81 protein-coding genes and 10 pseudogenes (1 of these 91 only partly in view) are annotated in these 115,343 nt (G+C 46.2%); 28 read left to right on the forward strand and 63 right to left on the reverse strand.

The features are described from left to right. Window positions 1-1,227 (forward strand): annotated as a pseudogene (locus M5J74_RS31345) (ISL3 family transposase); it begins 433 nt to the left of the window's first position. Window positions 1,228-1,570: 343 nt separating this feature from the next. On the opposite strand, the pseudogene M5J74_RS31350 reads toward M5J74_RS31345, so the two are convergent. The 3 genes and pseudogenes from M5J74_RS31350 to M5J74_RS31355 all read right to left on the reverse strand — a co-directional run bounded on the left by M5J74_RS31350 (window position 1,571) and on the right by M5J74_RS31355 (window position 3,646). Further along, window positions 1,571-2,975 (reverse strand): annotated as a pseudogene (locus M5J74_RS31350) (ISKra4 family transposase). Beyond that, the gene (locus tag M5J74_RS33030; RefSeq protein WP_256498815.1) at window positions 2,972-3,097 is read right to left on the reverse strand and encodes a hypothetical protein; all 126 of its coding nucleotides are present in this window, start codon (window positions 3,095-3,097) and stop codon (window positions 2,972-2,974) included. The pseudogene M5J74_RS31350 and the gene M5J74_RS33030 overlap by 4 nt, the downstream one beginning before the upstream one ends. 93 nt (window positions 3,098-3,190) lie before the next feature. Beyond that, window positions 3,191-3,646, reverse strand: a pseudogene (locus M5J74_RS31355) (plasmid pRiA4b ORF-3 family protein). A gap of 170 nt (window positions 3,647-3,816) precedes the next feature. Between M5J74_RS31355 and M5J74_RS33785 the strand changes: the two are divergent. Continuing rightward, window positions 3,817-4,125: an FtsX-like permease family protein gene (locus M5J74_RS33785; protein WP_250017944.1), complete on the forward strand. Its 309-nt coding sequence runs from the start codon at window positions 3,817-3,819 to the stop codon at window positions 4,123-4,125. A 216-nt stretch (window positions 4,126-4,341) separates the two neighbouring features. Continuing rightward, window positions 4,342-5,040, forward strand: a pseudogene (locus tag M5J74_RS31365) (ATP-binding cassette domain-containing protein). A gap of 359 nt (window positions 5,041-5,399) precedes the next feature. Here the strand turns inward: M5J74_RS31365 and M5J74_RS33035 are convergent. From M5J74_RS33035 to tnpA, 32 genes and pseudogenes are all read right to left on the reverse strand, one after another. Then, the gene (locus M5J74_RS33035) at window positions 5,400-5,528 is read right to left on the reverse strand and encodes a hypothetical protein (protein WP_256498816.1); all 129 of its coding nucleotides are present in this window, start codon (window positions 5,526-5,528) and stop codon (window positions 5,400-5,402) included. A gap of 432 nt (window positions 5,529-5,960) precedes the next feature. Next, window positions 5,961-7,604, reverse strand: coding sequence for an aminotransferase class V-fold PLP-dependent enzyme (locus tag M5J74_RS31370; RefSeq protein WP_250017945.1), 1,644 nt, complete (start codon window positions 7,602-7,604; stop codon window positions 5,961-5,963). 78 nt (window positions 7,605-7,682) lie between these two features. After that, window positions 7,683-12,176, reverse strand: a complete 4,494-nt coding sequence (locus tag M5J74_RS31375) for a type I polyketide synthase (protein WP_250018005.1) — start codon at window positions 12,174-12,176, stop codon at window positions 7,683-7,685. A gap of 43 nt (window positions 12,177-12,219) precedes the next feature. After that, window positions 12,220-17,199: an SDR family NAD(P)-dependent oxidoreductase gene (locus M5J74_RS31380; protein WP_371934131.1), complete on the reverse strand. Its 4,980-nt coding sequence runs from the start codon at window positions 17,197-17,199 to the stop codon at window positions 12,220-12,222. 162 nt (window positions 17,200-17,361) lie between these two features. After that, a pseudogene (locus tag M5J74_RS31385) lies at window positions 17,362-20,016 on the reverse strand (type I polyketide synthase); the annotation flags it as partial. Next, window positions 20,009-26,596, reverse strand: a complete 6,588-nt coding sequence (locus M5J74_RS31390) for a type I polyketide synthase (protein WP_250017948.1) — start codon at window positions 26,594-26,596, stop codon at window positions 20,009-20,011. The pseudogene M5J74_RS31385 and the gene M5J74_RS31390, both read right to left, overlap by 8 nt. A 10-nt stretch (window positions 26,597-26,606) precedes the next feature. Next, a complete protein-coding gene (locus tag M5J74_RS31395) occupies window positions 26,607-30,107 on the reverse strand; it encodes an amino acid adenylation domain-containing protein (protein ID WP_250017950.1) in 3,501 nt (1,166 codons plus the stop codon). Between the two features lie 65 nt (window positions 30,108-30,172). Next, a complete protein-coding gene (locus M5J74_RS31400; protein WP_106216171.1) occupies window positions 30,173-31,237 on the reverse strand; it encodes an HAD family hydrolase in 1,065 nt (354 codons plus the stop codon). Window positions 31,238-31,291: 54 nt separating this feature from the next. Continuing rightward, entirely contained in the window at window positions 31,292-32,476 is a 1,185-nt protein-coding gene (locus M5J74_RS31405; RefSeq protein WP_250017953.1) for an acyl-CoA dehydrogenase family protein, read from the reverse strand. A 19-nt stretch (window positions 32,477-32,495) separates the two neighbouring features. Further along, window positions 32,496-32,747 (reverse strand): acyl carrier protein, encoded by a 252-nt coding sequence (locus M5J74_RS31410; protein WP_106216173.1) that lies wholly within the window; start codon window positions 32,745-32,747, stop codon window positions 32,496-32,498. 14 nt (window positions 32,748-32,761) lie between these two features. Further along, complete coding sequence (locus M5J74_RS31415; RefSeq protein ID WP_305883643.1) at window positions 32,762-33,616, reverse strand: 3-hydroxyacyl-CoA dehydrogenase family protein; 855 nt, start codon at window positions 33,614-33,616, stop codon at window positions 32,762-32,764. 64 nt (window positions 33,617-33,680) lie between these two features. Further along, complete coding sequence (locus M5J74_RS31420; protein WP_250017956.1) at window positions 33,681-39,488, reverse strand: type I polyketide synthase; 5,808 nt, start codon at window positions 39,486-39,488, stop codon at window positions 33,681-33,683. Between the two features lie 45 nt (window positions 39,489-39,533). After that, on the reverse strand, window positions 39,534-42,992 hold the full coding sequence (locus M5J74_RS31425; RefSeq protein ID WP_106216176.1) for a non-ribosomal peptide synthetase: 3,459 nt from the start codon (window positions 42,990-42,992) through the stop codon (window positions 39,534-39,536). 53 nt (window positions 42,993-43,045) lie between these two features. Next, window positions 43,046-43,765 carry a 3-oxoacyl-[acyl-carrier-protein] synthase III C-terminal domain-containing protein gene (locus M5J74_RS33790; protein ID WP_371934132.1) on the reverse strand — a complete coding sequence of 240 codons (720 nt, stop codon included), beginning with the start codon at window positions 43,763-43,765 and terminating at the stop codon, window positions 43,046-43,048. A gap of 183 nt (window positions 43,766-43,948) precedes the next feature. Further along, window positions 43,949-44,521: pseudogene (locus tag M5J74_RS33795) on the reverse strand (3-oxoacyl-ACP synthase); the annotation flags it as partial. 134 nt (window positions 44,522-44,655) lie between these two features. Next, window positions 44,656-45,981, reverse strand: a complete 1,326-nt coding sequence (locus M5J74_RS31435) for a salicylate synthase (RefSeq protein ID WP_250017961.1) — start codon at window positions 45,979-45,981, stop codon at window positions 44,656-44,658. 145 nt (window positions 45,982-46,126) lie between these two features. Beyond that, window positions 46,127-47,677 carry a benzoate-CoA ligase family protein gene (locus M5J74_RS31440; RefSeq protein WP_250017964.1) on the reverse strand — a complete coding sequence of 517 codons (1,551 nt, stop codon included), beginning with the start codon at window positions 47,675-47,677 and terminating at the stop codon, window positions 46,127-46,129. A gap of 666 nt (window positions 47,678-48,343) precedes the next feature. Next, window positions 48,344-49,141, reverse strand: a complete 798-nt coding sequence (locus tag M5J74_RS31445; protein WP_305883644.1) for a thioesterase II family protein — start codon at window positions 49,139-49,141, stop codon at window positions 48,344-48,346. Window positions 49,142-49,165: 24 nt separating this feature from the next. Continuing rightward, the gene (locus M5J74_RS31450; RefSeq protein ID WP_250017967.1) at window positions 49,166-50,821 is read right to left on the reverse strand and encodes an NAD(P)/FAD-dependent oxidoreductase; all 1,656 of its coding nucleotides are present in this window, start codon (window positions 50,819-50,821) and stop codon (window positions 49,166-49,168) included. Window positions 50,822-50,847: 26 nt separating this feature from the next. After that, a complete protein-coding gene (locus M5J74_RS31455) occupies window positions 50,848-52,116 on the reverse strand; it encodes an MFS transporter (protein ID WP_250017969.1) in 1,269 nt (422 codons plus the stop codon). Between the two features lie 40 nt (window positions 52,117-52,156). Then, window positions 52,157-53,524: a cytochrome P450 gene (locus M5J74_RS31460; RefSeq protein ID WP_250017972.1), complete on the reverse strand. Its 1,368-nt coding sequence runs from the start codon at window positions 53,522-53,524 to the stop codon at window positions 52,157-52,159. 37 nt (window positions 53,525-53,561) lie between these two features. Continuing rightward, window positions 53,562-54,935, reverse strand: a complete 1,374-nt coding sequence (locus M5J74_RS31465; RefSeq protein WP_250017973.1) for a cytochrome P450 — start codon at window positions 54,933-54,935, stop codon at window positions 53,562-53,564. Window positions 54,936-55,092: 157 nt separating this feature from the next. Then, a complete protein-coding gene (locus M5J74_RS31470) occupies window positions 55,093-56,847 on the reverse strand; it encodes an ABC transporter ATP-binding protein (protein ID WP_106216185.1) in 1,755 nt (584 codons plus the stop codon). After that, window positions 56,844-58,598 carry an ABC transporter ATP-binding protein gene (locus tag M5J74_RS31475; RefSeq protein WP_106216186.1) on the reverse strand — a complete coding sequence of 585 codons (1,755 nt, stop codon included), beginning with the start codon at window positions 58,596-58,598 and terminating at the stop codon, window positions 56,844-56,846. The genes M5J74_RS31470 and M5J74_RS31475 overlap by 4 nt, the downstream gene beginning before the upstream one ends. A gap of 54 nt (window positions 58,599-58,652) precedes the next feature. Then, on the reverse strand, window positions 58,653-58,994 hold the full coding sequence (locus M5J74_RS31480; RefSeq protein ID WP_146139690.1) for a hypothetical protein: 342 nt from the start codon (window positions 58,992-58,994) through the stop codon (window positions 58,653-58,655). 137 nt (window positions 58,995-59,131) lie between these two features. Next, window positions 59,132-61,303, reverse strand: coding sequence for a TonB-dependent receptor (locus M5J74_RS31485; RefSeq protein ID WP_250017975.1), 2,172 nt, complete (start codon window positions 61,301-61,303; stop codon window positions 59,132-59,134). After that, the gene (locus tag M5J74_RS31490; protein WP_250017976.1) at window positions 61,273-61,731 is read right to left on the reverse strand and encodes an AMIN domain-containing protein; all 459 of its coding nucleotides are present in this window, start codon (window positions 61,729-61,731) and stop codon (window positions 61,273-61,275) included. The genes M5J74_RS31485 and M5J74_RS31490 overlap by 31 nt, the downstream gene beginning before the upstream one ends. A gap of 50 nt (window positions 61,732-61,781) precedes the next feature. Beyond that, on the reverse strand, window positions 61,782-65,864 hold the full coding sequence (locus tag M5J74_RS31495) for a non-ribosomal peptide synthetase (protein WP_250017978.1): 4,083 nt from the start codon (window positions 65,862-65,864) through the stop codon (window positions 61,782-61,784). 43 nt (window positions 65,865-65,907) lie between these two features. Further along, window positions 65,908-66,366: a holo-ACP synthase gene (locus M5J74_RS31500; protein WP_106216206.1), complete on the reverse strand. Its 459-nt coding sequence runs from the start codon at window positions 66,364-66,366 to the stop codon at window positions 65,908-65,910. A gap of 473 nt (window positions 66,367-66,839) precedes the next feature. Further along, window positions 66,840-68,303, reverse strand: coding sequence for a ParB/RepB/Spo0J family partition protein (locus M5J74_RS31510; protein WP_106216190.1), 1,464 nt, complete (start codon window positions 68,301-68,303; stop codon window positions 66,840-66,842). A 54-nt stretch (window positions 68,304-68,357) separates the two neighbouring features. After that, entirely contained in the window at window positions 68,358-69,461 is a 1,104-nt protein-coding gene (locus M5J74_RS31515) for an acyltransferase domain-containing protein (RefSeq protein ID WP_106216191.1), read from the reverse strand. A 1,200-nt stretch (window positions 69,462-70,661) separates the two neighbouring features. Next, window positions 70,662-71,105, reverse strand: a pseudogene (tnpA, locus tag M5J74_RS31520) (IS200/IS605 family transposase). A 167-nt stretch (window positions 71,106-71,272) separates the two neighbouring features. On the opposite strand from tnpA, the pseudogene M5J74_RS31525 reads away from it, so the two are divergent. Then, window positions 71,273-72,975, forward strand: a pseudogene (locus M5J74_RS31525) (IS1182 family transposase). A 71-nt stretch (window positions 72,976-73,046) separates the two neighbouring features. Beyond that, window positions 73,047-73,520 (forward strand): hypothetical protein, encoded by a 474-nt coding sequence (locus M5J74_RS31530; RefSeq protein ID WP_250017981.1) that lies wholly within the window; start codon window positions 73,047-73,049, stop codon window positions 73,518-73,520. Between the two features lie 34 nt (window positions 73,521-73,554). Here the strand turns inward: M5J74_RS31530 and M5J74_RS31535 are convergent, their stop codons facing one another. From M5J74_RS31535 to M5J74_RS31545, 3 genes are all read right to left on the reverse strand, one after another. Then, on the reverse strand, window positions 73,555-73,782 hold the full coding sequence (locus M5J74_RS31535; RefSeq protein WP_250017982.1) for a transposase family protein: 228 nt from the start codon (window positions 73,780-73,782) through the stop codon (window positions 73,555-73,557). 350 nt (window positions 73,783-74,132) lie between these two features. Further along, window positions 74,133-74,519: a hypothetical protein gene (locus M5J74_RS31540; protein ID WP_250017983.1), complete on the reverse strand. Its 387-nt coding sequence runs from the start codon at window positions 74,517-74,519 to the stop codon at window positions 74,133-74,135. A gap of 376 nt (window positions 74,520-74,895) precedes the next feature. After that, window positions 74,896-75,399, reverse strand: a complete 504-nt coding sequence (locus M5J74_RS31545) for a Crp/Fnr family transcriptional regulator (protein ID WP_250017984.1) — start codon at window positions 75,397-75,399, stop codon at window positions 74,896-74,898. Window positions 75,400-75,678: 279 nt separating this feature from the next. Between M5J74_RS31545 and M5J74_RS31550 the strand changes: the two genes are divergently transcribed. The 5 genes from M5J74_RS31550 (at window position 75,679) to istB (ending at window position 78,742) form a co-directional block, all read left to right on the forward strand. Beyond that, window positions 75,679-76,200, forward strand: coding sequence for a transposase (locus M5J74_RS31550; protein ID WP_371934133.1), 522 nt, complete (start codon window positions 75,679-75,681; stop codon window positions 76,198-76,200). After that, on the forward strand, window positions 76,157-76,264 hold the full coding sequence (locus tag M5J74_RS33800) for a hypothetical protein (RefSeq protein WP_371934134.1): 108 nt from the start codon (window positions 76,157-76,159) through the stop codon (window positions 76,262-76,264). The genes M5J74_RS31550 and M5J74_RS33800 overlap by 44 nt, the downstream gene beginning before the upstream one ends. A gap of 135 nt (window positions 76,265-76,399) precedes the next feature. After that, window positions 76,400-77,509 (forward strand): IS21 family transposase, encoded by a 1,110-nt coding sequence (gene istA, locus M5J74_RS31555; protein ID WP_250017985.1) that lies wholly within the window; start codon window positions 76,400-76,402, stop codon window positions 77,507-77,509. Window positions 77,510-77,785: 276 nt separating this feature from the next. Beyond that, on the forward strand, window positions 77,786-77,950 hold the full coding sequence (locus M5J74_RS31560) for a hypothetical protein (RefSeq protein WP_250017987.1): 165 nt from the start codon (window positions 77,786-77,788) through the stop codon (window positions 77,948-77,950). A gap of 42 nt (window positions 77,951-77,992) precedes the next feature. Further along, on the forward strand, window positions 77,993-78,742 hold the full coding sequence (istB, locus tag M5J74_RS31565; protein ID WP_250017989.1) for an IS21-like element helper ATPase IstB: 750 nt from the start codon (window positions 77,993-77,995) through the stop codon (window positions 78,740-78,742). 351 nt (window positions 78,743-79,093) lie between these two features. Here istB and M5J74_RS31570 read toward each other — a convergent pair. Together M5J74_RS31570 and M5J74_RS31575 are read right to left on the reverse strand one after the other, a co-directional pair. After that, a pseudogene (locus M5J74_RS31570) lies at window positions 79,094-79,384 on the reverse strand (alcohol dehydrogenase); the annotation flags it as partial. A 424-nt stretch (window positions 79,385-79,808) separates the two neighbouring features. Beyond that, on the reverse strand, window positions 79,809-80,765 hold the full coding sequence (locus M5J74_RS31575) for a hypothetical protein (protein WP_250017990.1): 957 nt from the start codon (window positions 80,763-80,765) through the stop codon (window positions 79,809-79,811). 339 nt (window positions 80,766-81,104) lie between these two features. On the opposite strand from M5J74_RS31575, the gene M5J74_RS31580 reads away from it, so the two are divergent. The 5 genes from M5J74_RS31580 to M5J74_RS31600 all read left to right on the forward strand — a co-directional run bounded on the left by M5J74_RS31580 (window position 81,105) and on the right by M5J74_RS31600 (window position 83,957). Next, on the forward strand, window positions 81,105-81,902 hold the full coding sequence (locus M5J74_RS31580) for a ParA family protein (protein ID WP_250017991.1): 798 nt from the start codon (window positions 81,105-81,107) through the stop codon (window positions 81,900-81,902). Then, the gene (locus M5J74_RS31585; protein WP_250017993.1) at window positions 81,895-82,896 is read left to right on the forward strand and encodes a ParB N-terminal domain-containing protein; all 1,002 of its coding nucleotides are present in this window, start codon (window positions 81,895-81,897) and stop codon (window positions 82,894-82,896) included. The genes M5J74_RS31580 and M5J74_RS31585 overlap by 8 nt, the downstream gene beginning before the upstream one ends. 92 nt (window positions 82,897-82,988) lie before the next feature. Continuing rightward, the gene (locus M5J74_RS31590) at window positions 82,989-83,240 is read left to right on the forward strand and encodes a hypothetical protein (protein WP_106168121.1); all 252 of its coding nucleotides are present in this window, start codon (window positions 82,989-82,991) and stop codon (window positions 83,238-83,240) included. Window positions 83,241-83,351: 111 nt separating this feature from the next. Continuing rightward, window positions 83,352-83,651 carry a hypothetical protein gene (locus M5J74_RS31595; RefSeq protein ID WP_250017995.1) on the forward strand — a complete coding sequence of 100 codons (300 nt, stop codon included), beginning with the start codon at window positions 83,352-83,354 and terminating at the stop codon, window positions 83,649-83,651. A 144-nt stretch (window positions 83,652-83,795) separates the two neighbouring features. Next, window positions 83,796-83,957: a hypothetical protein gene (locus M5J74_RS31600; protein ID WP_158631951.1), complete on the forward strand. Its 162-nt coding sequence runs from the start codon at window positions 83,796-83,798 to the stop codon at window positions 83,955-83,957. On the opposite strand, the gene M5J74_RS31605 is transcribed toward M5J74_RS31600, so the two are convergent. The 5 genes from M5J74_RS31605 to M5J74_RS31625 form a co-directional block, all read right to left on the reverse strand. After that, window positions 83,943-84,365, reverse strand: a complete 423-nt coding sequence (locus M5J74_RS31605) for a type II toxin-antitoxin system VapC family toxin (protein WP_250017672.1) — start codon at window positions 84,363-84,365, stop codon at window positions 83,943-83,945. The two genes, M5J74_RS31600 and M5J74_RS31605, sit on opposite strands and share 15 nt — an antisense overlap. Continuing rightward, entirely contained in the window at window positions 84,365-84,610 is a 246-nt protein-coding gene (locus M5J74_RS31610; RefSeq protein ID WP_250017673.1) for an Arc family DNA-binding protein, read from the reverse strand. Before M5J74_RS31610 ends, M5J74_RS31605 begins: the two co-directional genes overlap by 1 nt. 214 nt (window positions 84,611-84,824) lie before the next feature. Next, window positions 84,825-85,568 (reverse strand): hypothetical protein, encoded by a 744-nt coding sequence (locus M5J74_RS31615; RefSeq protein ID WP_250017674.1) that lies wholly within the window; start codon window positions 85,566-85,568, stop codon window positions 84,825-84,827. 4 nt (window positions 85,569-85,572) lie between these two features. Further along, a complete protein-coding gene (locus M5J74_RS31620) occupies window positions 85,573-86,130 on the reverse strand; it encodes a hypothetical protein (protein ID WP_250017675.1) in 558 nt (185 codons plus the stop codon). Continuing rightward, window positions 86,094-86,879 carry a DUF4058 family protein gene (locus M5J74_RS31625; protein WP_250017676.1) on the reverse strand — a complete coding sequence of 262 codons (786 nt, stop codon included), beginning with the start codon at window positions 86,877-86,879 and terminating at the stop codon, window positions 86,094-86,096. The genes M5J74_RS31620 and M5J74_RS31625 overlap by 37 nt, the downstream gene beginning before the upstream one ends. A gap of 192 nt (window positions 86,880-87,071) precedes the next feature. On the opposite strand from M5J74_RS31625, the gene M5J74_RS31630 reads away from it, so the two are divergent. From M5J74_RS31630 to M5J74_RS31655, 6 genes are all read left to right on the forward strand, one after another. Next, complete coding sequence (locus M5J74_RS31630) at window positions 87,072-87,845, forward strand: Uma2 family endonuclease (RefSeq protein WP_250017677.1); 774 nt, start codon at window positions 87,072-87,074, stop codon at window positions 87,843-87,845. A 100-nt stretch (window positions 87,846-87,945) separates the two neighbouring features. Further along, a complete protein-coding gene (locus M5J74_RS31635; protein WP_250017678.1) occupies window positions 87,946-88,305 on the forward strand; it encodes an antitoxin Xre/MbcA/ParS toxin-binding domain-containing protein in 360 nt (119 codons plus the stop codon). Between the two features lie 38 nt (window positions 88,306-88,343). Then, window positions 88,344-88,826, forward strand: coding sequence for an RES family NAD+ phosphorylase (locus M5J74_RS31640; protein WP_250017679.1), 483 nt, complete (start codon window positions 88,344-88,346; stop codon window positions 88,824-88,826). A gap of 9 nt (window positions 88,827-88,835) precedes the next feature. After that, entirely contained in the window at window positions 88,836-89,117 is a 282-nt protein-coding gene (locus M5J74_RS31645; protein ID WP_250017680.1) for a hypothetical protein, read from the forward strand. After that, window positions 89,092-90,177, forward strand: coding sequence for a tyrosine-type recombinase/integrase (locus tag M5J74_RS31650; protein ID WP_371934120.1), 1,086 nt, complete (start codon window positions 89,092-89,094; stop codon window positions 90,175-90,177). Before M5J74_RS31645 ends, M5J74_RS31650 begins: the two co-directional genes overlap by 26 nt. A gap of 375 nt (window positions 90,178-90,552) precedes the next feature. Beyond that, a complete protein-coding gene (locus M5J74_RS31655) occupies window positions 90,553-91,677 on the forward strand; it encodes a site-2 protease family protein (protein ID WP_250017682.1) in 1,125 nt (374 codons plus the stop codon). Between the two features lie 592 nt (window positions 91,678-92,269). Here M5J74_RS31655 and M5J74_RS31660 read toward each other — a convergent pair. After that, on the reverse strand, window positions 92,270-92,560 hold the full coding sequence (locus M5J74_RS31660; protein ID WP_250017684.1) for a hypothetical protein: 291 nt from the start codon (window positions 92,558-92,560) through the stop codon (window positions 92,270-92,272). A gap of 229 nt (window positions 92,561-92,789) precedes the next feature. Continuing rightward, the gene (locus tag M5J74_RS31665) at window positions 92,790-94,082 is read right to left on the reverse strand and encodes a DEAD/DEAH box helicase (RefSeq protein WP_250017686.1); all 1,293 of its coding nucleotides are present in this window, start codon (window positions 94,080-94,082) and stop codon (window positions 92,790-92,792) included. A 108-nt stretch (window positions 94,083-94,190) separates the two neighbouring features. Between M5J74_RS31665 and M5J74_RS33040 the strand changes: the two genes are divergently transcribed. Further along, window positions 94,191-94,319: a hypothetical protein gene (locus tag M5J74_RS33040; protein WP_256498807.1), complete on the forward strand. Its 129-nt coding sequence runs from the start codon at window positions 94,191-94,193 to the stop codon at window positions 94,317-94,319. A 295-nt stretch (window positions 94,320-94,614) separates the two neighbouring features. On the opposite strand, the gene M5J74_RS31670 is transcribed toward M5J74_RS33040, so the two are convergent. Further along, a complete protein-coding gene (locus M5J74_RS31670; RefSeq protein WP_250017688.1) occupies window positions 94,615-94,950 on the reverse strand; it encodes a hypothetical protein in 336 nt (111 codons plus the stop codon). Between the two features lie 452 nt (window positions 94,951-95,402). Continuing rightward, the gene (locus tag M5J74_RS31675; protein ID WP_250017690.1) at window positions 95,403-95,690 is read right to left on the reverse strand and encodes an RNA-binding protein; all 288 of its coding nucleotides are present in this window, start codon (window positions 95,688-95,690) and stop codon (window positions 95,403-95,405) included. 1,293 nt (window positions 95,691-96,983) lie between these two features. Here M5J74_RS31675 and M5J74_RS31680 point away from each other — a divergent pair. The 3 genes and pseudogenes from M5J74_RS31680 to M5J74_RS31690 all read left to right on the forward strand — a co-directional run bounded on the left by M5J74_RS31680 (window position 96,984) and on the right by M5J74_RS31690 (window position 99,855). Next, window positions 96,984-97,718: a hypothetical protein gene (locus M5J74_RS31680; protein ID WP_250017692.1), complete on the forward strand. Its 735-nt coding sequence runs from the start codon at window positions 96,984-96,986 to the stop codon at window positions 97,716-97,718. Window positions 97,719-97,805: 87 nt separating this feature from the next. Further along, window positions 97,806-98,924, forward strand: a pseudogene (locus M5J74_RS31685) (IS630 family transposase). A 130-nt stretch (window positions 98,925-99,054) separates the two neighbouring features. After that, window positions 99,055-99,855 carry a DUF2993 domain-containing protein gene (locus tag M5J74_RS31690; protein WP_250017694.1) on the forward strand — a complete coding sequence of 267 codons (801 nt, stop codon included), beginning with the start codon at window positions 99,055-99,057 and terminating at the stop codon, window positions 99,853-99,855. Between the two features lie 12 nt (window positions 99,856-99,867). Here M5J74_RS31690 and M5J74_RS31695 read toward each other — a convergent pair whose 3' ends face one another. The 11 genes from M5J74_RS31695 to M5J74_RS31745 all read right to left on the reverse strand — a co-directional run bounded on the left by M5J74_RS31695 (window position 99,868) and on the right by M5J74_RS31745 (window position 108,855). Then, window positions 99,868-101,454 carry a B12-binding domain-containing radical SAM protein gene (locus tag M5J74_RS31695; protein ID WP_250016916.1) on the reverse strand — a complete coding sequence of 529 codons (1,587 nt, stop codon included), beginning with the start codon at window positions 101,452-101,454 and terminating at the stop codon, window positions 99,868-99,870. A 333-nt stretch (window positions 101,455-101,787) separates the two neighbouring features. Then, complete coding sequence (locus tag M5J74_RS31700; protein WP_250017695.1) at window positions 101,788-102,120, reverse strand: hypothetical protein; 333 nt, start codon at window positions 102,118-102,120, stop codon at window positions 101,788-101,790. Window positions 102,121-102,456: 336 nt separating this feature from the next. Continuing rightward, window positions 102,457-103,296 carry a fatty acid desaturase gene (locus tag M5J74_RS31705; protein ID WP_250017697.1) on the reverse strand — a complete coding sequence of 280 codons (840 nt, stop codon included), beginning with the start codon at window positions 103,294-103,296 and terminating at the stop codon, window positions 102,457-102,459. Between the two features lie 197 nt (window positions 103,297-103,493). Further along, on the reverse strand, window positions 103,494-104,045 hold the full coding sequence (locus M5J74_RS31710; RefSeq protein ID WP_250017699.1) for a pentapeptide repeat-containing protein: 552 nt from the start codon (window positions 104,043-104,045) through the stop codon (window positions 103,494-103,496). Window positions 104,046-104,178: 133 nt separating this feature from the next. Then, complete coding sequence (locus M5J74_RS31715) at window positions 104,179-104,622, reverse strand: hypothetical protein (RefSeq protein ID WP_250017700.1); 444 nt, start codon at window positions 104,620-104,622, stop codon at window positions 104,179-104,181. Between the two features lie 114 nt (window positions 104,623-104,736). Then, window positions 104,737-105,015, reverse strand: a complete 279-nt coding sequence (locus tag M5J74_RS31720; RefSeq protein WP_250018016.1) for an RNA-binding protein — start codon at window positions 105,013-105,015, stop codon at window positions 104,737-104,739. Between the two features lie 436 nt (window positions 105,016-105,451). Then, window positions 105,452-105,757 carry a P-II family nitrogen regulator gene (locus tag M5J74_RS31725; RefSeq protein WP_250017702.1) on the reverse strand — a complete coding sequence of 102 codons (306 nt, stop codon included), beginning with the start codon at window positions 105,755-105,757 and terminating at the stop codon, window positions 105,452-105,454. A 155-nt stretch (window positions 105,758-105,912) separates the two neighbouring features. Then, entirely contained in the window at window positions 105,913-106,398 is a 486-nt protein-coding gene (locus tag M5J74_RS31730; RefSeq protein ID WP_250017704.1) for an allophycocyanin, read from the reverse strand. 266 nt (window positions 106,399-106,664) lie between these two features. Beyond that, window positions 106,665-106,949: a pentapeptide repeat-containing protein gene (locus tag M5J74_RS31735; RefSeq protein WP_250017705.1), complete on the reverse strand. Its 285-nt coding sequence runs from the start codon at window positions 106,947-106,949 to the stop codon at window positions 106,665-106,667. Window positions 106,950-107,295: 346 nt separating this feature from the next. After that, window positions 107,296-108,255, reverse strand: coding sequence for an orange carotenoid-binding protein (locus M5J74_RS31740; protein WP_250017707.1), 960 nt, complete (start codon window positions 108,253-108,255; stop codon window positions 107,296-107,298). A gap of 111 nt (window positions 108,256-108,366) precedes the next feature. Further along, window positions 108,367-108,855: a response regulator gene (locus M5J74_RS31745; RefSeq protein ID WP_250017709.1), complete on the reverse strand. Its 489-nt coding sequence runs from the start codon at window positions 108,853-108,855 to the stop codon at window positions 108,367-108,369. Window positions 108,856-109,463: 608 nt separating this feature from the next. Between M5J74_RS31745 and M5J74_RS31750 the strand changes: the two genes are divergently transcribed. Beyond that, window positions 109,464-109,658, forward strand: a complete 195-nt coding sequence (locus M5J74_RS31750; protein ID WP_250017711.1) for a hypothetical protein — start codon at window positions 109,464-109,466, stop codon at window positions 109,656-109,658. A gap of 37 nt (window positions 109,659-109,695) precedes the next feature. Further along, window positions 109,696-111,234: a PRC-barrel domain-containing protein gene (locus tag M5J74_RS31755; RefSeq protein WP_250017712.1), complete on the forward strand. Its 1,539-nt coding sequence runs from the start codon at window positions 109,696-109,698 to the stop codon at window positions 111,232-111,234. Here the strand turns inward: M5J74_RS31755 and ftsH4 are convergent. After that, window positions 111,231-113,087, reverse strand: a complete 1,857-nt coding sequence (gene ftsH4, locus M5J74_RS31760; protein ID WP_250017714.1) for an ATP-dependent zinc metalloprotease FtsH4 — start codon at window positions 113,085-113,087, stop codon at window positions 111,231-111,233. The genes M5J74_RS31755 and ftsH4 overlap by 4 nt on opposite strands. A gap of 106 nt (window positions 113,088-113,193) precedes the next feature. Further along, window positions 113,194-113,532: a 2Fe-2S iron-sulfur cluster-binding protein gene (locus tag M5J74_RS31765; RefSeq protein ID WP_250017716.1), complete on the reverse strand. Its 339-nt coding sequence runs from the start codon at window positions 113,530-113,532 to the stop codon at window positions 113,194-113,196. Between the two features lie 187 nt (window positions 113,533-113,719). On the opposite strand from M5J74_RS31765, the gene M5J74_RS31770 reads away from it, so the two are divergent. Beyond that, entirely contained in the window at window positions 113,720-114,751 is a 1,032-nt protein-coding gene (locus M5J74_RS31770) for an IS630 family transposase (protein ID WP_250013510.1), read from the forward strand. 13 nt (window positions 114,752-114,764) lie between these two features. Here the strand turns inward: M5J74_RS31770 and M5J74_RS31775 are convergent, their stop codons facing one another. Continuing rightward, window positions 114,765-115,208 (reverse strand): methyltransferase, encoded by a 444-nt coding sequence (locus M5J74_RS31775; RefSeq protein WP_250017717.1) that lies wholly within the window; start codon window positions 115,206-115,208, stop codon window positions 114,765-114,767. Window positions 115,209-115,343: the final 135 nt, after the last annotated feature.

The raw sequence follows: 115,343 nt of genomic DNA on the forward strand, positions 1-115,343 counted from the left end.
CTAGACTGCCTCTACCACCGATTGTCACACCGCAGACACTTGGTGTAGATACTTCTCTTTTCGTAAGCGTGAAACCTACGGCACTGTCCTAATTGATTTGGATCGAAGCCGTCCAATAGCTTTGTTGGGCGATCGCGAAACCGAGACGTTGGCGGCGTGGTTGCAAGAACACCCAGGAGTTCAGGTAGTTTCACGGGATCGCTCCAAGGCCTATAAAGCCGGAATTACTCAAGGAGCACCATTAGCAATCCAGGTTGCCGACCGTTTTCACAGTAAAGCAAAACTTAGTGGAAACCCTCGACCAAGTTTTCAACACGCACGGTCAAGACCTCAAAGCCGTTGAAGCTGCTCATAGCTTTTCATCCACAACTAGTCCTGATGGTACTGTCGTTGTTCCCATCGCCCTACCGTCTTTAACCGTGCAGGAGCAGCAAAGAACCGAACAGCGTCGGAAGCGGCGATTGTCAACTTATCAACAAGTCTGGCATCTACATCGTCAAGGCTACAAAGTCCCAGCGATTGCGCGTCAACTCGGCATTGGTAAAACGAGTGTGTTTCGCTATCTACGCACTCCCAGCTTTCCTGAACGTCAAGGGCGTAGCGACCGTGGACGAAGCGTGCTTTCTCCGTACAAGGAATATATTCTCAAACGCTGGAACGAAGGCTGTTACGATACTAAAGCACTGTTTGAAGCAATACAGAAGCGCGGTTACTCCGGTAGTTATGACACGGTAGCTCGTTACACTCGTCGTCTGCGCTCTTCTCAAGGCTTGCCACTGCGGCAACGACTCGTCAGACAACCACTGCCCAAGGTTGCTCAACCGGAGAAACGACCACTCACAGCTCCTAAAAGCAGCTTGGCTTGTGCTACAGCGGCAAGAATTACAGAAGTCAGATGACGAACAGTTGATTGCTCGGTTAAAAGCACAGCATCCCGATCTGTCCACCGCGATTGAGCTAGCCCAAAGCTTTGCCCAAATCGTGCGCCAACGTCTTCCCGATCGACTTGACTTTTGGTTGGAGCAAGCCATCCATAGCAGTCTTTCACCTTTTGTTCGCTTTGCCCAACGCTTACATGAAGATTATGATGCGGTCAAAGCGGGTGTGACACTGCTAGTCAGCAACGGTCCGGTCGAGGGACACATAAACCGATTGAAGATGCTCAAGCGCCAAATGTATGGTCGAGCTGGCATTGACTTGCTCAGTCGAAGATTCTTGCTGGCGTGAGTTGTGGAATGCTCTATTTCATTGATTTGGATCATCATGCCCTTGCTCTCAAGGATCACCAAAAGCTGCCAAGACCCTTAATCCTGGTTCAAACGAAATTATAGTTGCAAATAATCCTGGTTTGAAAATGTCTTGATTGCTGGTTTGAGCATTTATAATTGCAGGTCGCTACACCTAGTCCTAACTTCGGAGTATTTACGAGAGTTAGGCGATTGACGCTCTTGTTTTTCTGTTTTACCAAATGAGCGTTAGTTGGACGAGTTGTTTGAGCATGACCCAAACTCCTGAAAAGCTTGGGATATATAAGTTAATTTTACCAACTTAAACACAAAAGTTGGTAAAATCAATTAACTGTCAATTCGGGATACCATTGCTGGAATTTACGATTTAACTCCCCGTTCAAGACCAGCGAACGCATTTGAATCGGAAGATGCGCCCCATAAGAGAGTCCAACGCATTTGTTGCTTTTTCACGAATCGCTTGCTGATAACTTGATTGACGGCAGACTCTACAAAGGAGCTGGAAATCGGTTCGCCGTTGCGGTAGCGTTCGCCATAATTGGGAATATACTGCCCATTATTTGAAATATAAGTTTCAAACTCTTCTAAATGAGAGCAGAGTTTTTGTGCCTCAAGACTTGCTTCTCGCTCGTCATCATCCGAACCTAAGATAAAGGCGCTATCGATTAAATCTTCAATTTTTGATAATCCTTTAAAGACTTGCCATGCCATAAATACCACTTTAATGAAGTCAAATCTTTGAGGATGGATTCGCTATTTATACCTGCTGACAAATCTTCTTTACTTATACCTTTCGCAATTTGTTTCATCACAGTTATCCGCATGGTGATGTGAAACTAATCAAGTATATGTTCGGCATTGGGGTTGAGATAATATTGTAGGTCACGTATAATCTCTTCTCCATCAGATAAAAACGTGACCTGCTGGTTCATTTGCATCCCTTGAGATTTTCACACCTCAAATACTCGACGTTGGGGTTTAGTATCGTAGCAATAAACCATGCCAAAACATTTGGATGTGCCGTCTGCTTTTATACTCTTGCCAGCGATAACTTCAAAATTTCCGGCTTTTTTAGATTTCCTATCATAGAAACGAACATATCCTCCATCCATACCCACTACCAAGGGTAAACCTGGTCTGGGGAGCTTCTCCCAATCTCTTTGACAACCCTCGAATAATATTCCTGCATATAGCTGGTAACTCTGATTCTAAGCGTTGACCTAACGCGTGTAAATTGTTGCGTATAGATGCAGCATTTATTGCTCCTTCTATTGGGAGTAATTCTTGTAATAGTTCGGTGGACAGTCCATAAGACATTAGAGATGCAAATTTTGATTCTAGGTAGAGCAATTCTGGCGATGTGCGCTCTTTTAATAGATTTGCTACTGGGTTGAAGGTGCGGGTTGGTTGCTCGATACAAGCACAGTGAAACAATCGTTGGCTTTGTAGTTGCAACTTGCCAAATGGTGTCCTATATACAATGGTACGTTGATCTTTGTGGCACAGCTTTTTATTGCAATGGGAACAAGCAGCTTGCTGTCTTTGGTATTCGGCTATTTGTTGAGCAGCTACGCTGCGTTGGGTCTGAAGCAATAATTCTTTGGCTTGGGCTAGAGTTAATCCCAAATTTTCGGGTTGTAAATTGCCTTTTTCAATTTGGACAACTTCTTGAATTGACTGGGTATCGCCCGACTCTGATTCAATGACTAGTTGAACTTTAAATTTCACACTATCCTCTGCTCAAATAACAACAACTTTCTATCTCCCGTGGCGTATTGTCGTAAATGCTTGTTGACTTGAGGATGGTCGAAGCGGTTTTGATAAACTAATAGCCAAGGCGCGTAGCTCACTGGCTTCTTCTTTATCCATGTCAAAATTCTTGTTTCTCAACATTGAAGCAAACCGCTCTAACACGTCCCAAATCAAAAATTCTTCCCTCGCTTTCATAAAGCCCCAAGGACCACCACAATCTTCTGGGGACAAACACCTTTACTACCAGTGCAGATTGGGTAAATTTGGTTTTCATCTGGAGTGAGTATTGCTTCTACTCTAATTTGATGTCGCCACCAGTAACGCCATGTACCCATTGATGGACATATACTGAAGTCATATTCGTAGAAAAATTTTTCTTTTAGTCTTAACTTAAACGAACCTAACTCCACTTCGCTGGCGCAGTCACTAAATACCGTTCCGCCTGGTTAAGTGACTCCATACTGTTTCCCGTGAATGATGAAATGGTGCAGATGAATATCCTCCCACCCCATTGCCAGCTGGATGGTGTAATGCAAATCTTCTATCGTGCTGTCGCTGCTGACAAATATGCGTCGCCAGATCATGGGACTGATGCCAAGCAACAGTATCTTTAATTGGTAGATAACGGGTTCGGAAGAATCGGACATGGGGTCATCTTACCGTGTTGTGTCCCTCATCTCCCCCAAAATTTTTCGCTCTCCAACACTGTCGATATTGGATTGTTGAAAGTGGCTGAAAATGCCGATGTAGAAACAATTGTTAAAGCACTGCGCCAGCGCCTCCCCAAGATGTCGCCGTATGGACGAAAGCTGAGTTCGTGCAAAAAGAATTAGACTACTGGCGAGAAAATACGGCAATTGGCTTTGTGTTTTCGCTGCTAACAACGATGGGGTTTTTCGTTGGTGTTATTTTGGTTTACCAGATTTTATACACAGATATGGCAGAACATTGGGTAGAATATGCCACGCTCAAAGCAATTGGTTATTCTAATTTCCATTTACTAGGAATTGTGTTGCAGGAATCAGTGATTCTGGTATTTTTTGGTTTTGTCCCAGGCTTTTTTATCAGTTTAGGGCTGTACAGCCTCACGGCTAATGCTACGGATGTATTAATGCAAATGACTTAGGAAAGAGCAATTAACATTCTGATTGCTACCTTTATTATGTGTTTAATTTCCGGCGCGATCGCCGTGCGCAAAGTTCAAGTTACCGATCCGGCGGAGGTATTTGGTTGTGAATAAAGCAAGTAAGTTAAAAGGTAAAAAGCAAAAGTTAAAAGGCAAAAAAATCAGTTTGAATACTGTTGAATACTTGCATTGTGCAAATGAAATATGCGCTAGTTTATGACAAACAAATTTGCTGTCCAAATTCGCCAGCTTAATTATTATTTCGGACAAGGCAATTTACGTACTCAAGTGTTGTACGACATCAATCTCGATTTATCCAAGGGGCAGATCGCGATCGTGACTGGTCCTTCGGGTTCGGGGAAAACGACGCTTTTAAGTTTAATTGGAGCCTTGCGATTGGCACAATCAGGTAATTTACAGGTCTTAGGGAAAGAATTAGTCGGACTAAATAAATCTCAATTAGTAGAGGTACGACGGAATGTTAGCTTTATCTTCCAAGCACATAATTTATTTGAATCTCTCACTGCCTCGCAAAATGTAGAATTGACAAATAACTAGCGAGAAAAGCGCAAATTAGTAGTTGAGATGTTAAGTCAATTGGGGTTGGCTAATCGAGTAGATTATAAACCCAATGCCCTATCAGGAGGACAGAAACAAAGAGTAGCGATCGCCCGTGCTTTGGTCAATCAACCGCAACTAATTTTAGCAGATGAACCCACTGCCGCTTTAGATCAAAAATCAGGGCGCGAAGTTGTAACGTTGATGCAACAACTTGCCAAAGAGCAAGGATGCACGATTTTAATTGTCACTCACGACAACAGGATTTTAGATGTAGCCAGTCACATTATTAACTTAGTCGAAGGTTGCTTAGAATCAGACGAAAACCCAGAAATTTTTGTCACCACTCACGGCTAAACCCTTGTTAAGCGATGATTATAGCAATACTCATTAAGGTTAGGAAGAAACTGTCACAGATCGACCTTTTCTCGGAAAAGTTGCTGCTGGAAGCCATTTTTCTGACTCGGTTTTTAATGAAAACCATTGATGTTCTATCTCCCACACAGTCAGGAGAATAGGGTGATAAATACTTAGTTTACACTAAAAATTCCCACTCAGTTTTTAGATTTTTTCTGATTTATGGAAAAGTAGCATTCTCTAAAATAAAAAAATTTTTGACCGACTAACAACTTCGGAAGCAGGTTATCTTCAAGCCATTGTTCAAATACCTAGCGATTGTACGAACACTTAAATGTAAACGCAGCTATCAATTTTTCTCAACTTAAAACTGCTATAATACTTACTTCTACACTCTTCTTACCTTTTTTTAAACCGAAAAAATTAGTTTCTTTTTCACTCCATCCATAATCATAAGTGTCTGGATTATCTATACTTGTTTCATCCACGTAAATCAGGTTGTCTGAGTCTTTTTGTTGGATGTCAAATCAGGATGAGTCGCGCAGTTGTTCATCTCTTTCTTTTTGAAATACTAGTAATCCGCTACGATAATTTTACAAAGTAGATGCTGTTCTGGACTATGTTGCGAAAACCGCTGCCGAGCCAGTAGCATACTCTCTCTAGAAAATTTAACACTACTTCGATAAATGTAAAGTACTCCTTCAAGTAGGAGTGCTATCAACTAAGAATCATTCTACTGTGCGTGCGTTGATATCTACGCTACTCATCAAATTATTATTATGTAGAAGAGATAACGAGCGAAAGAGGATTCACAGTTGGCTATACTAGTATGTACAGATGGAGCGTCACCTATGCACTAGAAGTTGATTAATCTAAATTTGCTAAGTTCTAGTTAAGTTGACAATACAATAGCTTTTTGTTTATTGAGTTAGAAAACTACCTGAAGTATTGTCAGATAAATCAGCAGCAATTTGTAGTTGATCTTGTAGTACGGCGTTGATATCTAATTCAGTTGTCAACGGATTTGCAATCACAGCGCGTAGTGCAATAATTGGTACATTTTTTCCATAGCGCGTTGTATAAGTAGTCGTGCGCGAAATGAAGGTATGACCCGCTTGACGCTGCGCTTTTTGCAAGTGCTGATTGAATTGGTTAATCGATTGATTTTCAGCTAGTGTCAATTGCCCGATTGCTGCTCTGTGACGATAAGGTTCGGGAATATAGCGATAGAGAAAAATATTAATTTCAGGATCGATTAATCGTTCAAACTCTGGCATTGCTTCAATTCGAGTTGCTAAATACCAAGTTTTTTCAATTCCCCAATCCATTAGATATTCATATCCCTTCATGCCAATGAGCTTTAGTCCAGCTTGCAAAAGAATTGCAGTAGCCGGACGAGACCCTTCCAACGTGCGCTTACCTAGATCGATCGAATTTTGCCGAACGGTATAGGGCGCTTGTTTTTCGATCGCCTTTGCCAAGTTAGGATTGTGCAAAAACAGCATCCCGATTCCCATGGGCAAATAAAGCTGTTTATGGCCATCAATGGTGACAGAATCTGCAAATTCAATACCTTGTAGTTTATAGCGATGTCTTTGTGAAAACAACATAGGTCCACCCCATGCCGCATCAACATGAAAATGAATATTGGCATTTTTAGCAATTTCAGCCATGTCTAACAGCGGATCGATGCCACCAGAATCTGTTGTTCCTGCGATACCAACGATCGCGAGAATGAGTTGTTTGCGATCGCGACAGTCCCTAATAGTTTGACGCAGCGATCGCAGATCCACTTGATTTTTCTCATTTGCCGGAATTTTAATCAGACTGCGAGTTCCAATGCCCAATAAGTCGGCAGCTTTATCAAAGGAAAAATGCATTAAGCTGGAGCCAATGACAACAGCTCCGTCATAACCATAAAACTTAAGAGCGGCAGCAAGCCCTTCCTGTTCCACCCCCATAAAGTCTGCTTGCGGAGCCAAAGCTGCGTTACGAGCGCACCAAAGGGCAGTGATATTAGCGATCGTTCCACCCGATACAATCATCCCCAACGTACTGTGAGGGTTATGGGTATGCTCGATATAGAAGGCATCAGGCAACTGATAAATGAGGTGATGAAGAGTTGCGAGAGCTTGACGTTCGTAAGGAGTTAACGATTTTGCCGTTTCAGTTTTAACTGGATTTTGGTTCAGAATTGTCATCAATTTCGCCAGCGGTCGCACGAAGTAAGGCAATGCTGTGGTCATGTGACCGATGAATCGCGGTGAAGAGGTGCGAACAGAATGAGCGATCGCTGTTTCTGTTAAATCATTGAGATAATCATTTGGATCTACTGGCTCGATTGGGATTTGGTAATCCGTAAATTGCTCGTTTAAGTCGGTCAAGGCAATATCGCTACCGATCTTGCTGGTTTGGAGAAACTCATTGGCGATCGCCTCAAGATACCCATCCATATCGCGTTCAGCCGCGATCGCTTTGTCGGAACGAGCAAACAACGAGAGAATTCGGTTTTGAATTTCTGACTCAGCGATAGCTGAATTTTCTAAGTTGAGCGATCGAATCATGGATTTATACCAGTTCAAAATTTGCGACAGGTACTACGTGAGGACGAGATATTTGTGGCAACTAGAGCGATACACTTGTTAGCGAACCGCTAACAAGGCTTCTACTTCCGCCTCAGACAACAGTTCTATCTTTTCCAGCAGTAGTGCTTCGATCGTTTCAGCTTGTTTGGCAACTGTTAATGTTTGTAGGAGCAGATCGCGCAGCGGTAGTTCGACTGGGAAAGCAGCTTGCAGTCGCGATGCTAGTTGAGTCGCAATCAAAGAGTCTCCGCCGAGATCGAAAAAGCGATCGTGAATGCCAACGGTTTGAATACCAAGCACTTCTTGCCACATTTCGGCAATCTGTTGTTCTAGTGGGTTAGTAGGTGCAATATAGGGGAGATCGAGCCTGGGTCTGGCATAGCGAGAAGCAGTATTTGCTAAAGCTTGAGAAGGTGCGTGGTGGAAGATGCGATCGTACTTTGCCGTCAAATCTGTGGTAGAGATTAGAATTTGAGTTGCTCGATCCAGCGATAAAACTCGCTGAAATATATCTAGGTTTTCTGTAGGTGTAATAGCTAGGTCAGCTCCAGTCTGTTGCCACTGACTCTCTTCAGACTGCGGGAGCGACCGTTGTACTCTGTCCCAATTGACCGTCATCCATGCTTGAGCGTGCGTTTGATTGTGTCGAGCAACCAGCGCATCCGCAAACTGGTGTGCGGCTGAATAGGCTGCCAGCCCAAGTCCGCCCAAAACAGAGGCGATCGACGATATTATCATGCAGAAATCTAATTCTCGCTCCTGCAACAGATTTTCTATTTGTGCCATGCGGCGGCAGGGTGCATATAGCTGTTGCGCTCGTTCTGTTGCGGTAAGTTCTTGGATGGTGCAAAACGTATTGCGATCGGTTTGTCGAACGGAATGAATGATGCCATGAATGATACCAATCTTCTCAGGGGCAAGCAATTGGCGCAACGATTCTGGATCTGCCCAATCTACATGACACACCAAAACCTCTGCTCCTAGTGCCTGCAAATTTTGCCGCTGACGAATTTTATGACTCACGATATCTCCCTCGTCGTGAGTCGCCAGCCATAGATCTTCTTGGGATGGCAGTGCGACCTCTTCCAAGACGATCAGTTTCGGTTGTACCGTCCGTGCCAAGTAAGCAGCCAGTTCCGCACCCATGCCGTCTAACCCATCAGCGATCAGATAAACACCATGTTGCCGAACTGGAAGTTGTGCCTCACTCACTGGTTCTAAGCGTACAGGTTCAAAACATTGAATCCAACGATGGCGATCGCGATATGCCACGACTCGATCGGTTGAGGTTGCTGCAAATTCATTCATGAGTCGATCGATGAGCGATCGAGCTTGCCAAGTGTGCGATCGCGGCAACACTATGTCAATGATTCGACAAGTTATAAAGGAATATTCCTGTGGAATCGCATGACAAAGCCCTAAAAGCGTTGCCTTTTCTGGATGAAGACTATCTTCACTATTAATTAACTGCGTTCGATCTGCCACCACCCACAAATTGAGGCGATCGCTCCAATGCTGTTTACCAATGGCTTGCACCAATGCTAATAGACTGTTGAATTCAATATATGAATTAGGGGGGCGATCGTTGCTAGTAATACTCCAGAAAAATGCAATGTTCTGGGGCAATTTTTCGCCAGTATTGAGTTCGCCGAACAAGGCGATATAAGAATCTAAGGAATCAGGATCGATAGAATACGTTTGCTCGTTGAGTTGAGCAAATCCAGTACCTTGCTTAATTGCGATCGCATCTATCCCTTGTTGAGCCAGCCGTTCCACGACTTGGGAACCGATACCCCGATCGTCAATGAAAACCAACCATCGCCGATCGGCTGGTAATGATGCTGGTTTGGGTAAAAGAGATTGTTTCCACGATCGCAAGAACGACCAATCTGCTATATCTAACTTACGAGATGCATCCGTCAGAGCCGTTTGGCGATTTTCATGCTTCTCCAACCAATAACGCTGCCGCTCGAACGGATATGTTGGCAATGGTACGCGATATCGCCGCTCCTGCTGATAAAATTTAGACCAATCAATAGCGATCCCTGCTAGCCAGAGTTGACCGAGTGCCGTCAAGACAATGCTAATGTCCGATCGCGACTCTTGCGGATGACGCAATGAAGTTAGGATCGATGGTTGGGATTCGGGCAATAATTGACGTTTAATTAGCGTACTCAACGTCCGTCCTGGACCTACTTCCAAGAGAATCGCTTTTGGCTGCTGCAATAATGTGGTGACACCTGCCGCAAATTGCACGGTTTGTCGAAGATGTTGACTCCAATAGCCAGGGTCGATCGCGTCTTCTGGTGCGATCCAAGTGCCTGTAATATTTGAGATAAAAGGTATTTGGGGTGTCTGGCGTTTTATCTGTTGCACCCGTGCCGCAAATGTCTCTAAGATCGGCTCCATCATGTGGGAATGGAAGGCATGAGAGGTATGCAAAAGACGGCACTCTACTCCGCGATCGCGCAACTGTGCTTGAAATTGGGCGATCGCCTCCTTCTCGCCCGATACCACACAGGATGATGGAGCATTCACGGCTGCTAAAGCCAGAGAGTTATTCAAAAAGGGTTGAACATCCTTGACGGAAAGCGGTACTGCAACCATACTACCGGATGGCAATCGCTGCATTAATTGTCCTCGCGTTGCCACCAATGCCAGCGCATCTTCCAGCGTAAAGATACCTGCTAAGGTTGCCGCAACGTATTCTCCAATGCTGTGTCCCATCATGGCAGTAGGGCGAACACCCCAAGATTGCCACAATTGCGCTAAAGCATATTCAATGACAAATAGGGCAGGTTGCGCGATCGCGGTTTGCTGTAATTTTTGGTTGGCGAATTCAATGGAATCAGGCTGAGGATAAAGGATTTGCCGCAGATCTAGTCCGAGATGTGGCATCAGCAGTGTAGAGGCGCGATCGACCCATTCTCGAAATACAGATTCTTGCTCGTACAAATCGCGTCCCATTTGGACGTATTGCGCCCCTTGCCCAGGAAATAGGAAGACGATGGGGCGATCGCCCACCTCCCATTGATGCGTCACTACTCGTTGAGGATCGAGAGATTCTAGCGCCGCCGTAGCATCATCTCGATCTTGGCAAACTAGCATCCGTCGATATGGGAAAGCCCGTCGCCCAACCTGTAAGGTGTATGCTACATCTGCTAAATTTAGCTCTGAATGCTGTTGTAGACGATCGGCTAAATTCGCCGTCATTGCTTCCAGCGCAGATGGCGTTTTAGCAGACAACAACAATACTTGCCACGAGCGAGATGGACTCGCCGTTGGTAGCGATGGCGCTTCTTCTAGTACCACATGGGCGTTAGTGCCACCAAAACCGAAGGAACTCACGCCTGCGCGTCGAGGCGTGCCGTTGCACTGCCAATCAGTTAGTTGAGTATTAACGTAGAAAGGACTGTTGGCAAAGTCAATTTCGGGATTCGGTTGCTCGAAGTGCAAACTCGGTGGTAGTTGTTTATGATGCAATGCCATCACTGTTTTGATCAATCCCGTAATCCCAGCCGCAGAGTTGAGGTGTCCGACATTAGTTTTGACTGAGCCGATCGCGCAAAATTCTCGACTTTGAACGCTGTTAAATGCCTTCTTCAACGCCCTAAATTCGATCGGGTCGCCCAAAGCAGTACCTGTTCCGTGCGCTTCGATATAAGTAATTGTGGCAGGATCGACTCTGGAAACGGCTTGCGCTTCGGCAATTACCTTGGCTTGACCGTCCACGCTGGGAGCTGTAAAGCCCACCTTGGTAGAGCCGTCATTGTTAATAGCCGATCCTTTAATGACAGCATAAATGCGATCGCCATCTGCTAAGGCATCCTTGAGGCGCTTCAGCACGACTACGCCAACTCCATTACCGATGACCGTACCTTGTGCTTTGGCATCAAAGGCGCGGCAATGTCCATCCGGCGATACAATTCCTTCTTTTTGATAGAAATAGCCTGTAGTATGGGGAACCTGTACCGAAACGCCACCCGCCAATGCCATGTCGCACTCATAGTTCATCAATCCCCGACAAGCTAAGTGAACCGCAACTAATGAAGTAGAACAGGCTGTGCTGACATTGATACTCGGTCCTTTCAAATTCAACTTGTAGGAAACGCGCGTGGGGATGTAGTCCTTATCATGGCTGAGCAGAATTCGCGTGAATTGAGATTGCAGTTCGTTCCGTTGAGCCAACAGATTATCGAGTAAATAGGTGCTGAGATTGCCGCCTGCATAGACCCCGATCCAGCCCTTGTAGGCTTCTGGGTCATATCCTGCCTGTTCCAAAGCTTCCCAAGCCGATTCGAGAAATAGGCGATGTTGCGGGTCCATGAATTCGGCTTCGCGAGGCGAGATCTCAAAGAAAGCCGCATCAAATCGATCGATATCTTCCAGTACGGCTCCCGCTTTGACATAGTTGGGATGTTGTAGCCAGGTTGGATCGACCCCAGCAGCAATCAATTCGGCATCGCTGAACTGGGCGATCGCCTCCTGTCCCGCACAAAGATTTTGCCAGAATTCTGTCACGTTTTTGGCACTGGGAAAGCGTCCTACCATGCCAATGACGGCAATGCCATTCAGGGAAGTTTGAGCGGATCGATCATTCACGGGCGCGTCTCCTTTGCTCTATCAATGCTTCGTCTGCCTCGATCGCCACTTGCAGCCGATCGGCTCGTTCGTTGAGTTGCTGCGGATCGGATGGATCGGTCGATTCACCCTTGAGGTAAGTTGCCAAGGCGTGAATCGTGGGGTATTCAAAAGTATCAGCCACTGATAGATCTCGATCCAATTGATGCTGTAATTTGCTGCGTACCTGAACAGCCAGCAAAGAATCTCCACCCAAGTCAAAGAAATTATCGTGAATGCCAATTTCTTGAATGCCTAACACCGCTTGCCAAACGTTAGCAATCGCCCGTTCAATTTCATTTTCAGGGGCAATATAGGCATTATTCAGCTCTGGACGTGAATGAGCGATCGCGGGTGCAGGAATTTCTGAGACCGTACTTTCCGGTTCTAGTCTGGGGCGTGAGAATGGTGACTGGGACGATGAGTCAAATAATCCAATTGTTTCACGCGGAAAGACCAGAACTTGTGGTAAACCGCTACTCAGCACGCGACGGAAGACTTCGATTCCCTCTGATGGAGATAGCCAATCTTGAAAATTGGGTGCGACAGATCTTGTCGGTTGAGCCGCACGCTCGCCCATAGTAGAGGTTAAAGCCGCTGCAACTCCCCAAGCCGTTCCTATCTCTGGCACTGCAAGCTCGGTGAATGGGAAATTTGGTTTTATCTGTGCGATCGCTGTGGTTCGGTCTTGTAATGACACGACAATTTTACCGATGTGTTTAGCTCGTGCCATGTATGCGAACGCATCGGCAATTTCGGTTACGCCAAACACTCGATAGGGCAGGGGTCGGAATTTTTCATCATTTAGCTGTTGTATGACTGCTTGCCATAGGGAGTGAAAATTGGGTAAGTCGCGATCGAGATGAACGGCAATGAAAGAAAGGTTGTTGCGAAATGGACGTAATCCCAAGGGGCGATCGCTCAGGATATCACGCAATCCCAATTCCAGAAAGCGTCCGTATCGCGCTAAGGCAGATAAACTTCGCTCAATGAACTCGCCGCTCAATGAATTTAAGACTACATCCACTCCGCGTCCGTTGGTGCAGCTCATTACCCCTGCGGCAAAGTCTAGCGATCGCGAATCAAAGACATGCTCGATGCCCAGCGAGCGCAAATAATCTCGTTTTTCTGGCGTACCTGCCGTGGCAATAATCTTGGCTCCTACTGATTGGGCAATCTGCACCGCTGCCATGCCAACACCGCCTGCTGCTGCATGAATCAGAACCGTTTCACCCGAACAGAGCCGTCCGTAATGAATCAGTGCTAAATATGCCGTGCTGAAAGCGATCGGGATAGTTGCGGCTTGTTCAAATGTCAAGGATGGTGGTTTAGGCGCAACCAGAGCTGCTTTCGTTGCGATAAACGGACTAAAGCAGGATGAGCCAAAGGCGATTACCTCATCTCCAACGGCAAATTGGGTAACGCCTTCTCCAACTTGGGCGATCGTTCCGGCACATTCATAACCGAACTTGAATGCTGCATCTGGCGGAGTCAGCAAGCCAAGAGCGATTAGGACTTCCTGAAAATTGAGTCCTGTTGCACTTACGGCAATTTCTACCTCTCCCGCTCTAGGTGCTTGGCGTTGCATCGGGTAGTAGGTGAGCGTGTCTAACTGTCCTGGGGTCGCAATGCTGAGATAACCATTTTCCGGTTTAGGCAGAGATGGAGCAGATGTATCCTCAATCCGTCGCAGCGTATAATCTTCAATCTCAACTAAAACCTTACCATACTCGTCAAACAGCGTTATCTGGAATCGTAAAATGCCTGTTGCCTCACGATTGGACTTTGCCGCTTTGATATGGCTGTAGATCTTGGCTGGCAGCGACGCATAGCAGCGCAGGCGTTTATAAGCAAAGGGAAGAAAGCGATCGCCATAAACACTACTGAAAAAACTTATGGCACTGTCGAGTAAGGCAGGATGCAAGCGATAGGTGTCCAAATCGGAGCTGAAAGCTTCCGGTAACTCAAATTGTCCAAACCCTTCATCTGTGCCGAATTGCAAACATTTTACGTTCTGCCAGCGGGAGCCAAGTGCCAGAAATTCAGATGCGATTTCGGGAGTGAAGTCTGTGAGGCGAGACTCATTGCAGCGAGATGCGATCGCCGATAAATCCTGCGACACCGCAAACTCGGTAAGAGCAACAATTTGCCCTTTGGCGTGCGCTTGCCATTGTCCATCGCGATCGGGTACTGCACTCGTAACCGCAAACTCGAACCCGTCATTAATGGGCTTAAACTCGATGCGGAGATCGATCGCGTTCCGCTCGGATACAACTAGCGGCGATAGGAAAGCTACGTCTTTTAACTCACAACAGAAGTTACCCGTGTGTTCCGTATAAGCTGCACGCACCAGTTCCAAATAAGCCGTGCCAGGGAGGGTAGGCTGCCCCATCAGCCGATGTTCTGCCAATACCCAGTGCTGCTGCGGACTGAGCCGAGACAAATAAATTACCCGATCCGCTTCCACTAAAGCCTGCTGGATCGCAGAACGATCGACCGAGCGAATTTGTGGAGCCGCAGGAGCCAACCGTTCTGTCATCCGCTTCGTTCCTTCAATGCCCATACCTTCGTTTTGCCAGCCATACCAACCGATCGCGGTTGTGAAGCGGCTAGTTGTGGCAGTTTTGTAGTGAGCAAAAGCATCAAGAAAGGCATTGGCAGCAGCATAAGCAACTTGGCCGAATAACGGTCGCACTGTTGCTCCTGACGAACAAAGGATGAGAAAATCTAACGGCATGTCTTTGAATAATGCTTCTAAAACTTGCGTGCCTTTAATCTTAGGTGCAAAAACTTGCTCTACTTGTTCAATGGTTTTCCGCTGTATAGCACTATCGCCCAAGACTCCCGCTGCGTGAATCACGCCGTCGATCGCCCCAAATCGAGATTGAGCTTGCGCGATCGCCGCTTGCATCTGCTCCAAATCACTTACATCTGCCTGGATCGCCATCACCTCGGCTCCCGATGCTTCGAGAGCTAAGATTTGGCGAAGCTTGCGACTCGTGCGTTCTTGCTCGTCGTGAGTGGCTAGCCATGATGACCAGTTTTCTCGTGCTCGAACCGATCGTCCCGTAAGGATTAACTTCGCTTGTACCGTCTTAGCAAGGTATTCCGCTAATGTCAGCCCGATCGCCCCTAATCCTCCCGTAATCAGATATACACCACCTTGACGCAGTTGAGGAACCCGACCTGCATCTAGCCGAATCGGTTCATAAGTTTGCACCCAACGATACCGACCCCGATAAGCGATCGAGTCATCTGCCGTTGTTGTCGTGAGTTCTGCGACCAATCGATCGACGAATGCAGTCGGCGAGCGATCGATCAGTACAACATCAATGCTGCGACAATGAAGATTTGCATACTCTTGTGATACGACTTTCATTGCTCCCAACAGAGTCGCCTTCTCTGGACACAGCGATTCTTCACCTGTAACAGCCTGCATTTGGTTAGAGATCGCCGCGATCTGCAAATCGTAGCTGAAGTGCTGTCTGCCGATCGCTTGTGCCAAAAACAGTAAGCTATAAAATCCTTTGGCTTGAATGGCATCAAACTCGAATTCGGTTGAGGGGCGACCGCTCGTAGTCACGCTCCATAAATGCACTATATGAGAGGGTGCTAAACCTTGGCTACTTAAAGCTTGTAGCAGCAGATCGTACTCTTGTGGCTGCTTCGGATTGAGGGTATAACAATGATGCTCATCCTGCCTAAGTTGCTCTCCTGCTTTGACCAGAACGATCTCTGCTCCCTGCTGCTGGAGTTGTTTTGCTAGCTCTGTTCCTAGACCGCACTCATCTAGCCAAATTAACCAGCATCCAGATACTGCATGACTCGACGCTTGGGACGGTAGCATAGCGCGTTTCCAAGACGGTAGATAAAACCAATCGGCAAGATCGGATTTTTTACTAGACGTTGTTTGAACGATCGGAGTTTGGCGATCGCCAATTTGCTCGGTAAACGCTTTTTGACTAGGATCTTGACTGGGAACCGTGCTGATAGTATCAGCTTGGGCGACGATCGCATGTTGTCCCAAGGTATCCGTTTGCGGATAGGCAGCGACCGTTGTAAAACCGCGTGACAGCAATATATCTCGCCATTCGGTTTGCGACAAGAAAGGAGTACCGCGATCGCCTCGTTTATCCTCTAATTCTTTAACCAGCAATCCCCAAGTGATATCAAAATCAAGTTGTGGTTGCGTCATCTCCCACACCATCAAGATTCCTTCAGGCGCTAACAGCGATCGCACGTATTGTAAAGTTCGCTCCAAATCTCGTGTGGCGTGCAGCACGTTGGCAGCAATAATGATGTCAAAACTGTGCGGTTCGTAGCCCTGAGCTTGCGGTGAGGTTTCCAGATCGAGGAGGCGATAGTTGATAAAATCATAATTGCCAAACCTTTGCTGCGCCTGGGTAAGGAAACCGCTACTAATATCAGTAAAAGTATAAGTGGTTCGCTGCGGGGGGAGAATGGGCAATAGTTCGGCTGTCGTGATGCCCATGCCTGCGCCGACTTCGAGAACTCTCAACCTGACATCCGCTGGTAAATGTTTTACGATGGACGCTAGGCTAACGCGAACGATCGCGTTGTAGTAATTTGCCCATGGAAAAGTAGGATTGGTATCGCTCGCCCGATTGTAAATCAGCGCATCGAATAGTTCCAAGGGCTGTTTTGCGCCAGTCAACACTGCTGCTAAACAGTCGCCACAGCCTTGAATCAGTTCCATCACCTGCGGCGTATCTGCCCATCGGACTTGGGTTGTTTCAATTAGAGAGGCGATCGCCGATTCAGAGACTGGCAAAAATTGGCTGTACCGATCGACCTGTTGCTGCAATTGACCGCGTTCGACCAATACTTGCAGCCATCGGCGCAATAATTGACGGTATCTTGGCAGAATGCGGCATTGTTCTAGGATCGCTTCAACGGTACAGGCATCAAGTTGATGGAATGCACCCAATTGCATTAACGCCCGATTAATGTAAGCAACACACAGGCGATCGAGCCAAACTTTGTTTTCTAAATAAGCGGTTTGATTAAAAGTGGGAATTCCAGCCTCTGCTTGATGTTGACCTGCCGTAGCGATCGCCTGCCAACGATCTTGAGATGTAATTGGCAATGTCTTGACAGTAGAGGCAGGTGGATCGATCCAATAACGTTTTCGTTCAAACGGATAAGTGGGTAAGGGGATTCGCTGCCGCCGTTCTTGCTGATAAAATCCACTCCACCGAATCGAAACTCCAGCTAACCAAAGCTGCCCCAGCGTTTGCAGTAAAACCACCAGATCGGGTTGATGCTCTTGAGGATGACGAATTGAATGGAAAACTGGCTGGTTGGATAATTTGGGGTGCGATCGCGCTAGCTTACTCAGCGTTCGTCCTGGTCCGACTTCGAGGAAAACAGATGTAGAGTCTTGAAACAACACCTGCAAGCCTTCAGCAAACCGCACCGTTTGCCGTAAATGGGTTGCCCAATAATCGGGATTTGTTACTTGTTCTGGCGCGATCCAAGTTCCCGTAACATTGGAAATGAAGGGAATTTGCGGCGGTTTAGGCGCTGCCTGCTGCACTCGGTTTGTAAAGGTAGCTAAAATTGACTCCATCATCGGAGAGTGAAATGCATGAGACGTATGCAGGCGACGGCAATCAATTCCTCGTGCATTCAATGTTTCTTGTAATGATGCGATCGCTTCTGTTGTTCCTGACAGTACGCATGAAGATGGCGCATTGACTGCTGCCAGTGCCACAAATTCATTTAAGTAAGGCTGCAATTCCGCTTCCGTCAGCGATACCGCTATCATTGCACCTGTTGGCAAGGATTGCATCAACTGACCGCGTGCTGCTACAAGCGACAGTGCCGCTTCCCAGGTAAAGACACCTGCAATCGTTGCTGCCACATACTCTCCAATGCTATGTCCTACCATTGCAGTAGGACAAACGCCCCAAGACTGCCACAATTGCGCTAAAGCATATTCAATGACAAACAGAGCGGGTTGCGCGATCGCGGTTTGCTGTAACGTTTGGCTGGCAGTCTCAGCCGAGTCTGGGTGGGGATAAAGAATTTGCCGCAAATCCAGCCTGAGATATGGTGTGAGGAATTCGGAGCCGCGATCGATCCATTCTCGAAAAACAGGTTCATGCTCGTAGAGATCGCGTCCCATCTGGACATATTGCGCCCCTTGTCCAGGAAACAGAAACACGACAGGGCGATCGCCCTCTGTGGATGGCGCAGTGTGTAACTGCTGCGGATCGAGCCTACTAAGCGCAGCGATCGCTTCCTCGCGGTTTTGGCACACTAGCATCCGTCGATGGGAAAAAGCCCGTCGCCCAACCTGTAAGGTGTATGCTACATCTGCCAAATTCAGCTCTAGCTGCTGTTGTAGACAATTAGCTAAGTTAGTCGTGGCGGTTTCCAAGGCAGAGGCAGTTTTTGCCGAAAGGAGCAACAATTGCCAAGGACGAGATTGACTTGACGCTGGTAGCGGTGGCGCTTCTTCTAACACCACATGGGCGTTAGTACCACCAAACCCAAAGGAACTCACACCTGCGCGTCGGGGAGTGCTATTACGTTGCCAGTCGGATAGTTGAGTATTGACGTAGAAAGAACTGTTGGCAAAATCAATTTCAGGATTTGGTTGCTCGAAGTGTAAACTCGGTGGCAGTTGTTTGTGATGCAATGCCATCACCGTTTTGATTAACCCTGCGATGCCAGCGGCAGAGTTGAGGTGTCCGACATTGGTTTTGACTGAGCCGATCGCGCAAAATCCCCGCTTTTGAGTATTAAATACTTTTTGTAAGGCGCGAATTTCGACTGGATCGCCTAAAGCAGTTCCAGTTCCGTGCGCTTCAATGTAAGAGATCGTCTCAGGATCGAATCCGGCAAAGTCTTGCGCTTCGGCGATTACTCTGGCTTGACCGTCTACGCTGGGAGCCGTAAAACCAACTTTTCCCGCTCCATCGTTATTGACAGCCGAACCCTGAATCGTAGCATAAATGCGATCGCCATCCGCTAATGCGTCTTCCAACCGCTTGAGTACAACGATCCCAACCCCACTGCCGAATACTGTTCCTCGTGCTTTGGCATCGAAGGTGCGGCAATGTCCATCTGGGGAAGCAATTCCTTCTTTCTGGTACAAATAGCCTGCGGTATGCGGTAACTGAATGGAAACGCCGCCTGCCAATGCCATATCGCATTGATAACCGAGCAGTCCTTGACAGGCTTGATGTACTGCCACTAGTGAAGTAGAGCAGGCTGTGCTGACATTGATACTCGGTCCCTTCAAATTTAGTTTGTAGGAGACACGGGTAGGAATGTAGTCTTTATCATTGCCAATCCCCAATGCTTGCCAGCCTACCGAATCTTCAATGAATTCTCGATTGGCAATTAAATTTTCAACCAGATAAGTGCTGAGATTGCCACCTGCATATATCCCGATCGAGCCATCATAAGTATTCGAGCCATATCCGGCTTGTTCTAACGCATTCCACGCACACTCCAAAAACAACCGATGCTGAGGATCGGTGATAGCTGCTTCGCGAGGTGATAGCTCAAAGAAAGCCGCATCAAAGCGATCGATATCTTCCAGCACAGCTCCCGCTTTGACATAGTTGGGATGGTGCAACAAAGAGGGATCGATACCAGCTGCAATCAATACCTCATCTTCAAAGAATGAAATGGATTCGCGACCGTCCCGCAGATTCTGCCAAAACTCTGCAACGGTCTTAGCACCAGGGAAGCGCCCCTCTATGCCAATAACTGCAATTCCCTGCAATGAATTACTCATGCTCTCGTCTCCTCTGCCTTGCCAGTTGCATCGTTTCTAACGCTTCTTTTTGCTTGTTACTGCGATCGCGTACCTGCTCTCGCACGGGTTCCTCTATCTGCTGACGGCTCAAATGGGCAGCCAGTGCGCTTACAGTGGGATAGTCAAATAGTTCTGCCGTTGAGAGACTGCCTGGAAACACGTTTTGCAGTTTGCTCCGCACTTGCACGATCGACAACGAATCGCCACCCAGTTCAAAAAAGTTGTCGCGAACTCCGACTTGCTCAACGCCAAGCACTTCTTGCCAAATTGCAGCGATCGCCCGTTCTATTTCATTTCGGGCAAGCGCGGTAGATTGACTTGGTAAAGATGAAATTGATGGACTTGTATTAGCTGGAACGGATGCGCTTGATGGCTGGGGATCGCGCTCTGTCCGTGTCAGCAAATTGCGAGTGGAGATGACAATTTGCGGTAGAGCATGAGCCAAGACGCGATCGAACACTTCTACACCTTCGCAAGGCAATATTCCATTGTTCTGTAGCTCTTTCTGTACTTGGGTTTTGATGGGGACAGCGGATTGTTTTGGTTTGAGCGATCGATCTTCTTTACCCGATACAATTAGTTTTTTGAGTGCTGCCCAATCTTGCAAAGACACCACTAACTTACCAATATGCTTGGCTTGCGCCATGTAACTAAAGGCATTCTCAATCTCGGTGACAGCAAATATTCGATGCGGTAATGGCTGGAACACTCCATCCCGAAAGCGTTGCCCTACTGCTTGCCATACTGAAGTAAAGTCTGGATGCTCTGGTTCGGCTTGAATCGCCAAGAATGATAGCCGTTTTTCAAAGACACCAAGTTCCAAAGAACGGTTACTCAAAATATCGCGCAATCCCAATTCCAGAAAGCGTCCGTATCGCGCTAAGGCAGATAAACTTCGCTCAATGAACTCGCCGCTCAATGAATTTAAGACTACATCCACTCCGCGTCCGTTGGTGCAGCTCATTACCCCTGCGGCAAAGTCTAGCGATCGCGAATCAAAGACATGCTCGATGCCCAGCGAGCGCAAATAATCTCGTTTTTCTGGCGTACCTGCCGTGGCAATAATCTTGGCTCCTACTGATTGGGCAATCTGCACCGCTGCCATGCCAACACCGCCTGCTGCTGCATGAATCAGAACCGTTTCACCCGAACAGAGCCGTCCGTAATGAATCAGTGCTAAATATGCCGTGCTGAAAGCGATCGGGATAGTCGCGGCTTGTTCAAATGTCAAGGATGGCGGTTTAGGGACAACTAGAGATGATTTTGACGTAATAAACGGGCTGAAACAAGATGTGCCAAAGGCGATCGCCTCATCTCCGATCGCTATTCCTTTAACGCCTTTCCCCACGCGGACAACTTTACCCGCGCCTTCGAGTCCTAGCTTGACTTCAACGTTTTCTGGATTAGGAATTAATCCCAGTGCAAATAGAATTTCTTTGAAGTTGAGTCCAGTCGCCTGCACCTCGATTTCTACTTCATCATCGCCAGGTTGCTGACGCGAGGTAGGGTGATAGGTCAAGGTATTAAGTTGACCAGGTGAAGTAATGCTCAAATACCCATTTTCAGGCTCAACCGCAGTGGAGCGATCGCCAGAAGAGGTGCGATCGCCCTCAACTCGCCTCAAAGTGTAGTCTTCAATTTCAGCGAGAACGCGACCGCATTCATCTAGCAGCGTAATATCAAACCGCAAGGTCTGGGTTTGAGCGTTAGGTTCAACGGCTCGAATGTGACTGTAGAGTTTAGCCGGAAGCGGTGCATAGTAGCGCAAACATTTATAGCTAAATGGAATAAACTGACCGTCGTAGGTGCTGCTGAGAAAACCAACAGCACTATCAAGTAAAGCAGGATGTAAATGATAAGTTTGCAAATCTTCTGCAAAGGCGATCGGCAATTCTAGTTGGAGCCAGCCTTGATGAGTGCCGAGATTAACGCGCTGAAGCGTATTCCAGCGAGGACCAAAGCTGAAGGAACCAAGGCGCGTTTCAGATTTTGATTCAAAGGTGAGATGTTGATCGCAATTCGATGCGACCGCCTCAAGATCGATCGTTTTTGCTCGTTGTGGATCGGTTGGAACAATTTCTCCTCTTGCGTGTTCCTGCCATCGATCGGGTGCTGTTGCACTGAGAATGACAAATTCAAAGCCATTCCCACACGGCTGAAGACGAGTTTGCAGATCGATCGCACCATCCCAATCCGCGAACAATGGCATCATAAAAGTGACTTCTCGCAGTTCGCAAGCTGAGCTGCCTGTATACTCGGTATAAGCAGCTCGTGCCAGTTCCAAATAAGCAGTGCCTGGTAACATGGGCTTTCCCATCATGCGATGCTCGTTGAGTAGCCAATGCCGATTTGGATGTAATTGAGTCAAATAATCGAGCCGATCTGCTTCTACCCGACATCGATCGAATAAAGGATAAGTCGTTGACTTGAATTGCAGAGTCGATCGCGCTAATTGCTCGACAGCTGCTGCACCCATACCTACAGTTTGCCAGCCATCCCAGTTGACTGAAATAGCAAACGTGCGATCGCCTATTTGACTGTGGGCAAAGGCATCTAAAAAAGCGTTGGCTCCAGTATAGTCTGCTTGCCCAAAGCGTCCTTCAATTGCCACGATCGACGAACACAGCAAGATGAAATCGAGATTCTTATCTTTGAATAATTCACTTAGAACAAGTGTACCCTTGACTTTTGGAGCCAAGATATGCTCTGCTTGCTCCACTATTTTACGCTGCATCGCACCGCCGCCTGGAACTCCCGCAGCGTGAATTACGCCGTTAATTTGACCAAAGCGAGTGGTAATTTGAGCGATCGCCTCTTGCATTTGCGCCAGATCGCTCACATCTGCCTGGATTGTCAATATTTCCGCTCCACACGCTTCTAGATCGAGGAGTTGGCGAATTTTACGGCTGGTGACATCTTGCCCATCGTGTGAGGAGAGCCAAGCTGACCATTGAGAGCGATCGGGAAAGGCAGAATGACCTAGCAGAGCTAGCTTAGCACGTACCGACTTAGCTAAATGCTCGGCTAGCGTTAAACCAATTCCACCCAAGCCGCCCGTAATCAAATAAACACCACCTTGTTGCAATCGAGCGGGGGTGTCTGGCGATTTTGGTAGCGGAGTTGGTTCAAAGGTTTGCACCCATCGCTGCGTGCCGCGATAGGCAACGATCGGTTCGGGAGATGCTGCCTCTATCTCAGCGATCGCATTATCTAGGAATCGCTCGATTTGCCAATCGCCCAGTGAAGGTAACGTTACATCAATACTGCGACAGCCAATATTGGGGTATTCTTGAGGAATCGTTCGCACTGGACCCAATACAGTTGCCTTTTCTGGATGCAGCTTGTCTTCACCTGTTACGGCATGGAGGCGATTAGAGATAACAGCGATCTCAAACCGCTCGGATAAAGGTTGTTTTCCTAGTGCCTGTGCCAGAAAGAGCAAGCTATAAAAGCCTTGCATCTGCGTCCGATCTAGCGATTCCAAGCTAGACGATAAATTGTCCTCTGTTACAGTCCACAGGTGCAGAATTCGGTGCGGTAAACAGGCTTGAGTTTGGAGTGCATCGATCAGTGTTTCATAATCTTCCGCTTGTTGGGGATTAATGATGTATTGGCGATCGCCCAATTGCTGAAACCCCGAACCAGTTTTTACAGTAACGACATCTTTACCTTGAAGTTGCAATCTTTGAGCCAATTGTGCGCCCAAACCGCAATCGTCGAGGAAGATGAGTGTAGATGAGGCTAAATTGTCTGTAGGTTGAGCAATAGGCGCGATCGACGGTTTCCAGAATGGTAGGTAAAACCAATTCTCTATCTCCAACTTGGCAGATGGTTCGCTCAGCGTCTTGCCATTTTCCGTTTTTTGCCTGCCGCCCTCATCCTTCTGGTGCTCTAGCCAATATCGTTGTCGTTCAAATGGATAGGTTGGTAAAGGAACTCGATGTCGTCGTTCCTGCTGATAAAATCCAGTCCAGTCGATCGCCACTCCCTCTAACCAAAGTTGACCTAATGTAGTTAACAAGCGGCTCACATCAGATTGGTTCTCTTGGGGATGGCGCAGAGAAGTAAAGACCGATCGTGTCGTTTCTGAGGATAATTGCCGTTTCATGAAAGTGCTTAGCGTCCGCCCTGGTCCAACTTCTAGCATGATGGCGTTGGACTGTTGTAATAGTTCGGAGACACCAGCCGCAAAGTTCACAGTCTGCCGTAGATGCATTGCCCAATAATTGGGATCGATCGCCTGTGCCGCTGTCATCCAGGTTCCTGTAACATTGGAGATTAATGGTATTTGAGGAGGATGACGCTGTATTCGCTGCACTTCAGCTGCAAAGCCCTGCATAATGGGTTCCATCATGGGGGAGTGAAACGCATGAGAAGTGTGTAGTTGGCGGCAATCAATGCCTTGATGAGTGAATCGCTCGTGTAAAGTCGCGATCGCCTCCTTCTCGCCCGATACTACACAAAGGGATGGGGCATTCACAGCCGCTAAAGCAAGAGATTCATTTAATAGCGGTCGAAGTTCGGCTTCTGGTAATGGTACTGCCAGCATGGTTCCAGACGGCAATTGCTGCATTAACCGTCCTCGTGTTGCCACCAATGCCAGCGCATCTTCTAGACTAAAAATTCCGGCGATTGTCGCTGCAACGTATTCTCCAATGCTATGTCCTACCATTGCAGTAGGACGAATACCCCAAGACTGCCACAATTGCGCTAAAGCATACTCGATCGCAAATAGGGCAGGTTGCGAGATCGCGGTTTGTTGTAACGTTTGGCTTGCCGTCTCAACGATATCGGGATTGGGATAGAGACTCTGCCGCAAATCGAGTCCGAGATGTGGCACGAGTAACTCAGAACTGCGATCGACCCATTTTCTAAAAACAGGTTCATGCTCGTAGAGATCGCGTCCCATTTGAACGTATTGCGCCCCTTGCCCAGGAAACAGGAAAATCATGGGGCGATCGCCTGCTTGTACGGTGTGAGTCATGAGGTGCTGAGGATTGGATGCGGCGATTGTGGCAATGGCATCTGCTCGATGCTCGCAAACAACCATCCGGCGATGGGGAAAGGCGCGTCGTCCGACTTGTAAGGTATATGCCACATCTGCCAAATTTAGCTCTGGATGCTGTTGCAGATAATTCGCGAAATTAGCCGTTGTCGTTTCCAACGCTGATGGTGTTTTCGCAGATAGCAACAGCAATTGCCAGGGACGAGACGGACTAGAAGGCTGTGCGAGCGGCGCTTCTTGTAGCACGATATGCGCGTTAGTGCCACCTACCCCCAACGAGCTAACCCCAGCTCGACGCGGCGTGCCATTTGCTTGCCATTCCGTTAGCCGAGCATTAACATAGAAGGGGCTGTTGGCAAAATCGATTTTGGGATTGGGTTGCTCAAAATGTAAGCTCGGCGGAATCAATTGATGTTTCAATGCCAGGGCAGCCTTGATCAAACTAGGAATGCCCGCTGCAACGCCCAAATGCCCAATGTTGGTCTTGACAGAGCCAATCGCACAAAATCCTGTTTTGTTGGTACTCGCCCGAAATACTTCCGTCAGTGCTGCCACTTCAATCGGGTCGCCAAGAGCTGTACCCGTTCCGTGCGCTTCAATATACGCGATCGTTTTCGGAGCGATGTCTGCGATCGCCAATGCCTCGCTAACAACAGCCGCCTGTCCGTCAATACTAGGAGCCGTATACCCGACTTTGATCGATCCATCATTGTTAATGGCAGAGCCTCTAATCGCAGCATAAATGAAATCGCCATCGGCGATCGCGTCAGATAATCGTTTCAATACGACAATACCCACACCGCTACCAGGAACCGTACCTTGGGCATTAGCATCAAAGGCGCGGCAATGTCCATCAGGCGAGAAAATACCACCTTCTTGATAGAAATAGCCAGCCTGTCGCGGACCTTTAATATTGACTGCACCCGCCAAGGCAATATCGCATTCCCCGTTGAGCAGGCTTTGACTGGCAACATGTACTGCTACTAATGCCGTAGAACAGGCAGTTTGCACCATCAAACTCGGTCCCTTGAGATTGAACTGATAGGATGCCTGAGTCGCTAAATAATTCAAATCGTTGCCAAAGGAGGCTTCTACTCCCACCATTGAGGGGCGCAAAAAGTCTTGATGCGTACTGTAGTCTAGGTAATGGCTGACATTACTGCCAGCAAACACCCCCACGGAACCAGCGTACTGTTCCGAGCTATAGCCTGCTTGCTCCAACGCTTCCCAAGCACATTCTAAAAAGATCCGCTGTTCTGGATTGGTCAGACGTGCTTGCCGAGGGCTAAAGCCAAAGAAGTTAGCATCAAATAAATCTAAATCGTTTAATAAGGGATCGGCTTTAACATAGTTTGGCTCTTTAAACCAGGCTGGATCGATACCCCATTGCGATTGAACCCGATCGCTAAAAAATGAGATAGATTCAACGCCATCGATCAAATTGTGCCAAAACTCATCTAGCGTTTTTGCTCCTGGAAAACGGCACGCCATACCGATGATAGCGATCGCCTGACTGTCGGATCGATCCAATCGATCTAGATTAAATTCGCTCATATTATTTCCTCTAGGTATTTCCCCGTCTTGCCCGTTGCTGCATCAATGCCTTTCGCCGATCGGCTCGACTTAGCTGCTGGTGCGTGGGTGTTGTTTGAGCATCACTATGGCTCAAATAGTCGCTCAAGGAGCGAACTGTGGGATGTCTAAACATTTCCACGATGGAGATATCCCGATCGAACCGTTCTCGTAATTGGACGTGAACTTGAATCAGCTTGAGAGAATTACCGCCCAAATCAAAAAAATTATCGTCAATGCCTACTTTTTCCAGCTGAAGCACGGTTTGTACGATGGTAGCCAGCGTTTGCTCTAATTCAGTTTTGGGGGGTGCATAAACTGTAGCGATTGACGGTTGAAACAGATCGGGAATGGGTAATGCTTTGCGATCGACTTTTCCATTAGCAGTTAGTGGCAACGTTTCAATAGTGAGGAAAGCGGTAGGCACCATATAATCTGGTAGCTTACTTTGCAAAAACGATCGCCACTCTTGAATCGATGACGCATCCTGGGATTTTGCAACGGACTCGCGATCGGGAATAATGTATGCGACAAGCCGCCGCTCTTCGCGTGAAGTGCCAATGGCTGAAACTATAGCGGTCTGAATGCTGGCATATTGTTCTAAGATCGTTTCAATCTCACCCAACTCAACCCGATAACCATTGATTTTGACTTGGAAATCTTCTCGTCCTAAAAACTCTATATTTCCATCTGGAAGATAGCGTCCCAAATCGCCTGTACGGTACAGGCGATCGCCTGTACGAGGATGGGTAATGAAACTAGCAGCGGTCTTAGCTTCATCACGCCAATAGCCTTTAGCGAGTCCGATACCACCTATATAAAGTTGACCTGGAACCCAAATAGGACAAGGCTCCAAGGCTTCATTTAATACATGGAACTGTTGATTCAACATGGGAGATCCATAAGGAATACTCTTCCACGTTGGATCGACTTGTCTGATGGGATAAAGAATTGACCAAATTGAAGCTTCTGTTGCTCCACCTAAACCAATGACATTTACCATTGGAAACAAGGTACGAATTCGATCGGGTAATGATAGGGGAATCCAATCGCCGCTGAGTAGAGCGAGGCGAAGCGTATCGGCGAACGGGTGTGGGAAATTGTGAGAATTTAGCTCGGAGTCTCCCGCTCTCCTCATTCCTAGCTCCCGATCCCCGATTCCTTGCAAATATTCCACTAGCATTTGCATTAAGGCTGGAACTGAATCCCATATCGTGACTTGATGCTGTTGCATCAGTTGCAGCCAATGAGCCGGATCTTTACGGCGCACCGCATCGGGAATCACGATCGCTCCTCCGGCGGCTAATGTCCCGAATATGTCATATACAGATAAATCGAAGTTTAGCGATGATAAAGCAAAGACGCGATCGCCAGAATTCACTTGAAATCGCCGATTAATATCGAGAATCGTATTGACGGCTCCTTGATGATGGATCGCGACACCTTTGGGAGTGCCAGTCGAACCGGAGGTGTAAATTACATACGCTAGATCCTGCGGCGATTGAATCACCTCTGGTATCGGCGCATCGGAACTTTCCATCCGATCGACACAGAGGCGATCGATTCCTGCTGGAAACGTCAAAGTTGCTTCTAATTTAGATTGGGTCAGAATCCAGCGCACCTCTGACTGTGCCAACAACTGCCATTGACGCTCGGTAGGTAATTCTGGATCGATAGGTACGTATGCAGCTCCCGCTGTCAAAATGCCGAGAGTGGCAACAACTTGTTCCCAGCCTTTTTCCATCACGATCGCCACCAATTCATTCGGCTGTGCGCCTAATGCCCGTAACCGATCGCCGAGCGTACAAACCCGATCGCGCAATTCCCGATAGCTTAAGGTGCGATCGCTTGTAATGACTGCTGCCTGTTCCGCATGTAACGAGACGCGATCGAAGAATAATGTCTGAAGCAGCGCATCTTCAAGAATGGGAGACTCTGTGGCGTTAATTGCACCGATTTGCTGCCATTGATGGGCTGGTAGCAATTGCTGTGGAGCGTACCATACTGCCTCATCATCCGCAAGACAATGTAAGAAGCGACTATACGCTGCAAACATGTCATCTAATAAACTGGGTGGAAACAATTCTTCCACGCAGTCCCAGTTCAAAATCAAAGTGCCTTCCGTTTCATAAACTTGATGATCGAGATAGACCTGCGGCGTTTGCGTCAGCATATAAACCAGTTTGCCAAGGAGATCGAGCGATGAGGCAGGTTTGCCAAGACCGTCTTGCGATAGGGTTCCATTGAAGCTATCTCGAATCAGGCTCTCTTGCGTCAACATGCTGGTAAAGACTACGGGCATCAATGCCGCAGTGGGTCGCTTTTGCAAACGCGCTAACTCTCGTAAAACCTGCACGCCGCTAAAATACCGACGATCTAAGTCATCCCATAACTGCTGTTGAATTCGTCGCGATCGCGTCAAGAAGGAGTTTGATTCGGCACTATCGATCGCAAGTAGCGTCAGCGAGGTAAAGTCGCCAACGATTTCATTTACTTGAGGATGCAGCGGTAGGCGATTGAATAAGGTGAGGTTGATGGTAAAGCGGGGAGATTTACTCCACAAGGTTAAAATTTCAGCAAAAGCGGCAAGCACTATTCCTGATGGGGTCAAGCCAGCAGTTGTGGCTCGTTGCTTTAGCCGCTCCCAAGTCTTGGGATCTAATTGAGTGCTACGACGCACGAAGCGAGGCTGTTGAATTGCAGATGGACTTTTGACCAATGGCAATTCTGGTGAAGGCGGGAGGGTTGGTAAACGGCGTTGCCAGTAAGCTTGCGATCGCTGATAAAGTTGCGTTTTTTGCAATTGCAACTCAGCTAAAACATAATCTCGAAATGAGAGATCGCAGGCGGGTAAAACCGTTTCTGGACGATCGATCAGTTCTGCTAATTCTCGCAATAGAATTTCAAAACTCCAGGCATCGCCAATTAATACATCTAAACTCAGGCACAATCGCACCCGATCGTCGTCGAATTGCACCAATTGAAGATCGAACAATGGATATCGATCGGCAGGCAACATCTGATGCGATAAGCGATCGCGAATCGCTGTTAATTGTGCGGCGACCCGATCGGGAGGATGCGATCGCAAATCTAATACTTGTACTGAATAGGACGGTACTTGAGGTAGAATGCGCTGTTGTCCGTCAGGTTGCACGATCGCTCGCAACATCTCATGGCGATCGATCAGTCGTTGCCACGCTCGTTCAAATCGTTTTATATCTAAATTGACAATATCGATTTCAAAATAGCCATGTGTTGCAACATTACCTAATTCAAATTCCCGATGGCGACCAATCCAATATGCCTGTTGCACGTCAGTCAATGGAAAGGGCTGATACCGCTCTGCCAGATTTGGTACGATCTGTGGTAACGTCTCTTGCGTTTCGGCTTCAGGAGAGCCAAATTTTCCTTGTAATCGTTTTTCTAACAGCGCCCGTTTTTCTGGAGATAGCCTTGCCCGTTGTGCTAAAACATTTTCTTTAGTTAAATCCATCGTTTAATTCCTGTATCTAATAGTTGGATTTAATAAATGCCCACACGCATCCGAATCGCGGCTACTTATGCGATAGTTTTTACACTGACATAATCTGGAAACGGCTGGATTTGACTCAAATCGGTTTCCAAAATCGATCGCCCATTGTGTATTTCCACTTCTCGAAAGCCTGCAAACTTATAAGTGATGTACATCATGCGATTGCGATCGTTCGCCACAAATTCTGACATCAAGCGCACTTGATTCTCTTTTGCTAGCTGCATAATGTAATTTAGCAAAATCGTTCCTACGCCTCTAGACATAACGCGACATGACATCAACAACAGCTTAATCAGCCATGTTTCAGGGTGACATTCCACTAGTGCTAGCCCAATTTTGCCGTAGCTGCCAAACCGATCGTCCAGGCTAGCAACAAGTAGTTTGTGCCGCTCGGATTGACGCAATCGATCTAGTTCATCATAAGAATAAGAATCGCCTGTTGTATTTAATTGATTAGTGCGAATCGTAAGTTCTTCTGCTCGCCGTAAATCTTCTTTTCGCGCGATCGCAATTGTAAAATTCATATTTAGCGTTGCTAAAAACTCAGTTTGCGGACCCACAAATTCTGCTTCTGCCCGATCGCGTTGAATATCGCTCAAATACATCAACCGTCGCTGTCGTGAATCTGAAGTAATGAAACGAGGCTGCATGACAGGTAGATCTAGCAAATTATTGAGTTCAATCGCATTGATACACAATACTTCTGGCAATGAAAATCGTACTTCTTCTAACTCAAACGGCTGGTCGTCAATGAATGCGATCGCCTCGAATCCGATATTCAAAAATTGGGCGATCGTGCGAATAGATGCAACTTTTGAATTCCAATTAATTTGTGGATAAAGAAAGTATTCTACTAATTCCCATTCTTGCAGTTTTGCCAGTGCTAGTGTATTTTCATTTTTGCTCGCTAGTGACTGTAAAATTCCCCGACTATCCAAGGTTTTGATAATATCAACAACCTGATGCCGCAGCGTCACCTGCTCTTCCAATAACACACCATGCCAAAGGGTATTATCTAAATCCCAAACCACACATTTAATCACTGTGCGATCGGTTTGACGCGCATTTATTGATTCTGTCTGAATCGGCATCACGATCTATGTCCTTGTATTTCTTTTCTTTGTTTCGGTGCAAATGCTTTGTCCTTACGGGGTACTAGTCATCTGAACTGGGAGTGTTTTAGACGAGATTGCCATTCCATATTCCTGATAACCATAGCTGGCGATCGTCAATTGCTGAATTTGGGTACTGCCTTCAATGATTTCCATGATTTTCGCATCTCGCCAATACCGTTCAACCGAAAAAGCTGGACTACAACCATTAGCGCCGTGAATTTGAACCGCATCACTTGCCGCTTTCATTGCGGTAGTTGAAGCAAAATATTTGGCAATAGACGTTTCAGCAATGGACTTAGGATCGCCAATTTGCCTCAGATAGCCAGCTTGATAGCATAGCAACCGAGCTGCCTTGGTTTGCGTAATCATGTCTGATATCAACTGGCGAATTAACGGGTGTTCTTTAAGATAAGTCCCAAATTGTTGACGAACGCTCGTGTAGTGCAAACAAGCTTCTAAACACGCCTGAGCGATACCCACACAGCCCCAAGCAACACTGTATCTGCCGTAGTCGAGGGCAGCAGATGCCACGCAAGACAAGCCAAATCCTACTTTACCAACTAAATTTTCACGCGGAATACGACATCGATCGAACCGCAATTCAGCTAACATGGATGCTCTCGCGCCCAACATACCAAAAATTGGTTCAATTGAAAGACCTGGGGCATTTTTTTCAACTAAAAATGCAGTTGGCTTTCCATCACACTGGGCAAAGATCGAGAAAACATCAGCAATTTGACCGTAGGTAATCCATTTCTTGCTGCCGTTGAGGATATAGGCATTGCCTTCCAGTGTGGCGGTTGTCTCGATTCGTTGAGCATCGCTTCCGACATTGGGTTCCGTTAACCCAAAGGCAGCGATCGCCTCGCCCGTCGCTAGTTTCGGCAACCATTGATTTTTCTGGGCGGTACTTCCCCATTTGAGGAGTGCCTGAGCCACCATTGTATGAACCGTAAGCAAACTCCGCAATGACGCACAGCCTCGTCCAATCGTCTCACTTAGCAAACCATAAGCGATCGTATCCATACCGCATCCCCCATATTCAGGGGTGATCGTTGCACCTAAATAGCCATGACGCGCAAGTTGAGCGATCGACTCAGGTGGCGTTTTTTCTTCGCGATCGGCGCGATCGGCAAAGGGTACGATCGCTCGATCGGTAAAAGCTTTGAATTCAGCTTGAGCCTTTTGTTGTTGAGGTGTGAGATCTAAATGCATAGGCGTTAGATGATGGTCATCAACGATCGAGCGCGATCGCTGTTTTCCGGTCTACTAATTGGGCGATCGCGTTAACTGTACGAAAATTTTCTACATCTAAATCTTCGTTTCCAATCGTAATTTGAAATTCCTGTTCTACAAACAGCACCAGTTGCATTGCAAACATGGAATTGACAAATCCTAAAGCAAAGATATCTTCATCTTCTTGCAATTCGTAATTATGAAAAAATTGTAATAGAAATCCTTTGATTTTGGCTTTAATGTCGTCCATAACCCCCTCATGACTTATTTATATGTATAGAATCCCTGTCCGCTTTTTCTACCATATTTCCCAGCATATACCATTTGCTTTAACAAAGGACAGGGACGATATTTACTATCATTGAAACTCTCATACAAAACTTCAACAGATAGCAAAATTGTATCTAATCCGATGAGATCTGCTGTTTCTAATGGTCCCATTTTGTGACCGAAGCAAGTTTTGAAAATCCGATCCACATCCTCTACAGAGGCAACTCGATCCTGAAGCAGAAAGATTGCCTCGTTGATGGTTAACATCAAAACTCGATTTGATACAAATCCTGGTGCATCATTGACAACAATACAGTCTTTGCCCATTTGAGTCAGCAACATCTTGGTAGCGGCGATTGTTTCATCGCTAGTGCGATCGCCCCGAATCACTTCTACCATTGATTTCATTGGTACTGGATTCATAAAGTGAGTCCCAATGACTTGCGGCGCACGTTTTGTCGCAGACGCAATCTGCGTAATTGAAATTGCTGAAGTATTAGCAGCAAAGATGATTGAAGGCGGACAAATAGCATCTATTTGAGTATAGACCTCTCGCTTAATCGTCCATTTTTCAACAATATTTTCGATCGCAAATTCTGCTTCTCTCAAAACAGAGATATCTGTCGTAAATTTAATCCGCGCTAATACGTCTTCTGGATTGTCAGATGGTGTTTCTCGTTTGAAGAAGCCCTGAAACCGCAGGTTATTCTGGATTTCCTGCTTCGCTTTTTCTAAAATCGTTTCAGATAGATCGAGCAGTAAGACGTGATGACCCGTTTGAGCAAGGTTTTGTGCTACCCCGCTGCCCATCACACCAGCTCCAATTACACCAACAACTTGCATACTCATAATCTCATGTTCTGCATGAATTAATTACCTATCATCCCGCGATTGAAAAGCAATTTTCCCCTAGTTACGGTACAGATGATTCAGTTTGCTGCAATCGAACTGCGACTTCTTCATCTGTTAAAGTATCCAATTCTTCAATGAGTTGAGTTTCGATCGCCAATGCTAATTCTGCTACTGTAGGGGCTTCAAATAAAGTACGGACGGGCAGATCGAGATGGAACGCTTCGCGCAGTTGATTAATCAGAATACTGCCTGTGAGCGAATCTCCTCCCAGTGCAAAGAAACTATCATGAATGCCAACGGGTTCTAAACCGAGAAATTTCTGAAAACTTGCCGCAATTTTGTTTTCTAAATCGGTGTTAGGAGCAACATAAGCATTCTTTAAATTAGGTCTAGGACGAAGCGTTGTGGAACGAGAAGGCGTGGAGGCGATCGCCGCTGTTTGAGCAACTGGCGATACTGGAAGAAGTCGAGTCTGTAACTCTGCGGTCGAAACAACAATTTGACTAAAGCCAGCCCAGAACAAGATTCGCGTTAAAGCCTCAATTCCCCGATCTGCTGTAAATGCATAGTCCGCAAAGCTGCCTCCTGCAAATGCTTCACGTCGCTCGTTGTTCGTTTGCCATGTATCCCAGTTGACGCTAATCCAAGGGACTGTACCCTGCTGCGTTTGTTGATGGGCGAAAGCATCCATAAAATGATTTGCTGTCGTGTAAGCTATTAAGCCAGCACCACCTAAAATAGCCGCTAGGGATGACATTAATAGGCAAAAATCTAATCCTTTGCCTCGCAGCACTTGCTCTAACGCGATCGTTCCCTGTACTTTGGCTTGAAATTGTTCCTCACAGTCTGACATTTCGATCCGCTCGACGGTGCTTAATGTACCTGGAGCGCCCGCCGCATGAATGACACCATTAATTACACCAAAGCGAGACTCTGCTTGCGCGATCGCCCTTTGCAGTTGTGTAACATCGCTCGCATCAGCACCAATTGCCAACACTTCAGCACCCAAGGCTTCTAAATCTAACAGTTTACGAATCCTGCGGCTGGTGCGATTTGATTCATCATGTGTTGTCAGCCATTGAGACCATGTTTCTCGTGCTGGAAAGGTAGATCGTCCCATCAGCACCAGTTTGGCTTGTACTGTCTTGGCAAGATGCTCTGCCAGGGTTAGTCCAACTTCTCCGAGTCCCCCTGTGATGAAATACACGCCACCCTGTCGCAAACGAGATGTTGTCTCCGGTGTTGCTTCTAGGCGGACAGGCTCAAAGGTTTGCACCCAACGATGTCCGCTGCGATAGGCAACGATCGCTTCAGTTGAGGTAGTGTATAACTCTACCATCAATGCATCAACTATACCTGTCATCGATGAGCGATCGAGATCGATACTGCGACAACAAAGATGAGGATACTCTTGAGGTAAGACTTTGAGTGCGCCAAGCATCATTGCTTTTTCTGGAGACACGCTTTCTGCGCCAGTTACGGTATGCAGATGGTTAGAGATCGCCGTTATGGATAGAGAGTGCGTTAGTCCATGCCGTATTAACGCTTGAGCTAAAAATAGCAAGCTGTAAAAGCCCTGGATTTTTCCATCCGGCTCCTCTACTGGGAGTGGTAATGATGGCGTGAGACTCCACAAGTGGGCGATCGCCGTTGGCACTTTATTTTCAGCTTGTAAGGTTTGGATCAACCGATCGTAATCTTGACGAGATCTCGGATCGATTGAATATCGATCGCCTCGATCGGAGGAGCAATCGGGCTCGAATTGCGTCCCTGGTTTGACAATAACAACCTGCGCTCCTTCTCCTATCAATCGTTGCACCAGTTCATTTCCTACCCCTGTTTCATCGTTGAGGAAAAGCAGCCAGCAATCTGTACGAACTGATTTGGATTGGGGCTGATAGGGCTTGGGGAGAAGCGATCGCTTCCACGACGGCACGTAAAACCAATCTGCCAAGTCAGTCGCCTTTGGAGCGGACGATCGATCTGATTCCAAAGGAACAGTGAATGCAGAGGGTATAGAAGGGACATTGACAGGAGCTTGTGCTATCATCACATGCTCTCCGTAAGGCGCAAATTCTGAAAATGCCGCCACCTGCTCAAAGCCATGCGTGGTGAGTGCCGTTTGCCACTCCGCTTTCGATAGGAAAGGATCTCCCATATTGCGTTTACCTGTGGGATCGGCGATGGGATTCATCAACACGGCATCCATCAAATCGGCTTCTAGTCTGTCTTGGGTAATTTCCCATAGTAAGAGCAATCCACCTGGCGCTAGCAGCGATCGCACGTTTTCTAGCGTTCGATCGAGATCGCGAGCTACATGTAAAACATTGAAGGCAATAATGAGATCGAAACCATGAGCTGCAAACCCCTGCGATTCTGGCGATCGCTCGATGTCAAACAAGCGGTAGTCAATAAAAGGATAAGCACTGAATTTTTGTTGTGCCGTTTGTAAAAATAAGCTGCCTACATCCGTAAAAGTATAGCGGGTTTGATGGGCGGGTAATAGCGGCAACACGGCTTCTGTTGCTGTTCCCGTTCCCGCACCCAGTTCGAGAATACGCAGGCTGGCGTTAGCAGGCAACGCTCGTACAACCTGTTCCACGATCGCTTGCAAAATAGGTTTGTAATAGTCCTGAGTGGGGTAGCGAGGAATCGCTTGTGCCTGCTGGAGATTCATTGAGAAGTGAAACTCCAATGGTTCTCGCTCTCCAGTTAAAATAACTGGTAAATTTTCACCATATCGTTGATAAATATCAATCCATTCTAATGTGTCGGGCGATCGCCGTCTGACTTCATCGAGTAAGGATGGTATCGCATCAGTTGAGATCGGTTGTAATTGGGTAAAGCACCCCTGCTCATCTTGCTGTAATTGCCCGTGTTCGACTAAAACATGCAGCCAGCGGTTGACTAATTCTTGATAGCGAGGAATGATGTGGCAACGATCGCATATTTCTTCTGCTGAGTAGCGATCGGATGTATCGTTAAACGTCCCTAAACGCTTGAATGTTTGGTTGAGATAAGCAATACAAAGCCGATCGAGCCACAGCCGATTTTCTTGATGTTCTGCTTCATTAAGCGATCTCACGCCAGCGATCGCTCGATCTTGACCTGCTTCAATTATATTTGTCCACAGATCGGCAGATCGCGCCGGAATGGAGCGATCGGATTCTGTCGGCGGATCGATCCAATAGCGTTGTCGTTCAAATGGGTAGGTTGGTAACGGCAGACGGTATCGAGACTCAAGTGCATGAACGGTTTGCCAGTCAATTTTTACACCCGAAAGCCACAGTTGTCCTAAAGCATTCAGGATAAATGTGATGTCGGACTGGCGTTCGTAAGCATGACGTAGCGAAGGTAAGACGAGTGGAGCATTTTTTGGCTCAAATTCTAAGCATTGTAACGCCATGCTGCTCAGTGTTTGTCCAGGTCCCACTTCCAACAGAATAGAAGGTTGAGATTGCCACAATTGCTGGATGCCGTCTGCAAACCGGACAGGCTGACAGAGATGCTCTGCCCAATAGCCTGGATCGGTCGCTTGCTCTGCTGTAATCCAGGTTCCACTGACATTAGAAATATAAGGTATTTTCGGTGGCTTTAATGTAATTGTTTCAACCACCTTAGTAAGTTCGGGCGCGATCGCCTGCATCATGTGAGAATGAAAGGCATGGGAAGTTTGCACTCTGCGACAGACTATTCCTCGCTCCTGCAATTGAGTTGCTAAACGATCTACAGCATCGATAGCTCCAGCGACAACACACAGATTAGAACCATTAATGGCAGATAATGAAAGCCGATCGTTTAACAAAGCGCGTACTTCGGCTTCTGCTAATGGAACGGCTAGCATGGCACCAGGCGGCAATTTCTGGATCAGTTGCGATCGCTTGGCAATGAGTGTTAGCGCCTCTTCCAGCGACATGACCTCTGCTAGGGTTGCTGCTACGTACTCTCCTAAGCTGTATCCCATCATTGCAGCCGGACGAATTCCCCACGATCGCCACAATTGCGACAGTGCATATTCGATCGCAAACATGGCAGGCTGTGTAAATTCTGTCTGGTTGAGAATTTGCGTCGCAGCATCGGCTGGAGTCTCGTCTCGTCCCAACATTTTCCGCAGATCGATGCTAGGTGCTGCACCGATCGCAGAGTCAGTTTTATTTGCATAAATCAGTTCTCTGAGATCTCGCCCTATCAGTGGTTTAAGGAATTCACAGCAGCGATCGATCGCATCGCGAAAAACAGGTTCGGTTTGATATAAATCCCTACCCATACCGACATAATGAGTCCCCAAACCCGCAAATAAAAAGGCGATCGCAGGTTGCCGATCTTCATCGCAAACGCTCGTGAGAACTCGTTTGGGGTCTTGCAGCGCCGCGATCGCATCATCAATGGATTGACAGACGATCGCCCGACGATGGCTAAATCCTCGCCGCCCAACTTGTAGCGTGTAAGCCACATCCGCTAGATTGAGATTTGGGTGCTGCTGTAAATGCTCGCTCAGGTTATGAGTTGCAGCTTCTAGCGCCGATTCTGTTTTAGCAGAAAGCAATAGCAATTGGTACGGGGAAGTCAGCGGCAATTCCACCCTTATTGGCGCTTCCTCTAGCACCAGATGGGCATTAGTGCCACCAAAACCGAAGGAACTCACCCCTGCGCGTCGGGGCGTGCCGTTGGCGTGCCATTCAGCCAGCTGAGTGTTGACATAAAATGGGCTATTGGCGAAATCGATTTGCGGATTAGGTGTTTCAAAGTGAAGACTCGGTGGCAAAACCTTGTGATGCAATGCCAATACGGTTTTTATTAAGCCTGCAATGCCTGCTGCTGCATCCAAATGCCCGATGTTACTTTTCACCGAACCTATGGCACAATAGCCGATTTTCTTGCTGGAAAAAGCTTGTTTTAATGCTGCCACTTCAATCGGATCGCCGATTGGAGTCCCACTGCCGTGAGTTTCAACATAGCTAACAGTTTCTGGCGCTACCTCCGCCATGAGTTGAGCCGTGCGAATGACTTGCGCCTGCGCCGCTTCGCTAGGCGCAGTGTAACTTACTTTCTGCGAGCCATCATTGTTAACCGCAGACCCTTCAATCGTGGCATAAATGTAATCTCCATCCGCGATCGCGTCTGTCAATCGCTTTAACACAACCACTCCAATGCCATTACCACCAATAGTTCCAGCAGCACTAGCATCAAAGGCGCGGCAATGTCCATCGGGCGCAATTCCCTCTGGGCAAAGTGTATCAGCGGTTTGAGGCGCTTTAACCGATACGCCTGCTGCCAACGCCAGATCGCATTCCCCACTTAACAAGCCTTTACAGGCTAAATGAACTGCCACCAATGAACTAGAACAGGCAGTGCCGACGCTCAAACTCGGTCCGTTCAAATTGAGTTTGTAGGATACCCGTGTCGGTACGTAATCCTTATCAGACGCGAGCAGAACTGGGAAATAGCCCAAAGAATCCTTTAAACGGTTAGGGAACAGGTTATAGAGCAAGTAGGTGCTAACTCCCACACCTGCATAGACACCAATCGGTCTAGTTTCCCGTTCTGAGTCGTATCCAGCATTTTCTAGAGCTTCCCAAGCGCATTCTAGGAAGAGGCGATGTTGTGGGTCCATTAGTTCAGCATCTCTGGGGCTGAAGCCAAAAAAGGCAGCATCAAACCATTCAATATCGTTTAAGATACCTCCTGCTTTGAGCGATCGCTCCCGTTCTTCTTTAATTGCTCCATTGGATTCTGTTTCTGGAAATACAGAAATTAACTCATTCCCTTGAGTCAAATGTTGCCAAAATTCCTGGACGTTTTGGCTACCAGGAAATCGTCCTGATAGTCCAATGATGGCAACTTCTAAGCCGTTCTGCTCAACGTTCATAGCCCTGTTTTACGTGCGTTACTGTAGTTGTTTTAAGCAAGATAATTACTGCCGGATGGCGATCGCTCTAGATAATTGTTGTTTTAGCCGCGTCTTGCCGTCCTGCAATTTTTGCGCGAGTTCTTCTGATGGGTGAGGTGAAGACAGTGGATCGGGATGCAAATAGGCGGCGAATGAATGAATTGTGGGATACTTGAATAAATCGGTGAGCGCCCATGACTTGACATCATCAGGGAGAGCGATCTTGAGCTTACTGTAAGCTTTTGTAACTAACAGAGAATTGCCACCAATGTCAAAAAAGTTATCGCGAACGCCGATTCGATCGAGATGTAGTATTTCCTGCCAAACGGCTGCAATGGTTTGCTCAAGCTGATTTTGCGGCGCGATGTAAGCAGTTTCTGGCATTGGCAATGCGATCGCCTGCGCCATGAGCGTGCGGCGATCAACTTTCCCATTTGCTGAAAGTGGGAAGGTTTTTAGAATGACAAAGAGCGTAGGCACCATATGAGCTGGCAATCTCGCATTGAGAAATTGCCGTAATGTTTCTGGAGACGGTTTCTGCCGATCTGGTACAACAAATCCAACTAATCGAGCTTTATCGGTCTGCGGCTCAATAGCAGTCACGATTGCCCCTCGCACGGCTAGATGTTGTTGCAATGCAGCTTCAATTTCTCCCGTTTCAATTCGCTGTCCCCGAATTTTGACCTGAAAATCGACTCGTCCTAAAATTTCCAGCGTGCCATCAGCGCGATAGCGTCCTAGATCGCCCGTGCGATAAATTCGTTCTCCTGTTTGAGGATGGGTAATGAAGCGATCGCGCGTTTTCTCTGGATCGCGCCAATAGCCTTTGGCTAACCCAACTCCAGCACAGCACAATTCCCCTGGAACCCAGGTGGGACAATCTATTAATGATTCATTTAATACATAATACTTAGTATTGGCAATAGGTCGTCCGTAAGGAATACTTTTCCAATGAGAATCGATGCGATCGACAACGTGCCAAATGTTCCAAAGCGTCGTTTCTGTAGGTCCACCAACACTCACAAGTTGAGCATTGGGAGCCAAAGCCTTGAGGCGATCGGGCAATGTCAATGAAATCCAATCACCACCAAGAAACGTCCAACGCAAATCGGGTAATTGAACGCTGGAATTAGACTCAGCATACGCTAACAGCATTTCCATCATGGCTGGAACCGAATTCCAGAGCGTCACGCGCTCCTGTTGCATGAGTGCCATCCAATGAGCCGGATCGCGGCTCATACTTGCATCTGGGACGATTAGCGTTCCACCTGCGGCTAAGACTCCAAAGATGTCATACACCGACATATCATGATGAAGTGCCGTTAATGCCAGTACCCGATCCCCTGCACTAACCTGGAACTGTTGATTGGTGTGAGCGATCGCATTCACTACACCCCGATGGGCGATCGCCACGCCTTTCGGCTGACCTGTAGAGCCAGAGGTGTAAATAACATAAGCTAGATCGTCTAGAGTTTGAACTGGCAGTAATGGCTCGCAACTCTCATTACAAAAATCAGTATCGACACAGAGCCGTTGAGCGGCAATCGTCCATTTCAGTCGCCGATCAAGCCAAGACTGAGTTAAGACAATTTCGGCATCGCTATGATTTACTAAATCGGCTAAACGAGCAGGCGGCAAACTTGGATCTATGGGAACATAGGCAGCACCCGCTGCTAGAATGCCTAGCACTGCGATCGCTTGTTCCCACCCTTTTTCCATTACCACAGCCACAAGCCGATTGGGACGAACGCCTCTTTCTCTCAGGCAATGCCCTATCTGGTTAGAACGGCGATATACCTCCTGATATGTCAGGCGCTCGCGAGCAGTGACGATCGCCCATCGATCGCGATTGGCTTCAACTTGAGCGGCAAACAACGAATGCAATAACGCATCTGGAATAGGAGCAGTCTCGGTTGCCTTTCGCTGCGCCAATTGAGCAGGGGGGATGAGCGATCGCGTCGTTTCCAGCCAAGCAGCTTCTGAAGTGGCAAGCTGTTGAAGCAACTGCCAATATGCCTCAACCATGTCTTGAATCAGCCCGTCTGGGAATAGTTCTTCCACCACATCCCAATTACAAGTTAACCGCCCTTTATCTTCCCAAACCTGCACGTCCATCCAGGTTTGTGAGGCTTGGCTAATTCCATATACCAACTCACCAAAGTGACTAAACGTGAGCGTTTCTTGTCCTAGTACGCCAAAGCCCAAGGTACTCGTAAAGACAACAGGCATTGCACTTGGCGGCATTCCTCGACGGCGAGAGAGTTCCCGCGTCACTTCAACACCGCTAACATAACGATGTTCTAAGTCCTGCCAAAGCTGTTGTTGTAATCGTTTAGCGCGATCGACAAATGATTCTTTTGCCGTATAATCGACGGCTAATAAAATGACAGATGTAAAATCTCCTAAGAGGTCGTTGACTTGAGGATGGAGCGGCAGCCGATTGAATGACGCTAGATTCAAGGTAAATTGCGGTACTTTGCTCCACTGGCTCAAAACTTCAGCAAAGGCTGCTAACAAAACCCCAGAAGGAGTCAGACCTGCTTGAGCCGCTCGCTGTTTCAATTGCTGCCAAATATCGCGGCTGAGTTGTCTGTCATACCGCTTACAGAGATGCTGTTTGAGTTCTTTGGGTTGTTTGGCTAGTGGTAAATCTGGAGCCGGAGGTAAACGATCGAGACGGTTGAACCAATACGCCTGCGATCGCCGATATAATTCAGTTTGCGGCAATTTTCGCTCGGCGATCGCATAGTCACGAAAAGAGATTTCCAGCGGCGGTAATTGAATATTTGGCTGTTGGTAGAGTTGAAACCACTCATCAAACAGCCGAAACAGGCTCCATGCATCAAATATTTGTAGGTCGTAGCTGATATGCAAACGAGTGCGGACTTCATCTAGCAGCGTGGCACAGAACTCAAATAGAGGAAAGCGATCGGTCGGTAATACTTGATGGGACAGCCGCTGCCGAATAGTTTCAAGGTGCGCCTCAATAGCTTCGCGCTTCTGTCCCCGTAGATCGAATACCTGAATCTCGTATGGCGGAACCTGCTGCAATATTTGCTGCTGTCCGTCTGGCAAGACGATCGCTCTGAGCATATCGTGGCGATCGATTAGTTGGTGTAGTGCTTGGTTCAGCCGTTCTAACGCTAAATCCTTGCAATCAATTTCATAATATCCGTGATTGGCAACCGTACCTAATTCCAACACGCCACTTCGACCAACCCAAAAAGCTCGCTGCATCTCTGTTAGAGGAAATGGCTCGTAGCGATGTGCCGGATCGGATTCGATCTGCGGTAATCTCCCAGAACTTGCAGTTTCACTGTTTTGATGGAGCAATAATAGTAGTTCTGCTTTGTGTTCGATCAATGAGTCTCGTAGTTCTGGTACGATACTTCCCTTGGGCGCATCGATGAGGAGAGAGTCACCCTCGGCGGAGAGTTTGATACCTCGATCTGAGAGATGAGTGAGAAGTGAATGCAGCTCCATGATAGTTGTTCGATGTTGTTCGATAATGGCTGTTGGCAATGGCGAGAGATGAATTATAAACTCAATGTTTCTCGTTCTGAATCGGGAATCGCAGCATTTGATGTTGAAGTGACTAAATCCGCGATCGCCAATTGATTTAATATATAAGCCGCAAGTTCAGAGATAGTGCGATCGCCAAAAAATTGCGTCATTGGCACTCGTACCTGCAAATCTGCTTCCATTTTTCCTCGTAATGCCAAAATCGTTAAAGAATCTAGCATTGATGCTAAAGGCTGCTGGTCGATCGTGGGGAATGATAAGGTCAGCGTTTGCGTCAGCCATTGGGTTAAATACGTTTCGAGTCGTTGCTGTCTTGCTGCTGGTACAGTGGCGAATAGTACATCTCGCGAACATGAAATGCGATCGGCTAGAACAACTCTATCTTCGGTCTGGATTAAAGTTTTTGGCGGAGCAGGAGTAGGTCCCAAACCAACCTCTCCCCAGCGCATCACCGTTGCAGCGGCGGTTGCAGCAGCACCAATGGTATATACCAAGGCTAATTGATTTTCGCGGAGCTTTCCAGTTTGAACGGCGTGATATAAGTTGGCGATCGGGAAAACGGGACCAATATTGGCGTAATAAGGATAAAGATTAATGGTTCGATCGCGATCGATTCCAAGTGCTTGAGTGCAAACCTGGGCGTACCAAGCCGTTGGCGTATTAAAGGCGAAAAAATCAATGCGATCGAGGGTAACGCCAGCAGCAGCAGCGGCTCCTTCACAGCAGATCCGCACGTAATCGACGGCAGTCTCTGCTAGTGCAGCGGCATTTTCACCCGTTCGCATACATAGGCGCGGCTGACCTGACTCCATTACCCAATCATAGGCATGAGCGCCGCGAGTTGCGGCAGTATGCACGATTTTGCTACCTAAGATTCCTTGCTCCGATTTGAGTGTGGCGACGACAAAAGCGCCAGTTCCATCGCCAATTGACCAAGAAAGAGTATCGGTTAGGTCGATCGCATTCGATCCAACGTGAGAAACGACAACCAAAATATGCCGATATTCATGGGTGCGGACTAATGCAGCGGCAGTTTGCAGGGCGATCGCGGCACTGGAACAGGTCGATTCTAGATTCCAGGCTGGACACTGCAAACTGAGTCGATCGACCAGATAGGAAGCATCACGAAAACCAACTTGCTCTGGAAAAATTGATGTGACAATCAGGAGATCGATATCTGCGGGGGTCAGGTTGGCAGCGGCGATCGCATCTTGAGCAGCACTATGTTCTAGCGCGAACGAAGACTCGCAATCGTCTAGGACTCGTCGTTCCACACTGCCTCGAAACGGATCGGATAGATAGGGAGCGACGGCTTGCGACCAAATTTCTAGTCCGCTAGCATTAGCAGTTAGCTCAATGGGGCGATCGGTTCGAGTTCGTCTTGGCTTAGATATCGCCAATTCAGGCGTTTTCTCGCGCCAATAGTCATTGGTGCGGATCGCGTTAGGGAAACGAAGTGCAAGTGAGCGAATGCCAACCGGATCGTTCACGATCGTAATCTCCTTTCACTTGAAAATCTGACTATTGAATGACTCTCCCTATAGGGCAGAAGGCAGAAGGCAGAAGGAAAAGCCTTTCCGAACAGCGGTTACAGGTGACATTGATATCCTAATCTTTTCGCTTGCTATACCTGCCGAGACATGACTAAATTGGTAAGCATAGTATTCATCTTATTCACTGATTCTATGTATTCATTTTGAGGAATTGATTCTGCCATGATTCCAGCTCCTGCATTGAGATAAACCCAATTTTTATATTGATAAACTGAGCGAATGGCGATCGCCAAATCTGCCATGCCATTGCTACCGATCCAACCAATTCCACCAGCATAAATACCTCGTGGTTCGGTTTCTAAGCGATCGATCCATTCCAAAGCGCAGTGTTTATCAATGCCAGAAACAGTAATACCTGGAAATAAGACTTTTAAGGCATCCCACAAAGTTTTTCCTGGTTGAAGCTGTCCCCCTACACGAGATGATAAATGTTGCACGCAGCTATATTGTTTGACTTGCATGAAGTCATAAATTTGAACTGTCTCAGGCAAACAGACTGAAGCCATCTCTTGCTGCGCGAACCAAATAGAAAGGGCGTGTTCCTTCACTTCTTTAGCATCAGAAAATAGTTCGCGTTTGAGCCGAGTATCTTCTGTCAAATGCTCGGAGCGAGGTCGAGTTCCAGCTAATGGATTGGTAACAACAAACCCATTGGCATTCACATCCATCAAGATTTCTGGACTAAAACCAACCGCCTTGACATCACCCAATTGCAAACAGTACGATCGCGCCGCAATATTATTTTTGTCTCCTAATGCGTAAGTTCCTACTGCATCCAATTCCCCTTTCACTTTAATCGATCGCGACAAGATTGCTTTATGCAATTGTCCGGTTTGGATTGCTTCAATTAGAGTGCTGACTTGTTGCTGGTAGTGACTGCGATCGGCAGCATTTAAACTTAACAAAGTAGCTGTATAATTTGGCAATGATGAGTCTGCCAGCACATCTTGCAAAGGCGCTAATGGTTTAACGCTTCTAATCCGAATTCCCTTGGGTGTAATGTGCAGCTCTGTTTCAGGCACGAGGAAATGCAGTAGTGGCTGGGCGATCGCTTTGGTATAGGGGTAGTAAAAACGAGCCAGATCGAAGCTTACATATCCATAGGCATTCCAATGCTCGATCGGTAACTCAGCCAGCGTGGATTCTACCTGTTTCAAGGGGTCGTGAATTGGCTCCGATTGGTGTTGTCCTTGGCATCGACTGGAGATAGTTTCCGTCGTCACCAACACATCTGCCAAGACATTTCCCGCAATCCGCACTTCATTATTGCGCTGGTACATTACATAGTCGGAAAAGACTTGAGCATCCAACAAGTTTTTGAGTAACAGGAGCGGTTCGCGCCAACCTGGTACGAACGTCTCCTGATAGGTGAGCATACTGCTGGCAACTGGATACATACTGAGCTGCTTTGGGGAGGGTTTACAAAGGATGAAGTAGGATGAAAGAGGATTAGGTATGGCAGAGGGCAGAAGGAAAAGACCTTGGAGACAATGGTTTCAAGCGGCTAGGATGTCCTAACCTTTCCGCGCTTTGCTATAACTGCTAAGGGCTAGTTGCTGTCTCTCTAAGCAATGATTTACGATGAATTTTACCTGTCGGGGTACGGGGTAGAGTGTCTACAATGTAAATTTGTTTGGGTGCTTTGAAGTGTGGTAGGCGGCTTTTTGCCCATTGACGTAAGGTGTCTGTCAGGTGAGGCGATCGCTCTATCCCAGATTTGAGGCTAACATAGGCAACAATCTCGGTTAATTGTTCGCCGCGATCGGACTCCGATACCACAGCCGCATCCAACACATCATCATGCTGCAACAACACATCTTCAATTTCAAATGGAGACACCCACATCCCGTTAACTTTAAAGAAGTCATCTTTACGTCCCATGAACCAGAAATAGCCATCACAGTCCACTAAATACTTATCTCCGGTTCGCATGGTTTCACCGCAAAGGGCTTGCCGAGTTTCTTTGAGTCGGTTCCAGTAGCCTAACATCAGGCTCTCACCACTCACTTGCAGATCGCCAATCTCACCTGGAGCAACCGGAATGCCATGCTCGTTTACTACTCGGAGATCGTACCCTGAAACGGGACGACCTGAACTTCCAGGACGGCAGGCTGCCGCTGTATTAGACAGAAAAATATGTAATAGTTCTGTCGTGCCAATGCCTTCACAGATTTCTAAACCATATTGTTCTCGCCACTTATACCAAATAGTTTTAGGTAACTGTTCTGCTGCTGAAACGCAAAGCCGTAATGAAGACACGTCCAATGGCGCAATTTCCTCTACGGCTAAGATTCCCGCATAGGCACTTGGGATTGCAAATAGAACCGTTGGGCGATAGCGATGAATATCTGCAACGATATCAAAGGCGTTTTGTGCATCTGCTAAAACGGCTGACGCTCCTACTGCCGTTGGCATGTATAGTGTATTGCCTAACCCATAGGCAAAAGGCATTTTAGCAACGGAATAGACAAGATCGTTTGCACTTAAACCTAAGATTGCTTGACTGTAGCGTTCTGCACAAACCATCATGCTGCTGTGGGCATGAACTACTCCTTTGGGTCGTCCCGTACTGCCTGAAGTGTACAGCCAAAATGCAGGTTCATCACGAGCAGTTTGAGCTGGTAGGGCGATCGCGGGTGAATGAGAGATTTGCGATCGAAATAGTGTTTCTCCATCGGTGAGCAAAATATGCCGCAGAGATGGAATGGAGATGGGCATCAATCGTTCTTGCCAAGTTTGGGTTGTGAGTAAAATCTTGGCACGCGAGTCTTGGAGGATATAGCGAACATCATCAATCGCGCATCCGGTGTTAATTGGAACCGGAACAGCACCAAGCCAGATCGCAGCCCAAAACGCGATCGCCAACTCAGGAGTATCGGGTAACAGAATGGCAATGCGGTTTTCTGACTCTAGCCCCAGCTCGGAAAAGTATCCAGCCGTAGATTGCACGAGTTGTTTAACCTGAGCATACGTGAATGTTTCATTCTGATGATAGAATGCAATTCGATCGCTGCGTCCTTGTGAAATATTAGCTTCGAGAAAATGAGCGGCAATATTAAAAATGGTTGGTAGTCGATCCACACGACGGTTCATCTCGTTTTCCTTCTTGACCCTAAGAGAAGAGATATCAGGGAAATTTAATTTCTAATTCCTCGATCGGCTATGTAATGTTGGACATTGCTGTGTAATTGAATGGCTACTCGACAAGCGTAAGCACAGTGAGAGTACCCTGATAAACTTTATTTACATTACTTACACGCTTGCGATCTCGGTCAGAATATGAATTTTTCACATTTAGCGATCGCTACTTATTAGATTTCCGCAAATCTTATGCGTTCAAAACTGCTTAGCTTAACTTTGTGATACCTTGACAAGACAATAGTCTCGATTTGTTATTAATGTTTGAGCTTCTGTTTGTTACCTGTTCAATATATCAAAATAGTTTTGTTAATGCAATAGATTCTCAATAGTTTTATCCTATTTTTTACGATAAATTCTTAGCATTTTTTTAATAGATACTTGTTATATAGCAATTCTATTTGAGTTATGAACGCTTGGTTTCGGTTATCATTAGTTATTTGTCATCTGTCGCTCCAGAAGTGCAATCGCGTTACAGTCACGATCGCTCTTTTCATAATTGATTTAGAACCGCTATAGAAACTCTTTCCACCTACGCGCACTCATGGAAGATCGAGATTTTTAACCCTTGCCTTGCGGGTTTTGTCTGTGTAGTCGCGACTTGTAGTCGCCCCATACTACTTACAGATTAGGTTGGCGATCGCTCGTTTGATTAAGAATTTGGTTCAATCCTTGGCAAAGATACGACAACACTTGTGGTTGAGCCTTGTAGATGAAGAAGTGATCGCCTGGAAATAACCGCAGATCGAAGATAGCTTGGGTTTGCTCTCGCCAACTTTCTAGACTGGGAGGATCTGCTTTCCAATCTTGTAGTCCACCAAGAACGCCGATTGGGAAATCTAATGGAGGTTCATCACTATAATCATAGGTTTCAATGGCGGCAAAGTCAGCCCGTAGCGTTGGTAATAAGAGCTGCATTAATTCGGTATTGGCTAAAACTGCCTCTGGCGTGCCATTATAGCGACGTAGTTCGTCCAAAAACTCGGAATCTGGTAAGGCGTGAATGGGGCGATCGGGATCGGGAATTTGAGGCGATCGCTGCCCAGATACAAATAAATGTAATGGCAAGGGATGCTGCTCTCGACGTAAACGACGAGCTAGTTCAAAGCTTACAAGTGCACCCATACTGTGTCCAAAGAAGACAAAGGGCTTAGTGAAGCTTGGTAATAAAGCTTGATGCAAGGCTGCAATCAACGGCTCTAGGCGAGTAAACGGTGGCTCTGAGAGTCGCATTCCGTGTCCTGGAAGCTCGACAAGACAGCCTTCAACATTGAGCGGCAGCCAATCGAGCCAAGGGCGGAAACTCAAGCCACTGCCTCCTGCGTAGTGAAAGCAGAACAGCCTTAATGCAGCTTGTGGCTTGGGGGCGGGACAGGCAACCCACATGTTAGAAGTAGCAGGAGTTGGCGTAAGTTTCATGGTGAATTGAGAAATTAGATAACGTCACGATCGCCCTGCTGCCGTTTGTTGAGCGGCGGCAAGCAGATCGTCAATGTCATAATCGAAATATCGTTTTACCTCAGATTTAGAGGAGCTTTTAATCCAAAACAAGAACCGTTTTTGTTCGGCAATACCATATTTAGATGCTACATCGAGGTCGCGCTGAGAGGCATCCCCAAGCCCATAAAAATTATTGGGTAGAAAATCGATAGACTGAATCAGCGACATAACCTGCTGTGCAGCTTCATTCGGATCGCGCAATCCAGCTTCAACTTGTTCTACGAGTGTTGTTGCCTGACGGAAAAAATCATCTCCTAATCCTTCGTAGCTGGGAGTAAGGTAGTCTAGATTAGATTCATCCTCCATCGATGCCAGTTCGACACCTTTGCCTGCACTAATTTTCAACCGTTTCCGTAGTCCTGCTTTCGCTTGACGCATTGAACTGCCTAAAATCCAAATCCGTCTCCAAGCATTCCAGAGATTATAGTTGCTAAAAGCAATGTAAGAACAGTGAACTAGATCGTCATTGTAATTGAGTAACTTTTGTTGTAATTCTTCCAAAGCGGTGAAGTGATTGGCGGAAAAGTCTTTGTTGGCGATCGCCTTTAATAACCGTGCTGCCAACGGCACGATCGTGATACAGCTATTCACCAAACCAAAGGAATACAGCGGATCGATGAAGCCAGCCGCATGGGGCAACAAATAAAATCGATCGCCCATACAGCGATGAGAGGAGTATTGTAGCCGTCCGGTTGAAACCCAATTCCGAACTGGTTTAGCGTCTTCAAATTGAGTCGCAATGCTGGGAAACCGAGCTAGAAACGCCTGAAACTCTTGTTCTGGTGATGTATCAGTTTTAGGAAAACGGCGCGAATCTAGATTCAGTCCAATACTGCAAACGGGATTAGCGGAGCGATCGTGATTGTTGAACGGAATTACCCACATCCAGCCACCATCAAAGATGTGGTGCAGCGTTCCTTGATACCAACGCAGTTCATCTTGCGGTTGGCTTGTTGGCACGCAATCATCGTACCGCTTGACACCAACCATATGTGTAAAGATGCTGCGTGAATGCGTTTTGAGCCGAGTCGGTATTTCCCGTAACTGAAACTTTTGGGTCAACAATGAATTGTAGCCGCTGCCATCCACAAGATAGCTGGCGATGAATTGTTCGTTGTTATCCGTCGCGATCGTCACGCCGTGGCGATCGATGCTCAGATCGATGACCCGTGTATTTTCTAGTAATTGCACTCCATACTGAACCGCTACATTTGCCATGTAGAGATCGATATCTTGACGAAATAAGTGGCTGCTGGGATGAACCCCTAGCTTATTGGTTTCCTGTAAATTTTGAGCTTGTCCCTCGCGATGGTAAACGAAATTGAACGATCGCTTCAATCCGCAGGCTGAGGGAGAGATATGGTTACAGATGTTTTCAAACGAGCTTAAATGAGCAATTTCAGGAACTTCGTACTGGTAGCTGAGAATGCTCATCATCAGATCGGTATCAGGTGTCATTGCTTCCCCGATCGCAAATCGAGGATGGGCATTTTTGTCAATGACTAAGACTCGCGCTCCATGTTTAGCAAGAATCGTTGCTAGAATTGAACCTGCTAAGCCGGAACCTAGAATAATGACATCAAATTGCTTTGGAGCCATAGCATACCTTCTTTATACTGAATGATTTAAGTTACGACTGACGATTGAGAAAGAGGAGGATCGTCTAATACTTTGGCAACGATCGTGAGATTAATCAAACCAATTCCCACACTCGCTAAGAACAATCCTTGATAGCCGATCGCCTCAGCAATGATTCCACTGAATGCAGCAGCACCAAGACTACCCATAAATGCAACAGAAGTTTGCACGGTGTAATCAGTCCCAGCTGTTGCAGCTTGGCTTCGATCCATCATTAGCGTAAATAAAGCAGTACTTGCCATGCTGCTAGTAAATTGAATTGCGATCGCGATCGAATACAGCATCGGACGGTAGGCAATTCCTGCGGCTGGAATCAGGTAGCCGAGAAGCGTCACCACTTCCAACAACCCAAAGAGCAACAGCGATCGCTTCCTTCCCAAACGAGTCATCAACAAACCAGCCGCGATCGCGCCAAACATCCCTGCCGTATAACCAACAATTCCCCTAATTAAGCCAATTTCAGATAGCGATAACCCAAGATCGACCAGCAGCGGGCGAAACATGGTTGCAGCCATTAAACCGCTCATTGTATACAGCACGATCGTCGTTAACCAACGCCACATTCTGGGACGGCGGAAAAAGCTGGTGAGTGTCTTCCAATAGCTCGTACAAACAGTTAAAAAAGAACCGCGAGCTTGCTCTAATGCTTGAGGAGAACGATCCTCTTGAGCGGGTGGTTCGCGATATCGAAGCACTGGCAGCAACGCAAATATCATAGTACCTGCCATGACGAGCATGGTTGGCTTCCAGCCCCATCGATCGAGCAGGAGCAGCATACCACCACCGCCAATCAAGGAGCCTAAATAATTTCCGGCAGTCTGAACTCCATTGCCCATACCTCGCTCTTTTGGCTCCAACAGTCCAACTGCCAAGGCATCAGCGGCAATATCTTGGCTTGAGCAAAACAAAAATAGACAAAATGTACCCACCATCGTGATGGTTAAATAATTCTGGATTTCAAACTCAGCGCAAATTACCGTCGTTATCGCCACGAGAAGCTGAAAGAAAATAATCCAAAAGCGATAGTGTCCCCAACGTGTATAGCCGTAATTGTCAATTAAAGGAGACCAGAGAAACTTAAACGTGAGTGGTAAACCCAGTAACGGCACTAAGCCAATAGCGTCTAGCGCAATTCCTTGTTGGCGCATAAATACAGGCAGCGCCTCAAATAAAAACATAACGGGAATATATTGCGAGACATACAGGCTGGCAAGGAGAGCAAACTTCTCGATCGTTCGGGTTCTACGGCGAGTCATTGGGTCGCAGTTGGGTGAGTCTTACTTTGGCGAGAGGAGATTAAGTTAGACTAGCGATCGATGGTTGAGAGGGAACCGATCGCCGCTCAGTCACAATCAGTTTAACGCCTCTTTCAGGTGGGAATAAAATCCCGCTACGTTTAGGGCGTTCTGGGCGTGAATCTGCTAACGTTAGCTGATAGTGTGATAATATCGTTGCTAAAATCAGCTTCATTTCAAATATGGCTAGCGCCGCTCCAATACAGACGCGGGAACCTCCGCCAAAGGGCAAAAATTCATAGGCAGAAAACTGTCGCTCTAAAAACCGCTCTGGCTTGAAATGGTTAGGTTCTGGATATAAATCTTGCCGTTGATGCGTCAGATGAATATTGCCAATAATGAGCGTACCTGGTGGGAGTAAGTGACCCATAACTTCAACTGGAGATTCTACCCGACGCGGGAAAGTAAACATCTGCGTTGGGTAAATACGTAGCACCTCATTGCAAACGGCTGAGAGATAAGGTAACTGAGCAATTTTTAATGGATTGGGCGTATTCCCTAAACTCGCTAATTCTTGAAGTAAGCGATCGCGTACCATAGGCAAACGATGAACCCAGTACAAAGCCCACGCGACTGCCGTTGCAGAAGCATCTTGACCCGCAAATAATAGAGACGGCAACAGATCGCGTACTTCTTCATTACTCAGTGGTTGTCCCGCTTCATCACGAGTCGAGAGTAATTCTGAAAGAACGTCCGATCGCTCCAATTTGGATTGTCGTCGGTCATCGATCTCTGCTTCCAGCAACCGATCGAATTGGCGGCGCAGTTGCTGAAAATAGCCCCAAGGGGCCAATTTTCCTAAGTCTCGCTGTAATGCAGGAAAGGCTAAACAAACTTCAAACTTAGGAGAATTAACAAGATGTAATAACGGTGGCAATACTTGCCTGAATTGCTCGTAGCGATCGCCTGCCTGTAATCCTAACACGATCGACAGGATAACCTCTAAAGTAATGGTTTCAATCGCAGAATAGGCAGTAAAACAAGTTCCAATTGCCTGTCGATCGAAAATCTGGAGCGTCAGGTCGCAGATCCGGTGTCCGTATGTTTGAATTCGGGTTCCGTGAAAGGCTGGCATCACCAACTTACGATGCTGCCGATGCCGTGTCCCACTAAGTAACAATAAGCCGTTGTTACCGACAACCGGAGCAGCTGTTTGGTTGAACTCACCAGGTGCTGTAATTTCCTTTGTATTAGTAAATATCTCTTTCAATCCTTGAGGATGACTTACAAAGATAGTCGGCTTGCCAAAAGCAGTTGTAAAGATATCTCCATATTGCTGACTCATGCGATCGAGATAGCCGAAAGGATTCGACATCAATTGCATGTTTTGCAGCCAAATCGGTGTGTTAGGTCCATTCGGTAAACTCATAGATCTAATTAGTGATGAGTGAATGATGCAAACTAGATTATGAAACTGATGCCATCAATGATGTAGATGGCATTGCACGTCTTGCTGTCACGATCGCCTTCACACCACCTTTGGGTGGAAAATTGACACCTCGACGTTTGGGATATTCAGGCTGTTGAGTGGCTAACGTTAATTGATAGTGAGACAGGATTGTTGCCAAGATTAACTTCATTTCAAATAAAGCTAATACCTCACCTGGGCAACGTCGCGTACCGCCTCCAAAGGGTAAAAACTCATAAGCGGAAAACTGTCGTTCTAAAAATCGTTCCGGTCGAAATTCTTGAGGGTTGGGATACAAATCGGGGCGCTGATGCGTCAGATAAATATTGCCACGAATGACAGTACCTGGTTCGAGATGATAGCCCATTAATTCTACGGGCGATTCTACTCGTCGCGGAAAAGTCACGACTTGCGTGGGATAAATCCGTAAAGCTTCATTGCAAACTGCTGTAAGATATGGCAATTGCACAATTTTCAACGGCTCCGGTAATTCTCCTAGATCGCTCAGTTCTTGCAAAAGTCGATCGCGCACTTCAGGCAAACGATGAACCCAATACAACACCCAGGAGAGTGCCGCTGAGGAAGCATCTCGTCCGGCAAATAATAATGAAGGAAATATATCTCGAATTTCTTCATTAGTAAGCGATCGCCCTGTTTCATCTCGTGCAAAGATGAGTTCGGTCAATACATCTGGACGAGTGGAATCTGCTTGCCGCCGCCGCTCGTTAATTTCATCATCCAACAACTGCTCGAATTGGTGTCGCAGATATAAAAAATATCCCCAAGGACTCCATTTCCCTAAATCCCGTTGCAAGGCTGGAATGGCTAGCGCCAGTTCGACGTAGGGCGATCGCGCACAGTTCATCAACAAAGGCAATAACCGCTTTAATTGCCGATCGCGCACTCCAGTCTGCAAACCAAATACGACTTCTGTAATGAGATCGAGCGCGATCGTTTGTAGCGTTGGATAAGCTAAAAAGGGCTTGCCAACGGGTAGGCGATCGAATGTTTGCCGTGTGAGGGCGCAAATCTGCTGAACGTAAGCTTGTATGCGCATTCCATGAAAAGCTGGCATGAGAAGTTTGCGCCGCTGACGATGATGAGCGCCACTGAGAAGCAGTAACCCGTTTGTGCCGACTATCGGTGCTAAAATCTTGCTAAAATCACCTGGAGCGGTAATTTCTTTCGTATTCGTAAATATCTCCTTTAAAGCTTCTGGATCGCTTACCAAAACAACGGAAATAGGACCAAAAGCGGTTGTAAAGAGATGACCGTACTGTTGACCTAGGCGATCGAGGTAACGAAGTGGATCGCTCATCAATTGTAGATTTTGTCGCCATGCTGGAATTTTAGATCCATCAGGGTATTTCATAGGTGTCAATCCACAAAGTCGATAAATGCACTGAAAAGTAGAGGCGAAGTATTGGCGCACAGGATTTCAATGACAATCGATGGATTTTGCTGCCAATACTTTGCCCTTACAGTCGATTTACAAATCGGATTGTTCAGAAACTTCTAACTAGATCTCTTCAAGATTGGCTGACTGAAGATAATCGTTGTCCGCTAACTTTCCATTGACGGGCTTGTTGACGAGAGTCCCAAAGTCGGCGATAAACACCGTTTAGAGCGAGAAGCTGTGCGTGTTTTCCTTGTTCGACAAGTTGACCGCGATCGATGACTAAAATTTGCTCGGCAGAGGTAATCGTGGATAGCTGATGTGCAATAACAATTAGCGTTTTAGATTGAACTAAAGCATTAATTGCGGTTTGAATTAGTTGCTCGTTTTCTGGATCGACCGAAGCCGTTGCTTCGTCAAGCAGTACAATTGGCGCATCTTTGAGAATGGCACGCGCGATCGCAATTCGTTGCTTTTCTCCTCCCGATAACGTCGCGCCTCCTTCGCCGATCGTCGTGTCATACCCTTGAGGCAATTTCATGATAAATTCATGGCATTGTGCAGCTTTAGCAGCAGCGATCGCTGCTTCTTCTGTCGCTGTCGAATTACCAAATTTAATATTATTCAGAATGGTGTCATTAAACAGATAAACCTGCTGAAACACCATGCTCAGATGAGACAGTAATTCATCAGATGGAATATCTTTGATATTGACACCACCAATCCAAATTTCGCCGCTATCTACATCCCAGAATCGCGCAATTAAGTTGGTAATTGTGGTTTTACCCGCACCAGACGGACCTACTAATGCTGTCATACCGCATTCTGGTATGCGAAAACTAACGTTTTGCAGGATGGGTGTATTTTCATAGGAAAAGGATACTTCCTTGAACTCAATATCAAAGGATTGCGGCGATCGCCCTCGGTCGGGTGTGGGTAAAGGTGGGGTATTTAAGACACCAACCACGCGCAGCAAAGCTGCATTCATCATTCGAGTACGAGCTGAAAAATCAAACAACCCTGATAGCGGCACGTATAATTGCCATCCTAATACCAGAAATAACAGCAGTGTGGGAACTGTAATAGTATCGTTAAACAGAAAATAAGTGCCTGCTATCAAAATTGCCACAAAGCCTAATTCTAGAACAGCAGAAAATGCAATCGTAGGCATTACCAACTGAGTCACGAGCTTCAGATTGGCTTGTCGATACTGTTCTAAAGCTTGTTTGAGATTTTGAAAGCGAAACCCAGTTTGATTAAACGCTTTCAGCACTGCCAGTCCTTGAATATATTCGATCGTGCGGGAGTTGGCTTCGATTGTCGATCGCTTTTGTAGGTCGGCTAATTGCTTTAGTTGTGTTTGATTAATCAGATAAATCGCGATCGCAATAGGAACACCAGCTAGCGTTGCCAAAGTTAAACGCCAATCTATCCAGGCAAGAAACAGTGCAATAACAGTGGGAGTGGCGATCGCGCTAAAAATTTTGGGATAAACCCAGGAGGGGAGCAGCTCAATTTTTCGCATATCATCCGTGACAAGCGTATTCAAATCTCCCACTTGTTTATCTGTGAAAAAGCCCATTGGCAAGCGACGAATATGGTTTCCGAGTTGCAGGCGCAAATCGCCAAGCATCCGAAAACTTGCCTTGTAGGTTAAAACATTTGCCCAGTACAAGAAAAGTCCTTGCAGTAGAAGGCTAACGCCAATTCCCCAACACAGCAGCGCCGCCTTAGAAGGAGTGAGCGATCGCTCAAACAGATCTACTAAAATCCAGCAAACAAATCCATACGGAACAGCGGCTAACATGGATGCAATGATATGCAGAACTGTGCCTTGAATCAATTGTGGTTTTTGTTGACCTGCTAGCCGAAAGATTTGGTTCATCATAAAGCGATCGCTTCCTCCTCAGCAAACGTCCAATGCTGTGCGGCAATATGGATTTCCCACATTTGGCGATAGAGTGAATTAGTTTGCAATAACTCGTGGTGCTGCCCAATGCCTGCAATTTCTCCATCATTAAGCACGATGATGCGATCGGCTGCTGTAATGGTAGAGAGCCGATGGGCAATGAGTAAAAGTGTTTTACCTTGAACTAAAGTATCGATCGCAGCTTGAATTTGCGCTTCATTTTCTGGGTCTATAAAAGCAGTCGCTTCATCCAAAATTACGATTGGCGCGTCTTTCAAGATGGCTCTGGCAATGGAAATTCGCTGTTGCTGTCCGCCGCTTAATTTAGCCCCTCTTTCGCCAACGATAGTTTGATAGCCGTTGGGTAACGCTTCAACGAACTCATGACACCGTGCAGCCTTAGCAGCAGCAACAATTTCATCTAAAGTTGCCTCCGGTTTACCCATGCGGATATTGTCATAAATGGTATTGTTAAATAACACAACATCCTGAAATACAAAAGCAATTTGCTCCATCAACGCTTCAGAATTTAGCTCTTTAATATTAATGCCACCGAGACAAATTTCACCTGAACTCACATCCCAAAAGCGGGCAATCAATCGAGTAATTGTTGTTTTACCCGAACCTGAAGGACCAACCAATGCAGTCATGCTATTGGGCGACAAGGTGAAGCTAACGTCACGCAATACAGCTTTATCTTGATAAGAAAAATGCACGTTCCGAAATTCAATGGTTAGATTGTCGGGGATCTTTGCGTTCTCCGATTGTGGAAGTGCAGGTTCATTTAAAATAGCAAAGATGCGATCGAGTCCTGCTTGCGTTTGGGCGTAAATATCGCTCGATTCAATTAACTTCACCAAAGGCGCACACAACCCTAATCCCAGCAGCAGAAACAAAATAAATGTTGAAACGGATAAACTACCTGTATTCATCAGCCAAACGCCCAGCGGCAATATGACTAGTAAATTTGCCGTAACGCTCATTGTAAACAGCGTCCAGGGAAACATCGATTGGTTGGTGCGGTCTTCCTCTAGCTGATGATAAGCCTTGACAGAATCTTTGTACTTGGCAAAGGATTCTGTGGTCTGGGTAAAAGCTTTGATGACTGCCATGCCCTGAACGTACTCAATTATTGTTGCATTCATCCGATCTTGGGCAGCATAATAGGCAGACAACAAGGTTTGAATGCAGCGAAACATGAGAAATAGAGATAGGAAGACGATCGGGATTCCAGATAGTGAGGCGATCGCCATCCGCCAATCAACTGTAAATAGGTAAATGGCAGTCACGATGACGGTTGTTAATAATCCAATGCCTTGCGGAATACCATGAGCAACGATCAATTCCAAATGCTCCACATCCTCATTCATAATCTTTTTCAACATTCCGGTAGAGCGGGAATTGAAGTATCCCAATGGCAGCTCGCCAAATTTTTGAGATAGTTTGAGCCGCAGATCGTAAAGAATGTTGTAAGCCGCAATGTGAGAAAGTGTATCTGCCACGCCAAGCAAACCCCAGCGCATCACGATCGCGGCAAAACTGACAACCACCAATCGCCAAATTTCAGCTCGTTCAACAGGTGGATTCAGCAATGCATTAGCAATGGCATAGATGCAAATAAATGGAACCAGTCCCATTGCTGTTGCGGCGATCGAGAGTCCGACCGAGAGAATTAACTTTCCCTTTTCGGGTGCCAGTAAAGGCAAGAGGCTAGGCGATTTGGCACTCATGATAAATTCGCCAACAGTAGAAGATAAAGATGCGATCGAATAGACAATAACGCTCTAACTCGCTAAGCTCATTTGCTCCTCAATCCATTGCTCGGCATCCGATACAGAACCAAAGACTCGTCCCGAACAGCCAAACATATTTTCCATAGCTTTAGGAGCGATCGGCTGCCATTTCTCTACTAGAATGGCTGAATCGAGTACCATTACAATCCGATCGCAACGTTGGGCAATGCGTGGTTTGTTCTGCCGCAACCATTCTGCTTCTCGTTTTTGACTTCCTTCGGCTCGGTTTGCTTCAGCCGCTTCTGCATCAATTTGATTGAGAATCAGGCTAAAAGTTTTGTCTTGCGAAAGCCATTCATCAAAACGAGAAAGATAAGTTTCGATGTCGTCCATTTGTTTTGGACCATTGAAAGTCACGCAGAAAATAGACCCTGGTTTTTCATCAATTTGGATCACTTTCTTCCTCCCAATCGACACTTTACTCGACATTTAACATTAAGAGAACGCGATCGCCATGCCTCAATCGTACATTAAAATTCACTTTTGAACTGAATTCCAAAAGTAGCTGGAGTTCCGTATTGTCCGGCATTAAACCCCAGATCTTGAGATAAAGTTAAATATTCCTTATCGAAAATGTTATTGGCGAAGAGATAGATCCCATAGTTGTTGAATTCATAACCGAGTTTGGCATTGACCAGTGCAAATGCACCTTGACTAAACTCATTAGATTCATCAAAATAGGTTTTCCCCGTTCCAAGTAGCTCGATTCGTCCGAAAATTCCACCAGGACTGCGATATTGCAACGCTAGATTGTAGGTGAGGTCTGGCGAGAACGGTAATTTGTTGCCGTTAAAGTCTTCTCCAGTAAACGGATTGCTGTAGTTCGTGAATTCGGCATCAACAAAGCCAAGTCCCGCAGTAATATCAAACCCATCTACAGGCGTTGCCCGTGCTTCAATTTCAAAACCAGTGATGCTCGCGTCTGCGTTGGCAATTTCGACAGTTTGCCCAAATGGACCTGGAAGATTGACTTGATAATCATTGACTGGATTGTGGAAGAATGCCAGATTGAGACCGAGGCGATCTTCAAACCAGGATGATTTTAAACCTACTTCGTAGTTCCACGATCGCTCTGGCTCATAAGTCAAAATATTCTCATTTTCAGCTCGGTAATTTACACCGCCTGGGCGATAGCCCCTAGAAACGCTGGCATATGCCATAATCTCAGGGTTGAAACGATATTCCACTGCAAATCGAGGCAACCATGCATTTCCATCTTGTTCGACATTATCGAAGGATGCTAGCACTTGGTCGGGACTACCTGGCGTAGAAAGCACGTTTTCAAAATTATCCAGCGTGCTGTTAATAGTTTCGTAACGCAATCCAGCTGTTAGCGTCAAATTATCGGTGGCACTATAACTTGCTTGGCTAAATATCGCAAACAGTTTCTCGTCAACTTCTGCGCTTCTAAGTTGCGATCCTCCTGCTGGAAAATCGAAAATAGCAGCATCCTCGCCAAAATTCTGACCATCATCTTCTGTATTAAATGCTCTCGATTCAAAGTAACTACCAACGAGCCATTGCCAAGGTCCTGACTCCTCCGGCGATTGCAATCGCACTTCTTGACTAAACAATGTTGAATCAAAGTCGCTGCTGAATGTACCTAAATTGACTGTCGTTCCATCGAGATCGGATTCTGCCTGGTTCCGAGAAAAACGCCGTGAAGTAATAGAAGTAAAGCGGAAATTATCTCCGTTATATGCCACCCGCAGTGCTTGTGTATTGGAATTAATGTTGGTAACGCCATTGAAATCCTGCTCTACCTCAAATGGAGTAGAGTCAACCAGAACGAGCGGCACTCCGTCATTGTAGTCTGCAAACGAGGTATTGAATAAAACTTCCCACTCGTCAGAAGGTGTCCATAAAAGCTGCCCCCGACCGTTGCCTCCCGATCGATCGTCGAGATTATTGTCTAAAAATACATTATCAAAATAGCCGTCGCGTGTATCATAGCTCCCCGATAATCGGAAAGCAAGGCGATCGGGAATTAACGGACCACCGACACTAGCTTGCACGTCAAGATCGTCAAAATTTCCGTAACTAGCACTACTTCTAAACTCAAACTCATTTGGAGGTCTGCGAGTAATGACATTGACTACCCCTGCTTGTGCGCTGCGACCGTAGAGCGTACTTTGCGGACCCCGCAGCACTTCTACTCGCTCCAAATCGATGAGATCCTGAGTAATGAAGCCACCATAATCGTAAGGAATGTCATCAATGTAAAATCCGGCAGCATCACGGGAAGCAAAGTTAGAGTTTGACAATCCTCGAATACTGTAGATATTAAAGTAACGGCTGCCGGTTGCGTCAAAAATGGAAAAGTTCGGCGTGCGACGGGCAACATCAGTAAAGGAAGTGGTGTTGGTGTCTTCCAATTGCTGTTCTGTAAACGGCGTGATGCTGATTGGAACGTTTTGGACGTTTTCCTCGGTTTTTTCGGCAGTGACAACAATTTCCATCTCGTCTTCTGTTCCAGGTGCTGTTTCTCCCTCGACTGGAACAGATGGCTTTTGAGTTGGGGGCGTGGGTTGTTCTGCTGGTGGTGTTGGTGCTGGCTTAACTTCTGCCGGACGCTGAGCGCTAGGTGTGGGTGCAGTACCCAAACTGAGGACTAAACCGCTTTTGCCCGACTGCACTTGCACGGGGGTACGCCTGCTTTGCCCACCACTCTGACTCGAATACTGTTAGCAGTGGTTTGCTCTACGCTCACAGATGCAATTTCCGCTGCCGGATTTTCTTGGCGGAAGCTTTTGCCTTGTGGTAGCCGCAACTGAGCATTGATGATATTAGCTACGTATGTATTGCCGAAACCAGCCGTTATGACTCTGGGAGCAGCACCATCTGCTGTTGCCAAAATCAATTCCACTCCGCTATCTGTAGAGTTGACTCGTACATCAGTCACTTGCGTTATGGCTGCTTGTGCTGGTTGGGCGATTAATGGCGAAGCCGACCATGCTACACCTGCAATTCCCAAAATACGACAAGATGGAGCAATTAATAGTGAAGCCGACCATGCTACACCTGCAATTCCCAAAACACGGCAAGACGAGCGGAGACGCGCTCTCTGCATACACTCCTCACACTAGAATTTGTTTCAATTAAATTTCATTATCACTATACCTAATTGAGAATACTTTTCAATTTTTTTCCTAAATCTTTAACATATGGTTCGGCAAACATCGAGAAATGATTGCCAGGAACGTCGATCGCCCGAATGGATTGGCGCGTATATTTGCCCCAACCCAGCAGTGGATCGGAACTGGAAAACTCAGCAGTTTGAAACGGATACACTAGTGCTTCACGAGCGCGGAACAGGATCGTGTCTTTGGGATAGGGTTGTGGGATATAATCCCGTAAAGCTTGTACGTGGGCATTGAAGAGTTTGTAACCGCGCAAATGCTGCTGAATTTCAGCATCGCTGGTGATGTTTGCCCGATTCATGAGTAGCCGAAACCGATCGTCCGGTGAAAGCGGTAAGAGTTCCTGATAGGATATGGATACGTCTATTCCAAATAGATACTTCGCAGATTCGGCAATGCGGATGATAAATTTAGCACTATCATCTGCTGTGGTTTGAATCTTTGTTTCCGGTGCGATCGCATCCATAACAACAAGCAAGTCAACTGCCTGCCCTTGCTGGTGTAATTGTTGAGCCATCTCGAAAGCAACGACTCCACCATAACACCAACCGCCAATGTGATACGGCCCTTCGGGTTGAACGGTGCGGATGTATTCAAGATAATGGGCTGCTGTTGCTTCAATGGAAAGAATTTCTGGTTCTGCTAGATCGGGATTCTGTTCGATCGCGTAGAATGGTCGATCCTCACCTAAATACTTTGCCAGTTTGGGATAAGCGACGATCGTCCCACCCGCAGGATGAATGCAGAAGAAAGGGCATTTAGATCCAGATGGCTGAATGGCAACGAGCGGAGAACCAGTTCCAGCACCAATACGCTGCTGTAGTTGTTGAGCTAGTCGTTCGATGGTTGCCCCTTCAAATAGGCTAGAAAGCGGTAGCGTCTGCCCAAATCGTTCGTAAATTTGCGCCATCAGACGAACTGCTAGGAAGGAGTGCCCACCTAACTCAAAAAAATTGTCTGTGATGCTAATCGGTTTCACCTGAAGCAGCGTCTCCCAAATGTGCGCGATCGCCAGTTCCCACGGATTGCGCGGTGCGATATGCGTAGAGATTGCCGTCGGACTAATCGTTGCTTCTAGCGGCAGCGATCGCCGATCGATTTTACCACTTGGCGCGATCGGCAATCGATCCAGAACCACATACCCCGATGGCAGCATGAAATCTGGTAGTTTAGTGCTAAGGACTTGGTGAAGTTGGGAAACGATCTCTTGTTCTTCAACGGCTGTTGGAATGATATAAGCAATTAACCGTAAATCGTCTTGCGTCGTTTGACGAGCAATGACAACTGATTCCTGCACTGCTGAATGTTGAGCGATCGCTGCTTCAATTTCAGACAGCTCAATCCGAAAACCACGCAGTTTCACCTGGAGATCGCGCCGTCCCCAATACTCTAAATTACCGTCACTTAAATATCGAACAATGTCCCCTGTCTTGTAAAGTTTCCGATTCGGAATAAAAGGATGATCGATGAATCGTTCTTGAGTTTGTTCTACGCGCTGCCAATAACCTTTGGCTAAACTATCTCCACTGACATACAGCTCGCCCAAAACGCCGATTGGAACGGGCTGTAATTGGCGATCGAGTACATACACCTGGGTGTTATCAATTGGACGACCGATGGGAACGCGAGATGCTGAATCAGGTAATTGGTGCGTGTCATAGTAAGTGACATTCGCAGACACTTCGGATGAGCCATAAAGGTCGATCAGCCTTGCAGTAGGCAGCACGGCTCGGAATGTCTTCACCAAATCGGCAGATAGCTCTTCTCCGCTGGTAATCCAAATCTTTAGGTCGGAGAGCTTTGACGTAAGATGCGCGTAATTCTGCAACAGTAAACGAAGTAATGAAGGCACTAAAATAATGCGCGTCACTCGATACTTCGCTAGTGTTTCTAAAAATTGTTGGGGATCTTTGACAATCTCAATGGGAATGAGAATGAGGGGAATTCCTTGCAGCAGCGGTGCAAAAATCTCCCAAACTGAATCTACAAAGCTTATAGCAGTCTTCTGACAGCATCGTTCGCGAGCCGCAAAGGGATAAGTTTTCCAATACCAGTGCAGTCCGTTCGCTGTTCCTCGGTGGGTTCCTAAAACACCTTTAGGAGTTCCCGTTGAGCCAGACGTGTAGATGATATAGGCGGGATCGTCTGCGGTGACTGAACTGTGTAGGTTTGCTTGAGATATTGGCATTTGCTCAATCTCTCGATCGAGACAAATGGGTACGGCAGATGAGGCAGGTAATTTCTCCAAAAGACTTTGCTGCGTCAAAATCAAGGATGCTTGAGAATCGGACAACATGAACGCGAGGCGATCGCTCGGATAATTAGGATCGAGCGGAACATAAGCTCCCCCAGCCTTGAGAATGGCAAGAATTCCGATTACCAATCTCGGAGATCGATCCAGGTAAATGGCAACAGGCGTACCAGTCGTAACACCCAATGACCGTAAGTAATGAGCCAGTCGATCTGCTGCTCGATTCAATTGTTCGTAGGTCAATGTTTCGGAATCATTAAACAATGCAGGATTGTGGGGCGATCGCTCTACCTGTCGTTCAAACAGTTGATGCAGAGTCGCATCATGAGGATAGTTAGCGCGAGTCTCGTTCCAATCTGCGATCGTTTGCTGTCGAGCTGATGCTGTTAACAGCGGTAATTCTGAAATGGAGCAATCTGGATAAGTGACAAAGCTTTCTAATAGCGTTTGATAATGTTCGATGAATCGAACAATTGTCGTAGCATCAAATAGATCGGTATTGTATTCCAAAAAACCAGATATGCCGTCTTGTACCTCCATCACGGACAGGAATAGATCGAACATTGCCGTATCGCCATCTACATTGGAGGGACAAGCTTTTAAACCAGCTACGGTTCGAGCGGGCATCGGCGCATTTTGTAAGGCAAACATCACTTGAAACAACGGATTACGGCTGAGATCGCGCTCTGGTTGTAGTTCCTCAACTAGTTTTTCAAACGGCAAATCTTGATGTGCATACGCGCCTAGCGTGACTTCTCGCACCTGTGCCAATAGGTCTCGTGCTGTCAGATCGGATTGCAAATGAGTGCGAATAACGATTGTATTTACAAAACAGCCAAGCAACTTTTCGAGTTCCATCCGATTGCGGTTCGCAACGGGTGTACCAACGAGAATATCGTCCTGCTCGGTGTAGCGATATAGCAATACATTAAAGGCTGCAAGTAAAGTCATGAATAACGTGACTTCTTGTTGCTGGCTCGATTGATGCAGCCGTTTGGTTAACGCGGCAGAAAGGCTAAAGTGATACCTTGCTCCAGCAAATGAAGCGATCGCAGGTCGTGGGCGATCGGTTGGTAACTGTAAGATAGGTAATTCGCCGCTTAAATGTTCTTTCCAATAAGTGAGTTGAGTATTGAATATATTCCCTTGGAGGCGATCGCGCTGCCAAATAGCAAAATCTGCATATTGAACTGCCAGTTCCGGTAATAATTCTGTCAATGGAGCAGGGCAATTGTCTGAGAAAGCAGCATAAAGCGTTGCAAATTCTTGCATTAATACACCCATCGACCACCCATCAGAAATGATGTGATGCACGATCAGCAGCAAGACATGTTCTGTCTCACAAATCCGCAATAGCGATGCTCGGAACAGGGGAGGTTGCGTTAGATCGAATGGTTTGCGCGTTTGTGCTGCTGCGATTTGCTGTACTTCTGTTTGCCAATCTTGAGACAGTCTGAGATCGATCGTCGGCACCTCTATTATCAATTCTGGAAGTATCTGTTGCACGGGGCGATCGTCAATTTGAGTGAAAGCAGTACGCCAACTCTCATGTCGTCTCACGATCTCAGCAAAACTGCGCTGCAATGCAACTTGATTCAATGCTCCTGTAAGATGTAAGGCAGCAGGAATATTATAGAAAGAACTACCACCATAATACCGATCGATAAACCAGAGTCGCTGTTGAGAAAAAGATAGAGGAGGCGGAGTACGATCTGACCGCTTGGGAATCGTTTGGCGGCTTAACTGTTTGCCTTTCCATTGTTCTAACAGAGCTTGCTTGGCTGGAGATAAATGAGAATATTGCTGATTCATGGATTCAACTTGAATACTGTAAAGTTTCAAATATTAGAAGAAATTACTGAGCTAGAACCTGAACTAATACGTATTGCTCCCAACACGACCAAGTAGCTAACCATTCCCGTATACCTAATCTGGATGCCTCAATACTTGCTTGTCCGTGGAGATGAACGATCAACTTACTATGCGTGATGTTGGCTTCTATTTCATTCCAACCAATGCCAGCTAATCCCGTACCTAGGGCTTTTCCCACAGCTTCTTTGGTGGCAAAGCAAACTGCATAAGACTGGAGCGGATTATGAGCTGCTTGGCAACGGTCGATCTCGTCAGGCGCAAACAGCAAATTCAAAGTTTCGCGATCGCACTGGTCAATCAATTTGGTAATTCTATAAATGGGTGTGATATCTATACCAATCCCCTTAACTCTGGCTGTGCTTTCGTACTCAGGAGATAACGCTTCAGACTCTTGCTGCTTAAAAAAATCTGTTACATTTTGGCACTGTTGGTCAGTTCTCATGATTGTTTCCTTTTGTTTGCAATTACCCAACAGAATTGTACTTTTTCTCATTTAGAACTAGTTAGCTTAGCTGTCTCGATCAGACTACACACGTGAGCTAGCGTCATATCCTGTCGAGATTCAAGCTTTATATTGAGTCCCAGCTTGCGTTTTAATCTCAAAGAAATTTCTACTGTTTCAGTGGAGTCAAGCTGTAGATCTTGGTGTAGTAAAGTGCATTGATGAAGCATCCCTTCCGGAATACCTAACTCAACAAGTGTTGCCTTCAGAGTATCCATTGCCCCTAAAGCGTCCATAAAGTAAAAGACCTCAAAAACGTATTGCTCAATTAACTTTTTAGTAGTCAATCTGTATTTCAAAGCATCTGCAATTAGTGCATTTGTCTTGCAAAATGATTGCGATCGAGACCCTGTGATGCCTGCGATCTGGTACTTAGAACTCATTAAAAAAATGCTATTTAAATTATCAACAGTTCAAGCTAAGTACATTGTCTTGCTAGCGATCGCAACACAACTACTTGTAGTGAGTAATTGTGCCTGTCGCAGGACTTCCTCAGCAAATGTGGGATTGCTCTGCATCTGCTGAAACAGAGTAACAAGCGTACTCGGATGACCTTCAATTTCGATACGAGCACCAGGGAGAATGACCTCAAAAGTTTGAAGCACTTCCTCAACCTGCTGATGCTTCTCCTGTTCGATACTGATAATGCGGACATGTTCTTTTAGCACTTCCTTTGAAACATCACTGGCTTCTGGTTTTGATTCAAATACTACTTCTGAGTATTCTTGGGAATGTCGGTCAATTGCTTCAATATTCTCATTTCCTGGTCGTTCGTTGCCGATCTCAACAGTTTCTGGAGCTATTCGTTCCACGCACTCGGAGCTTAGTAAAAGTTTTGCTTCTTCATGTCCCTCGACATCCACCTGAAGCAGATTGTCAGTTGTCACCTGGCAAACCCTTGCAGTTTTACCAGTCCACTGTTCCTCTAACTCACCGTTTTGCGAAGGCAAAACACGAATGTAATCGCCTACCTGAAACTGCTTGGAGGGAGCAGTTGCCTTCAAGTCTAGCTCAAGAAAATGTTTGTCTCCTTTAGGGGTGGGAACATGTATTCTATTCAATTCAAGCAACCTAATTTCCGATTTTTCAGAACAGTAGGGGCGATCGAAAACCCTATTTTGAGTTTGAACGAAGCTACCATTTTCTGATTGTAACGGTGTTTGTGTGTCTGCTGTTGTAGATAATTGCTCTCTCGTTTTATCTGTACTAGTAAAGGTTTTATCAGTAGGTTTCGCTTCAGGAGCTTCCGTTGGAGTAGACTTTTCTGTAGAAGCCACCTTTTTACTACGTTTACTAATACTAGCCGTGCTGATAGTGTAAGTTGTACCTTGGCGCTGAGCCATGCACTCTTGAGTTTGAGCTTCTAGTCTTTGCTGCACCTTTCTCAAAGTATCCTCATCAACACCGCACTTTCTGGCATATACTTGGTTTATCTGCGTGTCACACGCAGATAGTTCTTCCTTTAGTTGGCGAACCAACCACTCTCCAACGCCACATTGCTTAGCAACTTCTCTGTTACTCCACAGGCACCACTCGCGATCGCCTAGTAGTGTCAGTACAGCTCTTCTCTTATCAGCGTTGGAGCGCCTCAGCCCGTGTATAGCGTTAGCTCCGACTGAATGGAGGACAGCATCTCGGCGGCTTCCCTGTCGAATGTCTACTGCGATGGTGGGAGACTCTATCTTTTTGGCAGCCTCCAAGCGGTGAAAGCCGTCAGCCAGCCAGTAACTTGTCCCATCGTAGAAAACGATCGCCGGAGGAAACTTTGCCCCTGCGGTCATAGCTTCGGCATACTCATTAATTAATTCTGGATTAAGGCTAGCGCGGGGTTGAGTTCCGCCATCGGTAAGGATGAGTGAGAGTTCAATTTGTGACATATCTAACACCTTCTCAGAATCTTCATCTCATGGGTATCTATGCAATACAACTCCTCAGCAGTGCAATTTAATCTCTGATTTGGGTTTACGGGATGCTATCTTCAAGTCAGGTAGAGAGTAGTCTCGGTCAGTTTTACTCCAATTTAATTTCACGCCACGATTGTATAATTCATTCCAACTCTGAAGGAGTTGCTGCGAATCGGACTCATTTTTTCGCAGCGAGGCTAACCAAACGCCTTTTCCTGAAGGTAAACATCTACGACCCATTTCTATCAGCACGGGATGAGGACCAATCTCTAAAAAGATCTCGCACTCTTGTTCGTATGTAGTTTGTACTCCTGCGGCAAATCTGACTGGTTCGCGAATATGACGACACCAGTACTCAGCTTGAGATACCTCTTTTCCACTAACTAGGTTGCCAGTCAAACTAGAAACTAAGGGGATGTGGGGAGAAGAATAGTTGACCTGCATGGCTGTTTGTTTCAGGACTTCGGTAGCAATTTGTTCAAAACTATCTAGTATTGGTTCCATTAAAGGAGAATGAAAAGCGTGTGACACATGCAAAAATCGGGATTTAATTCCCTCTGCTTCTAGTTCTAAAGCTACAGAACGTACTGCTTTGCGCCTACCAGAGATTGTTATATGCTCTGGGCTGTTTATTGCCGAAATTGTTACCTGTTCGTTGTCAGATGCGATCGCTGCTCTTACCTGTGCTTCAGAAGCAAACACTGCCACCATCTCACCACACTGGGGTAAAGTCTGCATCAGCCTTGCACGTTGGGCGATTAACTTTAGTCCATCTGACAAACTGAAAATTCCAGCGATACAAGCTGCTACGTACTCTCCAACACTATGACCGATCACTATGTCTGGCTCTACTCCCCACGAACGCCATAACTGAGCTAAGGAAAATTCCAAAGCAAATAAAGCAGGTTGGGTGTAAGCAGTTCGATCGAGAAGGGTAAGTGCTTGTGTCTTGTCTCCCGCATGTGGATACAACACAGAGAGCAAAGGTTGTTCCAAATGAGGGCGTAAAATTTCATTGCAGTACTCTAGAGATTGACGAAAGATCGGTTGAGTCTCATAAAGTTGGTATCCCATACCTACATATTGGGAACCTTGACCTGTAAACAAGAAAGCGATTTTAGTCTTGCTCATAATCTCGAATGATTCTATTCGCTTGACGGAGGATAGCAGCTATAGAGCTACCAACACTGCCAGTTTTGCTAACCTCACGGGATTGGCACGCCCAAACAGCTACCTTCCTCCTGCGAGTAATTGAGCTGAGATTCATACCGACTTAGCTATACGTGTAACTGCCTCTTCTGGAAATGAGGTGAGAAAAGTTCTGGATGAGACAAGTTTGTGATTGTGAGCGTAGCATTAGCACAGCAAAGAATCTGGAAGATACGTCACTACACTGCGTTTCGCTCAGCGTGACATCAAACATGAGTTTTGGTTATCGCCCAAAAGCCTGGAGAGCCGTGTAACTTTGCTTCTTCTTACTTGGGCTACTCTACAATAATTCTGTCGTAGTGGAGTCTATAGAGCAACTGATGCTCAACTACGAGAAGTATTTCAAGTTCTTATACGCATTAGCACAATTAGCTGAAAATTTGAACAATAAAAAGTCTATGCGAGCGGTCATGATAATACACCCTTAATGACAAACGATGGATAAACTGAATCGGTCAAAGAGCGAGCGCTTCCAATTAAATTGCCACGAGAAACATTTCTAGTCCTGTTAGGCACTAGTCTTCTCAATCTATCTATTTCTATTTCAATCTGACAGTCCAACCTCTTCAGCCCAAAAGATGTGTTGGCTCTGCTGCTCAACCTACCTCAACCCGCTGTTGTTGAGAACTATTTTTATTAACACTAAATAGCCTATTACAGATGCTTGCTTCAAACAAGCCAGAAAATATAAACTTTTGTTGAAGACAAAGCTGCTACTACTAATTATTGACACAGCTCCCGAAGTACGGTTGTAACCAGACAGATATATCTCAATCGCCGGGACTACCTAGATTAAAAGATTTTGGCAGATTTATTGCGAAAAGTTTTTTATAGTTTTAGTTAGCTAAATCAGTTGAAACTGATACATACGTAATTTTTTTTGGTTCACAGGGAATAGTATTATAAAAAACAATCGTATTCCGAGCGGATATGCGTTAATCTTATTGTGTCCGAATCGCAATAAGTTTTGGTAGAGTCATTTACTATTGTTACTGCTGCCCAGCTGCAATCGACATAGAGATCTAATGTCACAGACAATAAGTGTTACTACTAGTTCATGGGCAAAACCACCTCGGCTGCTTCAAATGAACTACCCCGCCGCAAGCGGACGGGGTATCAGAATCAAAAAAGAGTCAATTGCTCATCTCGGTGCAGCTTAAGATAGTCATTTCCTTGTTTTTTTACATATTTAGCAATCATACCTTCGTCTCCATGCTTTCCAACTGTAGTGGCAAAATAACCATCACTCCAAAACTCACCACCCCATAGCTGTTGTTTCACATGAGGGCAGCGTTGGAACACTTCTCGTGCAGTCAGACTTTTCAACATTGTGACAAGTTTGGTCACACTGTAAGTTGGTACTGATTGCACCAAAAAATGCACATGGTCTTTGTCCACGCCAATTTCGACAAATTTGATTTCGTAACGCTTCTCAATTTCTCAGCACACTTCTCTCAAAACTGCATCCACTTGTTCGTCGAACACAGCCCGTCGATACTTAGCGGGAAATACTAAATGGTAAAGCAAAACTGTTACGTTATGACTTTTATGGATATATTCGCTCATTCTTTGATTTTACGCCGCAAAGCGGCGGGGAATTTGACCCGCAGAGATTCGGGTGCGAGTAGCAATGGATACTGTTGGCGAAGTCAAAAAAGGGCAGGCATGGGAAAATACTAAGGTGCTAGCATTAACCCCCATCGATTGGGGAAGCAGCTGGAGGAATCGTCGAAGTGCTTCAACCTCAAACCATTAGCCCTGTTCCAGAACAAACGGTGCGTGTCGCTCGCGCTGCCTTTCCCAAAGGTAATCTCTACATCACCATGCGCGACGAAATAGGAACTCTCTATAACGATCGAGATTTTGAAACATTGTTTCCCACGCATGGGCAACCAGCTTTTAGTCCTTGGCGCTTAGTGCTAATCTGTGTGATGCAATTTATGGAGGAACTGTCAGATCGGCAAGCAGCAGAGGCAGTCCGCAGTCGAATCGATTGGAAATATGTCTTAGCTTTAGAGTTGACTGACCCTGGGTTTGATTTTAGTGTACTGTGCGAGTTTCGAGCGCGGTTAATTGCCGGAGGTAGCGAGCAACAGTTATTGGATACGCTGCTCAAGCAGTTCAAGGAGCGGGGTTGGCTGAAAGCAAGAGGGAAACAGCGCACCGACTCAACACATGTGCTGGCGAGCATCCGCACCCTGAACCGACTTGAAAGCGTAGGCGAGACCCTGCGTGCTGCACTTAACACTTTGGCTACCGTTGCTGCCGACTGGTTGTGTTCCTGGGTTCCACAGGAGTGGTTTGACCGCTATGGGCATGCAGTAGACGAGTATCGTTTGCCCAAAGGCATTGCGGCACGCAAGGAGTACGCCCAAACTATTGGCTGTGATGGAATGCATCTGTTGATAGCTATTTACGATGATGAAACAACACCTCAATGGCTACGGCAAATACCCGTTGTGGAGATTCTCCGGCAAACGTGGGTGCATCAATATTATATTATATGGATAATGGTCAAGTGTGCTGGCGGGAGAAAGCAGACTTACCACCAGCAGGCAACCGCTTTGACTCCCCCTACGACCCTGATGCCCGTTATGGCAACAAGCGCTCTACCACTTGGACGGGCTATAAAGTGCACATTACTGAAACATGTGATGTTGACGAGGTTCATCTAATTACTAATGTGGAGACAACCCATGCCCATCTTTCCGATGTGGAGCAGACAGAGCCTATTCATGAAGCACTTTCCGCTAAAGCATTGCTGCCAACAGAGCATATTGTAGATGCTGGTTATGTTGATGGAGAGCTGCTGATTAGTAGTAAAGTCGAGCATGGAGTAGATCTCATTGGTCCTGTACGTCCGAATACAAGTTGGCAGGCTAAAATTTCTGGTGGATACGACAATAGTCAATTTATCGTCAACTGGGATGCGCACACAGTTACCTGTCCTCAAGGTCAAACAAGTACCACTTGGACTCCCAGTGACGATAAGTGGGGTAATGCTGGAATTAACGTCAAGTTTTCTCGCCCAGTCTGCCGAGTCTGTAATTCTCGGTCTTTATGCACTGGCTCAAAAACCGATTCACGATTCATTAGATTGCGCCCCCAGGCTGAACATCAAGCTATTCAATCGATTCGACAGCAACAACAGACGGCGGAATGGAAACAACGCTACAACCGACGGGCTGGAGTTGAAGGGACTATATCACAAGGGATTCGGTCCTTTGGTCTGCGGTGAGCACGTTACATTGGCTTGGCAAAAGCCCGATTACAGCACATTATGACGGCTGTAGCAATTGATCTAGTTCGCGTGGTTGCCTGGTTGCGCGGTATTCCCCATGCAAAAACCAGAACCTCACGATTTGCTGCCCTAGCTCCAACTGGAAGCTTTCTTCGTGAAGATTCTGGCTCCCAAGCGCATCTGAATCATCCTTAACCTGGTAATACACGGTTGACCGTTTTTCATCTAAGAGACTAAAATTACGGTGTAATACATGGAAAATGGCTATGAAACGTGATGTCCAGGGGAAGTTCGCGCTCAAAAACGAAGATTACCGTAAGGTCCGCTCTTTGAGACTAACCGATCGAACCTGGAAGGCATTGGGCATTGCTGCTGAATGCTCAGGCGTAACTAGAGCTGACTATTTAGAGCAGATTGTTAGGGAGCAGAACCGCTCAAGTATTACACAGCAGAAAGAAGAAGTTCTGCCGAGTATTACACGGAACGAGGTCAAAGAGCTGCCATGTAATACTTGGCAGGATAAGGAAATAGAGCGACTCAAAGCGGAGATACACGACCTGAGTCAAGAAAACGTACAGCGAGTGGAGCGGGCGACAATTGTGCTCCCCCAGATCCCAGACCTTGAGGCAAAACGCGATCGTGTTTTGCTTGACCTCAAGTTAGGTAAGCAAGCCCCTGGATATAAAGCTGCTCAAAAAGCTCTCAATCGCTTCATCGCGCTCATTGAACCGCCCAGATGACAGCTTTTTTCGACTTCGCCAACAGTATCCATTGCTACTCGCACCCGAGATTAAAGTATATTCCTAAAACTTCAAATGTTGGCATTTGTCTTAAGTAAAATAGACTCAAGCATACTTCTTTTGGAATTGTTAGTTTCGGTTTACGTCCCCCACCTCTGGCGTTGAGTCGAACTTTCTGACGTTCTGTTTCAGCTTGTCTCTCTTTATGGCTCAATTCAACTTGTTTGACTAAGAAGAAGAATTGTTCATAGCTAATTCTCAATATTTGCTTGCTACGGTGTGGATATTTGTGAATATAATGAAGTGGATTTTTCATCATGGTAGACCAACGGTAGACACTCAATTTACCGTTCTACCATTTTTTTTATCCAGATTTATATTTCGGACAGGTCTATTATTTAAGCTTTTACTTTATTTAACTTGATATATTTCTGGTTAACAATTTTTCCTATTCTCAATTATCTTGAGGCTTTTCTAAACTCTCATGAAAGTGCTTATAGCATCACAAGTTCAATTATTATTTTCCGAGTTCACCCTGATTTTTACTTTTTCTCTAACTAATAATGACAAGCCAGAGTTACTATGATTTGGATAGAGGAAGTGGTGGCGATGCTAGAGATGCTTGCCGACTAACTCGATTCTTTTCTGCATCATCTGGGCGAAAATGTCAAGTGCCTGACTAAACGCATCTCTTGCTTCCAATTGTGACTGTGTGATCGGCGTTATCAATTCTGTATAATAATCCTCCAGCTTTACCGCTACTTGGGTACAGTTTTGCGCTTCTTCTGCCAGTTCTATTGCTACTTGGATATAAATATCTGCTTCTTCTACTTCCTGCCGAACGACTTTACTACATTGCTCAATCAGCCGACCGTATTTCACTGCTATATGGTCGCCATGTTCTTGTATTGCCTTACCTAATTGCTCGATTTTGAGTCCGTATTTTTGTAACTCTAGCGTGTGTTGCTCTAAGCCGATAAATACTGCAAATTCAGGCATTGATACATTAGGTAAAGATTTATTTTTTTAGCCAAGAATATCTGGCCCGGTAATAGTTAGTTTGTATCAAAACTAACAAAGTTGTGAAGTTGTATAGCCCAATTTCAACGTGATAAGTACCCGGACGCTAATAATTACACGGCAGGCTTATATAGATTACGCGACCAAATCTTACTATACTTCGACTTGACCTGAAGCCTGCCGTGTAATTATTTCTGTCTTCCTACTTAATGCGGTATAGCCTTGGCTGCGAGACAGAAAAGTCATTCCTCTTCTGTCACTTCTCGGAAGTAAATTAGGAGTGTAGTCTTTTTTAGTGCCGCGTGACAACAAGCCGTCGCTGCTGCCGTTGGATTTTGCCCTCTGCTTCTAACTGCTAGAGGAGCGTGGTCACCGTGAGGCGATTCGTCCCCAGCGTCTGAGCTAACTGTTGATGGGTCAGTGGCAGGTCAAGCCAGTGTCCGTTGCCTACCTCGCGACCGAATTTTTGACTCAACCAGACGAGCAGCTGCCACAAGCTTTGAAACAGGGGATTGATGTGAACGATACTCAGTAGTTCTTCGGTTTGCTGCTGGTTTTGAATGATGGCATCTGTTAGCTGCGACCACTGATTGCGAAGGCAGCTACTGATTTCTACATCCGTGAGGCAGTGGAGTTCGTATGGTTGCACTCGGGACAATGGATGTCCGACAACATCTCCCACTCCCCAATAGCCCAAGCAAACTAGCTCGCCTTCAGCAGTCCAAGTCATACTACAGACGACACCTGATTCGATCCGCCATAAAACTTCGCTGTGTTCTGGTAACCGCGCGCGATGGACAAATTGTTGTTTGAGCGCTGGCTGTGCCACTCCAGCACGCCGCCCGTGCTGTATTATCACAACTTCGGGCTCATCCCAGCTTTTGGTGATCTTATGGCAGGATCGAGATATCTACCTTCAAGAAATTAATCAGGTTTGGAATTCCTTCAGCATCTTCTACCCGATCCAACACACCTTCAACTCGATACTTGGGAGCTCGAGCGTGCAACTGGACACCTCAGCTTAACAGTTTCCTCAACACAAATCAGTGTTCCATGCCCAGTGTGCCAGGGATTGACTTCACGAGTGCATAGTCGTTACGAACGCACACTGCAAGACTTACCCTGTGTCAACTACAGTATGTCTTTGCTGCTCCTGGTGCGCAAGTTCTTCTGCGTCAATATAGGCTGTAGCCGCCGTATCTTCACGGAGCGACTGCCTACCGTAACTGCTCCCTGGGCACGCCGAACCTATCGATTAGCCCAACGATTAATCGCTACTGGCTTAGCACTCGGAGGTGCTGCTGGAGCGCGATTGAGCTACCAATGGAGCAGTGGTGTCAGCGACAGCACTCTTTTGTCCCTCCTGTCTAAACAAGCATTACCGCCGATAGCACCCGTTAAGACTGTGGGGGTGGATGATTTTGCATTTCGCAAAGGGCAAAATTACGGCACGATTCTGGTAGATCTAGATCGGCATCGTCCCATTGCGCTGCTCGAAGACCGAGAGGCAAACACCTTAGCCGAATGGCTCCAGCAGCATCCAGGTGTACAAGTGCGGTTCAAGCGATCGTTCCAAGTCATACAAACAGGGCATGACACAAGGGGCACCCGATGCGATTCAAGTCGCCGACCGATTCCATCTGCTGCAAAATTTAGCTGAGGTATTGGAGCGTTTTTTTGCCACACGCAGCCAGGTGCAAAATTTCACAAACTTCGGCAGGTAATTCTCACCCAACTTCGGCACCCTATTCCCACCAAGTTCGGCAGGTGATTCTCAGCTAACTTCGGCAGGTAATTCTCACCCAACTTCGGCACCCGCTTCTACACTGCGGTCAGTTTTGACCCAGAGGACTCAGTGGATGACGAAACGGAAACGACAAGGAGGATTACTGTCGATGGAGAAGTTTCGAGAAATTTTACGACTGCACGAGTTGGGTTACAGCCAGTGTGCTATTGCTCAAAGCTGCGCGGTGGCGCGTTCGACGGTGCAGGACTATATTCGTCGAGCCAGCGCCAAAGGGTTGAGCTATGAGCAATTAAACAAACTCAGTGACAGCGAAGCTCAGGAACAATTGGGCAAGGGGAAACGGAAAGTGACCCAATCAGCAGAGCCAATTGACTTTGCTCGGGTAGATTTGGAACTTCAGCGCAAAGGCGTGACGTTGGCGCTCTTATGGCAAGAGGGCTTAGATAAGCAACAGTGGCAGTGCAGCTACGGCACCTTCTGTCGGCGCTACAACCAGTGGCGAGGACAAAAGCAGCTATCGATGCGCCAGGTGTATAGGGGTGGAGAAAAACTGTTTGTGGACTACTGCGGGTTGACGATTCCGGTCGTGCATCCGAAAACCGGGGAAGTGAACTCGGCACAAATCTTCGTCGCCTGTCTGGGTGCAAGCAACTACACCTACGCAGAAGCTACCCCTAGCCAAGAGTTATCCCATTGGATTGGCGCACACCAACGGGCATTGGCGTTTTTAGGTGGCGTACCGGAGTGCATTGTGCCGGACAATCTCAAGTCTGGGGTTACAGACCCGTGTCGCTATGAGCCGGGAGTCAATCGCAGCTACCAGGAGTTTGCCGAGCATTACGGTTTGGCAATTATTCCCGCTCGACCCAGCAAACCACGCGACAAAGCCAAAGTGGAAAAGGCAGTGCAGGAAGTCGAGCGGCAGATCCTCGCTCCGGTGCGGCATGAACAATTTACCAGCTTTACCGACCTTAATGCTACCATTGCCATCCGACTCAAACGCCTGAATGAGCGGGTGATGCACGGCTATGGATTGTCCCGTCAAGCCTTGTTTGAGCAGGTGGACAAACCTGCCTTGAAGCCCTTACCCACTCAGCAGTTTGTCTTTGCCCGGTGGAAGACCGCTAAGGTGAACCTCGATTATCACATCGAAGTCGAACGGCACTACTATTCAGTGCCCTACTGGTTTGTGCAGCATGAGGTTCGAGTCAAAGTTCAGTGAACAACTGATTGAAGTATTCCACGATGGCAAGCGTCTTGCCTGTCATGAACGGTCGCGCGTGTCTTATCGTCACACCACCCTGCCCGACCACATGCCCCAGAGCACTGGGCGTACAAGCGACAGTCAAAGGAGCGATTCCTGGCATGGGCACAGCAGATTGGACCGCACACCCAGGCACAGGTACAAGCCATTTTTGACCGGAAAGATCATGAAGAACAAGCCTTCCGCTCTATCCGAGGACTGCAACGACTGGGACAACAATCCGGCAGTGACCGATTGGAAGCGGCTTGTCAGAGGGCAAATGTCTTCGGCATGGTCGGTCTACGGCGAGTGCGCTCGATTCTCGACACTCACCTCGACTGCGAACCTGTTCCTACGCAACCTGACCCCGCACCCGTTGTGGAACATGCCAATCTCCGAGGACCGCTCTACTATCACTAACGCAAATTACAACACTATCACCAATGCAATTGGAAGCAGACTATGAACCCCTCTACTGTTGACCAACTCAAAGCTCTACGCCTCATCGGTATGCTGGAAGCCTGGAGTGAGCAACAGGTAAGTCCCACCTATCACGACCTCACCTTTGAGGAACGCTTCGCACTGTTGGTGGAGCGCGAACAACTCCGACGCGCCCAGCAACGACTGCAACGACGACTCAAACAAGCTCATCTGGGCACCACCGCTAGTCTTGCAGACATTGATTTCACCGTGCCTCGCGGATTGTCCAAGTCAAAGTTCCTGGAACTCGCGCAGGGACAATGGCTCACCGAGCACCTGAATTTGATCCTAGTTGGTCCAACTGGGGTGGGCAAAACCTTTTTGGCATCGGTGCTCGCAGACCAGTGCTGTCAACGCGGTCACACGGTTCGCTATTTCCAATGTGCCGACTTGATCCTGGAGTTGAAACTGGCAAAAGCCGATGGGTCTTTTCAGAAATGGCAACGACAATTAGCGTCCTTTTCGCTACTGATTCTGGATGACTGGCTGCGCGACCCATTGTCGCCAGAGCAGGCACGCGATCTGTTGGACTTGCTCGACGGGCGCTATCGCAATGCCTCTTGTATTTTTACCACTCAACTGCCTGTGAATCAGTGGCATCAGCAGATTCAAGATCCCACTCTTGCCGATGCCATCCTTGACCGGATTGTGCATGACTCGCTGAGGTTAGTGCTTAAAGGGGAGTCAATGCGGAAACTGACTAGTAAAGTTTCGCCCCAACTCGACTCGTAGAGTCAGCCTGAACGGAAACCGCTTTGTCAATTGAGACTCTGTGACCCTTGGTTGATCATTCACGAACATAATTGTAATTTGATTGGCAATCATGTTCGGATGCCATCTCACTTGTGATGAGCGCTGACAATCCAATTCACGAGTCTTTTCTACAAATTGTTTGTGATTCTATTCATGATCCGATACGCTGTATTTAGACCTGCCGAAGTAGATGAGAATCCGGTGCCGAAGTTGAGTGGGATTTAGGTGCCGAAGTTGTTAAGAATCGGGTGCCGAAGTTGTGAAAATACGCAATTTTGGCTCCTCGCTACTGGAAGCGTAATAAATTATTGCAACCTATAAAAATAATAGCTAAAATCTGACAACCACTTTGCCACAATTTTGTCCATCGAGTAGGTATTTAACGGCAGTAGGAATGGATTCTATACCGTTAAACTGAGTTGGAGCGACAGTAACTTTAAGTTTGCCAAAGTAGAAAAGATTTAATAGGCGAGCGCGTGCTTCAGCAGCATATTTTTGATAGAGAGGCATGAGAAAACCGCGTACAGAAGCAGCTTTCCAAAATAGTTTGTGATAAACACGAGGTTGGGCGATCTCTTCTAAGTTTTTGCCATATTCGGTCATGAAACCAACTATAACTAAGAGCTGATTCGTAAAGAAAATCTGCACTACAGTTGTAGATAGAGTTTAAGGAGCTTGGGCTTGCTTATGGTAGTGATACACTATAGTTGTAGATAGAATGAGGGAGAAGATTAAGCGCATAGGACAAAGGGCTTTCTCCAGAAGTCCACGCACCATTACAGAAACTGGGCTTTCTTGAATAAAGCGCTCAAATACTTGACCTAGTAGCATTCTTTCATTTCATTTTGAGATTTCTTTATCTTTCAACCAAACAGCAAATCTGTACAAAACACAACACCTTGAAAGGGCTAGTCCTAGAAGCGATCTCGTTTGCAGAAGCTAAGATTTAAAGTTAAAAGAAATAGCAAATAAAGACTTTCAAGATTTATTAAATTGGCTTTAGAAATTTTGGGAGGACGAAAGCGCGATCTCTTCTCCTATGTCATTACTGTCGCCGTAACGAGGCTTTGTCTTTTTTAGAAGCTTTGAGAAACGGGGGTGCAGTTTCTTGCACGGGAGTTAACTGTTCTACAAAACCGAAGACATTGCGTTCGGGTAGAAATTTGACTTTGAGCGTGACAAATGTTGGATGTCCTTGGTCTCCTTCGGCTTTTGGATTGAACCTAAATGGCTTACATGGTGCATCTTTCCACAATAGCGGCAGATGGCTGGCTTTGAGGAACTTCACCTTTTTAGCAGGTTCAGCTTGTTTGATGTAATCCAATCGTTCGGAAGAAAAGTTGCGAAAAATAGAGATGCAGGGGATACGACAGACGGGAATAAACTGCCACAGTCCCGCTAGCTTAAACTCAAAGTCCAGCAGCTCTCTTGAGACTTCCTGTTTTGTCTGCTGCCCTTTATCAAATCCAACGAGTTGAAACGCAATTTCATGCGCTCGCTGTTTGTTAGGGAAATGGATGACTCTGGGGTAAACAATTAATCGTTGGCGAGAATTGCCAGTGGCAGCGACCTCCGCTTTGAGCGCTTCAAACGCTTTCCGCTTTTGGGATATGTAAAAAAGTGGGTAGGTCGAGCCATTGATGATCGCGCTGTGTTTATGAGTTTCCCAATCCAAATGCACCGCTCCTGTGACGATGCCAACAGCTTGAAACATTGCTGTTGACTGTGGCTCTAAATCTACCTCACTGGAGTTTGGATGTTGTACGCGATCGGATTCGACGGCATTTTGGCTTTGGCTTGGTTCGTCGAGCGTAGCAACACTTGACTGCCGATCTAGCTTAGGATGCCACTCACCTCCAACGTACTCAAATTGCGCGAAAATCTGTTGATGAGCCGAAGCGTATTTCGCCAAAACCGGCTGTTTCCCCTCTAGCCATTTCTCAAGGATTTGGGGGTCGATTCTAAATGCGGCAGCAATTGCTTCTGTAGATGCCATAACCATGAATTGATGGAGTGCCAATCTCAAACAAGACAATTGCCGCTTATGGTAGCACGGCAACTTGAAATACGATCGACTGCGATGAGTGTCATAACTAGCAGATCGATTGCCGCCGGTACAGTAGGCAGTGTCGTCCTACATCCAACTGCCATCATCTAATGACAACGCTGTCATTAAACAAAAAATCTTATTAAGTTTTTTATTAGATCGATCTGGACAAGTTGCTAACCAGAACTCTAGCACCTAAGATGAAAGCCAATAATCGAGCGCCAAAGTCAAACAATGTAGTTAAACACTGAGGATCGGCTAATTACACAAACCTCTAGGAGAAATTTCAAAAGCATGACCAAAATTGTCGCAATCGCCAACCAGAAAGGGGGGGTTGCCAAAACCACAACCACCATCGCCAAGGCATCGTTGATTGGCACTCAAAAAACTTGCCTTGTCGTCGATCTTGATTCTCAAGCCAACCTGACGGACGGGTTAGGAGTGCGAGAAATCAACGACGAGCAACTGACTGCTTCCAATCTCTTTAATCCTCGACAAGACCCAAACTCGATTGTTGTCTCAACACGATGGGGGATCGATTTAATTCCATCGGATATTGGGTTAGCACAAAAGGAAGCCGAATTAATTGCCGAACCGGACTCTCATTTTATTTTAAAAGATCAACTCGGCAAGCTGAGTCAGTACGACTACGTGTTGCTCGATTGTCCTCCATCATTAGGACGACTAACGTACTCTGCTCTGACAGCAGCCGAGTTGATTCTAATTCCAGTTCAATGCCAGTATTTTTCAGCAAAAGGGTATAAACAGCTACTAAATACTATTCAAGCAGTTCAAATGCGTTCTAATCCCTCTCTAGAAATTTTGGGCGTACTTCCTACCATGTCCGATACAACTAATATTAGCAAGGGAGCTTTGATTTCACTGTCAAAGGTGGAAGGAGTTACAGTATTCGCTCCCGTTCCAAAATCGGTGAAGTTTACCGAGTCTCAATTAGCTGGAATTCCAATTGACCGCTACATTCGGGAAAATCACAGTATCAAGGAGAGCGAGGAATTGATCGAGAGACTAATTCTTCCTTATCAAGCTGTGGTAGAGCGATTGTTAGCTTTGGAGATGATAATCTATGCCTAAAAACAAGTTAGATATGACTAACATGTTAGGAGATCCTAAGACTCTAAAGGTAGTTTCAGCATTAGAGGGAGGGCTAAATGCTAAACAAGATCTAAATCAGGTACTGACGGAAGTTGGTGTCACAACTCGACAGCTTGCTCCCGAAGATCTAATTCCGAGAAAAAAGAACCGTCCCTTAGACGAGGAAAAAGTTGAGTCTATGATGCGGAGCATTAGAGAGATTGGGGTGTTAGAAGATCTAATTGCTAGACCGCATCCGGAAATTTTTGGTAAATATGAATTATTGGGTGGCAATCATCGGCGAGAATCATGCTTGCGTTTGAGGATATTAGCTCCAACCAAAATCGTTCATGTAGACGATCTTCTTGCTGCTAAAATTGCTGGAGCTACAAATGCTCTGCGCAATCAACTAAATGCTTTAGAAGAAGCAGATATGGTAATTGAGGTTTTGTCCTTAGAGCTGAAGATAGCAGAGCCAGATGTAGAGGCTTTATTCTGGCAACACAGTAACAAAACAATCGACCCTAATAGTTTTCAATGGAGGACTATTGAAGCGATCGTACCAACTGTAACGGCTGTTGCGATTAGCTCTTTTACTCGGCATTATCTACCGCTGCGAAAGTTACCACAAGACCTTTTAGATTCAGTCCGCTCTGGAAAACTGCACTATACCAAAGCTGAAAAGCTAATTCCACTCAAACATCCGAGATTTGAGTCAGAGCGCAGACTGCTCCTTCAAGAAGCTATTGTACGCAACCTATCTACTACTGAGCTGCTCGAACGTGTGAACCAGCTATTGATTCAAAGTCCATCTATCAAGCAGCAGAAGCCAGAACCACTTCGCAAAATGTTGACCCGAAGGGTGAAGTCAGTTCAACAACAAATCAATCAAATCAAAAACTGGGATAGCGTTAGTCAAAAGGAAGTAGAAAAACTTTTAAATAAACTAGAGTCGAAAATCCAAGAACTCTCAAAAAGACAATCAAATAGTTAACTTAAAAATAATTAATTGTTAGCTTGATTGTAGATGAGTTAGCGTTCAATCAAAATTCGCAAAGTCAATACTGTCAGTAAAATTTTTTCTTCATGCCATCTAAGCGTATCCACGTCAAAGAGTATACAGTCCGCGCCCACGAGCGTACGATTCACACCCGACTGTTCAAATTCATTTGTCAGCAGTGCAGCCAACCTACAGAACGAGAAACTTATGGTTCAAGACCGTTGTATTGTGAGACTTGCCGTCCTCCAGGAACGCGGGCTAGCGAAGATCCAAAGTCCAAAAAAAAGAAACCCAGACCCGTGTTGGTCAAAAGGGAGAAAAGTAAAACAACGGCATAGCATGTGAAAACAACGGTTGACTAGCAAGTGCGGCAATTTTGTTGCTAGTGCGTGCAACCTCAAAGCACGCTTGCGCCTTGTCTGAGAGCCGATTTTTGTGGAAGAGAATGTATGGATAAATGCCGAAAACTGCTCAAACGCCAACATTTGCAAAAGAGGGAAAAAAGCGCTGAGGCACAAAAGTTGGAAGCATCTTCTGAGACATTGCCTAGCCCAGCGAGTGAATCTCCAGCAGAAGCAGTTTGGCAGGCATTCAGAGAGAGAGCAGAAGTGCCAAGCCTGCCAGAGGGTTGGGAAGCAATAGATGTCCAGCCGTTCAACTCAACATCGCTCTTACAGTGGCAGCAAGAGCTGAGGGAGATTGAGTGGGAGATTGAGAACGAAGTTTGGGAGTCTTGTCCCTATGACTAAAGCGGAAGTAGTTCGACTCTTGAGGAAGTCTTAGGACAATCGTGCAAGAAAATTTAAGTTGGAGTCGGTTTCTGCTCCAAGCAGATTTCATCTAGAGCACTCTCCAAAACCGCCCTGAATTTCCTGACTATACACACTGCTGATATGGGGAAGAAATATTCAACAGCCAAACTTCAACCAACGGCATTCCCAAACCTTGTTGTAGTGCCAGCAGAGAAATCACCTCGCCATCGTGCTGCAACAGAAGCGGCGATCGCGTCGCGATTACCCAGCCGCGCAGCTAGAGCGGCACTAGTAAGTACCTAGATACTGGACGAATTCCAGTTGCGAACTCACGGTATTGTACAACCGCAAGTCGGCGGTCACGAGTTTGGCTGGCATGAAAGCTGCTAGTGCCAAATACAGCGCATCATAGACAGTGCGGTCAAAACGACTGGCTAAGCTGTAGGCTTGACGTAGAACGGTTTGTGATTCCACTGTGGGAATCGAGAGCAGTAGTAGATCCTCAATCGTGCCGCTCGCTTCTATTAGAGTAATTAGACTCAAACGCTGTTTTTTCCAAGTAATACTACTAACTTCAGTCAAAATCAAATCTGGTGCTACCAAGTCCACTGTGCCCGCCATCCAGTCGGACTGTAAGGCAAGCGCCTGTTGCTGTAACTCTTCGGGAAAGAACCATTTTGCCACGACGTTACTATCGACGACTAGTAGCATTAACGACTCCGATCTTCGGCAATTAGTTCGGCTGAATCGGGCGTGAGTCCGACACGCGTTGCGATCGCTTCTCGTCGCTGCTCGATCCGTTGCCAAACTTCAGCACTAGGGCGCTGTTGAAGTTTTAAGGAGCGCTCCAACAATACCAAAATCTGCTGGTTAACCGAACGCCGTTCAAGTTCAGCCATTTGCTTGAGCTGCTGATACAGCTCGTCAGGTACGTCCCGCAGACTAATATTTACCATGCGATCGCCTCGGTTTTGATAGCAAAATTATAGCATAATCATAGCGCAATGCTATGATTATGAGTTGAATGGCTAACTGCTGTCGAAATCGATCTGAGATCTTAAACCATTTCAAACTGTAATTTGTTTGCGATTTATACAAGAATTGGTGTATTTAGTCATAGTTTCAATCTTTGATAGCTCGTGCCGATCGCATCAAACTATTCCCGAACTATCAGGCAGCAATATCAGGCAAAGAAACCCAGATTCCAGTTGGTTCGTAAAAGTCTTCGCGCTGCTCCAAGTCAAAACCTCCCAACAGAATAGCTAACCAGGTTTTCACCAGTAGATCTCCTAAATCTTTCTCCGGTGTAGTTGGGTACTGTACCTGCTGTACTATTTCAATCAAAGGCAAGCACTTTTGGGACGTATTAGCGAAACAATCGGCGATCGCACGCTTCCAGAGCGAAAAATCTTCAGTATGGGCAAGCGCAACTATAAAATCTTTTTGCTCTGCATCAGATAGGGTTGAACGATCTTCTGCTTCTAGTTGTCCTACCATTGCCAATACTGCTGACTTATCTACTTGTCCGACTAGAGAGTTATTAGTAGCGATCGCAGTTGGGGGCTGTCGATTTTGGGGATACTGTACTGCTTGGGGTGGCTCAATTAAATCCGATAAATCTAAATGTAGCGACTGCACGAATAGATCGGCACATTCATCGACATCTACAACTGGTTCGGTCGGATTGTACTGGCTTTCCCATTCCCAAATCAGTGACTCTGCTCGTGCCGCGTAAACTGCTGCGATTCGCGCTAGCCCCTCAGCTCCGATCGCCAACTGTTGTGTCAGATCGCCATGCTCCATCACCCGATCTAAAGATAGCAGCAGCGATCGCACGTCCGCCGACTCAGGGGACTCGCTCGCAACATCCAATGCCTGCCACAAATCCAATTCGAGTTGTACGATTTTCACCACGTTTTTAGCTATTGGGATGCATTGGACAAGGGCGAATCGGGCAATTGGTTGGATGCAGTTCTACCGTAGAACGGAATCGCTCGATTTTGACTCTGCTATGACTAGAAAATCCCTCTAATATTCTCATCAATAACATTCTCACTTGTGCTTCTGCCAGTCCCAAACAATGCACTGGTTCGATTTTCGCCACTCGATGGTTTCCCATCCACAGTTCGGCTCCAATTGCGTGTAGGGGCGAGTCTTTTGTTTCTCGGTAGAAGTGAGCAATTGCTGCGGGAGCTGCGGGAGCGGGAATTTCTAGAATTGCTGTCTGCGTTGGCTGCGAAAGTTCTGGCGCGATCGATTGGCGGCGGTGTTGTTTGCGATTGTAATTTCGCACTCCGCGATGGCGATAGTAGGAGCGGCGATTGTGGCAGCGCTCGTCATCCCAACAGCGATCGCCTTCCACTCCGTGTTTGAGCTTGGCTTCGGTGACGCTCAACTTCGAGCATAACCTGCATTTTTCCTGGCTGGGGCGAGACATGACTACCCCCTCAATGGTGCGAGTAAGTTTTCTAGCCACAGGGCATCAGACTCGGATAAAGGTGGTGGCGGTGGCGTGACGCGATAGTCGATTGACAAATCGTAAGCTGCCTCATCGTAAATAGCATTCAATACAGCCGTCAGATCGAGGGGTACGTCAGGATCGGGCTGGCGCAGTGGCACGGGAATCACGGGCAACCGATCTTGCAACCCCAACGTCCAAACATCCACCATGCCCGATTGGGCGCGAGTCAGCTCAATTAAATATGGCACGCTTGGTAAACGCGGATGATTGAAAGGGCGACTGCCTCGGCGTAGCAAGTCTAATTCGATTAAGTTGACTCCTGCTTGGTAAAGGCGTTGGCGTTTTTGGCGGTATCCAGTTAATCCTGGTTCGCGCTTGTTGACGGGGGAGAGAATTTCGATGCAAGTTACCAAGACGTTGAGTGCGGTGTCGCGGATTTCTACAGTTGGCACGCGGACTTCAACTGGTTGCAGCACGGGCAGCGTTAATTGAGCGGGTGTCGTAGCGATCGCACCAGACTGGTTTGAGTGTAGCGCACCAGTTGAAGCGGCACGAACCTGAAGTACTTTCACGTCGGGGTAGAGAATCCCCACTTCGGTTTCTGGAGCGTTATCTTCCACCAAGTAAATTTCCAGCCTAGCCGTGTAACGGGGACGCAGTTGCGGTACTAGCACCTGGCGAATCTTGTTTGCCAGTGCCGAATGTACGTCCGACCACAAATATCCTTCAAGGTAAGGGTCCATCCCTGGAAAGGGAGAAGGCATAGAAATTAGCTAACAACAATATGAGTATTGTACAACTTCAAGTCTCCAGTTTATAGTACATTTGCTCTAATTCTAATTTAGTCGTAGTTTAGTCTTATAAAAGATAATTATGACTTATTTTATATAAAAGGGGTGATATACTGAATTGAAACCATAAGTTGACCAACGATGAGGCAGATCGCCTCTAAAGCCATGTCCAATGAAACCGCAATCGGGCAGGAAAAGTACGTACAAGACTGGTCAGCGCCAGACCCCCCTAGCGATTTGATTTTTGACGATGGAGAACCCTTGGAGACAAACCGCCACCGGATTGCGATGAACGTGTTAATCGATTCAGCGCTATCGGCGCTAGCCGAGCGGCCGGACTTTTTCGCGGGCGGTAATATGTTCGTCTACTACAGCCGCAATCAAGCGATGAATCGCGATTTTCGTGGACCGGACTTCTTCGTAGCTTTGGGTGTGGACGGCAATCGAACGCGCCAGGGCTGGGTGGTGTGGGAAGAAGACGGTCGCTATCCTGATGTTATTGTCGAATTACTTTCACCCAGTACGGTAAATGTGGATCGTGGGGTGAAAAAAGATTTGTACGAACGGGTGTTCCGTACTCCAGATTACTTCATATACGATCCTTTTGCTGCCGACTCGTTGGCGGGATGGCACTTGGAATTAGGGCGCGGCTACCAACCCCTGATTCCTAACGAGCGCGGTTGGTTGTGGTGCGAAACTTTAGAATTGTGGCTGGGAACTTGGAATGGTAGTATCCGCCGAGAGCCACCCACAGGAGCTTGTGACTGGTTGCGCTTCTACGATCGCGCCTTCAATTTAGTCCTGCTGCCAGAAGAAATAGCCGCACGAGAACAACAACAAGCCGCGTCAGAGCGTCAACGAGCAGAAACAGAGCGCCAGCGAGCAGAGCGACTAGCACAAAGGTTACGGGAATTAGGTGAAGATCCCGATCTAATCTAGATATTTCAGCTTTTTACTTGACTGACGCTGGTACGCACAATAAAAGTTGGTTTATATGTGCGTATAATGTAAATACGTTGCACGCTTTATGCATAAAACGATGCTATCTCCATTTTTAGCCGAAGTGATGGAGCCACACAAGGGCATAATCTCTCCTCACCTTCTCTCGCAGATGTTACATATTTCTTTAGCGCGACTATCCGAGCTGACACAACTTCATCGCAATACTTTGACTCGCCATCCAGAATCCCCAGAAGTACAGCAGCGCTTGGGAGAAATTGCGCGGATCGTCACTGTTGCCGCAGAACTAGTGGGCGATCGCACCAGAGCAATTGTTTGGTTTCGTCATCAACCCTTAAGTGGGTTTGACAATAAAACTGCTGAAGAACTAGTAGCGGCAGGACATGCAAAAGCAGTGCTAGAGCATTTGGCGATGCTGAGCGATGGAGTCTACGCTTGAATGTACCGACAATTGAGCTAAAACGCCGTTGTTGGAGAATGCTGGCACCCAAATGGGCATACCAGCCATTGAGCGGTGCAGGCGCAGCCCGTCATGGCGGACGTTTCAACGAACCTGGTCAAGAAGCACTGTACATTTCTGAGGATTACATCACGGCAATTTCAGAGTACGAGCAAGAATTGGGTATTCGTCCAGGGACTCTCTGCGCCTATGATGTCGATGTCAAAGGAATTGTCGATCTGACAGACCCCCAGGTACAGACAATCTGCTCTGTCAGCCCAGATATCCTTAAGTATCCCTGGAAAGAAATTTGGCTGATTTCAAAACAGCGTCCCCCAACTTGGGATTTAGCATCACGGCTGATTGCTGAAAATTATGCCGGAATTAGAGTTCCTTCTGTACGTCATCTGGATGGAATCAATATTGTTCTGTGGCGCTGGAACGATTGCGAAAACCGACGCATTCGCGCACTCGATCCCCGTCAGGACTTGCCAACCGACCAAAGCTCTTGGAATGCTTAAGGAGGCTATGTGACGATCCATACACCAAAAACTCAGCCTAAAATTCGCGCTTACCAACTGCAACAGCAAATCGAGTGGATGCAGCAACGTTACCATTTCACCGCGAAAATCGAGTCCAAAAAGCTATTGTTGATTGGGTGTCAAGTAGATCGATATATGTCAGGCGTACTTGCAAAATTAATGCTTGTTTGCTGGACGATGAACCACCGTTGTTTAACGATTGATATAGCGAGTCTGGTTATGCAGCCTTGGCGCTACTCATATCGTGAAGCTTCTATTTTTAGTTTTTGAAAGATTTGTACGTATGGATAATAGCGATCGCCTACCACCCATCAAAGTAATTTCGCTTAATTCTGGTAGCTTGAATGCTGCGCCTCCATCTCAACCGAGGCGGGGTAGACCTGCCAAAATTGGCACGGCACTAACCGATCTCCGCGTGACTAAAGTTAGAGAGTTTATCAACAGTAACAACTTAGCACCTAACTCGCGCAAGGTTTACGAACGAGAATTGAGGCGCTTTATCGCCTGGACCGATCTGCTGTGGGGTGAGATCAAACCGCGCCATATCGCCCAGTACAAAGCTTATTTAGTGGAGGAAGTGCAATCTCAATCGGGTAAATCGCTATCTAAAAGCAGTATCAATAGCGCGATCGCCACGCTCAAAAGTTTCTTCGGTTGGATGGTGCAGGCTTACCCTGACATCCTCGCCGTCAACCCAGCCGCTAGTGTGAAGCTAGAAAAAATTCCTTTACCCCCTGCCCAAAGCTTAACAGCCGAGCAAGTAGGGCGAATCTGGGCGGCAACCGAGTATTTGGGCGAAACGCAACAAAGGGATTTAGCTTTGCTCCACATTTTGAGTCACGGCTTGCGGGCAGGAGAAATTGTCAGCCTCAATGTGGGTGCGTTCGATGGCAAACTGATTTTTGTAGCCGATACGAAGACAAACGAACCGCGATTAGTGCCGTTGCGAAAACAGAGTCGCGACGCACTTAAGCAGTATTTATCTTGGCGCGAAGAACAAGGAGAGGAGATCGCTTGCGATCGCCCCTTGATTCTGTCTCATCACGCGACTCGCAAAGGAGAACGATTGAGCTATCATGGCATCTACTTTGCTATAGAAAAGATTGGTGAATTAGCAGAAATTCCCCAGCTACACCCACACTCGTTCCGTCACACCTATAGCACCGAGTTATTGCTGATGGGTGTCGATCCGACTCACGCGAGGAAATTGACCGGACATCAGAGCGAGAAAGCTTTTCGACGCTATACCCTGCGCGGCGAGCAATCAGCGGCGATCGCTGCTTACTACCGCGCAGCTGGAGAAGAAATGGAGCAACAAGATTTAGAATGAGAGCATTCACCTGCTTGGTAAAGCAGCAATCCCCATGATTAGAGTTGCAGTTGAGGCACGAGCAGCTCGTTCCAGTCGTTGTGTGTGACACTCATCACTAGCCTCGGTGCAACCGCAGCGATCACCTTCAAACAACAAGAATGAGAATATGTCGGGTCAATTTGTTCTCTGCTATCTCGAAGGCGCGATCGTTTTCCTGACGATGCTTGTTAACCGCACTTGAGCGGACGGATACTACGATAGTTAAATAGTTTAAAGCTTCTTCACAATTCGTTACACTAGATGGAGAAAGAGAGAAAAGGTCTGACGACAAGCCGTGTCGCGCCGCTGCCAAACTGCTCAATTTCTCAAAGTTCAAGTTTAGAGGTGCTTTATATGAACGGCACTATTTGCGTTGGTAATCTATTTAGTATTCCCTTCTACGTCGCTCCGTCCTGGTTTTTAGTTTTGGGCTTGGTGACTTGGAGTTATACCAGTGGGTTAGCAACGCAGTTCCCAGCTTGGGGTAGTTTGCTACCCTTGTTGTTGGGATTAACTACCGCTCTATTGCTATTTGCTTCAGTCTTAGCGCACGAACTAGGACACAGTTTCGTTGCCATTAGGCAGGGAATTGAAGTTAAATCGATCACTTTATTTCTGTTTGGCGGTCTTGCCAGCCTGGAGAAAGAATCAAAAACTCCCAGTGAAGCGTTTTGGGTAGCGCTCGCTGGTCCCTTAGTCAGTTTATTGTTGTTCGGGTTATTGACAACAATTAACGCTACTGTCCCATTACTAGCACCTTTCGCCGCAGTTGTAGGAACGTTGGCTTACGTGAATTTGGCGTTGGCGCTGTTCAACTTAATTCCTGGCTTACCTTTGGATGGAGGTAACATCCTCAAAGCACTAGTTTGGAAAATTACGGGTAATTCTGAAAAAGGTGTTGTCTTTGCCAGTAGAGCAGGGCAATTCATTGGCTGGTTGGCGATCGCTTCTGGCTTAATCCCCCTAGTATTGTTTGGTAGTTTTGGTAACTTCTGGAACTTAATCTTAGGTTGGTTTTTACTTCAAAATGCTACCAGGACTGCCCAATCTGCTACATTGCAGTCAACACTAAAGAAGATTAAGGTAGCAGACGCAGTAAATTTTGACAGCCCAATAGTATCAGCCGAGCTTTCTTTGAGAGAATTTGCTGATGAATCGATTCTTGGTCATGGTCAGTGGGAGAGGTTTTTAGTCACCGATCTTGAAGGGAAACTAGTTGGTACGATGACTCTAGATGCTTTAAGAGTGGTTCCTACTTCACGTTGGGCAGAAACCCAAGTGAGAGAATTGATGCAACCGATCGAGCCATCGGCGATGATTCAATCCGAGCAATCGCTACTAGAAGCAGTAAAAATCCTAGAACAACAGCAACGCTCGGCGCTACCGGTAATTGGGGAGAATGGCGTACTAGTCGGACTTTTAGAGAAAGCTGCGGTGCTGCGCTGGTTGCAAAAACGAGTACAAGCACCTGCTTATTAAGGCGGCTTTTAAAGATAGGGCAGGTCTTTTATAGATTACGCTACTAGACCGAACTTCCCCTCGACTTGACCAGAAGACCTGCCCTATCTTTAGTTGCCAGGTTAACAACAAATTCTGTCATTGCTCAAATCTCCCTCAGACTTTAAAACTCGTATCTGGGGAGTTTTTCTTAGTTGAGTTTCTCAAGAAACACATTGGGTAGTGTCAGAAATAGAAATGAGTCTCATACCAAAAGCTTGAGTCGATATTCCGTCTTTTGAAGTGTCACATACAAAATTTAGCCGCAGAATTTTCGAGCATGCTGACAGTAGAAGGGGTGCGATATTAGCAACGAGTTAATAGTGCAAAACCTCGACCAGCTAGGAATTATCGCCGAATCGGTAAGCGAGTTAGAGATTGTGGAGCCAATCAATAGACTTCCTGCATGAATGGTAGACAAATGTGCCGGTTCTAGATGGGGTAGTGAGATGGAAGCTGTCACCAGGGGAAAGTAACTAAAGAAAATGCCGGAGCTTAATTAGATTCGGTACTTTTTCTCGTCACTTTGCACTTGGTAACAGCCTCCGTAACACTACCCCAAGAACAAACGCCGTCATCCAAAAAGTGGCCCGCCCCGGCTGATGTGGAACTCGCTGTCCTCCCGCGCAGCCTCGGCTCGGCGATCGGCGATCAATTCATCAACCAACGATACCGATACAGGAATATACTGAGCAATCAGCTGTTGCGCACGCCGAATGACTTCCATCCTTGGAATCGCCCGAAGTTCACCGTCTTCCACACGAAGAAGTAATTGATCGCCAATATTGAAATGCAATGCTTTCCGGATATGGGAGGAGGCAACAAGCCTACCGCCGGAATGCATCTTCGACAGGAAGCGTAACAAATTAGCCTGATTTGTAGTATGGGCTTTGAGGGATTCAAATCACTGAGAATATCTAATGAGAAAATTGGGTTTCTAAGGTAATTTTCACAATAGCAAGGCTTTAACTCAGTTTAAGACTACAGATGTGGCAAAAACACCATGATTTGTTACGCTCCTATGAGTACAACAGCGGCAATTTCGCTGTGACCCTACTACCTATCTAGCATCTTTGGAGCAAAAACTTCTCCAGCTAGTTTTGCCGCTCTAGTTTTTTTTGAATCCGCCTTCCTACTGAAGTGGACTTTTGGGTGGGTTTCGGTTCGGATGGTATCTGAGGCTTTGCCCGGTTACTGCGACGTGGCTTAGAGCGCTTACGATTTGGTTGCTCTAGCTCCAATTCGACTGGAGAGATTGGCTCATATCCTGAAATTACTTTTTTAACCAGGGTTTGGTTGAGCAATTGTTCAATGTTATCAAGAAGGGAATATTCATCTTTGCACACCAAGGAAACAGCTCGTCCTGGCTGACCAGCGCGACCTGTTCGACCAATGCGATGCACGTAATCTTCTGGTACATTAGGCAGTTCAAAGTTTACTACGTGAGGGAGCTGCTCGATGTCTAGTCCCCGTGATGCTACGTCAGTAGCCACTAATACCCGCACCTTGCCCTGCTTAAAATCGTTCAGTGCTCGCGTTCGGGCTGCTTGAGTTTTGTTACCATGAATCGCGGCAGTTTTTAGCCCATCTTTAGCAAGCTGTTCGGCTAGTCGGTTAGCACCATATTTGGTGCGGGTGAAAACTAGCACCTGTTTCCAGTTGTGGAAACTAATCATATAAGCAAGCAGTTCTCGCTTGCGCTCCCGAGCGACGGGATGAACCACCTGTTCCACTTGTTCCGAGGCAGTATTGCGGCAGGCAACTTCAATTAGGCTGGGAGATTTTAGTAGGGTGTTGGCAAGTTGCTGAATTGTTTTAGAGTATGTGGCAGAAAACATCAGCGTTTGCCGAGAAGAGGGTAGCTTTGCCAGAATTTTGCGAATGTCGTGAATAAAACCCATATCTAACATTCGATCGGATTCATCCAGCACCAGTATTTCTATTTGAGACAGGTCAACGGTCTTTTGCTCTAGGTGATCGAGCAACCGACCAGGTGTGGCGACTAGAAGATCAACCCCCCGACGCAGCGAGTGAATTTGCTGTCCAATTCCAATGCCGCCATAGATCACTGCCACGCGTAAGGATAAGTATTTCCCATAGGTTTTGGCGCTATCGCTGACTTGGGCTGCGAGTTCACGAGTAGGAGTTAGGATCAGAGCGCGAGGAGTGCGATGCCCCTGACTGGGGCTGGTGTTACCCAGACGTTGTAGTAGAGGCAGGGTAAATCCAGCGGTCTTGCCCGTTCCGGTTTGAGCACTGGCAAAAATGTCTTGTCCGAGTAAGATTGTGGGAATTGCTTGCCGCTGAATCGGGGTTGGCTGGGTGTAGCCCTGCTCCGCGACAGCACGAAGCAGGTCGCTCGAAAGACCGAGGTCACGAAATGTCATAGATCTAATTGCTCCTAATGCTGCTCCCATCCCAAATCAAAAGCTGGGACCAGTCTAAGAGCAATAAACTTGTGGTTCCAGTTGGATGGCTTAAATGAGCTGCTTCCAATGTGCCAGGAACAGACCGGAATGAACTGGCAGACGTTCATCCTAACAGAAATTGTGAAAAGTATCCGGGGAAGGTTAGCATCTGCTACGCCGATCGCAGCGTCTTCCTATCTCAAGCAATTTTTCTAATTATTTATTGGTGGAAGGATAATAGTGCCAAAGCGGCACTATTATCCTTCCAATGCAATTTGGCTTGCGTTAGGTAGCGTAACAAATCGAGATGTTATTGTCACACTTGTAGTATTTTATTGATTTAGAGACCGGTTATTGACAAAATAGATGTCGGAAAACCTGATTTCCCATTGGTTCTTCTCAATAACTTTTGTGTTCCCATAACTATACTACAAAACATTTTGATTTGTTACGCTCCCAAAGGGATAATTCAGGTTAGCTCTTTATTAAACGCGAATCTGCGGCAAAATTCTCATCGCACGGCTTCTAGAAAGCGGTAGTCGTGCATCCAATCTTTCCCCTGCAGGTCACTCAAAACTGCAATTCGGCCTGTGCTTAAAAATGCCAGCTTGAAAATTTCCCACTGCTCATCCGCGATCTCACCCTGCTGCGAGCTGACACCTCCCTCCTCCCAGATGACGGACACTTCTCTACCCCCAGCAATCTCGAAGTGTCCCATGCGTGTAATCCGACCCAGGTGCCACTCAAACTCGGCTCCGGCTTGCTTTGCTTGAGCCTCCTCAAGTGCTTCGGTACCAGAGTGGTGAGTTTGCTGCCCTTCGTTTTCTGATGATTTCTGCTTTGCCATGAATGGTTGCCTTACTTCTTTTCTATGAATTACTTTCGTTGATCCTACCTTTAGCTGTTTTATCTATGGTTCGGTTGAAACAACCGTTAGCGTCTTGACGAGTGCTCGACTTACCTGTCAACCACAGACTATTGCCACAGTCGTTCTTGCTATCGCGTGAATATCCTGAGCGCTGCCATCAGTGACACTTGAAGCTGCCTAAGGTCTTGGTTCAACCGCGCTTTGCGTCCAACACTTTCTAAGCTCGTAGGTAACAGAGTCTTAAATCACTAAACCTATTGCTTAAAAGCTAGTCTTATTAACAGCTTTACAAAACTATTATTTCTCTAATAGTCGGATTCTGAAAAACTTTGACTTAAATGACTACTGAACAGTGAATGGCAATTTAGTAACAGAAAAGGATAGAGTGTTTATCGCCTTCAAGACATTAAAATTGATTTTTGTCTTGATGCTTAGTAACGTTTAGAATATCCGCCTCTGCTGTTTCCTCCTCTGTCTTCGCGAGGCTTAGCTTTATTCACCTTGAGAGCGCGACCCATCCATTCAGCACCATCAAGTGCCTCTATGGCCGCATCTTCTTCTGCTTCTGTACTCATTTCTACAAAACCAAAGCCGCGCGGACGACCTGTTTCACGGTCAGTAGGTAACTGTACCCGCTTTACAGAACCGTACTCTGCAAATACGCTGCTTAAGTCTTCTTGTCCAACCTCAAAAGAAAGATTGCCTACATAAAGTGACATTAATTGTCTTCCAAATCACAAAAGTGTAGAGATATAGATTTTGGAGAACTGCCTGTCAATACCAAAAGGAAGAAGCCTATCAATATTAGAACCAAATGCTGTAACCTAATTTATTCTCATCAACTACGTTAGCACAGTATTTAGTTAAGTGCATCGACGTTCCTAAAGGGAATTGAGCCAAGATACTGTTGGCGAAACATTATTCTCCTGATTTATCCCTAATTGAGTTGTGTTGGTAAGAACACCTCTGTGGAGGGTTGTGTTGTAAAAAGTAGTGGTAGTCTGGTAAGGGTAGTATTTGTACTTAGCATACTTGCCTAACCCACCGCGTCTATGAATCCAAAGCACTCGTTCAACAAGATGATGTTGGAGATAAAGTGTCGCTATTCAAACAAAGATTGGAGTGTCATTTAGAACAAGAACAGAAAAAATTAACCTCTTCACCTTATCATCTTTGCGACACAACCGATTTTTCAGAACGCTCTTGCACCACCTTGTTTGAATATGGTAGTCTATTTCCTATTAATCAAAGCAACTCAATAAAGTCAGCAAAATTTCCTCAATCAGCTTTGCCGATTTGAGAAGTATGGTTGTTACGAGACAACACTGAGAGTGTGCTCTAGCCGTTTTTAGAAGTAGGATTAGTGTCTTTAAAATGAATCTGTAGCATAGTCTAGTAAAATGGAGAAATCTACTTGTGTTCGTCTAGATAAAAAGTTTTTCCCTATTTTCGGCACGACGCTGCGATGCCAAGGAAACTTAACTAGTCCTAGTCATTTCAAAGATATATAGGCTCCGAATTCTGTAGGTTTAGAAGAAGGGATATACTGCGGTTTTGACCTTTCTGTAGAGTTATCAAGAATACACTAATAACGATTAAAATTATTACTCGTCGTATCTCAATCTCGTAGAACGAATGTTTATTAGTTAGTGAAGTAGGATTGTTAATTCAAACAATTCGCTCTCAATACTTTTATCTATAAACATAGGTTTACTAAATTTTATTTAACAGATATCTAGCGCTCGTATTTGATTTTTTAAATAAATATTAATTCAATCATGGTAAATAACTGAAATTTACTTGTAAAAAGAAGGCGATAATTTAGAGCTTTAAGCAGTTTTTGGTAGAGACAAAATATCTAAAATCATGGTCTACTTTGCACAGGTAGTCTGCGTCTACCTAATAGCTAGGGTAGCCTACTTCGTCAGACCTATCTATTCGATCACTGTCTATCTAATCCGGGGAATACGTGAGTTTTGAATCTTCTTGTTGAATGAATTGAAGAAAATAACGTGAAACTAATCTATCGAGTAGTAGCACTAGCAACAATTGCCACAATTGTCGCTTATAGTCAATCAAGTCGCAGCCAAGTTCCTACAGCTTCCCAGCAATTAACTTTGAGGAATGTAGACCTGAAGCAGAAAAACGGTTCGATGAAAAAAGTGGGTTCTGCTCTAGCCTCGCTGCACGCCGCTCAAGCCAGCAACTCGCTTAGTTCTTATCTCAAGCACTCTAAAATACCAGTCCACGGCGATCGCGTAGTGATTAATGCTGTTGCTGCTGGTACTCCATCTACCCTACTTACCAAACTGAAGCAGATGGGCTTACAGAAAGCTGCAATCTATGGCAGTATCATTTCGGGTTTGCTGGAGATCGAGGACATTGACGAATTAGCTAGATTAGATAGCCTAAAATTTGTTCGTCCAGCCTACAGACAGAGCAATGTAGGGTTGACTACCAGTCAAGGAGATCGAGCCATGCGAGCTGACGTTGCCCGAAGGAAATTTAACGTGGATGGAACTGGAGTGACGGTGGGTATACTATCGGATAGCTTTAATAATCTTGGTGGAGCAGCTGAGGATATAGCTAGCGGTGACTTACCTAAGAAAATCGATGTATTGAGTGAGTTACCGGAAGGCGGTACTGACGAAGGTCGAGCGATGATGCAGCTCGTTCATGATGTAGCTCCTGGTGCTGACTTAGCATTTCATACAGCAGGTCTGGGTCGAGCTGATTTTTTTTGCTAACGGCATTCTGCGCCTAGTAGTTTGCCAAAGTGATTTTGACAAGCAGGATTCTATCTGAGAAGATAGTCTAAAAAACCTTCTCAAGCTATGCCAGTTAAATATCGTGTTAACTTGACTTCAGAAGAACATAGCCACTTAGTAGATTTGACAAACAAAGGCAAAACTTCAGCCCGTGTTTTGAAACGAGCACAAATTTTACTGTTGGCAGACCAAGGTTATCAAGATGAAACGATTGCCTCAATACTAATGGTAGGAGAATCAACAGTTCATCGTACACGTCAAAGGTATGTGGAAGAAGGAGTGGAACTAGCCTTAAGCGAACGTCCACGCTCGGGCAGAGAGAAAAAATTGACCGCCTCTTCAGAAGCTTTTTTAATTGCAACAGCCTGTAGCGACCCACCATCTGGGCGCGAGGGTTGGACAATGCAATTGTTAGCCGAACGATTGATTAGTCTGCAATTAATCGATAGCATTTCGGATGAAACAGTGCGTACCACACTGAAAAAAACAAAATCAAACCTTGGCTGAAACAAGAATGGTGTATTGGAGAAATAAATGCCGAATATATTTATCGGATGGAAGACTTACTCTACCTATATGCTGAATCTTTTAACGTCTTTGAGCCAATAGTTTGTTTTGATGAAAGACCATTACAACTGTTATCCGATCTCGTAGAACCACTTCCTGGTGAACCAGGACAACCACCACGAATAGATTATCAATACTCTCGGGAAGGGATGTGTAACTTATTCGTGTTTTACGCTTTGCACTATGGCTGGCGACATGTAGAAGTAACAAAATCAAGAACGAAACAAGATTTTGCGTACTCTGATGAAAGATTTAGTCGATGTTTATTTCCCGAGAGCCTATAAGATTCGGGTAGTTTTAGACAACTTAAATACTCATACTCCGGCGGCTTTATATGAAACCTTCCCAGCTCAAGAAGCTAGACGAATTCTCGATTGTTTAGAGTTTCATTACACTCCTAAACATGGGAGTTGGTTGAATCAGGTAGAAATTGAAATTTCCGTTCTCTCTCGTCAGTGTTTAGAGCGCCGTATTCCCGATCTAGAAACTTTACGCCAAGAAATTCAGGCTTGGGAAAAACAACGCAATCACCAAAAAGCTAAAATCGATTGGCGTTTTGCAGCTTCAGATGCCAGAGTGAAATTCCAACGATTTTATCCTACCTTAAACCTGTCATAATTTTCTTGGCAGACTACTAGGTCACTTTATTCTTGTTTCCAATGCCCTGCTAGCATCACTGCTTGGGTACCTCCTGAACTAGTTGCTTAGCGTTTGTATCCAGTCGAAGAACTTTCATAGCCGCATTTCTATGTTCAGCAGCCTCACTAGTTTGACTTTGACTAATACTATGGGAAGCGATTGGGGAGAGCGGCTACTCAACACCGTTGCCAACAAAACGATTCGCTATCTATTTACTCAAAGCGAGTCAGTAGAAGTCTCGATCCACTGCTATCCTTCCAGTAAACTCTTGCAGGGTAGCATCGACAGCTTCAAAATGAGCGGTCGGGGACTTGTCATCCGCCAAGAATTTCGGGCGGAAGAAATGACCCTCATCACTGATGCCGTAGCAATTGACTTTAGTAGTCTTTTGCGCGGCAAACTAGCTTTAGTGCAACCCACCCAAGCCATTGTTCGAGTCACTCTTTCAGAAGCAGGGATCGATCGCGCTTTTGGGGCAGAGCTGGTGAGAAAGCGCCTCCAAAACCTCTATCTACCTGCTTTATCCAATATATCTGGTGGTAATTCAATCTCTTTTGAAGCTGTGCGGCTACAGCTATTAGCCAACAATCGGGTACAGATTTGGGCTAATGCCAATCTAAGCAACGGCGAACTCGTGCCGATTAGTCTGAGTGTAACCATAACCATCGAGCGACGATGCCGCCTTGCTTTTTGCGAACCGAAGTTTGAAGCAGATAGCGTACCAGAATCTCGACGAGAAATCTCTCAAACCCTAAGCATCATATTGGTAGAAATTTTAGATCGCATGGTCGATTTGGATCGCTTCGATCTCGATGGCATCACGCTCCGACTCAACCAATTGGAAACCCAAGAAAAACTGTTGATTTTCAGCGGCTACGCCCAAATTGAGCGCATCCCCGCCAACTCCTAGTTTGCTAGTAAATCACGTGCTGACATGCATGAGTGCTTTAACTGGTAGCGTCGCTTCTGTCAGTGGGTCGTAGCCTAGTTGCTGGGTAATTCGCTCTCTTGCTAAAGTGCGGTATTCCCAGAAATGCTCTCCAGCCGCACACAGCCCCAGATACATATTCAGAACTTGAGGTTTGGTACGCACGATTACCCACAACTGTCGCCAAAATTGCGCCCGAATTTCAGCTCGTCGCCAGCCCTGATGCCAGATCAACCGTGCTAATAGCCGCAGCCCTTTGCCTGGAGCAAAGTACATACTCTGTCTTCTTCCAGTAGGGGGAACAATGTTAAGGCATTGCTCAAAACAGCGCTTGAGATAGTTTGCGGGTTCGTACAACGTCCAGAAGCCTTCTACATACTCTCTAGCAATTTCAGCAACTGGTCGAGTGGGGATGAAATTCATCAACGTGTTTTGATCCCCGACTGGGGTGATACCGATGCCCTCTAATAAACGCTGTTCTGCTTTCAGCCGATTCCAAAGGGCAGTATTAGGCAAGGCTTGCAAAATTCCCAGCATCGGTTGAGGAATACTAGTTTGTTCCACAAATGCTTGAATTCGTTCTCCAGCGCCCGAGCGTTCTCCGTCAAAGCCCAGGATAAAACCTGCGTAAATCAATAATCCTGCCTGATTAATCTTGCGACAGGCTTCTATTAGCGGGTTACGGGTATTTTGCAACTTGCGAGTGGTTTGCAGGCTATCAGTATCTGGAGTTTCGATACCAAGAAAGACGGCGTAGAACCCTGCTTCTTGCATGAGTTGTAGCAGTTCATCATCCTCTGCTAGGTTAACCGAGGCTTCAGTGATGAATGTGAAGGGATAGCTGCGTTCCTTCATCCAAGGAATCAATTCTCGTAGGAACCGTTTGACATTGCGCTGATTCCCAATAAAATTGTCGTCAACGATGAAAAGCGACCCCCGCCAGCCTAAGTCGTAGAGATTTTGCAACTCTGCTAAGGTCTGACTTGGTTCCTTAGTGCGCGGTTTACGACCATAAAGCGTGATAATGTCACAGAATTCGCAGTTGAAGGGGCAGCCGCGAGAAAACTGAATTGCCATCATGAAGTAGGCATCCCGCTGGAGCAGATCGAAGCGGGGAATCGGGCTAGTGGTAACGTCAGGCTTCTCGGTAGCGCGAAATATTCCTTGTTGTTGACCTTGGGAAAGTGCTTCTAGAAATTGCGGGATAGTTAGCTCGCCTTCATCCAGTACCAAATAATGCGCTCCAGAGGCGAGGGCATCTTGAGGAACTGAAGTTGGATATGGTCCCCCCACTGCCACCTTCTTGCCCAACCGTACAGCTTTTTGAATCAGGGCGTGGAAGTCCGGTTTCTGAACCAGCATGGCAGAAAGAATAACCATGTCGCACCACTGCCAATCGCCATCTGTTTCCTGGTTTACATTACGGTCATAAAACCTAATTTCCCAATCCTTTGGCAGCATTGCTGCAACTGTAATAATTCCCAATGGCGGAATGACTGCTTTGAGTCCAGCCATTTCCATACAGCGATCGTAAGACCAGAAAGACTGGGGAAAACAAGGGTAGAGCAAGAGTGCCTTCATATACGAAGTTTCCTTGTATAGACTGGATTTTAAGTTTGAAGAAGCGCGATCGCATCAGTGATTTCTACTTCTGATGGGAATAGGAAAGCCTTTGACACTACAATCAATAATGGTTTCAGATACTTGCTTTAGATTAACGTAAGTGCAACTTCTACCTGCTACACTTAGCATTTTACCGGAATCAAACCCAAGTTCAACATGCAACTAAGAATGTTCTTTTAATTGACAGTTGCAGGGCATTGTCTTCAAATAAAGTTACACTCACTTGGAAATCGCGTTCGTATTCTCCATCAAATAGTCAAGCTCATCTCCCACCAAGGTGATGCCACATACCTAGTAGAGCAGCAGTGACCAATCCGTTGCCAAGCGTTTGCGTAAGAGAATCGCTCCTAAATTGGCGCACAGACAGATACTTCCTAAGCATAATAAAATGTATGTAGGAGCCATGACTACCCCAACCAGGAACCAAGTAAATACGTGTAGCATCATCGCTATAGCAAAGATACTAGCAATACCAGCGGCTTGCCATACCTGGGTAGCTGGGCGATGTAGCACTGTGAGGATTGCTGTTAAGGATGTAGCAACCAGATTGGCTGGAATCAGAAATGCACAAATGCCAATGCAGTAGTGCCTGGAAAACTCAGCTAAGGTATTGAAGTCGAACATTAGTTCTCCTAAGTGAAGCTGTCAAATCTCAGACAGAGCTTCGACATATATCTGAAATCATAGTGGGATTTTGAAAGGTTTACATCCCTAAATAGGTTCAAACTTAACTAAGTAGTGTTCTCCTTGTGGGACTGGCTCAGTTATCAAAGTTAAATACGGCAATACGTTAGCTTCGATCTATCCAATCTAAAAAGGTGGTAAGCAGAAACCTCGCCCAGGGGAGGGAATTTGTCATGAAGACTTTAGTAGCAAATTCAAAATTTCCTATCTGGAACAACGTAAGGCTTGAAAAATAGCATTCGCCTTTTCAACAAGCCAAGCTTCGATCGCGAGTTATTAGGCTGTCGGTGGTAGGATAATTCTCCGAGCTAACCCCATTTGCTTCAGGAGCAGAATTGCCCACCAGGTCAGATCGATTTCCCACCATTTCCAGCCTGCTTTTGCCACATTAGGATAGGCATGATGGTTGTTGTGCCATCCCTCTCCGTAGGTGAGAATTGCTGCCCACCAGAGGTTACGAGAGTTATCGTTTGAATCATGGCTGCGATATCCCGTGATGTGACTTGCAGAGTTGATCAGCCAAGTACTGTGCCAGAGCAAGACTGCTCTGATAAATAATCCATAGATAACGAATGACCAACCCCCAAGCAGGTATAGCCCAACTCCAAGTGGGATTTGCAGCAGTAGGTAATAGCGATCGAGCCAACAGTAGAACGCATCTTTTGCTAAATCCGGTGCAAATTTCCGGTTGGATTCGTACTCAAAAAACTCTGGACGTTTGTACAGTAGCCAACCCATGTAGCTCCACCAAAAACCCCGTTTTGCAGAGTAGGGATCTTTGTCAATGTCTTCGGTGTATGTGTGATGTCTGCGATGCCCCGCGACCCAAAAAATCGGACCACCTTGCAACGCTAGCGAACCGATTAGGGCGAACGCGTATTCCAATCCCTTCGGCACTTGCAAACTACGATGAGTTAGCAATCGATGGTACCCCAAGCAAATGCCAATACTGCCAAATAACCAGTGAAGGAAGATTGCTACTCCCACAGCTGACCAGGAGAAAAACCAAGGTGCTAATAAAGCTAGGGCATGAACTGCCGCAAAAAACGTTACGCTCGTCCAATTTAACACGAGCGGCTGACCGTTCTCGCGGTCAGTTCCAACCATATTCGTCATGAAAACCTTACTTATTACTTATCTTTCTCATCGTAGCCAGGTATCTTGCCGCTCGTGTCGGCCTAGAGTTTGAAGTAGCTGTACTGCTAAAGTAGAGGACTACAAAGCATTGGAATGTTAAGTAGAATACACACTATCTTCACAACTTTAGGCTGTTTAGCGTGACGATAACTACAGCAGGTCTAATCACAATTCAATCAGCCGATCGTGCACTCTGGTTCGTTTGCTTCAACCCAACCCGTTCTCCTCATATTTGCTGCTTCAATATCTGCTCCACTAAGGTCTGCATTCTCTAGATATGCCCCATCTAAATCTGCCCCACCTAGCTTTGCCTCCTTTAAATTAGCTCCGCTCAAATCTGCTCCCCTCAAATCTGCATGACTTAAATCTGCATGACTTAAATTTGCTCCATTCAAGTTTGCCCCACCTAGTTTGACACCGCTTAAGTCTGCTCCACTTAAATTGGCATCAGTCAAGTTTGCCCCACTCAAATCTACATCAATCAATTCTGCACTCATCAGGCAGACTTCAATCATGTTTGCATCAGCCAGGCTCACCTGATTCAGTTTTGCTTGACTTAGATGTGCGGCGGCCAAATCAGCCCCCCTTAAGTCTGCTTCAATTAAGTGCGCTCCATTTAAGTGCGTCCCAACCAGATTTGCATTAGTCAAACATGCATGAACCAGGTTAACGTTGCTAAAGTCACGTTCTCCTGCTGCGTATCGTTTTAGAAGTTCTTGAGCATCCATATCTTTTTTCTCCTAACAACTTGTCAAACTGTTTTGTAAATCGATTTTGTCACAGGCTGTCATCTCAGCCTAAAGCCAGTTGCACTACTCACAAGTCTTAAGCTGCTTGGTCATGGCGATCGCTATGCAAAGGTTAATAAACTGGCATTTCTTGGTAACAGTGACTGCAACGCCAGTAAATTCCTTCCAAATCTATATGACGGAGCAAAATGTACGAGCAACAAGGGCAAGCAGACTTACTCAATATAGATTGCCCAGTATATACGGCTAGATTTTCTTGACTGCTTCCAGTTGGATCGCGCTCCAGCGAGCGAAGAGAATTATTTAATAAAACTTGCATTTCTCTAACCTTGTTTTGTTGATATTCGGCTGAACTTTTACCAGGCACTGCAGCAATTTGTAGTTGAATCCATAGCTCTTCTTTGCACTTCAAGTTTAAAATCTCTCGATTTTTAATCCCTAAAGCTTTTAAACATTTAACTATGTCTTTTTTCTCAAGTGACTGCGAGCGTAATTCTCTAGCAACAAAACGGGCAAAGTTAAGTGAGACAACTAGAGGAATTAAAACAAAAAACATTTGAACCTCATAGTAGTAGAAATCCACTCACAACAGTACGCATCTCCTATTTTTTCCTGCACTGCTGCATTCTTGTAGATTTACTCGCTAGAAATATCAAAAAAGTAAGTGCTTCTAGCTAAAATTTGCTACAAATGGTACAACGTCTTCTAACTCAATTCTAGCTCTATTAGCTATGATGATACGCCCCATCCATTCAATGCCCCTGAGCATCTGAATTGCTGAGATTTCTTCGGCACATGTTTCCATTTCTACAACAGCAAATCCTCTGTTCTTACCAGTTTTCTGGTTCGTAGGTACATGCACTTGTTTCACAATTCCATATTCTAAAAATATCCGCTTGAGATCGTCTGCTTTGACCTCATCAGATAGATTCCCTATATAAACTGATATACAATACCTCCCAGATCTACTTGGGTGTAGAGATTTAGCTCCGGGAAGATGTCTATGGCACAGTGTCTAATGCTTAGTCACGTAGCCGAAAATAATTCTCGTTAATTTAATCTTAGCATAAAATACTCGCTCGCGCTTAAAAAACTGATTCTCAATCGTCTGGCAATTTTCTCCAGCTAGGTCAACCAGTATATAAACGAAAAGGTATGAAGTGAAACCTGAAGATGTAGCATAAATGCCATCCTTAAGGTATAGGTGTATTAGTTTGCTGGATTGCGCTCCGATGACCTTACCTAAGCATTTAAACTAGGCTGATAATTAGAGCCATTAAGCCACAAATTTTTTAGGTGTTGAATTGTTTATTAGCAGTAGTTTCAATGCCAATAAGACAGCTTTCTCAGTGAATTTTTAATCTTCTCAAACTCACTTTTAACAATCAATACAAGGCTTCTACTTTTTGTCGAAAGGCAATTAAGGCATACTTGCCCTGATGCTCTTTGAGTGCTAAGAAAAGAGTATCAGATATTTCTGGCGACACAATCGTCTTGATTTCAAAATTAGTGTTGTAGCCTGCCATATCTCCTAACCGTCTGCCGTGACCACCCTCACCCTGCGCTTGAATGATAGTATAGCCACTGACATTGTGGCTTTTCAGTAATTGGACAATGCTATCTTTGAGTACTGTTTCACCGATAATAGTGACCAGAACGGCGGATTGAATTGGGGTGGCTTCGGATGACATAGAAAACTCCATTTTAGTATTAGGTTTTACTCTGTGTCATTTAACCAATTTTATCCGACCAGACCGACCAAAGCTTAAATAGCTCGGCACAATTCCAATCGGAGTTATGTTACATAGACCTAAAATACTTACATCAATCGGGAAAAGCCATTACTTTACTGCATGGCAGCGATTAAGTAGTCGAAGTAAGCACCAGCTTCGCCAGCGTCTTCTCCAGACATCATCGTACTGGTGACATTCTTCATGGCTCGGACGCTCTCGACCACAGCTTCGATGGGAGTCCCCAGAGATCTGTACATTTGGCGGACACCAATCACCCCAATTTCTTCAATTGGCGTAGCATCACCAGCCACAATAGCGTATGTAATCAAACGCAGATAGTAATCCATGTCTCGCAAACAAGTTGCAGTCATTTCCCGACCGTAGGCGTTGCCTCCAGGAGAAACAATGTCCGGTCGTCTTTGAAACAGTTGACTTCCCGCTTGTTTAATAATGCCTTCTCGATTAGCTGTTAGCACTTGAGCAAGGCGCAAGCGGCGATCGCCACTTTGGGCTAAGATCTTGATCTGCTCCAGTTCGCCAGGGGTAGGATAGCGGGTTTCTGCGTCGGCGTTAACAATCAACTTTTTGACAATACTCATGAATGGATTCCTTTAAAGAAATGAGAGCGAATTTATTCAAACCATCGCGATTCAATGTAATTATTAGGTCTTAACTTTTTATTAACTTCAACCTAATGGAACGATCTCTTTTATTATTTAGTGCATTTTATTTCCTGTTTTGAAAATCGTTGTTCTGTTAAGCAATATCATTGAAAACTATTACTGTAACAGAAGCATAATTATTTGGCTAAGTGGATGAAAGAAAAAAATCCATGTTCTAACCGAAACATGGATTTTTTCAACTTTTAACCAAAATAGTTAGCAGACTCTAACAAATCGTTGTGCATACTCCCATTAGGCATTTTTGCCCCTTTTAAATTAGTCTTGTTTAAGTTTGCCCCTTTCAAGCTAGCCCAGTTAAGATTAGTATTGCTTAAATCTGCGCCACTCAAATCTGAATTGCGTAAGCTTGTTCCAGTCAAATCTGCACCGCTTAAGTTTGCTTTGATTAAGCTTATTCCTCGTAGGTCTAACTGCCTAAAATCTCTTTCTCCGGCTGCATATCGTCTTAAAACTTCATTGGCATCCATATCGGCTGCCTCACAATGATTAGCGTTGTCGCTGCGTATATCTTAATTATAGCTTACAATTCGTTGATTTAACATCGACTAGCTGACAAAAACCTTGAATTTGTGTTTTTTTTATTTAAAAACATTCTTTGATATAGGATTTTATTTTTAGCCATGTTCTTCTTTACTAATTAGATAATTTCACTCATAGGAAATCACGCTAGAAAAGGTAGGATTGCCGATTAATCCCCCTTTCCTCACTAATGTTCGGAGCGAACTATCTTTAATTGTCAGTTGGCAAACGATTTCTAACAGAATTACCTGTAGCTGTTCTAGAAGAATTTCCTTTGGTCAACCTCAGAAAATTCTACTTTACAAGACCCAAATTCAGCAGTTCTTGGGGAGAGGCAAGCACGTCGATTGCTACAAAGAAAATCTTGCCTTGACGATTGATTAAGAACCGCCATGCTAGGTTGATACCAACACTGTCACCAGCCCACGGAGTTTGCACTTTACCCATCACTTTAATCTGGGTGAATCCTCTTTCCCCTGGCTCAGAGATTCCCCGCTCAGGTATTAGCTTGAGTCCGTAGCATTCTTCACGCATAAACGCAAGGATGGACTCTTGACCTACAATCGGTTCCTCGAAAGGTGGTTGCAAAGCGCCGTCTTCAGCAAATAAAGCCACAGCCGCCTCAAAGTCAAAGGCATTCATATTTTCCATGTAGCTTAGAACTGTAGAGTTGTTGATACCCTCAATGACAATCTTAGTTCGGGGTGCGAGATCTTTAGGTGGAACCACAGGTTCTTCAACTTTTTGAGTTGCAGTCGTTGGAGAATGCCCCATGTTAACGACAATATCCCGTAGTACTGTGAGTTGCTGACCCCCTTCAAGTTGACGGATGGTTTGGAGCACATTTGATGCCTTCGCAGACAGTTTATAGCCTTCTGGAATCGGAGCAACAATTCCCTGTTTCATCCACTCGCCTAACTGATACCAGAAGCCCAACTTGACATTCATGCCGAAATATGAGTAGGTACGGCAAATGGGGGTATCAGTATGGTTAATCAGATCGCACATCACTTGCGTTTGCTCTGCAGCAGGTATCTGCTCGATCTGAGCCAGGGTCTTTTCTGCAAACATCATATTAGCAACCTGCATCGCAGCGGGAGTAATTGTAACTCCCATCTCGGTGTAAGCAAACCATAATAAAGCTAACCGATCCTCAGCACTGAGTTGTTCGAATGATTCAACTATAGTTGGAACCGCACTAGCAACTTGAGTGTCAGGAAAAATGGAGCGTGCAGACTCGATAGTATACGGCATAATTGAATTCTCCAAAATGAAATTACATTAATTTGTTGGTGATGATTTATTGGTGATGTTTCAAAATGCGATGCCTACTTGGAAATGTCTGATATTGCTGCTTTGCAAAACTTAGCTCGCCACTTCCAAGGTATTACCCAAAATCCGTTGAGCGATCGCATATGAGGACTGTTGGCAAATTGCTAAACAGGTCAGCACAGCAACGAACTCATCAAAACGCAGGGGTTTGGTGAACCATAGGTCAAACCCAGCACGGAAGGCGCGTTGACGCATTTTTTCAGTGGCATAGGTTGTCACGGCAATAGCTAGCACCGTTTCCCCTCGCTCTTGCGTGAATGTTCTCACTCGGCGAATTAAGGCAAAGCCATCCTCCTCTGGCAAGGCAATTTCACTCACGATCACATCCGGTTGCCATTGCCCAAATATTTCCAGAGCTTGCTGAGCTAAAGCTGCCGCTTGCACCTCCACGCCATAGGGTTGCAGCATCTGCTTCATCAAAACGCAGGAATCGGCATGATTGTCTACAACGAGTACTCGCAGCCCTTGGAGAGATGGGGAATGAGTAGGAAATACATCGGAAAATACATCGTTTGAATACATCCGCACCTCCAATCGGGATTTCAGACGTAGCTAGTGCTAAAAATCCTTCAGTACTCCCGTAAAGGAGTTAACTAGGTAGAGATGGTTTAGCATCACCTGTTTAATAGCATGACAGGGTAGTGTTTCATTTCTAGGGTTATTTGATTAACTACGACATAAAAGTTAAGGAAAGTGTCAAAATTCTTTTGATTGGTACTGGCACAACAGAGAAGTTGTATGGCTTATACAATAGCTGTTTTCTGTTACATGAGATACACAGATCTCTAGGGGTGATTTCTCTGTAAGCCTACTACGAATGTATTGCGTGTCTAATGAGAATCGCTATAAAAACATTCAAACTTTTACACTAATTCTGCAAGTACGTTAACCAATTTTCAATTTTACCACTAAAAATAACAATATATCTTCTCAAGGTAGACACTAGATTCTGAATATCAATACTACAATAGAAGTATCTTTAGAAATACGATACTTCAAGAGTATTTATTTTATAAGAATAGGCTCAGTAATAGTACAGATTTAGATAGATTCTTGTTACATAACTTAGCTGGACTTACTGAGTTCATCTAGCAAGATTAGCAATAGAAATAGCAATAAAAAGAGGAAAAATGCCTAGACTTGTAGGGCAGCGTTCTCATAATAGAGCAAATATCACTGTTTTAATCCTTCTTGTCGCGATCGTTGGGATACTCCTCGAATACTTTGGTGCGATCGATATCGTGCCTGGTTTTGGTCGAGAAGGACGCTACTTTCAGCTTCCAGGTCAGCCAAGCAACGAACAGGGCGCTGGTCAAATCAATTAACAAAAACTGCTAATAAAAACTGCGAGGAATCGATCGAATGCGTAAAGGTAGTGATGTTATCGGTAAGGTAGTTGTCACCTATGACACGGGTAAAAAAATTGAGCGGATTATAGATTTGATTTTTGACCGAAAACAAAATCGACTTTTGGGTTTTCTGGTTGAAGAAAAGGGACTGTTTCGGGATGCAAAAGCAATTCCCTTGCAAGAAGTGCAAGCGATCGGCTTAGATGCAATTGTGGTTCGCTCGAAGGAATCTATTATTGGGGCACATCGCGTTCCCGCGATCGCAGAGATTTTGCGCCATAATATCGTGCTTAGAGGAACGAGAATTCTCACCACCGAGGGACTCGACCTCGGCGGATTGGTCGATTTGTTCTTCGACGAGCATAGCGGACTAGTGGAAGGATACGAAGTCTCTGGAGGTATGTTTGCTGATGCTTATTCGGGGCGATCGTTTGTTCCCGCGCCTAAAGCTCTGAAAATTGGTTGCGATGTCGCCTTCGTGCCTCCCGAAACTGCTCAAATGATGCAAGAACAAGTCGGTGGTATCCGAGGAGCCGTCCGAGCAACAGGAGTTAGATTGCAAGACTCGGCTGAAATTGCCAACCGCAGACTGCAAGCAGCCGCTCACAACGCTAACCAGCAATTGCAAGCCGTAACCGATGACACTAGCAGTAAACTGCAAAATCTCAATCGAGATGCAGTTGCTTCGCTGATGAACAATTTAGTTGACTCTGGAACGCAAAAGGTAGACATCATTGGTAAGCATGTTAAACGGGATGTGCTGACTCCAGACGGTAGCGTACTGCTACTCCAGGGAGAGGAAGTCATGCTAGCCGATGTCGAAGCCGCCGATCGCCTGGGCATTCTTCACGAACTCGATCGAGCAACAGATGACAGATGGAGTGCAAACGCCAGCCGTCATCTTCAAATCGCCACGGAATCTACTAGCAATCGAATTCAGAGTAGTGCCTCCAACCTGCTTCACTCGGTTAATGGATTGGCTGCAAGCGTAGTAATCGAGCAGGCAAAAGGTCGACGAATTCTACAAACGGTACGTGCTAATGATGGTCTAATTATTGCGGCATCTGGGCAGATTGTGACTGAATCCGTCCTTGCTCGTACCCAAACCTACAATAAAGAGGCAGAATTACTAAATGCCGTAGGACTGTCTCTAACAACTGCCGTCCGCTCTAACACTAGTGACACGTGGTTAGAAACCAAAGTTCAAATGCGCGATCGCGCCAGCATCGCCCAAGCGAATCTCCACACTTTCTGGCAAACTTTGCAAGCAAAGGTAAAAGATTTACAAGGACGCAGCACGCAGGCGATCGGAAAGCAACGGCTGGAAAAAGCACTGGGTCGTCCAGTCACTCGTGTTATCCTTGACGCTGAGGACAACGTGATTCTCAATGTGGGCGAACTGATTACGCACCGCGCTATGCGTCAGGCTGAGTCAAGTGGATCTCTGAATATCTTACTGAATTCGGTTTACACCAAGGAACCAGAAATCTCTGGTAAGGAGTTGCGGGCTTCAGAACGCGGTATGGCTGCCTTGGAGTATCAACTGCATTAGGTTGCAACTCGAACCTGACTCAGCAAGCTGTGTAGTTTCTCACCCTCGATCGCTTCTGTATCTAGAAGTTGAGTCGCGATCGTCTCTAGTAAGTCTCGGTTGTGCTTGAGCGTATCCAAGGCTTGATGATGCGCTGTTTCCACAATTTCTTTCACCTCGCGATCGATTTCCCGTGCCGTTTCCTCGCTCATAGTGCGGCGGGGATTGGCTGCACCGTCGCCCAAGAACATCGCTTGCTGTCCCTGTTGGTAAGCCTGCGGTCCTAAAGTTTTGCTCATTCCGTAGGTCGTTACCATCCGCTCTGCGAGATCGGTCGCCCGTTGCAAATCGTTGGATGCCCCAGTGGTGATGCTGCCAAACACAATCTCTTCTGCCGATCGCCCACCGAGCAAGGTAGCAATCTGACCTCGAAGTTCTGCTTCGTCCATCAGGAATCGATCTTCCGTTGGCAGTTGTAGCGTGTAACCCAGTGCTGCCATCCCGCGAGAGACGATCGAGATTTTTTCGACCCGACCGCCCCCTGGCATCAGAGAACCGACTAGTGCATGACCGACTTCGTGGTAAGCCACAATTTTCTTTTCTTTGTCGTTGAGAACGCGGCTTTTCTTTTCCAGACCAGCTACCACCCGCTCGATCGCTTCGGTAAAGTCTGCCTGTGCCACCATTTCTCGTTGATTGCGGGCTGCTAATAGAGCCGCTTCATTCACTAGGTTTGCCAAGTCTGCCCCAGCAAAACCAGGGGTACGAGTCGCGATCGCCTTGAGATTTACATCCTTGCCTAGCTTCACTTTCTGAGCGTGAATTTTGAGAATTGCTTCTCGTCCCGATAGCTCAGGGCGATCGACCAAAACTTGACGATCGAATCGACCAGGACGCAGGAGAGCAGGGTCTAAGACTTCTGGACGATTGGTTGCCGCTAGAACAATTACGGTGGCATCGCCAACCGCAAACCCATCCATTTCTGCTAGCAATTGGTTAAGCGTCTGTTCTCGCTCGTCATTACCACCATAGAACCCACCACTGCTGCGAGACTTACCGATCGCATCTAACTCATCAATAAATACGATGCAGGGAGCTTGTTTCTTTGCTTGCACAAATAGATCGCGCACCCGCGAGGAACCGACACCAACAAATAGTTCTACAAACTCAGAGCCAGAGATACTGAAGAACGGCACTCCTGCTTCCCCTGCTACCGCTTTCGCCAGCAGCGTTTTACCAGTCCCTGGCGGACCCACTAACAGCACTCCTTTGGGAATCCGCGCTCCAATTTGGGTATAGCGCCCTGGAGACTTGAGGAATTCTACAATTTCAACCAATTCAGTCTTGGCTTCCTCGACTCCAGCCACATCGGCAAAAGTCGTTTTGTCAGATTCTCCCTCTACATAAACTTTGGCTTTGCTCTTACCAATCGAGAGTACACCTTGGGGTCCGCCACTACCCCGTCTGACAAAAAACTGCCAAATGGCGACAAAAATTAGGGGTGGAATCACCCAGCTTAAAAGATTACCGATCCAGCCATTCTTGGGCGGCGGGGCAGCAGCAAACTCAACGCCTTTCTCTTCTAGCAACTTGGGTAAGCCCAAATCGAAGATGGGAGTTGTGGAAAATACGGGTCCAACCTGGTCATCAGTGGTTTTCAACTGAAACCGAATCTGGTTTTGACCAATTTGAGCGCGATCGACTTCCCCTGTCTCTACCTGATGGATAAACAGACTATAGGGGACAGCAGGAATTTGGGGACCGAAGAAACTAGGCAAAATCAAATTTGCAATCAGGAACACGCCTGCCAATGTCAGCAAAATGCTGCCAATTTGGCGAGAACGAGGTGGAGTAGGTTGTTGTTTAATTGGCATTGCGATTGTTTATTATTTAAAAAGCTTTAGTTGTATAGGTGTGGAAAACAGCTAAATATATTTTGCTGTCAATCCGCATACCTATTCTCGATTTGGACGAACCGAACTAACCCTTGGGTGTCCAGACAGCTTGAGTTCCCTGCCCCCAAGAGCCTTCAAATTTTGTCACTTTGACATCCCCTAAAACCTGAGTTTGGCAAGCGAGTCGGCGGTTCTGCGTCAGAGCATGGGGAGGCAGCGATCGGCGAGTGGTTTCGCGCCATTCGGGTTCTGAAACAGCTCCTTCTACCTGGACGGCACAAGTGCCACAAGTGCCAAGTCCGTGACAGTTGAGCGTTGAAGTAGCCCCGTTGTAGAGTTCTATCCCATTCTGGAGCAGTACCTGACGTAAATTAGCTCCTTGAGGGCATTCAAAGCTTTTTCCTTGAGCGGTTACTTTAGGCATAAAAGTCATTCTCCATTGGTAGGATTTAGATATTTATTTCGAGTGTAAATTCGCGATTTCCGAGCGAGTATGACGCGAAAAACAAAGTATGAATCCCTTTGGCTTGATACCCCGATCTGGGTAGTCTTTTACTAACCAGAGCAGAGATTAGTTAACATGGTAGGTGTAGACACGTCCGGAGTCAGTGATGAAACTCAAAGACGCTCGTCATATGTCAGCTTCTGCCCAAGAAGCGCTAAGGTATCGAGTCGTGAATGCGATTGAAAATGGCATGAGTAAATCAGAGGCATCGCGTGTATTTCAGGTGTCGCGCACGGCAATACATCATTGGACAAAAGCTACAGCGACAGAGGGAGCAAAAGCATTAAAAGCAAAAAAGCGTGGTCCACGCTCTAGCTCGCGGTTGCTACCTCATCAAGCAGCAACGGCAGTCAGGCTAATTGAGCAGAAGTGTCCGGATCAATTAGGATTGCCCTTCTATTTGTGGACGCGCGAAGCGGTGCAACAGTTTCTGGCAAAGCGATTTGAGCTATCAGTGTCAGTGTGGACAGTTGGACGTTATTTGAAAAAATGGAGCTTTACGCCACAAAAACCACTGCGACGTGCCTATGAGCAAGACCCTTTGGCGGTTCAGCGATGGCTAGAGACTGAATATCCCCAAATTTGTCGAGATGCTCACCGCGAGGGAGCCGAAATTCATTGGGGTGACGAGATGGGAGTGTGTTCTGACTATCAAGCCGGACGTAGTTATGGGCGTTCTGGACAAACACCTATTGTATCGGCTACAGGCAAACGGTTTCGCTGTAATTTAATCTCAACTATTACCAATCGTGGCAAGTTATGCTTCAAAGTGTTTACACAACGCTTTGACACTACAGTCATGCTCGATTTTCTGCGTCGTTTGGTTCGTCATAGCGCCCAGAAGGTATTTTTGATTGTCGATGGTCATCCAGTGCATCGTTCTCGTGCAGTGCATAAATGGCTAGAAAAACACTCCGACCGCATCCGCATGTTTTTCTTACCTGCTTACAGTCCCGAATTAAACCCTGATGAGTTACTCAACCACGATATTAAAGCCAATGCTGTCGGACGGCAACGCGCCAAAAACAAAACCGAGATGATTGGCAACATCCGCAGCTATTTACGTAGTACACAACGTTTCCCTCACGTTGTGCAAAACTTCTTCCACGAGAAACATGTTGCTTACGCAGCTGCCTAAACTGTTCACTATTCTATGCTCTGGTTAGTAAGTCAGTCCAAGAGTGCATATATCCGAGACGTTCCATTTCTCTGGCAAATGCACGGTGCGCTCCGCGTCCAGGATCGACGATGATGACATCCACTTGACTACTAGAGTGGCGATCGATCAATGAGGATATCAGCTTTATATGTTGATGTTCGTATAAGACATCACTGCCTATTATGAGGTCAAACTTGCCCAAGCTCAGATTTGCAGTGTTCCAATCTCCGGTTTTAAAGCGTATTGGAGCTAAAGAGTTGAGAATCGTATTTTCCAGCAGAAAAGGCTGAGCAAGAGGATGGTAGTCGCTAGCAGTAATGTCTCCGCCGAGTTGTTTAACCACGATGCTAGGTAGACCAATACCGCAACCAATTTCAAGAATACGTCTTCCTTCAAGTGGCTCTTGGAGCATTACCCTAGCCAAAATCTTACTCATGGACCATATCTGTCCAAATAGGGACCACATAGCTGAGGATATTCCGAGCCGCAGAGCTTCCTCATTTGGATCTGAAAACTGTTGGAGATCGAGTAAGCTTTGAATTGTGTACTCTACGCCACCAATGCAAATCGT

This window comes from Chroococcidiopsis sp. CCNUC1 (assembly GCF_023546805.1).
Lineage (GTDB): Bacteria > Cyanobacteriota > Cyanobacteriia > Cyanobacteriales > Chroococcidiopsidaceae > Chroococcidiopsis > Chroococcidiopsis thermalis.

Coding starts and splice junctions, on each gene's coding strand:
- M5J74_RS31370 (WP_250017945.1), bottom strand. CDS start 7,604: ATGATTCGATCGCTCAACTTAGAAAATTCAGCTATCGCTGAGTCAGAA.
- M5J74_RS31375 (WP_250018005.1), bottom strand. CDS start 12,176: ATGGTAGGACGCTTTCCCAGTGCCAAAAACGTGACAGAATTCTGGCAA.
- M5J74_RS31380 (WP_371934131.1), bottom strand. CDS start 17,199: ATGCAATTGGGTGCATTCCATCAACTTGATGCCTGTACCGTTGAAGCG.
- M5J74_RS31390 (WP_250017948.1), bottom strand. CDS start 26,596: ATGAGCGAATTTAATCTAGATCGATTGGATCGATCCGACAGTCAGGCG.
- M5J74_RS31395 (WP_250017950.1), bottom strand. CDS start 30,107: ATGGATTTAACTAAAGAAAATGTTTTAGCACAACGGGCAAGGCTATCT.
- M5J74_RS31400 (WP_106216171.1), bottom strand. CDS start 31,237: ATGCCGATTCAGACAGAATCAATAAATGCGCGTCAAACCGATCGCACA.
- M5J74_RS31405 (WP_250017953.1), bottom strand. CDS start 32,476: ATGCATTTAGATCTCACACCTCAACAACAAAAGGCTCAAGCTGAATTC.
- M5J74_RS31410 (WP_106216173.1), bottom strand. CDS start 32,747: ATGGACGACATTAAAGCCAAAATCAAAGGATTTCTATTACAATTTTTT.
- M5J74_RS31415 (WP_305883643.1), bottom strand. CDS start 33,616: ATGAGTATGCAAGTTGTTGGTGTAATTGGAGCTGGTGTGATGGGCAGC.
- M5J74_RS31420 (WP_250017956.1), bottom strand. CDS start 39,488: ATGAACGTTGAGCAGAACGGCTTAGAAGTTGCCATCATTGGACTATCA.
- M5J74_RS31425 (WP_106216176.1), bottom strand. CDS start 42,992: ATGGAGCTGCATTCACTTCTCACTCATCTCTCAGATCGAGGTATCAAA.
- M5J74_RS31435 (WP_250017961.1), bottom strand. CDS start 45,981: ATGTATCCAGTTGCCAGCAGTATGCTCACCTATCAGGAGACGTTCGTA.
- M5J74_RS31440 (WP_250017964.1), bottom strand. CDS start 47,677: ATGAACCGTCGTGTGGATCGACTACCAACCATTTTTAATATTGCCGCT.
- M5J74_RS31445 (WP_305883644.1), bottom strand. CDS start 49,141: ATGAAACTTACGCCAACTCCTGCTACTTCTAACATGTGGGTTGCCTGT.
- M5J74_RS31450 (WP_250017967.1), bottom strand. CDS start 50,821: ATGGCTCCAAAGCAATTTGATGTCATTATTCTAGGTTCCGGCTTAGCA.
- M5J74_RS31455 (WP_250017969.1), bottom strand. CDS start 52,116: ATGACTCGCCGTAGAACCCGAACGATCGAGAAGTTTGCTCTCCTTGCC.
- M5J74_RS31460 (WP_250017972.1), bottom strand. CDS start 53,524: ATGAGTTTACCGAATGGACCTAACACACCGATTTGGCTGCAAAACATG.
- M5J74_RS31465 (WP_250017973.1), bottom strand. CDS start 54,935: ATGAAATACCCTGATGGATCTAAAATTCCAGCATGGCGACAAAATCTA.
- M5J74_RS31470 (WP_106216185.1), bottom strand. CDS start 56,847: ATGATGAACCAAATCTTTCGGCTAGCAGGTCAACAAAAACCACAATTG.
- M5J74_RS31475 (WP_106216186.1), bottom strand. CDS start 58,598: ATGAGTGCCAAATCGCCTAGCCTCTTGCCTTTACTGGCACCCGAAAAG.
- M5J74_RS31480 (WP_146139690.1), bottom strand. CDS start 58,994: ATGGACGACATCGAAACTTATCTTTCTCGTTTTGATGAATGGCTTTCG.
- M5J74_RS31490 (WP_250017976.1), bottom strand. CDS start 61,731: ATGCAGAGAGCGCGTCTCCGCTCGTCTTGCCGTGTTTTGGGAATTGCA.
- M5J74_RS31495 (WP_250017978.1), bottom strand. CDS start 65,864: ATGAATCAGCAATATTCTCATTTATCTCCAGCCAAGCAAGCTCTGTTA.
- M5J74_RS31500 (WP_106216206.1), bottom strand. CDS start 66,366: ATGAGAACTGACCAACAGTGCCAAAATGTAACAGATTTTTTTAAGCAG.
- M5J74_RS31510 (WP_106216190.1), bottom strand. CDS start 68,303: ATGTCACAAATTGAACTCTCACTCATCCTTACCGATGGCGGAACTCAA.
- M5J74_RS31515 (WP_106216191.1), bottom strand. CDS start 69,461: ATGAGCAAGACTAAAATCGCTTTCTTGTTTACAGGTCAAGGTTCCCAA.
- M5J74_RS31530 (WP_250017981.1), top strand. CDS start 73,047: ATGAAACGTGATGTCCAGGGGAAGTTCGCGCTCAAAAACGAAGATTAC.
- M5J74_RS31540 (WP_250017983.1), bottom strand. CDS start 74,519: ATGCCTGAATTTGCAGTATTTATCGGCTTAGAGCAACACACGCTAGAG.
- M5J74_RS31550 (WP_371934133.1), top strand. CDS start 75,679: ATGTCTTTGCTGCTCCTGGTGCGCAAGTTCTTCTGCGTCAATATAGGC.
- istA (WP_250017985.1), top strand. CDS start 76,400: ATGACGAAACGGAAACGACAAGGAGGATTACTGTCGATGGAGAAGTTT.
- istB (WP_250017989.1), top strand. CDS start 77,993: ATGAACCCCTCTACTGTTGACCAACTCAAAGCTCTACGCCTCATCGGT.
- M5J74_RS31575 (WP_250017990.1), bottom strand. CDS start 80,765: ATGGTTATGGCATCTACAGAAGCAATTGCTGCCGCATTTAGAATCGAC.
- M5J74_RS31580 (WP_250017991.1), top strand. CDS start 81,105: ATGACCAAAATTGTCGCAATCGCCAACCAGAAAGGGGGGGTTGCCAAA.
- M5J74_RS31585 (WP_250017993.1), top strand. CDS start 81,895: ATGCCTAAAAACAAGTTAGATATGACTAACATGTTAGGAGATCCTAAG.
- M5J74_RS31590 (WP_106168121.1), top strand. CDS start 82,989: ATGCCATCTAAGCGTATCCACGTCAAAGAGTATACAGTCCGCGCCCAC.
- M5J74_RS31595 (WP_250017995.1), top strand. CDS start 83,352: ATGGATAAATGCCGAAAACTGCTCAAACGCCAACATTTGCAAAAGAGG.
- M5J74_RS31600 (WP_158631951.1), top strand. CDS start 83,796: ATGGGGAAGAAATATTCAACAGCCAAACTTCAACCAACGGCATTCCCA.
- M5J74_RS31605 (WP_250017672.1), bottom strand. CDS start 84,365: ATGCTACTAGTCGTCGATAGTAACGTCGTGGCAAAATGGTTCTTTCCC.
- M5J74_RS31610 (WP_250017673.1), bottom strand. CDS start 84,610: ATGGTAAATATTAGTCTGCGGGACGTACCTGACGAGCTGTATCAGCAG.
- M5J74_RS31625 (WP_250017676.1), bottom strand. CDS start 86,879: ATGCCTTCTCCCTTTCCAGGGATGGACCCTTACCTTGAAGGATATTTG.
- M5J74_RS31630 (WP_250017677.1), top strand. CDS start 87,072: ATGTCCAATGAAACCGCAATCGGGCAGGAAAAGTACGTACAAGACTGG.
- M5J74_RS31635 (WP_250017678.1), top strand. CDS start 87,946: ATGCTATCTCCATTTTTAGCCGAAGTGATGGAGCCACACAAGGGCATA.
- M5J74_RS31640 (WP_250017679.1), top strand. CDS start 88,344: ATGCTGGCACCCAAATGGGCATACCAGCCATTGAGCGGTGCAGGCGCA.
- M5J74_RS31655 (WP_250017682.1), top strand. CDS start 90,553: ATGAACGGCACTATTTGCGTTGGTAATCTATTTAGTATTCCCTTCTAC.
- M5J74_RS31665 (WP_250017686.1), bottom strand. CDS start 94,082: ATGACATTTCGTGACCTCGGTCTTTCGAGCGACCTGCTTCGTGCTGTC.
- M5J74_RS33040 (WP_256498807.1), top strand. CDS start 94,191: ATGTGCCAGGAACAGACCGGAATGAACTGGCAGACGTTCATCCTAACA.
- M5J74_RS31670 (WP_250017688.1), bottom strand. CDS start 94,950: ATGGCAAAGCAGAAATCATCAGAAAACGAAGGGCAGCAAACTCACCAC.
- M5J74_RS31675 (WP_250017690.1), bottom strand. CDS start 95,690: ATGTCACTTTATGTAGGCAATCTTTCTTTTGAGGTTGGACAAGAAGAC.
- M5J74_RS31690 (WP_250017694.1), top strand. CDS start 99,055: ATGTTCAGCAGCCTCACTAGTTTGACTTTGACTAATACTATGGGAAGC.
- M5J74_RS31695 (WP_250016916.1), bottom strand. CDS start 101,454: ATGAAGGCACTCTTGCTCTACCCTTGTTTTCCCCAGTCTTTCTGGTCT.
- M5J74_RS31700 (WP_250017695.1), bottom strand. CDS start 102,120: ATGTTCGACTTCAATACCTTAGCTGAGTTTTCCAGGCACTACTGCATT.
- M5J74_RS31705 (WP_250017697.1), bottom strand. CDS start 103,296: ATGACGAATATGGTTGGAACTGACCGCGAGAACGGTCAGCCGCTCGTG.
- M5J74_RS31710 (WP_250017699.1), bottom strand. CDS start 104,045: ATGGATGCTCAAGAACTTCTAAAACGATACGCAGCAGGAGAACGTGAC.
- M5J74_RS31715 (WP_250017700.1), bottom strand. CDS start 104,622: ATGTTTTTTGTTTTAATTCCTCTAGTTGTCTCACTTAACTTTGCCCGT.
- M5J74_RS31725 (WP_250017702.1), bottom strand. CDS start 105,757: ATGTCATCCGAAGCCACCCCAATTCAATCCGCCGTTCTGGTCACTATT.
- M5J74_RS31730 (WP_250017704.1), bottom strand. CDS start 106,398: ATGAGTATTGTCAAAAAGTTGATTGTTAACGCCGACGCAGAAACCCGC.
- M5J74_RS31735 (WP_250017705.1), bottom strand. CDS start 106,949: ATGGATGCCAATGAAGTTTTAAGACGATATGCAGCCGGAGAAAGAGAT.
- M5J74_RS31740 (WP_250017707.1), bottom strand. CDS start 108,255: ATGCCGTATACTATCGAGTCTGCACGCTCCATTTTTCCTGACACTCAA.
- M5J74_RS31745 (WP_250017709.1), bottom strand. CDS start 108,855: ATGTATTCAAACGATGTATTTTCCGATGTATTTCCTACTCATTCCCCA.
- M5J74_RS31750 (WP_250017711.1), top strand. CDS start 109,464: ATGCCTAGACTTGTAGGGCAGCGTTCTCATAATAGAGCAAATATCACT.
- M5J74_RS31755 (WP_250017712.1), top strand. CDS start 109,696: ATGCGTAAAGGTAGTGATGTTATCGGTAAGGTAGTTGTCACCTATGAC.
- ftsH4 (WP_250017714.1), bottom strand. CDS start 113,087: ATGCCAATTAAACAACAACCTACTCCACCTCGTTCTCGCCAAATTGGC.
- M5J74_RS31765 (WP_250017716.1), bottom strand. CDS start 113,532: ATGCCTAAAGTAACCGCTCAAGGAAAAAGCTTTGAATGCCCTCAAGGA.
- M5J74_RS31770 (WP_250013510.1), top strand. CDS start 113,720: ATGAAACTCAAAGACGCTCGTCATATGTCAGCTTCTGCCCAAGAAGCG.
- M5J74_RS31775 (WP_250017717.1), bottom strand. CDS start 115,208: ATGAGTAAGATTTTGGCTAGGGTAATGCTCCAAGAGCCACTTGAAGGA.